The organism is Pseudomonas triticifolii (genome assembly GCF_014358015.1).
Lineage (GTDB): Bacteria > Pseudomonadota > Gammaproteobacteria > Pseudomonadales > Pseudomonadaceae > Aquipseudomonas > Aquipseudomonas triticifolii.
In genome coordinates this window covers 1-115,343 of the sequence record NZ_JACONV010000004.1, presented here as the reverse complement: position 1 = coordinate 115,343, position 115,343 = coordinate 1, and the positions used below count along the sequence as shown (strand labels likewise).

Genomic DNA, 115,343 nt, shown 5'->3' with positions numbered 1-115,343 from the left:
CCTTGTCCCTAGGTTGCTGATTAACGGGTGGTGGCACGTCTTCCTGCAAACAGGCTGAATGGCCGGACTAGCGAGTGATCGACAATGTCCAGCGAGACCCTAGCGTCTATCTGACGGTCGCCGGTCTTTCGAAGCATGGTCTGTTTCGGGGAGTACGCAGCTGTCGCGCTGACAGCGAGCGCTGCCATCAGGATGAGGCAACCATGCCAGGTGCGGACGCCAGCGACAGAAGAGGCGATAGCCGATGTTGAGAAGCGGCCTTGTCAATCGCCATGACAAGGGTGCAGCCCAGGCACCGAGACCCGCTGCTCGCCAGCTCCAGAGCGTTGCGTCCAGGCCTGTGACCCAGGTTCCATCGTCAAACCGGGCGTGGAGTGCTGATTCCATTTGTGCGAGCGTGAATCCAACGGACTTGGCATCAAAGGCCTCATCGCTGATATCAACGAAGTGCAGGCGGCTGGGCTCAGCACGTGCACGCAGGATTTTGATTTCTCGAGCGCAGAGCGGGCAGTTACCATCGAAGTAGAGCGTTAGAGGCCACTTTATTGTCTCGTGCATCAGTCATTGTCCCATATTGGTTTTCAACAGATATTCTCAAGAAACCAGGTCAACGCTGGCAGTGCGGCTCGGTGCGCCTTTATCTTGTGAACCAGGACGGCCTGGATGTTTACCAGACTATTCTGGCTTATATAGCCTGGCTGGAGGTAATAAATACGACGTCCGCCAACAGCCTCGATTTCAGAGCAACTCTGAGCCATCCGGCTCCGCTGATGAGCGTGCGCTTCAGCCAACGATTTAGACACGTCAAGGAGGTAGTCCGGCTTGCGCACACGAGCACCGAGCATTTTTGCGTAATTACCGCCTATGCCGTGGTAGCCGTCTGGACAAAAAGAAATCAGCCCTGCACGCCAGACGTGTACAGGGCTTTTTTGTTTTACGTGATTGAGCGCCGGCGTACGCCGAATCGCTCACGTTGCCTCAAGCACCATGGCTGGCTTGAGCGGCGTCGCTTGATAGACCAGCAGTTGCCATTGCTCATCAGTTTTTCTCCACGCCGTGAGCGTTCGGTTGTGCAGATGTTTTCGCACGCCTGCGGAGGTGACGGTGGTGGACATCTCGCCAAACGCGATCGCCAGTTCACCCACACGAGTCACTTTGTCAATTTGATGCTTGAGGGTGTGATAAATGAACTCCCGAGAGCGGCATTTTTCAAGATAGCTCTTGAGATCGTCCACCACACCGCTGGCGTGGATGTAGGTCAGGTCCGGGTGGAACAGGTAGCTGAAGATATCCAGATGACCGCCGAGCATGGCCGCAGTGCGTTGTGCCTCGCAGGTCCGAATGACCAGGTCGATCTGATCGTTATGCGTCATTAGCCGTTCCTCGCGCCGCAGTGACGATGATTTCAATCAGAAGTTTGCCGCCCAGATCGACGCCGTAGCAGGCGCGTTGGGGCCAGTGCTGGGGATTGTCGCCGATCCATCGGGCCCAGATTTCATCGACTGTGGATTTGCTGCCCATGTCTGCCAGTAGCACCTGAGCCGACAGCATGCGCGAAGCGTGGGAGCCAAGGCCTTCAAGGCTGGTGCTCAACGCGGCGAGTGCCTGGTGAGTCTGGCCGACGATGTCCAGTGAGGTGTCCGCGGACGTTGCCACGGTGTAAACGATATCGGCGTAGGCGCAGGAACGGCTACGTCCTGCGTGGCCGCTTGGGACGCGTTCAATTGTCTGCATAGGGAGCTTCATCCCGGTTGAAGTAACGCAGAAGCCAGCATCGACCAGCTTCTGTCATCCATGATTAAACCGGCTGCGTCGCCTCTTCTGCAGCGATGGCGGCCTGCACGCTTGGACGTGCTTCCATACGCCCCATGAACGACGCCAGTTCCGGCCAGTTCTTGACGTCGATATTGAAGAACGGCAGCCACTTGAGCACGGTGAACAGGTAGGCATCGGCCAGGCCGAAGACGCCCAGCAGGTAATCTTTGTTCACCAGGCCTGTGTTCAGGTAGTCCAGGCGCTTGAACAGCTTCTGCCGGAAGATTTCCTTGGTGGGCTCAGGGATCTCGGCATTGAACAGCGGTGCGCTGCCGCCATGAATTTCCGAGGTGATGAAGTTCAGCAGTTCCTGCAGACGAGTGCGTTCCCAGGTGCCGTTGGCCGGCGCCAGCGAATTGCCCGGAACCCGATCGGCCAGGTACTGGACGATGGCTGGTCCTTCAGTCAGCACTTGGCCGTTATCCAGCACTAGCGCGGCGACGTAACCCTTTGGGTTGATGTCGCGGAAGTCACGACTGTCGGCCGTGGCTTTGGTCTTGTTGTTGACTCGGATCAGTTCGAAAGGCAGGCCCAGTTCACGCAGCACGATGTGTGGCGACAGGGAGCAGGTCATTGGGGCAAAGTACAATTTCATGGTATCTCCTATAAGCGGGTAACGCGTACCCGAACGTATTGCCGTTCCAAGCCTGAAACGGCTGTGAACCTCGTTCCAGACATAGTGGTGTCATGTCATCGATGGGTAAAATTACGATCTTATGCATGCATCATTAGGTTCTCTTATGTTCATTCAGGCGACTTTCGCTTCAGTACTGAGAACTGTCACCGGGATATCGCTGCCGAGGGTCGACTTGCGAATTTCATTGTTGGTGAACAGGCCAGCAGCGGCAGGGCGCCCATGTTGGCGGCGGCCACGGTCGGGAACACCACCACGCCGTTTACATCGAATAGCTTGGCGAGGGTGTGTTCCAGGCGTACCAGTGGCTCGGCGGAAAGGCGTGTGCGGGCTACCGAAAAGTGCGCCGACGGGATTTCATCCATTGAGGCCTTGGCGGCGGCGAGCACTTTTGGGTGGGCGTCCAGGTTGAGGTAACCGCAGCGGGTGTAGTCGATCACTTCCTTGCCGCTGGTAGCAATTTCTATGCGGCGGTTGTCGAGCACTCGGCAGGAAACCCCCATCAGACCTTTTTCATACGCGGCGTCGAAATGCGGACGACTGATTTCATCCATTCTCGATGCATTGCGGGCTTTCAGTTGTGGCGCTTTATTGTCCAGGCCGTTATTGATTTCTGCTGCGTCGTTCATTGCAATCTCATCCTATGAGGGGCGTTTCAAGCCGTTGCAGCTTGAGAACGACGCTAGGATCCAAGATCGCTGAAACATTTTGCAAAGGACTAATTGACTGCTACCTTATGACAAAATCTCATGAGCATTACGAAACCTTATGGTTGCCAGAATTCCCTCTCTCAATGGATTGAAAGCGTTTGAATCTGCTGCTCGCCATATGAGTTTTACTAAGGCCGCCGAGGAGCTTAATGTCACGCAGACGGCCATCAGCCATCAGATCCGCCGACTTGAAGATGAACTGGGCGTTCGCCTGTTTCTGCGGCTCAAGGATGGTCTGGCGCTGACTACTGAAGGTCACGCGTATTTGCCCGGTATTCGCTCGGCGTTTCACGAGTTGCGCTATTCCACGGAAATGCTGCTCGAATCGACCAACAACAGCGTATTGACCATCAGCACCCTGGTCTCCCTGGCCTCCAAATGGCTGCTACCGCGCCTGGCCTCGTTTCAGAATGCGTTTCCCAATATCGATGTGCGAGTCACCGCATCAACCGAACTCGTCGACTTCCGCAAGGGCGGGATTGACGCCGCGATCCGCTACGGTTTCGGCGACTGGAAAGGCTTGCGTGTGGATTGGCTCATGTCCGACGAGATCTTTCCTGTGTGCAACCCTAAGCTGCTGACGGGTCCCAACGCCTTGAAAAGCCCGGTCGATCTGGCCAATCAAACGCTGTTGCAGGTCAGCGGCATGACCAGCAATGACTGGAACATGTGGTTGAGCGCGGCAGGGCAACCGAAGAAACTCGCCGAAGGCACGCGGCTGACCTTCGATCTGGCAATGATGGCGGTGCAGGCTGCCATCGACGGATTGGGGGTGTGCATCGGTCGCTCGACCTACGTCGATGACGATTTGAGGGCTGGGAGACTGGTGGCGCCGTTTAACCTCAAGTTGAAGTCCGATCTAGGTTTCTACCTTGTGACGCCGTTGGAAATTGCCAACTCGAATAAAGTTGTGGCATTTCGGACCTGGCTGATCGATCTGGTGCAAAGCGCTGAATCTGCGCCGGTTTCCGAACGCCTTGACTAAGCTTTGCGTTTTGCATGGGCATCTATCCATCACGTTCTTGTTTCTCGATAACAACCTTACGCCCAAGCCCTTCATGACGAAGGGAGATGTGTGGTATCCATTCAGTTTGCGTCTGGACTGGAAGGGAAGTGTAGAGGATGGGAAACGGTCAGGGCTTTAAGGTGGGACTTGTCAGCCAACTGCTTGAAGACACGCAGTTGGAGCAAATTATCAGCCTGGGTGTGGCCCATTTCGTTGATGCCTATCGGATTGACGAAGATGAGCCTGCGCAACGATTGGCCGGGGCGAGGGAGCGCTGGGAGTTGAGGCTTAGCCAGCTGCTGCAAAGAACCCAGTGCCAAATCAAGACCCCCATGAACTTCCCTCCCACCTCACTGATTCTTTCTCAGGACCTGCAGACGGGGCGAGTGGCCGGTTTTTTATACGCCGACCGACTGATTGAACCGCCTGATAGCTGTGACGTTCGTTTTGTTGTCGTCCACCAGGCGTTTCGCCGTCAAGGTCTTCTCGTCAGGATGTTGGACGAACTTGCACGTCATTACTCCACGATCAAGCTTGACTGCAAGGATGAGCGTTTCTTCACGGGTGCCGGTTTCGTTGTCACAGGGCAGTCGGGCACCCATAAGATGATGGAGCGTTCAGGGTGTCGAGGTAAGACTGCTTATGCCGAGCAGCTTCAAGACAATGCGACTTAATGCCGCTGGCGTGTCGCCAGACGGCAGGTCGCCTTTGAAGCGCTCGGCTCGCCTCACGCCTAGTCCATCACCTCTGCCACACCCTGATCTTCTCCCAGAAAACCACCACTCTGGTGCTGCCACAGCCGCGCATAGGTTCCGTTCTTCTGAAGCAATTCGCTGTGAGTGCCTTGCTCGATGATGCGCCCGTCATCCATGACGATGAGCCGGTCCATGGCCGCGATGGTGGACAGCCGGTGGGCGATGGCGATCACTGTCTTGCCTTGCATCATGTCGTCGAGGCTTTCCTGGATGGCGACTTCGACTTCCGAATCCAGCGCGCTGGTGGCTTCGTCCAGCAGAAGGATGGGCGCGTTCTTGAGCATCACCCGGGCAATCGCGATACGTTGGCGCTGGCCGCCCGACAGCTTGATGCCTCGCTCGCCCACCAGCGTGTTGTAACCAGAGTGACCCTGCTTGTCGCTTAGTTGGCTGATAAAACCGTCTGCCTGAGCGTTGGCCGCTGCGCTGCGGATCTGCTCATCTGTCGCATCGGGCCGGCCGTAGGCGATATTTTCGCGAATTGAGCGGTGCAGCAGGGACGTATCCTGAGTCACCATGCCGATAGCGCTGCGCAGACTGTCCTGGGTGACGTGCGCGATGTTCTGCCCATCAACGCGAATCTGGCCGCTGTCCACGTCATAGAAGCGCAGCAGCAGGTTGATGAGCGTGGACTTGCCTGCACCGGAACGGCCCACCAGGCCAATTTTCTCGCCGGCACGAATATGCAAATCAAGACCGTCGAGCACCTGACGCTCGCCGTTGTAGTTGAAGCTCACGTTGTCGAAGGTCACCGCGCCGCCGGAAGTGGCCAGCACACCCGCGTCCGGCGCATCTTGCACCTTGGGGCCTTGCGTCAGGGTTTCCATGCCGTCCTGTACGGTGCCGATGTTCTCGAACAGTGAGGTCATCTGCCACATTATCCAGTGCGACATGCCATTGACCCGCAGTGCCATCGCGGTAATCGCCGCCACCGCACCAGTACCGACTTCGCCCTGGTGCCAGAGGTGCAGGGCATAGCCGCCAGCGCCCATGATCAGTGCGACCACCAGGGCCTGATTGACGATCTCGAACTGGCTGACCAGACGCATCTGGCGAAAGCCGGTTTGCTTGAAGTCTTCCATGGCTGCGCGTGCGAAGTGCGCTTCACGTTTGGAGTGGGAGAACAGTTTTACCGTGGTGATGTTGGTGTAGGCGTCCGAAACACGTCCGGTCATCGATGACCGCGCGTTGGCCTGTTCCTGGCCGACTTTCCCCAGACGGGGCACGAAATACAGCATGGCCAGCCCGAACAGTACGATCCACGCAATGAAAGGCAGCATCAGTTTCAGGTCGAAGCCGCCCGCCAGCGCGATGATTGCAATGAAATACACGCCAATTCCGGGGGCTATCTCGATCAGCGTGAACAGCACCTCACGCACGGACAGCGCCGTCTGCATCACTTTGGTCGTGACCCGGCCGGAGAACTCGTCGGAAAAGAACGAGAGGCTTTGGCGCAGCATCAATCGATGGAAATCCCAGCGCAGCCGCAGCGGCAGGTTGATCGCCAGGACCTGATGCTGAACCATGGTCCTTAACGCTACCAGCCCGATGCTGGTCAGCAGAATCAGACCGATGCCCCACAGCACTCGACTTTCCTGCTCGCCTGCCTCACCACCTGCCTGCCAGGTCGAGAGCAGGTCCACGACCTGCCCGAGGAACGAAAACAGCCAGGCTTCGTAAATCGAGACGCTGGCACTCAGTACCGCCAACGCGAGGACGTAACCACGAGCACCCCGTGTGCAGGCCCAGAGGAATTTCACCAGACCTTCAGGCGGCGGCGGTGCCTCGTCCGGTGGAAAAGGGTCAAGTCGTTTTTCAAATGCCTGAAGCATCAGCAGTCTCCATCGGAATCAGTTAAGGCGATCCTTCCATGACTCACACGGCCATCCGCCCGCTCATGCAGCGGGCAAATAAGCGTTGCAACCGTGTTAGCGACGCAGCGGTGGCGTGCGACGCGGGATCACCCGCTTGCCACCCGTTGCTTCGAACGCCGACGCAAAACGCAGCAGGTTTGTGTCGTCATACGCACGCCCGGCGAAGGTCAGACCGACCGGCATGCCGATATCGGCCATCAGCCCCATCGGCACGGTGACGGTCGGTACGCCCAGGTGACGGATGGCGAGGTTGCCGTTGGCGACCCATACGCCATTGCTCCAGGCGATATCGGCAGACTCAATGTTGATGTCCGCATCGGCCGGCCCGACGTCGGCGACTGTCGGAAACAGCACCGCATCCAGCCCGAGTTTTTCCATCCAGTCTTCCAGATCGATGCGACGCATCTGTTCCAGACCGCGAAGGCCGTCGGGAAGAGTGGGTATTTCGTTCCAGGGTGTGATGCCGCGTTCGGCCATGCGCACGTATTCATCCATGCCAGCGGCCAGGTCGTCTTCACGGTTGGGCAGGGTGCCGGGTTCGTGGGGGAATATTTTGGGTCCGTCGACGTCCACGAGACGACTCAGCTTCGGGTCGCCGTTGGCCTGCAAAAACTCGTCGAACGCCCATGCGGACAGGTCCCACAACTCGTGGTGCAGGAATTCTTTGGACACCAGCCCGCGCGTGAATACGGTTGGTGCGCCAGGGCGGTCGCCCTCGCAGTTGGACACCAGCGGGAAATCGACATCGATCACCTCGGCACCCGCCGCGACGAGCGCCTTGCGGGCCTGTTCCCACAGGTCGATCACGGATGCGCGGGTGATGATGCGCTGTCCTGTCGGGCCGCCGATGCCGGGTTTCTCGGCCGTGCCTGCGTCGGGGTCGGCATTGATGTACATGCGTGGCACACCAAAGCGCTTACCCGCGAGGCTGTCGGCAGGTACGGCCAGTTCGGTATAGGACGCAGGGCGTATCGACTCGACGCTCGGGATTTTCACCCATGGCTGCAGACGCCAGAGGTCGCCGCGTGTGTCAGGGTCTTCGGCGACGATCACATCAAGCACTTCCAGCAGGTCGGCCATGGTTCTGGCGTAGGGCACGACCACGTCCATGGTCGGTGTCAGCGGCCAGTTGCCGCGTACCGAGATCACGCCGCGAGAAGGGGTGTAGGCGCACAAACCATTGTTCGACGCCGGGCCGCGTCCGCTTGACCAGGTTTCCTCGGCCATGCCGAACGCGGCGAAGCTTGCGGCGGTGGCGGTGCCTGCGCCATTGGAGGAGCCGGAGGCGAACGGCGCGGTCAGGTAGTCGGCGTTATAGGGACTTTCGGCACGGCCATACACGCCGCGCTGCATGCCGCCATTGGCCATCGGCGGCATGTTGGTCTTGCCCAGGCAGATGGCCCCGGCGGCGCGAAGGCGGCCGATGGTGAAGGCGTCTTTCTGTGCGACCAGATCGACGAATGCCGGGCTGCCCGATGCGGCGGTGAGGCCCTTGACCAGATAGCTGTCCTTGGCGGTGTAGGGAATACCGTCGAGTGGCCCCAGGGTTTCGCCTTTGGCGCGCCGGGCGTCAGAGGCGCGTGCTTCTGCAAGGGCCTCAGGGTTCGGGATGACCAGGGCGTTCAGTGCGGTGGCAGTGTGCGGTCCGTCGTAGGCGTCGATGCGTGCAAGGTACGCCTGAACCAGTTCGACGGCGGTGGTCCTGCCGGATTCAAGCGCCGCGCGTAGCTCGGCAATGGAGACTTCTGTGACTTCGATCATGTGGTTATCACCGACTGCTGATAAGGGGCGACCTCAGCGCTCGCGCTGCGTCGGGCCTTGCGTGCGAACTCAGGTGCAGTTGCCCGCCTTCCGGTAGCCCGCCGCCCTGGCTTTGGATTCCGACTCGAAGGATATCCGATTTTTCGCCGAGACTTTATCGTAGCTCGGGCAGCCTTGAGGCAAGTGGTAGATGTGACTGCTGAGGTTGCCGATGATCACGCCCGCCGAGGATGCGCGGGTCGCAGGCTTTTGCGTGTCAGGCTGCGTCTTGGTCTGCGCGGTTTTCTGCGTAATGGCGCTGACCACGCCGTCGCCGACCGGCTTGTAGCCTTGGGTCCAGGTACGGGCACGGCTGACGAACGGGTTGGCGTGCCCCATGACGGTTGCGATGCGACGATCACGTTCCTTTTCCCAGGCCGTGACCGGGTACTGCTTGTCCCAGGCCATCAACAGCTGTTGCTGCTGGCGCGACATGTTCAGGTTGTACCGATCAAACATATAGAAGGTGGTGCGGGCAACCATGCCTTTTACTTCGTCACGCGGTTCGGCAACGTTCTGCTGGAAATCGACCTTGGTCTTGCACTGTCCATACTGCGGCGCTACGCCTGAGGCCATGCCGTAGTTGTAATTGTTGCGGTCGCCATTCACTTCGCCCACGGCCGGATAGAGGTTGAACAGGTCGGCTTCCATGGCCTTGAACACCGGGTCATCGCTTTCGCAATGTTCACGCCCGCCGTTCTGCCAGCATTGGCGCTGATGGCCGAAGGTCCAGGCCGGGACGATGTGTTCCCATTCGGTCCGCGCTGCGCGGTTTTCCTGTTTCCGGGCTTGCAGGCCACAGGAACCGGCATCGATCCGGCCACCCGATTTCCCGACCCAGGTCCATTTGCAGCCGCAATACAGATCGCCCTGAGCACTGCTGGCCTGATCGAGATAGATCTTTTGTTTGGCAACCACCTTGGCTTCGGAAAAAGTTGAAGGCGGCTCTGCGAAAGCGGGGTTGATAGCGAGGAACGACAGCGTCAAGACGTAAAGCAGAAATTTCATGAGTCAGCATATTTCAGGTTCAGGGGCGCGCATTGTACTCATGACAACCTGGGGGTAAATGAGCAATTCAGGTCGACTGGAGCGGTGACCTGAAACGCGCGCGGTGTTCCTTGGGCGTGATACCGAAGGTCTTGATGAAACGACGAATAAGCGTCGACTCACTGCCCATGCCGCAACGCTGTGCAATGTCCTTGAGCGGGCTGTCCGACGTGTCGAGCAAATGACGCGCCGCTTCCAGGCGTATCGACTCGACCATCTTGCTCGGGGTACGGCCCGTGCTTTCCCTGTATTTGCGTACGAAGGTGCGCTCACTCATGTTCATGAAGTTAGCGAGCGCGGCAACCGATAAATCATCACGCAAATGCACATTGATCCACGCGTGAAGGTCGGAAAACTGACTGCTTCTGGATTGCAGCGCCAAAGAGGAACTGAATTGGTCCTGATCGCCGGGACGTTTGAGGAACATGACCAGGTGCCTGGCCACTTCAAGCGCAGCGCAGTGCCCGAGATCTTGCTCGACGATGGCAAGTGCTAGATCAATTCCAGACGTCACGCCTGCCGATGTCCATGTATCTGCGTCATTGATGAAGATGGGGCCCCGCCTGACCTTGATGGCAGGGAAGCGATGTTCCAGCTCGTCGTAGGCAGACCAGTGAGTAGTGGCTTCCCGGCCGTTCAGTTTTCCTGCACACGCCAGGGCAAATACACCCGTACAGACGGAAACCAGCCGTTGGGCTTTATCGGCATGTTTGACGAAATGGCTGAAGAATCGGGAGTCTTCGCAGAACGCATGGACGCCAGGCCCTCCGGGCACGATCAGCGTGTGCGCCGGTGTTGTATCGGTGCTGAGGAGTTCGGCATTCAGCGAGAAGCTGGAGAAGATTTGGGCCGGAGAGTTCAGTACGAGGATGGACAGTGTGTAAGGCAGATCACTGCTTTTGGCGAGGTGATTGGCTGCGATGAACACATCCAGAGGTCCTGCCAGGTCCAGAAGACTGACGCGGGGATAGGCAACAAACTGTATCGACCTGACAAGCATTTACACGTGCTCCATTGCCAGCGAAGGCGGGTGAATGATCAGTTTGGCGGGAATGGTCAACGCTTTGTCATTTGTTGAATTCGGCACTGATTTATCCTGATTGTGCTTCGCTCGGCAGCCTCGAGCACCGCTCCGTACGCATTGATCTCTATTTAAGGCTTTGAGGGCTGACGCCATGTCACGTCTGGTCAGTAGCACCATGGAATTTGACGCAAGAATGGACGCTGAGCTTAACCGCGAGATATCGGCCATGTTGTCGGCTATCGCGCAACAATCGAAACAGTGCGCAGGTTGCGACCTGAGAAAACACCGAGGTCCGCAGAGATGGATCGTTGAGTGCAGCTGGCGCGATTCGGGTTCTATGTACGAACACTTTAAATCACCACAATTGCAGGCATTGATCACGCTGCTGGTGTCCAGATCAAGCAGGATCGTGTTCGACATTCCTTGCTGAACAGGTTGCAGAGCATCGGTCATTGTCAGCCTCCCGATAGAACAGTCCTTTCAAATAAGCGCTCGCTGCATACCCATGCAACGAGCGCTGTTCACTGTGGCGTCTGTTTCGCCCGTCAGAAGTCCAGCGTCAGGCCCGCATAAACCGCGCGACCATCACCTGGGGCATGCAGCGACTGCTCCACGCCACTGCTGGCGTCGTACCACACGTATTCGAAATACTTGTTCGCGATGTTCTTCGCCTGAAGATCGAGGCTCAGTTCTGGTGACAGTTGGTATGTCACCCCGAGATTGATCAACACGTAACTCCCGAACGTGCCGGTGCTGTTGGTGCGTTCCAGATAGTAGTCACTTTGCCCGTTGATCCAGGTCGAGAGCTCAAGTTTGGGTGTCAGTTGATAGGTTGAGCCTGCGGAATAAAGGTGGTGGGGAACGTGGTCCATTTCCTTGCCTTCGCTGGCCGGAAGATTGGGGTTGGGTTTGAGAATTTCGGAGAATTGCCTGGAGTAGGACAGCCACAGGCTGCTGGCATCCGTCGGGTAGACATTGAGTTGCACGTCCCAACCTTTGCGCAGCGTCTGCCCGACGTTTTCGGCATCGCCGACGGCGTCGTTTAGCTTGCGTTGCACCTCATCCGAGGCCTTCTGCTCCCAATAGGCGATGCGTCCGTTGATCCAGTCGACCGGCTGGAATTTGATCCCGGTTTCCCAGCCATCATTGATCGAAGGCTTCAAGTCATCGGCTTGCGTTGCCAGGCGATAGGCCGCAGAGCCGACGCCGATCTGATAGCTGCGACCCCAGTTGGCATACACGCTTGCCTGCTCCCATGGCGAATAGACCACGCTGAGTTTGGGCTGACGAATCTGGCCGTAATCGTTGACGTCTGCACGTTCGCCCGTCAGCTCGTTGGTGTAGTCGCCGTAGACCTTGTCGACGCGGTACGCCGGAGTAATCTTCAGTGACTGGAACGGCTCGATCACCGCCTGCACGTAAGCACCGTATACATTCAGGTCGAACTGCTGATCGCGGGTCTGCGTCACCCGTGAGCGTTGCAGGGTTCGATACCGCAGGCTCTGGTTTTCCTGACGCTGCACTTCAGCGCCACCTTCCAGCGCGAAGGCATACAGATGCTCGACCTCGGGACGCCAGGTCAGATTGCTCAGCGCGCCGTATTGCGTTTCGTCGCTGTAGCGCTCCTGTTGCGACGAGGTGCGCCAATACTGCGTCCAGCGGCGGTCCTCGAAGGTGTTCACATAGGCTTTGCTGGCCCAGCTCAAGGTGTCTGAAAGCGTGGTATCCAGGTGCAGGCTGAGCTGATTCATCTCACGCTCGCCGGTATCGGTCGCGTTGTTGGCATAAGACTGGCGAGCGCGGTCGTGTGCGTCATACCGGCTCAAATAGCCAGCCTCGTCAGCATCGGCGGTGTAATGGCGCGCAATAAGGCCTGCTCGCCAGCGCTCATCGTCTGGGGTGTAGAACCATTTGCCGGAAAAGCTCATGCGCTCGGCTTCAGCGTGATTGCGGTAACCCTCGCTGCCCTGATAGCTGAACGAATAATTCTGACTCCAGTTGCCTTGCTCGACGCCTTTGACCAGTTGCAGTTCGCGCGTATCGAAACTGCCATAGCGCAGCCGCAGTTTCCCGTCATTACCGCCCTGGCGCGTGTTGATGCTCGCGTTGCCGGCAATGTTGTGCAAGCCATATCGCGGGTCATTGGTGCCACGGACCACTTCGATGTTGTCGATTTCCAGCGGGAAGATCATGTCAATGAACGGCATGTTGCCGTCATTGGTGTTACTGGGAATGCCATCGATCAACAACTTGACCGCGTTGACTTCCCCTTCGCCGTTAAACCCGCGAAATGAGAGCTTGCCTGAGGTGGTGCCTTGGTTGAACTGCGTCAGCATGACGCCGGGGACGCGGCCGAACAGCTCCCAGCTGTATTGCACGGGCTGTTTTTCCAGGATATCAGCGCCCAGTACATCGACTGAGCTCAGGATATTGCGACTGGCCAGCGGGCCGTTTTGCCCTGCTGAAACCGCTACGGCACCGAGCGTAACGACCGAGTCTGCGCTGTCACGCGTCTCGGCGATTGCTTCACCAAGCGGCGTGAGTGCAAACAGACAGGACAGCATGATGGGCGATGCGGAGTGAGAGGTACGGGTTGTTTTCATGAACCAGGTGTTCCACGCAAAAAAGTGACGCTGTTCCAACGCGCGCGCAGGAGCGTGCCCGTGGGTTCAGGTTGATTGAGTCACACAGCGAGGACGTGCAGAGGCGGTGAGCGAGGGCTGACGGAGGGCCACAGGTAGCGCGGAGGCGGCTGCGCCCAGGAGCGAACGGTGATGGGTGAAACGCTTGTGGCGGGAGCCAGATTCAGCATCCAGTCAGCGGTTTGGCTGGCCGTCAGCACCGTGACGGATGAACAGACAGGGCAGGAGAGCTGGGGGAGGGCGTTTTGCTTTTGATCTGACTCGCTTGAATCCAGGCCCAGGCTGCCGGAACTGTCCATGGCGCAATAGCCGCCATTGAGGCCGCTCAACGCCAGACCGCCCATTTGCCCGTGATGAAGACCGCAGAAAAACAGGCTGAGCAGGACACTGGCGTACAGCGTCCATGCAATCAGCGATTTGTCATCACGGGTCATTTTCATGGGGCGGAACTTTATCACCGCCGTATTTTTTCATCCGCTGACCTGATGTGGCGAATTGTCGCAGTGGGCACGGCAGGTCAGGTGTTCGCGTCAAGGGCTGACGGATGTCTGTAAGAAACCCGATGCGGATGCATAAGGCGATGCAAGTTGCCGCGCATCGTTTTGCGTCATGAAGGACGTTGCCAGAAACAGCAGACCCAGCGCCGCCGCAATTGCGCCTTTGGGTTTGCGCACGTTGAGGTGAGCCATGCCGGACAGGATCAGGTGATAGAAGATGCCCGCGTAGGCCAGATCGCTGAGCGCCACATTGAAGCGCGACAGAATCAGCACAGGCCCGAGCACCTTGACCACGATCATGAACGGTACCAGACAGGACGCGGAATAACCCAGTTCGGCCTGCGCCTGACGCACATAATCCTGTTGGGTGATGTACAGATAAGCCGATGCGAAATACAGCAACGACAACAGTGCGGTGCTGACCCAATAAAGATAAACGGCCATGACAAGCCCCCGATAAGTGAGTGGTGGTCCAACGGCGGTGAGCATGTCGGCCTGGATGAAAAGTAACAAGTAGGATGAATTAAAAGCCCTTAGTATGGAAAATATGACTCACCGTATTATCAAACACTTATACGGAAAAAGAGAGGCGGGTATTACTGCATGATCGGTGAATTAACGCCCGATGAAAGTGCGTTTTTCCTGGGCGATGCACCGGTCTGAAGCGTCATGAAAAACTAATTAAAGCGCATTGAAAAAAGCGGTATACCGTCACGAAATGTCTATGTTATGTTGATAACAGAGTTGCACGAACTGATCGATGAGTAACATTTCCGTGTTTCGCCCGCCGGGCCTATTGATGGATGACCTGATGGAAAAGCCCAGCTTTCTTGAGGCGCTTGAGCAGCAGTTCGCGGACCTGACACCGACCGGAAAACGGATCGCGGGTTACCTGCTGGCCAATCCGCAGAAGTTGCCGTTCGAGACCGCTGACAGCATCGCGTTGCAGGCAGGCACGACCGGAATATCAGTAGGCCGCTTCTTGCGTTCACTGGGTTATCGCAACATCGACGATGTGAAACGCAGCCTGAGAGGGGATGAGGGCGGCCTTTGGGTGCTGACTGACCGGCTGGGAGCCTTTCGGGAAGAGGCCAGCCATGGGGACACGCTCGAAAGGTCGATGAAACGCGAAGTCGAAGCCATTCAGCGGGTGTATGCGCTGGCCAGGGGTGAGGTCTTTGCCAACATTGTCGAGCGATTGTCGAGCGCGGATGCGGTGTTCATCGTGGGCATTCAAACCACGCGCGGCATCCTCAATGCGTTCTTCAGTCACCTGGAATACATCAGGCCCAAAGTGTATTACGTGGATGGGTTGTCGGGCACGTATGCAGAGTCGCTCAATTCCGGATTCGATAATCCGTATGCCGTGATTGCCGACTTTCGTATGTATTCCGCGGTGGCGCGTACGTTTTGCGAAGTGGCCGCCCAGCGCAACTTGCCACTGGCGTTCATTACCGACTTTCAATGTCCCTGGGCGCGGGATTACCCCGCGGACCTGTTGCAACTGGACACGGATGTCGGGCAGTTCTGGGATTCGCTGGCACCCTTGACCTGCCTGCTTAATTTGATGGTGTCAGCCGTGGCAGAAAGTTACGGCAATCGCCTGGATGAGCGACTGGCTAAAAACCGTGAGTTGCAAACACTGTTTGGTCAGTTTGATTAAGTTCTTTTTCATTGTTACTGCACGCTGCTATCGCACGCTTCGGAGTTCGTGAGTGAATACTAATCCTTTGGTTGAGGTCGACGCCCGGGCGCTTCAGATCGAGATCGATCTTATCTACGCCAGTGCCCACAACCTGGCCGGCAAACGCATCTATCAGGATTCGCGCTGCCTGTTGCACCACGATGCGGAAGTCTGTTTGCGCAAGGCGAGCGACCTGGCCCGAAACGCCGGGCTGACGTTACGTGTGTTCGATGCCTATCGTCCGCCGTATGCCCAATACCTTCTGTGGGATGCACTGCCCAATTCCGAGTATGTCCGCGACCCTGAACTGGGTTCGCACCACACGCGTGGTGTTGCAGTTGACCTGACACTGGTCGACGCCTCGGGCGAGGCGCTGGACATGGGAACCGGCTTCGATGACATGCGTGAGAAGTCCCACCAGTTTCATCCAGACCTCCCGGCTCAGGTGCAACGCAATCGCCTGATGCTGCTGGGCATCATGCTAGCGGCAGGGTTCACCTACATCGACAGCGAATGGTGGCATTACGAATTGCCCGGTGCGGATGACTACCCGCTCATCGATGACGCGTCCATCGCGCCTGCACATTGAATCAAAGACCGTGAAACCTGACCGGGACACCCAAGAATCCCGGCGATCAACATCAGCGTCATGAGCGAGCACAGAGGCCATCAGGCGTCTTTTTTACTGCCCGGTATAGCTTCAATAAAAAACCGACGAACTTCCCTATCGAATGATCAAGGAACCGGCATGAACTCCATCGTTAAACCCAAGAATCTGGCGATTGCGCTGTTTGTCACGGCCATGGGCCTGGGCGTCTGGCAGTCGGCCAGTGCCGCCGTTGCCCAGGACACGCTGATGATCGGCAAACCGTCCGATCCGCAGACCCTCGACCCTGCCGTGACCATCGACAACAATGACTGGACCGTCACCTACCCGGCGTATCAGCGGCTGGTGACCTACAAGGTTGAAAACGGCAAGGGCAGCACCGAGGTGCAGGGCGAACTGGCCAGCAACTGGACGACGTCGCCAGACGGCCTGACCTGGGAATTCAAACTCAAGCCGGGCAACAAATTCGACGACGGTTCAGAGGTGAATGCCGAAGCGGTCAAATTCTCGTTTGACCGGGTGATGAAGCTCAAACAGGGTCCGTCCGGTGCCTTTCCCGAGGACATGACGGTCTCGGTGGTTGACCCCATGACGGTGCGGTTTGTCCTGACCGCTCCCTACGCGCCGTTCCTGTCCACCCTGGCCCACAACGGCGCGGCCATCGTCAACCCGGCTGCCGCCAGACAGGTTGAAGGCGCCGAGGCCTATCTCTCGACTCACACCGCGGGGTCGGGTGCGTTCAAGCTGACCAATTGGCAAAAAGGCCAGACGCTCACGATGGAGCAGAACGGCTACTACGCAGGCCCCAAACCAACTCTGCAGAAAGTGGTGATCAAGATCATCGGTGAGGCGTCGGTGCGCAGGCTGCAACTGGAGCATGGGGACCTCGACATCGTTGAAGACATGCCCGAAGACCAATTGGCTGCGCTGAGCAAGAAGTCGGGCGTGGTGGTCGGCGATTACCCTTCGCTGCGGGTCACGCTGTTGTACTTCAATACTCAGAAAGGCCCGATGAGCAACCCTGACGCTCGCCGGGCAGTCATCGAGTCGCTGGACTACAACGGTATTATCACCGGTATTCTGGGCGGTAAGGCCAAACCGTTGAACGGCCCTATTCCGCAGGGCATGTGGGCCTATGATGAAAAGCTTGTGCCCATGAAGCAGGACCTTGCCAAAGCGAAAGCCGACCTTACCAAGGTCTCGCCCAAGCTGAGCAAACTGACGTTCATGTATTCCGACAAGGACCCTAACTGGGAACCTATCGGCCTGACCTTGCAGGCCGGGCTTCAGTCGCTGGGCGTTAATCTGAAGATGGAAAAACTGGCGAACGCCAGCATGCGTGAGCGGCTGGGCAAAGGTGATTTCGATGTTGCCATCGGCTCGTGGAGTCCTGACTTCGCCGACCCCTACATGTTCATGAACTTCTTTTTCGACTCCAGGCTCAAGGGGCTGGCGGGTAATCGCTCGATGTACGAAAACCCTGCCGTCGATAAGTTGATTCGTGAGTCTGCGACCACGCTGGACATGGCCAAACGTGTCGAACTTTATCAGCAGGCGCAGAAGATCGTGTTGACCGACAGTGTCTATGCCTACCTCTATCAGAAGTCTTACACGGTGCCGATGAGCGATAAGGTCAAAGGCTATGTGTTCAACCCGATGCTGGAACAGGTGTTCAACGTCGGGACCCTGACCAAGTAAGTCAGCGTCCATGACCGCCGCGCTCAATTGACCTCGCCATCAAGGCGAGGTCACGGCAGCGGCGTGCTCGCGAAACGTTTCGCTCTGCCCACTGTACGTGTTACCGAGGTGCCTGATGGCCTTCCTGAATATCTTGCGCAAACGCCTGGGCGGTCTTCTGCTCGTCGTGTTTGGCGTGTCGTTGATCACGTTTTCGATATCACACTTGATCCCTGGCGATCCCGCGCGATTGATTGCCGGTGACCGGGCGACAGACGCGATCGTGGAAAACATTCGTCACCAGTTGGGTCTCGATCTGCCGCTTTATCAACAGTACGGCCGTTACATGCTGGATTTGCTGCAGGGCGACCTCGGCACATCGATTCGCACCAATCGTCCCGTTCTCGAAGACCTTCAAACGTTCTTCCCGGCCACCCTTGAACTGGCATTGGTGGCCCTGACCCTGTCGATTATCGTCGGCGTGCCGCTGGGGGTGTTGTCAGCGGTGTACCACAACCGGTTTATCGATCAGGTGGCGCGTACCCTGGCGGTCACCGGAATTTCAACCCCGGCGTTCTGGCTGGGGCTGGGGCTGATCGTGCTGTTTTATGGCCATCTGAACTGGCTGCCGGGCAGCGGGCGTATCGACGAAGGGCTGCAGCCACCGCCAACGGTCACCGGTTTCTATCTCATCGATACGCTGCTGGTCGGCGATACCGCGTTGTTCTTCAATGCGCTGAAACACCTGATCCTCCCGGCGATCACACTGGGCTTCGTCAATCTCGGCATCGTGGCGCGTCAGATCCGTTCGGCGATGCTCGATCAACTGGGCGAAGACTACATCCGCACCGCCCGGGCCTACGGGCTTTCGAAGTGGTCAGTGATCCTGAAACACGCCTTGCCGAACGCGCTGATTCCATCGATCACGGTACTGGGTCTTACCCTCGGCGATCTGTTGTACGGGGCCGTGCTCACCGAAACGGTTTTTGCCTGGCCAGGCATGGGTGCCTATGTGGTGAAGTCGATCCAGTCGCTGGATTTTCCTGCAGTCATGGGCTTCGCCATTCTGGTGTCGTTTATCTACGTAATGCTCAATATGGTGATTGATCTGTTGTATCGCTTGGTCGATCCACGTATTGGCGAGGTCAACTGAAATGTCCAGTCCTGTTGCTGCTCCTGTGGTCGCGCCGTTGCTCAAGTCCGAGGGCTGGCGAGAGAAGTTCGCCTGGCTGGCCCATCAGATCGGGCGCAGTCCGCTGACCATGGCCGGGCTTTTGATTACGTTCATCGTGCTGATGGTGATGCTGTTTGCGCCATGGCTGGCACCGCATGATCCCAATGCACTGAACCTCACCCAACGGCTGGCCGCGCCCTCGGCTGCGCACTGGTTCGGCACCGACGAAGTGGGTCGGGACCTGTTCAGCCGCGTGCTGTACGGCAGTCAGCAATCGGTGGGTGTGGGCTTGTTCGTGGCCTTCGCGTCGTGCCTGGCCGGCGGGCTGCTGGGTTGCCTCTCGGGGATCATCGGCGGGCGTTTCGACAGCCTGATCATGCGCCTGATGGACATCATGCTGTCGGTGCCTTCGCTGGTATTGATCATGGCGTTGGCGGCTGCGCTTGGCCCGAGCCTGTTCAATGCAATGCTGGCGATCACGCTGGTGCGAATCCCGTTCTATGTACGTCTGGCGCGAGGGCAGGCGTTGAGTATTCGTCAGATGGGCTACGTCAAGGCCGCCGAGACCTTCGGTGCCGGACGCTGGCACATGGTGAGCTGGCACGTGGCGCGTAACGCCATGCCGCCGTTGCTGGTGCAGCTCAGTCTCGATATCGGCGGCGCTATTCTGATGGCCTCGGCGCTGGGTTTCATCGGCCTTGGTGCGCAGCAACCCACTGCCGAGTGGGGCGCGATGGTCGCCACCGGCCGCAACTACATCCTCGACCAATGGTGGTATTCGACGTTTCCCGGCCTCGCGATTCTGGTCACGGCCACGGGATTCAATCTACTGGGCGACGGCATCCGGGATCTTCTGGATCCACGGCAGCAGGGGAAATGACCATGCAGACTCACACCGGCACCCCAGCGGGTGCGACCAGGCCTGTCCTGAGCATTGATAATCTGGGCATTGAATTTCCGGCCTACAAGGGGACCGTCAAGGCGTTGAACGGCGTGTCGCTGCACGTCAACCCGGGGGAGATTGTGGGCGTTATCGGCGAGTCGGGCTCCGGCAAGTCAGTGACCGCGATGCTCAGCCTGCGACTGTTGCCCGAGCGCTCCTATCAGGTCAAAAGCGGATCCCTGACGATCTTGGGTCGCGACATGCTGACGGCCGCCGAGCGTGATCTCCTGAGCGTGCGTGGCCGAGATGCCGCGATGATCTTTCAGGAGCCCATGACCGCCTTGAACCCGACCCGGCGGATCGGCCGTCAGATGCTCGATGTGATCATCCATCATCAGCACCTGAGCAAGGCTCAGGCGCACGGGAAAGCCGTGAGCCTGCTGCGCGACATGCACATCGCCGATCCCGAGCAGGTCATGAACAGTTACCCGTTCGAGCTGTCCGGCGGCATGCGCCAGCGGGTGATGATTGCCCTGGCATTCTCCTGTGATCCGCAGCTGTTGATCGCCGATGAGCCCACCACGGCGCTGGATGTCACGGTGCAGCGACAGGTGCTATTGCTGCTGCGCGAAAAGGCGCGTCAACGCGGCACCGCCATTCTGTTGATCACCCATGACATGGCGCTGGTCTCGCAGTTCTGTGACCGCGTCTACGTGATGTATACCGGCGCGGTGGTGGAGCAGGGCGTGACCCGAGAGGTCATGGCCGATCCTCGCCACCCCTACACCCAAGGGCTGTTGAGCGGTCTGCCGGAACAAGTCAGTCCGGGTCAGGACCTGATGACCATCCCGGGCCAGGTGCCCAATCTGTCGGCATTGCCACAGGGCTGTACGTTTCGGGAGCGCTGCAGTTTTGCCATGGACCAATGCGCTCGGCGACCACCCATGCAAATCATTGATGAGGCGGCTGATCGCAAGAGCGCCTGTTGGCTGAGCGCGCCATCCCATTCCCCGATTCAGGAGTCGCTGTCATGACTGCACCTGCACTCAGATCTCCCGAGCTTTCAGGCTCTGCCATTCTGGGGCTGAACGACGTACGCGTTCATTACCCGATGGGCACCGATTGGCTGGGCAGACCCAAAGCCGTCGCGCACGCCTTGAATGGCATCGATATCGACGTTCGGGCAGGTGAAACCCTGGGCGTGGTGGGCGAATCCGGCTGCGGCAAAAGCACCCTCGCGCAGTTGCTCATGGGGCTGATCAAGCCTACGTCGGGAACATTGAACTGGGCGTACAACAATTCGCATGAGCGCAACAGCAACGTACAGATTGTGTTTCAGGACCCCCAGTCTTCACTCGATCCCCGGTTGCCTGTCTGGAAGATCATCACCGAGCCGCTGTTCGTGCAACGTGCTGCCCCGCGCCGTGACATGCGCGAGATAGCCGCCAGAGTCGCCGGGCAGGTCGGGATTCGTCCTGAGTACATGGACCGCTTTGCCCACCAGTTTTCAGGCGGGCAGCGACAGCGCATCGCCATTGCCCGAGCGCTGTCGTCCAACCCGGATATCATCGTGCTCGATGAGCCGACGTCTGCGCTGGATATCTCCGTTCAGGCACAGATACTCAATCTGTTGAGCGAACTGCAGCGCACTCGCGAGCTGACCTACATCCTGATTTCCCACAACGTGTCTGTCGTTCGCCATATGGCCGACCGCGTGGCGGTGATGTACCTGGGGCAGATCGTCGAGCTGGGCAGCGCGTCGCAGGTGCTGGAACGGCCTCGGCATCCTTACACCCAATTGCTGCTGGACGCAGTGCCTCGACTGGGCGTATCGATAGACGACGCGCAGGCCTCGGCGCCGACCGAGTTGCCGGGTAATCGAAACCTGCCAACCGGCTGCTACTTTCGTGATCGCTGCCCGAAGGCGACCTTGGGGTGTGAACGTGCGCAATCACTCTTGCCCGTGAGTCATCCGGCCGCTGACCCGTGGCAGGTTCGCTGTCATCTGGAGTCAGTGGCGTGAGCGCAATGAACTGAAAGGTACTCAGCATGGAAAACCAGACGGACAAACCTGTCGAACTCAATATGCATGAAGAAATGCGCCGTGCATTTTCATTGCTGTCAGGCAAATGGAAGCTGGAGATCATGTGGCTGGTCAATCAGCGCATCTACCGCTTTGGTGAGCTGCGCAAGGCCATTCCCGGAATCACCCAGCACATGCTCACGGCACAGCTTCGCGAGCTGGAGGCTGACGGTCTGGTGACGCGCACCGTGTTCGCCGAAGTGCCTCCCCGTGTCGAATACGAAATGACCGAAAAGGCCCGAGGTCTTGCGCCGACCATGGAGGCGCTGATGCTCTGGTGGCAGGAATACGGTGCCAGCGTACCGGTCAGGTCCGCCGGGCGCGGTCGTGCAGCTAGGGCAGTGGAGGAGAAAGGCCAGTGAAGAGGGGCACTGACACGATGAGCGTGCCGATGCCCGCCGCGTCCAGGATGCGGCGGGAACGCCTGTACGAAGAGTTTCTTTTCAGCCTGTAGCGAGAGGTTCGTCGAGGCGCGGCGCTTAGCTTTTCATCGCCAGCGCAGCGGCTTGTTTTGCCTGCTCGCTGGACAGTGTGCCGTTTCGGGAAAGCTTGGCCAGGTTGTTGTTGGCGGTCATCAGGCTGTTGGTCAGTGCCCCCAGTTCGGATTGCACGCCCGCGACACGAGCCCGTCTCACGTCAGGGCTCAGGCTGGTATCCGCCATGAGGGCCTGAAGTTCCTCAAGCTTTTCCCGGATCTTTTGCTGCAGCTCGCGAATCATCTTCAGGATACTTTGCGCCTGTTCTGGCAATCCGCTCTCTTCAATGTCCTTGTTCGAATGGGCGCTATTGTCCTCGGCGGTTTTTTGCAGGCTAACGCTGGACAGCGACACTTTAACGCCTTCGGCGGGACTTTGTGCCGTGCTGTCGGACGCTACGTCCAGAGCATCATCGGCTGCGCTCTTTACGCCGGTGTTCAGCGTCGATGTCGGCGTAGCGCTGGCAAACTGCAAGTTAAGGGTGATCATGGTCTTCGCCTGAATGGATTCGCTTCATAAAGCTGTATCGACATTTATCTCGTTTTCTTCATTGCAGGTATTCAGGGACTTCAGACAATTGTGATCGCAACCTCATAATCCTGAGTGGACGCCGGAATTCGATGATGTGCCGCTTGAACAACAGGCGCACGCCCCGTTGCATGAACGCCCGGTAGGGTGTTTGTCGGCAAGAGCGGCTTGCCTGGATATCGTTGCTTCTGGAAAGCGCTCGGTGCTTCAGTTTGGAGGGGGTGTGCCGTGGGTCGCCTGGGCGTCTACCCGCGGCAGAAAGATCACGAATCGGGCACCGCCCAGCGGCGATGAGTCAACCGTCAGCCTGCCGCCCTGGCATTCAATCGCACGCCGACTGATCGCCAGCCCGAGCCCAAATCCTCCCGTTTCCCGATCACGGCTTCGGTCCATTCGGTAAAAAGGCTCGAAGATCAGTGCTCTTTCGCTGTCGGGTATGCCGATGCCGTCGTCTTCGACCGCGAGGTACAAGCCGTCTTTCGAGCAGGTCCAGATGCTGACCCGCACCTGGCTGGAACAATAGCGAATGGCGTTGCCAATCAGGTTGTGCAGGGCTCTTGCAGTCAGGCGCGGATCGAGTACGAAATGCTCGGGTGCTTTCTCGACCTGCAGGCTCAGCGTAAAGGGCCTAGGGTCGTCAAAAAAACCGCCCAGCACGCTGTCCAGATACGTCGACACAGGCACGCTTTGCCGGTCCGCTTGCTGATACGGCGATTGCAGGCGCGTGTAGGACAGCAGCTCGTCGATCAGGGTGTCCAGCTCCCGGATGTGCCCGACCATTTGCTCCAGCCTCAGCCGGGTAGGTGCTTCAAGCGGGTCTGCCAGCACCAGCGCCATACCGAACTCAAGCCTGGACAACGGCGTGCGCAGTTCATGGGACACGGCGCTCAACAATGCCTGCTGCTGATTGAGTAACTGTTCGATGTCCTGCGCCATCTTGTCGAACACCTGGGCCAGCTCGCCGATATTGGAGCGTGGCGAAATCCGGGTTCGTTGCGCCAGATTGCCGTTGCCCAGCATCATGGCGGTGTGTTTGAGCCGTTGCAGATCGCGCCAGTGCGGCCAGAACCAGATCGACAGGCAGCCCAGCATGGCGACGCCGACCAGCACGTTCATCAGCCAGTACATGATGTTGATATCGACCGGCGGTTCCGGGAACACCAGCGCTATTACCCGATCAGCCGAGAGTGGCGTCATCACGGTACTTGCCATGCCGTAATCACCGGTGCGCAGCGCGTTCCTTTCTTGTTCAAGCTCGGTTCGTTCGCTGGCAGAGAGGCTCGGGTCGGTGACCGACAGCACCCTCAACTCCAATGGCGCAAAATCGTTTTGCAGCTCGCGCTCGATGTCCGGCCAGGTCGCCGGAGAAGCCTGGGTGAAGCGGGTCTTGATCAGCTTCAGCGTGCCCCTCACCTGTTCCTGGTTGTAAGTCAGGTTGCGCTCTTCGAATACCTTGAGCACCAGTTCGGGCACCGCATACAACGCGATGGTGTAGGCCACCAGCAGAATCAGATAAAGCCGTGCGAGCATCTTGAGCATGGTGATCAGTCGACTAGTCAAAGGTGGAAAAAGGTAAACAGATCGAGCAGTTCGGGCTATGTGCGGTTTTTCTACCCGCCATCTCAGCGATTGGGCCGACGCCATCGCTGGCAAGCCGCCTCCCACCCTCCCGTGTCAGAGCTATAGAGGTGTCTCTCACAGGAAACTGCCTGTATTCGGGCAGGCCACGGGGTGTTTGACACGTGACTTACTCATCCCATTCAGCGCGGCTGAGCAAGTAGCCTTTGCCCCACACGGTCTTTATCTTTCGTGGGTCGCCGGGATCGTCTTCGAACTTGCGACGCAGCTTGGAAATGGCTACATCCACCGAACGGTCCACGCCATTGAACTCGATACCACGCAGTTGCTGGATCAACTGATCGCGGCTCAACACTTCGCCTACATGACGGGCCAGCACCAGCAACAGGTTGTATTCCCCTGACGACAGCTCGACGTCTTTTCCGCGCCACTGCACCTGACGCTCGGTGAGGTCGATCACTAACTGGCCGAGCACGATCTGCCGCGCATCATGGCGCGGCGCGGCAGGCGCGCTGCGGCGCAGCAGGGTACGAATGCGTGCCAGCAGGACCCGCGGCTCGCACGGCTTGGCGACGTAGTCATCGGCACCGGTTTCCAGGCCGAGAATCTGGTCGTCGTTCTGCCCACGCGCGGTGAGCATGATGATCGGCAGGGTGGGCTGTTCATCGCGCAACTGTCTGCAGACGTGCAGGCCGTCCAGCCCCGGCAGCATCAGGTCAAGGATGACCAGATCCGGCCGCAGTCGATGCATGCTTTCGAGTGCTCGGTCGCCACGGTTGACCACGCTCACCTGATAGTCAAACCGCTGCAGATAGCTGGCAATCAGCTCTGCCAGTGCGGTGTCATCCTCGACAAGCATGATCGTGGTCATTGTTCGGGCCGTTTCACAAAGAGGTTCAGCATAACCAAGGCATGACGCGTTAGCGCGAACCCTTAACACTTCTTCACATCTTCCCAACACTTGTTTACATGCGTTGGCGCGGGTGTCTCTAGCATGGCGTAACGTCCAGGGGAACGCCAATCATGCTGCCAGTCTTGCGTATTCATCCAAACCGTCTGCTCCTGTGCGCAGGCCTTGTCCTGCTCACCGCCTGCAGCGAGCCGCCTGCGCCGCAGGACGCGCCGCCTGTGCAGGTGAGCGTCGAAACCGTCACCACACAACCACTGACCCTCACCACCGAACTCAACGGCCGTCTGGTCTCGCCCCGTACCGCTGAGGTGCGCGCGCGCGTGGCCGGGATCGTGTTGCAGCGGGTCTATCGCGAAGGCACCGATGTCAAACAGGGTGATGTCCTGTTTCGTATCGACCCGGCGCCGTTTCAGGCCGATCTTGAAAGCGCCGAAGCGGCGTTGCGCAAGGCTGAAGCCAACCTCTATCAGACGCGCTTGCAATCGGAACGCTACGCCGAGCTGGTGAACATCAATGCCGTCAGCCGTCAGGACGCTGAAAACGCCAAGGCCGGTTTTCTGCAAGCCCAGGCAGACGTTGCGTCTGCCCGCGCGGCACTCAAACGCAGCCGCTTGAACCTGGACTATGCGACGGTCACGGCGCCGATTTCCGGGCGCATCGGCAAGGCGCTGGTCACCGAAGGCGCGCTGGTCGGGCAGGGCGATGCCACGGCGCTGGCGGTCATTCAGCAACTGCAACCCATCTACGCCGACATCAATCAGTCCACCCGACAGATCAGCGAACTGCGGCGTGCGTTGCAGCAAGGTCAGTTGCAGGCGCTTGAGCAGGGCTCAATCCGCGCCACGCTGCTTCAGGAAGACGGCAGCCCGTACCCGGAAAAAGGGCGGTTGCTGTTTTCCGACCTGACGGTGGATCAGAGCACCGGTCAGGTCACCCTGCGCAGCGAGTTTCCCAACCCTCGCAACGAGCTGTTGCCGGGAAGCTTCATTCGTGTGCAGCTGGATCAGGCGCGCACAGCGCAGGGGATTACCGTCGCCCAGCGTGCGGTGCAACGTGACGCGGCAGGCAAGGCGCTAGTGATGATCGTGGACGGCGATGGCAAGGTTCAGGAGCGTGCCGTGGAATTGGGCGCGGTGCAGCGTAATCGCTGGATTGTGCAGTCAGGCCTTGAGGCAGGTGATCGCGTGGTGGTCGCAGGCGTGCAGCATGTACAGCCCGGTGCGAAGGTCAATGCTGTAGAGCAGACTGCGCACGCTGCTGACCCGGAGCGTAAGTAATGGCCCTGTTCTTTATCAGCCGGCCGGTCTTCGCCTGGGTCATTGCGCTGTTCATCGTGCTGGCTGGCCTGTTGGCCATACCGAATTTGCCTGTCGCCCAATACCCCAGCGTCGCGCCCCCACAGATCGAGCTGACCGCCACCTATCCGGGTGCCTCGGCCCAGACCATCGATGAGAGTGTGGTGAGCCTGATCGAGCAGGAACTCAACGGCGTCAATCACCTGCTGTATTTCAGCTCCAGCAGCAGCCAGGGCACGGCGACCATGACCATCACCTTCCAGAACGGCACCGATCCGGAGCTGGCCAAGGTCGATGTGCAGAACCGCCTGAAAGTGATCGAGCCACGCCTGCCTCGGGCAGTGAGTCAGCAGGGGTTGCAGATAGAAGAAACCTCGGCAGGTTTCCTGATGATCGGCACGCTGACCTCCACCGACGGCCGTCTGGATGAAATCGCCCTGAGCGATTACATGGCGCGCAACGTGGTCAACGAACTCAAGCGTCTTGAGGGTGTGGGCAAGGCCCAGCTGTTCGGCTCCGAGCGCGCCATGCGAATCTGGATAGCCCCGCAGAAGCTGGTTGCCTATAACCTGACCCCCGCTGACGTGAGCCAGGCCATCGCCGAGCAGAACGTGCAGGTTTCGGCGGGCAGCATTGGCGATCTGCCTTCTGCGACCGATCAGGAGCTGACCGCGACCGTCATGGTCAAAGGGCAGCTCAGTACGCCGCAGGAATTCGCTGCCATTGTGCTTAAGGCCAATCCCAACGGCTCCACCGTGACCGTGGGCGACGTCGCGCGAGTCGAGGTGGGCGGTCAGAGCTACAACTTCGCGACGCGTCTGGACGGAAAGGCGTCCGTGGCTGTCGGCGTGCAACTGGCACCTGCAGGCAACGCCATGAGCACCGCGACGCGGGTGCGGGAAAAACTCGACGAGTTGTCGCGCTACTTCCCGGCCGGTGTGAAATATGACATTCCTTATGACACCTCGCCCTTCGTCAAAGTCTCGATCACAAAAGTGATCTACACCTTGATGGAAGCCATGGTGCTCGTGTTCATCGTGATGTTCGTCTTTCTGCAGAACATTCGTTACACGCTGATTCCGGCACTGGTGGTGCCGGTCGCCCTGATGGGCACATGTGCGGTGATGTACCTGTTGGGATTCTCGATCAACGTGCTGACGCTGTTCGGCATGGTGCTGGCCATCGGCATTCTGGTGGACGACGCCATTGTGGTGGTTGAGAACGTCGAGCGACTGATGGCGCAGGAAGGTCTGTCGCCCAAGGAGGCGACACGCAAGGCCATGGGTGAAATCAGCAGTGCGATCATCGGGATCACGCTGGTGCTCACCGCGGTGTTCATTCCGATGGCGTTCATGTCAGGCTCGGTCGGCGTGATCTATCAGCAGTTCTCGATTTCCATGGCCGTTGCCATCGTGTTCTCGGCGTTTCTGGCCTTGAGCCTGACGCCTGCGCTGTGCGCGACACTGCTCAAGCCGATCCCGGCGGGCTCGCATCATGAGAAGCGTGGCTTTTTCGGTGGGTTCAACCGCACGTTCGAGCGCTTCAGTGCCCGGTATGAAAGCTGGGTCCACAAAGCGGTGCACCGGATGGGTCGGTACATGTTTGTATTCCTGCTGCTGGTGGGCGTGATGGGGCTGCTGTTCAGCCGCTTGCCGTCCTCGTTTCTGCCGGTCGAGGATCAGGGCTACACCATCACCGATATCCAGTTGCCGCCCGGTGCGAGCCAGAGCCGCACCATTGAAATCGCCAAACAGATCGAAGCGCACAATGCGCAGGAGCCCGGTATCGCCAACACCGTGATGATTCTGGGCTTCAGCTTCTCCGGCAGTGGTCAGAATGCGGCGCTGGCCTTCACGACGCTGAAGGACTGGTCGCAGCGATCCGCAGAAGATTCTGCGCAGAGCATCGCAGACCGTGCCAGTGCAGTGTTCATGGGCTTCAAGGACGCCATGGTGTTCAGTCTGCTGCCGCCTCCGGTCGAAGGGCTGGGCACCTCGGGCGGTTTTGAGGTGCGGCTCCAGGATCGTGGCGCTCAGGGCTACAACGCGTTGACCCAGGCGCGGGACGAGCTATTGAGCAAGGCGGGCGCGAGTCCAGTCCTGCAGAACGTGCGCGAAGCCTCTCTGGCCGAAGCGCCGCAGGTCAATATCGAAGTGGACCGCCAGCAAGCCAATGCCATGGGCGTGTCGTTCTCGGACATCGCCAGTGTGCTCTCGACCTCGCTGGGCTCCGCGTACGTGAACGACTTTCCAAACAAAGGTCGCATGCAGCAGGTGATCGTGCAGAGCGAGGGGGATCGTCGCCAGCAGGTTGATGATCTGCTGCGTCTGGAAGTCAAAAACCGTGAGGGTCGCATGGTGCCGGTGTCTGCCTTCGCCAAGGCGACCTGGTCACGAGGGCCGGCCCAGCTCAACCGCTACAACGGCTATCCCGCCGTAAGCCTGTCTGGCGAACCTTCTCCGGGACACAGCACGGGTGAGGCGATGGATGAGCTGGAACGTCTGGCTTCGGCGTTGCCCAAGGGCTTCGCGCTGGAGTGGACAGGCCTGTCCTTGCAGGAGCGCGTGTCGGGCGGACAGGCGCCGCTGTTGATGGCGCTGTCCATGCTGGTGGTGTTCCTGTGTCTGGCGGCGCTCTATGAGAGCTGGGCGATACCGCTGGCCGTGCTGATGGTGGTGCCGTTGGGCATTCTGGGGGCAGTGCTGGCCGTCACGTTGCGTGGCATGCCCAACGATGTGTTTTTCAAGGTCGGTCTGATCACTATCATGGGGCTGTCGGCGAAGAACGCGATCCTGATTATCGAGTTTGCCAAGACGTTGAACGACCAAGGCATGGGTCGGGTCGAGGCAAGCATCCAGGCAGCGCGCCTGCGCCTGCGGCCGATTGTGATGACGTCGCTGGCGTTCATGCTCGGTGTGGTGCCGCTGGTGTTCGCCAGCGGCGCAAGCTCGGCCAGTCAGCAGGCGATTGGCACGGGCGTGATCGGCGGGATGCTCACTGCGACCCTGGCGGTGATCTTCGTGCCGGTGTTTTTCGTGCTGGTCATGGGGCTGGTAGAGCGGTTGAAGCGCTCCGGGCGGACGCAGTAAGCAGGCGAGCGCTGCGCTCAATACGGTGAAAAAAGGTTATCTGTCGTGCCTGGAAAAGCTGTAAATCGTTGGTGGATGTTGTTGTCGGTGATGATGGCGTCTCTGCCGATCGTACTGGACATGACTATTCTGCACGTCGCTGTGCCGTCGCTCGCCCTGGCCCTGCAAGCCAGCGGCACGCAGGTGGTGTGGATCATCGACATCTATCCGTCGCTGATGGCCAGCCTGTTGATCCCTATGGGCACGCTTGCCGCTGCACGCTCCATCGGCGAGACCATGATCGCCGCCAATGCCCTCGGCGGTGACAAGGCCCAGCCGCTGATGACGGCCGGACAGGCAGCGTTCAGTGCCTCGCACAGTCTGGTGCTGCTGGCGGCTGCGGGGTTGATCGGGGTGATGAGTGGTGTGGTGTGGCACGTGTTGCGCAGAACAGAGGCTCGCTAATCTGGCGTCTGACTGGCGCTGGCAACGTCATGGGCGATCAGAGTAGCGAGGGTGCCTCGAGATGAGTTCTCAAGACCCCATCGTCAGGCAAGGGGAGGGGCGTTACGAACACCACCCCATGCTTCATCTGAAAGCGCGCGTCGGATCCTGATCCTGGCCGCGTTCACTGATCAGCTCCTTGATCCTTGACGCCAACACCTCCAGCCCGAACGGCTTGGTCAGTATCTGCGTCTTGGGTTGCAGGTGGCAGCCGTCCAGCGCCGAGGTTTCGGCGTAGCCGGTGATGAACAGCGTGGGCAGGGCGGGACGATGCTTGCGCGCGACGTCGGCCATTTCCCGGCCGTTCATGCCGCCTGGCAGGCCGACATCGCTGATGAGCAGATCGATGTGCGTGTCCGACTGCAAAATTTCCAGGCCCGCCTGCGCGTCGGCGGCTTCGAGGGCGTGGTAGCCATGGTTTGACAGGACCTCGACGACCAGCATTCGCACGGACGGCTCGTCATCGACCACCAGCACGGTTTCGCCATGAGGGATTCGGGACGCGTCGTCTTTGCCCTTGCCAGCAGGATGCTGGCCGGCTTCAGCAATGTGTCGCGGCAGATGCATCACGATGGTGGTGCCTTGACCTTCCACCGACTCGACCTTGATCTGACCACCCGATTGCCTCACGAAGCCGTACACCATCGACAGGCCGAGGCCGGTGCCCGCGCCAATCGGTTTGGTGGTGAAAAACGGCTCGAATGCTTTGGCCACAGTGTCCGGGTTCATGCCGGTGCCGTTATCCGTCACGCGGATGCTCAGGTGTTCGCCAGCGGCAACACCGTGATCCGGGTCGATGCATTCGTCGAGCGATGCGTTGGCGGTTTCGATGACGATGCGGCCGCCGTTGGGCATGGCATCGCGGGCGTTCAGGCACAGATTCAGTAACGAGTTTTCCAGCTGTGCAGGGTCGATCAGTGCAGGCCACACGTTTTTATCGGCAACGACTTGCAGCTCTATGGACGGGCCAACCGTGCGACCGATCAATTCTTCCATGCCGTGAATCAAGGTATTCACGTTGGTCACTTCAGGCGACAACGTCTGACGCCTGGAAAAAGCCAGCAGACGATGGGTCAAGGACGCGGCTCTTCGGACGGCACCCTGAGCCACGCTGACGTATTTATCCACATCGGCCAGACGCCCCTGAGCCATGCGGGTCTGAATCATTTCCAGGCTGCCGGAAATACCGGCCAGCAGGTTATTGAAGTCGTGGGCAATGCCGCCGGTCAGTTGACCGACAGCGTCCATTTTCTGCGCGTGTCGCAGCGCATCTTCGACCTGTTCACGTTCGTGAATGGCCTGCCCTATACGTTGCTCCAGCGTCTGGTTGAGTTCCTGGACGGCCACCTCGGCCTGCTTTCTGGCCGTCACGTCGATTGATGAGCCGATCAGGCCGATGACTTCACCGTCGTCATTGAGCAGCGGGGCTTTGGTGGACAGGAACGTGGCGGCCGAGCCATCGGGCAGATTTACCTGTTCTTCGATCTGCTCGCTGGTGTTGGTGTCCATGATCCGGCGGTCGGTTTCCATGATGATCCGCGCCTGATCCTTGTCATCAAGGAAGTCCATGTCGGTCTTGCCGATGAAGAACTCCGGGGGTTTGCCGACCAAGGCGGCCGTGCCACGGTTGGCCACGAGCATTTTGCCCTCAAGATCCTTGGCGTAGACCACGCCTGGAACCGCCGCCGTGAAAATACGCAGCAACGAAGTGAGGCGATCGCGCTCCTGTTCGGCAGCGCGGCGGGCCTCGATATCCAGCAACACGCCAGGGCAACGCACGGCCTTGCCCTGAGCATCACGTTCTATACGGCTGGTGGCTTCTACCCAGCGATAAACGCCATCTTTTTGTCTGACCCGGTATTCACACCTGAAAACATCGCCGCTTTCGAGGATGTGGCTGATCGCATCTTTGACCCGCTGCACATCGTCCGGGTGGATGGACGCCATTACGCACTCAAGCGGTAAACCCTCGCGGCACTTTTGCTTCAGCAATCCGAAGCTGCGAGCAAAGCGTTCGTCGGCCACGAGCAGGTCGGCGGTGACGTCCCATACCCACGTGCCCACGACGGCGCCCGAGTCCAGCGCCAGCTGCATCTGCTCGAAGGTTTCCTCTGCAGGAGAACCCGATTGTTCTGAATGTATTGGCCCCATGTCAGGCGCATCATTATTCATACGGTCGACTCATTTACGCGCTTGGTTCGCAAGGCCTCAGTCATGAGGCAGTTTTACTGGGCAGAAGTTGTGCAAATCGAAAATTTTTGCGGTCGCTTGGTGCAACATAGACGTCACTGACACGTGATCATTCCATAAACCACGGACTTAGGTGATGTTAAAAGCACATCATGGTGCCCAGGCTGCCGTTAAAGGTTTACCGATGCCGGGTTTTTCAGCCGTATTTGATGACAGGAATGAAGCAATGCCAGGGCAATGCGTCGTGGATCCAGCGGATAACCCGGAACGCCTCGCTGCGTCTTGAGACGAGCCCCGCAGTCGTTGTTCGCTACGGGACAGCGTCATGCCAGGTCCCGGCACTACTGTGGCCATTGCTCCAGCAGCATCGCGACGAATTTCTCGGCAGCGGGTGACAGCGATGCGCCGCGCCTTGATACCAGCCCCAGCGTTCTGATCACCACCGGGTCAACCAGCGGAACGCTGACCAGGGTCGGGTGATCATCGGCGGGCATCGCCAGGCTGGGCATGGCCGAGATGCCCAGACCTGCTTCGACCATCCCCAATGACGTCGACAAATGCTGCACTTCGTAGAACCATTTCGGACGCCAGCCGAGCCCGGCCAGAGCGTGATCGAGGATCATCCGGTTACCGCTCAGGCGTCCGACACCGATTAACCGGTAATCGCTCAGCTCGATCCAGGCCACCGATTCACGCTTTGCCAGCTCATGATCGCGTCGGCATGCCAGCACGAAGGGTTCTTTAACCAGCGGCACGAATTCAATGTCCGGGTGCTGCCCGCTCATCATGTTGATGCCGAAGTCCGCCTCACCCCGCAGCACCGCTTCCAGACCTTCGTTGGCGCTCAGGTCGAGCAGGCGGATGCGGATCTGGGGATAACGCTCGTTGTACAGCCGGATCACGCTGGGCAGGAAATAGAACGCGGCGGTCGGGATGCAGGCGAGGGTGACCTGACCAATCTGACGCTCGGCCAGTTCACGGATGTTGAGAATCGAATCCTCGAAGTCATCGAGCAACCGGCGAGCCTTGGGGAAAAAATCCCGACCCACGCTGGTCAGGCTGACCCGTCGCGTCGTGCGATCAAGCAGCGACGTCCCCAGGCCCTGTTCGAGCTTCTTGATGCGCCGCGTGAGTGCAGGCTGCGAGATGTGCAGCACTTCGGCGGCCTCATGAAAGCTGCCAAGTTCGGCGATCTTCACGAAAGATCGGATATCTTGCAGTTCATATTCCAAGTTTTATTCCCCGCTGCCGAACATGGAAAGGCGATTCGATTGCATTACATTATTTCGTTAAGTGGAATAATGGCTACGATCTTTGCATTGGATAAGCAAAATAATCCATGTGACTCTTGCTTCCAACACATCAATGCCACCAATTGATCACCAAGAGTCAGACATTATGCAACCGATTCCCTGCGTTCTCATGCGCGGCGGCACCTCCAAGGGGCCGGTATTCCTCGCCAGTGATCTACCTTCTTCGACCGCTGAGCGTGACGAACTATTGCTGGCAGTCATGGGCTCGGGGCATGAGCTGGAGATCGACGGTATTGGTGGTGGCAGCCCGCAGACCAGCAAGGTTGCCATCGTCAGTCCTTCCGAGCACCCCGATGCCGATGTCGATTATCTGTTCGTACAGGTGATGGTGTCCCAGCGCCGTGTCGATACTGCGCCCAATTGCGGCAATATGCTCTGCGCCGTCGGGCCTTTCGCCGTCGAGCACGGGCTGGTGGCGGCGACCGGTGATGTGACCCAGGTACGGATTCGCAACCTCAACACCGGCACCTTTGTCTGCGCCGACGTCAGCACGCCAGCCGGTCAGGTCAGTTACGACGGCGATACGCAGATTGACGGCGTACCCGGCTCGGCAGCACCTGTGCAACTGACCTTTCTCGACGCGGCGGGCAGCAAGACCGGCAAGCTGTTCCCGACCGGCCGACAGACCGATGTCTTCGACGGCGTACCTGTGACCTGCATCGACATGGCCATGCCGATGGTGATCATTGAGGCGTCATTGCTGGGCAAGCGTGGAGACGAGAGCCCGGCCGAACTGGATGCCGACACTGACTTCCTGCGCAGGCTCGAAGCGCTGCGGCTCAAGGCCGGTGTCGCGATGGGGCTGGGCGATGTCAGCGACAAGGTGATTCCCAAGCCGGTACTGGTGTCTCTGCCCAGTGCAGGTGGCACGCTCAAGGTTCGTTACTTCATGCCACATAACTGTCATAAGGCGTTGGCCATCACCGGCTCGATTGGCCTGGCGACGGCCTGTGTCAGCGACGCCACGGTGGTCGCGAAGCTGCTGGGGATCAGTGGTCACGAGCGCTTGCAGAAGGTACGACTCGAACACCCGAGCGGGGCCATCGACGTTGCCATGAGCTACGTAGGACCTGATCAGCAGACCATTCGGGCTTCAGTGGTGCGCACGGCGCGCCGACTGTTTTCCGGCGAAGTGTACGCGCCACTCGCTCAGCGACTGGCGGGTTAGGTCTTAACCGCCTGGCCTGTTTGTTCAAACCCGCATCAGAACAACTCCAATAATGGGTGATGCCTCATGAAAATCGCAAAATCGCTGTATTTCCAGATCATCTGCGCCGTGATCCTCGGGGTTCTGGTCGGTCATCTCTGGGGTCAGCAGGCCGTTGCCCTCAAGCCATTGGGCGACGCGTTCATCAAGCTGATCAAGATGATGATCGCCCCGGTGGTGTTCTGCACCATCGTCACCGGCATTGCCGGCATGAGCGACAAACAGTCGCTCGGGCGTCTGATGAGCAAGACATTGCTGTTGTTTCTGGGGTTGACGGTGATCAGCCTGATCATCGGTCTGGTTGCGGTCTATGTGTTCCAGCCAGGCACCGGCATGAACATCGATCCGGCAAAACTCAGCACGGCAGGTCTTTCCCAGTACACCGAGTCTGCGGCCAAGCTGGGCGTCGTGGATTTCTTCATGCACATCATCCCGGACACCTTCATCGGCGCGTTTAACAAGGGCGAAGTGTTACCGGTATTGTTCATCGCCGTGCTGTCCGGCTTTGCCCTGTCGTCGCTGGGCGAGCGCGGCAAGCCAGTGCTGAATGTGCTGGAATCGGCATCGCACATGGTCTTCAAGATCTTCTCCTACCTGATGCGCTTTGCCCCGATTGGCGCGTTCGGTGCGCTGGCGTTCACGGTAGGTCAGTACGGCATCACCTCGCTGGGCTCGCTCGCCAAGCTGATCATGACCCTGTACATCGCCTGCGGTTTCTTCGTGTTCGTGGTGCTGGGCAGCATCTGCCGCGCCAATGGTTTCAGTCTGTGGAAGCTGCTGCGCTACTTGCGCGAAGAGTTTCTGGTGGTGCTGGGTACGTCTTCCACCGAGCCCGTGATGCCGCGCATGCTGGAAAAACTTCAGGCGCTGGGCTGCAAGAAGGGTGTCGTGGGGCTGGTGTTGCCGACGGGGTATTCCTTCAACCTGGACGGCACGGCGATCTACCTGTCGCTGGCGGCGGTCTTTATTGCTCAGGCCTGCAACATCGAACTGAGCATGACCCAGACCCTGACCATGCTGGCGATCATGCTGCTGTCCTCCAAAGGCGCAGCAGGGGTAACCGGTAGCGGTTTCGTGGCACTGGCCTCGACCCTGACGGTGATCCATGACATTCCGCTGGCAGGCCTGGCCTTGTTGATCGGCATCGATCGGTTCATGTCTGAAGCCCGCGCGCTGACCAGCCTGGCCAGCAATGCGGTGGCCACGGTCGTGATCTCGCTGTCGGAAAACGCCTGTGATCGTCAGGTATTGATGCAGCAACTCGACAACCGCTCGACTGCCATTGGGCCTGCTCCCGAATGGGAAAAACCGCAGGTCGCCAAACGCAGTTGATCCAGTCGTAAAAAACCTTCGGCCGACACGTATTATTCGCCTTCGGGCCTCGCCATCGCGAGACCCGGCAGGCCTTGCCGTGCGCGTCGTTCATCCATAACAAGAAGAGAATGTCCCGATGCTTGCCTTCCTCGGCTTAGCCATGGTGGTGGTTTTCACCTACCTGATCATGTCCAAACGCTTGTCACCCATCGTCGCGCTGACCCTGGTGCCGGTGCTCTTCGCGCTCATTGGCGGCTTTGGCGGCACCACCGGCAAGATGATGCTCGACGGCCTGAAAATGGTCGCACCGTCCGCCGCGCTGCTGCTGTTCGCGATTCTGTTTTTCGGATTGATGATCGATGCCGGTCTGTTCGACCCGTTGATTCGTAAAATCCTCAAGCGCGTCAACGGCGATCCGATGAAAATCGCCGTCGGGACTGCGCTGCTGTCACTGACCGTGGCGCTGGACGGGGATGGTACGACCACCTACATGATCACCTGCGCGGCCATGCTGCCGCTGTACAAGCGCATCGGCATGAACCCGATGATCCTGGGCATCATTTCGATGCTGTCGTTGAGCATCATGAGTGGCATGACGCCTTGGGGCGGACCGGCCACGCGGGCCATCGCCGCGCTGGGGCTGGATGCCGGCGAGTATTTCGTGCCGCTGCTACCCACCATGATCGGCGGTGCGGCCTGGGTGGTGTTCACGGCGTTTCTGCTGGGGCGCAGCGAGCGCAAGCGTATTGGTAATGTGCAACTGCAAAGCGGCGGTGGCGGCTGTTACATCGATGCCATTCTGGGCGATACACCCCACAAACGCCCCAGGCTGGCATACGTCAACCTGGCGCTGGTCATCGTGGTTATGATCGCGCTGGTCATGGGCCTGATGCACTCGGCGATCCTGTTTCTGCTCGGTTTCGTGATCGCGCTGATGATCAACTACCCGCAACTGGACATCCAGAAAGAGCGGATTCTGGCCCACTCCGGCAACGCCATGACCGTGGTGCTGCTGGTCTTTGCCGCCGGTATCTTCGCCGGTATCTTTTCCGGCACCAAGATGGTCGATGCCTTGGCGCAAACCCTGGTGAGCTGGATTCCGCCTGAGTGGGGCCATCTGTTCCCGCTGGTAGTCGCCATCACCAGCATGCCACTGACGTTCGTACTGTCCAACGATGCGTATTACTTCGGGGTTGTGCCGATCCTGGCCAACGCGGCCGCTGCCTATGGAATCAGCCCGCTGGAAATCGCCCGGGCCTCGATTCTCGGCCAGCCGGTGCATCTGATGAGCCCGCTGGTGGCCTCGACCCTGCTGCTGGTGGGCATGATCGACCGTGACATCGGCGACTTCCAGAAAGCCACCCTCAAATGGGCCGTGCTCACGTCACTGGTGGTGACCGCGCTGGCACTGTTGACGGGCGCGATCACCCTGTTCGTCTGACGTAAAACCCTTCGCATGCCTTCACCTGCCCGTTATCGGGCGGGTGGATCGCTGCGCCTCCAATAACAAGAACGAGCCATGAGCATGAACACATTTTTCCAACGCGCAGCCTTGCCCTCACTGCTGTTGAGTGTTGCCCCCTGGGTCAGCGCAGACGGCTTCATCGAAGACAGCAAATTGAAACTGCAACTGCGCAATGTGTACTTCAACGAAAACTTTCGTGACGAACACGGCCTGAGTGCCCGCGCGGCAGCGACGGCCAAGAGCGAGCGCACCGAGTGGGCGCAAGGGCTGCTGCTGGATTATCAATCCGGGTTTACCCAAGGCATGCTGGGTTTTGGCTTCGATGCTTCGGGTTTGTTGGGGATCAAGCTGGATTCCGGTAAGGGGCGCAGCGGCACGGGCTTGTTGCCGGTCCACAGCGATGGGCGGGCGGCCGACGAATTTTCGAGTCTGGGGGCCGCTGCCAAGGTGCGTCTGGCCAAAACCACGGTGAAGTATGGTTCGTTGCTGCCCAAGACACCGGTGCTGGTCTACAACGATGCCCGGCTGTTGCCGCAGGTCTATCAGGGAGCACAGTTCACCAGCACGGACATCGAAAATCTGACGCTGACAGGCGGGCGGCTCGATCAATTCAAGTTGCGCGACTCCTCGGACAGCCGCTCGATTATCCCGGATGGCTTCAGCGGCAAGGGCTCTGACTTTTCTTATGTCGGGGGCGATTACCGGCTCGGCAAGACGATTCGTCTGAGCTATTTCTACGGTGAGCTGGAGGAGTTCTATCGTCAGCAGTTTGCGTCCATTCAGCATGATCTGAAGCTGGGTTCAGGCGTGCTCACCAGTGATCTGCGCTATTTTCACAGCGTCGATGCGGGCGCTGCGCGCGGCGGCAAGATCGACAATGACATGCTCAGCGGTCAGTTGACCTACGCGTTCTCGGGGCACAGCGTCGGGGCGGGTTATCAGGTGCTGAGCGGCGATGCAGGCCTTCCTTATATAAGCGGTGCGACGGTGTATTCGTTCAGTAACGTCGGCATCGGCAAGTTCATTGAGGAAGACGAGAAAACCTGGATGGTCAGCTATGGCTACGATTTCGCCCGTCTCGGTGCGCCGGGGCTGACGTTTTCCACCCGCTACCTGCGGGGCGACAACGAGAAGTCAGGCCCGGCACAGTTGCGTGAGTGGGAGCGTGATGCCGAGATTGCCTACGTCTTGCAAGGCGGTGCCTTCAAGGGGCTGGGTATCAAACTGCGTAACTACGTGTATCGATCCGATTTCGCCCGAGGGCGCGACAGCAATCGGCTTTACCTGACTTACGACATCGCACTCTGGTAAGAAGAAAACCTGTCCAGAAAAGCACAATGCCTGGGCAAGCCAGGCATTGTCAGTGATGGGCGAAACCTTGATCAGCCGTGGCTGGCCGTCGGTGCCATGTTGGCGGCCTGGACTGGCGAGCCTTTGGTCAGCCCGTAATACAGTACGCCGCCCAGAATACAGCCGGTGAACCAGGCGAAATTGGCGATGGGCTTGAACCACGGAATGAAGGTGAAGCACAGCCCGACCAGCGCGGTCAGCAGCAGCGCTTTTACGGCGACCCAGTTAACGCCGTTGGTGTACCAGTAGCGACCGCTCGGGGTGTCGTTGAACAGGGCGTCGACGTCGATCTGCTGTTTCTTGATCACGTAGTAGTCCACCAACAGAATGCCGAACAGCGGGCCGATGCAGGCGGCAAGTACGTCCAGGGTGTAGTGGATCACCTCGGGGTTGTTGAACAGGTTCCAGGGCGTGATGAAGATGGATGCTACGGCGGCGATCATGCCGCCTGCGCGCCAGCTGATGCGGCTCGGTGCCACGTTGGCGAAATCGAAGGCCGGGGACACGAAGTTGGCGACGATGTTGATGCCAATGGTTGCAGTGACGAAGGTGAACGCGCCCAGCAGTACGGCCGTCGTGTTGTCGATGCGGGCTACGGTGGCAATCGGGTCGTGAATCATTTCACCGAAGATGGGCAGCGTGCCTGACACGATCACCACGGTCACCAGCGAGAACGCCAGAAAATTCACCGGCAGGCCCCAGAAGTTGCCACGGCGCACGTCCGCCATGCTGCGGCAGTAGCGGCTGAAATCACCGAAATTCAGCGTCGGTCCTGAAAAGTACGAGACCACCAGCGCAATGGCCATGACCACCTGACCAAACGCCGCCCAACCCGACAGTTCTTTCTCGGCCAGCGTGAAGCTGATGTTATCCCACCCCGCGCGCCAGACGATCCAGCCTGCCAGGGTGAACATCACGGCGTACACGGCGGGGCCGGCCCAGTCGATGAAGCGTCTGATCGACTCCATGCCGGTCCAGAACACTGCGGCCTGAACCACCCAGAGCGCGAGAAAGCCGAACCAGCCCAGCCAGGACAGACCGAGAAAGGTCACGCTTTGATAGGTCGCCAGTTCCGGGAAGAACCGCAGCACCACGATTACCAGTGCACTGGACGCCAGGTAGGTTTGAATGCCGTACCACGCCACGGCAATAAGCCCGCGAATGATGGCCGGAATGTTGGCCCCGAACACGCCGAACGCCAGGCGGCAGATGACCGGGTAGGGCACCGCCGCTTGCTGACTGGGTTTGGCGACCAGGTTGGCGATGACCTGAATGATGCAGATGCCGACCAGCAGCGCGATCAGCACTTGCCAGCTGGCCAGACCAAGGGCGAACAGGCTGGCCGCGAAGACGTAACCGCCGACGCTGTGCACGTCGCTCATCCAGAACGCCAGAATGTTGTACCAGGTCCACTTTTGCGGGACCGGTCCCAAATCATGGTTGTGCAGGCGCGGACTGTATCCGGCCGGGCGTTGGTCTGTCATGTGCGTTACTCCCTCGCTGATTCGTGACGGGATCGGGGTACGATCGTTGATTTTTTTGTATACGATCGTGTACGCAAGACGTGTGCCATGCCTGATTGGGTTGCCCTTGATCAGCTTGAAAGTCTTGTCATGGTGAGGTTTTTAACGGAAAAGCTGACGTGTTGGTCAGTGCTGTCATGGCGAATGGTATGCACGTAAACAGGGCGCTTTCGCGCGTTTAAGGTGCAAAACTCGCTGAAAATCGTAGCGTTTGATGAATGATGTCTTTTAGATAGCGCTGTTCAGCGTGAACATCATCGGGCACTATTCTTGTATACGATCTGTACGCCGCGAGCGATGTGATGCCATGACCCAACCTTCCAGCGCACCTCTGTTTATTGCACCCGCCGCCGATGAAAAAGGCCGCGATGAGCAGATCTATCAGCATGTTCTGGAAGCCATCGTCGAGCATCGACTCGCGCCCGGTACGCGTTTGCCGGAGGACGCGCTGGCCGAAGTCTTCGAAATCAGCCGCACGGGCATTCGCAAAGTGCTGCAACGTCTGGCGCTGGAACGTCTGGTGACCTTACGGCCAAAGCGCGGTGCGGAAGTCGCGCAGCCCTCGGCTCAGGAAGCGCAGGATGTGCTCGGTGCCCGGCAACTGATCGAACCTGCATTGATGGACACCATCGCCTTGCGTGTCAGCGGCCAGCGTCTTGATGCGTTGCGCGCGCTCTGTGATCAGGAACACCAGGCCCAGCACTCCGGGCGTCACAGTGAGGCCATTCAACTGTCCGCACGTTTTCATGTGCAGTTATGCGCGCTGGCAGGCAATCAGGTGCTGACCGAGCAGGTTGCTCATTTGACCACCCGTTCGTCATTGATCGTCGCGGTGTATGGCTCGCGGCGCAGTGTCGGCTGCGACTGCGGCGAGCACGCCGACCTGCTGACGTTGCTGGAAGCCGGGCAGGGCGAAGAGGCGCGGACGTGGATGGCCGAGCACCTGCGACGCATCCGTGCCAGCCTGAACGTGGATGAGCCGGTCAACGAGACCGTTGATTTCCACAGTATTTTCAAACGGCGCTGAAGGAGGCCCGGTGCGTATCCAACTGATCAATCCCAACACCAGCGAAGCGATGACCCGCAAGATGGGCTTTGCAGCCGAAGCCGTTGCGCGGCCCGGCACGCACATCCTTGCCTGCACGCCGGCCGATGGTCCGGTGTCCATCGAAGGGCATTTCGATGAAGCGATTGCGACCCTGGGCGTGCTGGAAGAAGTGCGTAAAGGCCGTGAGCAGCAGGTCGATGCGCACATCATTGCCTGTTTTGGCGATCCTGGTTTGCTGGCCGCGCGTGAGGCGGCGAGCGCACCGGTGATCGGTATCGCCGAGGCCGCCTTTCACATGGCAAGCCTGATCTCCACACGCTTTGCCGTGGTCACGACCCTGACCCGCACCCGGATCATCGCCGAGCATCTGCTGCAGCGTTATGGGTTCAGCGGGTTGTGCACGTCGGTGCGTTGTATCGATTTGCCGGTATTGGCGCTGGAAGAAAGCGGCCCGGAACTGGTCGAACGCATGGCCGAGCAGGCGCGCCAGGCACGCGATGAAGAAGGCGCGGGCGCTATCGTGCTGGGCTGTGGTGGTATGGCTGACCTGGGCAGGCAACTGAGCGAAGCGGTGGGTCTGCCGGTCATCGATGGGGTGAGTGCCGCGGTGAAACTGGCCGAATCGCTGGTGGATCTGGGGCTGACCACCAGTAAATATGGCGACCTGGCCGACCCGATCAGCAAGCCGTTCAAGGGGCGCTTCGAGTATTTGAGCCGGTAATCAGGCGCTGTGTGGCAGGTGCCTGGTCTTTCCTGATCTTTGTAAGGGAGGCGCTTGCTCACCACGCCGCCGGTGCTGTCCTGCAGAGGTCGGGCGTCTGCAAACCCGCTTTCGCGAGCAAGCTCGCTCCCACGACGCCCGGTGTTTGCAGCGCACATTCCTGCTCAGTTCCTGAACGCCGCCATGTCCTGCAGCAACATGCCCATCAGCCGATTGGCCCCCACGCTGAGCTGTCGGCCCAGTCGGCTGATCAGGTGCGTTTGCGGACTGCTGAACACCTCGTTCTGCAACGGCAGGGCGCGCAATTTCCCGCTCTTGATTTCCTCTTCCACGACAAAGGTTGGCAGCAGCGTGACACCGCCCTGCATGGCGAAATGCTTGAGCATGGCGAAGGTGTTGCAGGTCAGGGTGGGTTCCAGCGTGACGCCCAATTGGTGTTCGGCTTCCAGAAGAATCTGCCGGATGCCATACGAAACAGCCGGCAGTGCCAGGCGATAGGCATCCAGTGTCTTGAGTTCGATGGGGCCTGCTTGTTGCGTCAGCGGATGATCCGGTGCCGTGACCACGCAAACCGGCTGGCGCTGATGGGCATGAGAGCGGATTTTCGGATCAGCGGCCGGGTTGAACACCAGACCGATATGCGCTTCGTCCTCCACCACCTGGCGAATCACCTCGTTGCTGCCGCAGACGTTCACGATCAACTCGATTCGCGGGTACAGCGCCGAAAACTTCGCCAGCGGCTGCGCCAGGCTTTCCAGAAAACCTTCCCCGGACACCAGCGTCACCGAGCCGCTGTGCAGGCCGCGCAGTGCCTGGATCGAGTCCAGCAAGACTTCCTGCTGAGTCAGCCGCTGTCGGTAGTAGGCCAGCACCTTGTCACCCGCTTCGGTGGGCTTGACCCCACGCCGATGCCTCTCCAGTAACGGCGACCCCAGCTCGTGTTCCAGTTGCGCAATCTGGCGGCTGACCGCTGACGGTGCGACGTTCAAGAAGTCCGCCGCGGCCCGCACGCTGCCCAGCCGCACCGCTTCGAAGAAATAAAGGATCCGACGATCCTGCACCAGACTCATGGCTGTCCTGTGTTGCGCTGAAGGCAACATAAATTCAATTTCTGGATTATTGCTGAGAGGGTAGAGCGCTGTCCATACTCGATCATCAGCACAAGGGAGGGCGTATGAAGGCTCTTTGGCAGCGTCTGCGGGACCAGGCAAAACAGCTGGGCGAACGCAACCCGGTACTCGGTCGTTACGGTCATGATCGACTGTTGACGCATGCGTCGTTCGAATCCGCCCTCGCCGCCAATCTGGCCAACCCGTTGCAGGTCCACGTGGCAGCGACAGACTTGGTCAGCTGGTTCAGCGCCATTTTTCAAACGCATCCCGAGATTGCCGAGTCGGCAGCGGCGGACATCGACCATCTGGTGATCGTCAATCCAGCCTGTCCCGATCATCTCACGGCTTTTCTGACCTTTCGCGGCATTCAGGCGGTGCAGGCGTATCGCATCGCCCATGCCCTGTGGAACGACGGCGATGTTCAAAGTGCCGTCCTGCTGCAGAACTGGGCGGCCAACACCTGGGCCATCGACATTCACCCCGCCGCACGGCTGGGCAAACGGCTGTTCGTTGACCATGGCGTCGGCCTGGTGATCGGCGAAACCGCTGTCGTCGAGGACGAAGTCAGCCTCTGGCACGGCGTCACCCTGGGCAGCACGCTCAGCGAGGCGGGGGACCGTCACCCGAAGATCCGCCGTGGCGCACTGATCTGCGCGGGCGCCACAGTGCTCGGCAACATCGAGGTGGGTGAGCGCGCCATCGTCGCCGCAGGTGCTGTGGTGCTCAAACCGGTTGAAGCCGGGGTCGTGGTGGCGGGTACGCCGGCCAGAGTCATCGGCCGCGCACCGGATTCGCTGGCGACCTTCACCAGCAAGTCTCAAGACTGATTCAGGGAGAAACCGCACATGGCAGCCGTCGCTCAGTTTCCACAAGGCATTGATCATCCACTGGTCACCGTACGTGACCATGCCGCCACGCTTGAACTGTATCGACGCATGGGCTTCGCGCCGTCGCCGGTCAGCTACCACCCTTGGGGCAGCGTGACCTCACTGATGATGTTCAAAAGCAATTTCATCGAGTTGATCGGCATTCACGACGCCTCGCTCTTCGGCACCGGCTCGGTCAACGGCTTCTGCTTCGGGCGTCAGCTGGGCGAGTTTCTGGAGCGCGGCGAAGAGGGTGTCTCGCTGGTTGCGCTGCACAGCAAGGACGCCGATGCCGACCACGCACGGCTGGTGCAGGCCGGTTTGCCCAGTCAGGGACGAATCGACTTCCGTCGCGCCATGACCCTGCCGGACGGACGTCCCGACGAGGCGGTGGTTTCGCTGGGCCTGTTCATCGACCCGGAACTGCCTGACGCCTCGAATTTCATCTGCCATCAGCACCGTCCCGAACTGATCTGGGTGCCGGGGTGGCAGCAACATCCCAACGCGGTGGACGGCATTGTCAGCGTCACTTATCTGGCCGACCCCGCACAGCTTGAATCCCGCTGGCGAGCGCTGTACGGCGATGCTGCGCTGCGTTGGCAGGACGGTGTGCTGCTCGTTGACACCCGGTGTGGCGTATTGCGTGCGATGGACGCGGCGACGGCTGCGCTTCACTACCCCGACATGCCACTGCCAAGCGCCCGGCGCGAACGGCCACACGCCATCGCCATCGGCCTGCACACCACCAGCCTCGACACGCTGCGCAGCATTCTTGCCGAGAACCAGGTGCCGCACGTGCAGGTGCCCGGACGCGTCATGGTCGCGCCGCAGGCGGCGGGCAACGTCATTCTTGAATTCGTACAAAACCTCTAATCGAGATGCAGAACATGACTTTGAAAACAGGTGTGATCGGACTGGGCAATATGGGCGGCGGCATGGCCGCGACGCTGGCGGGCAAAGGCTTTGATGTCAGTGGTTTTGACCTGTCGCACGCCGCCTTGGCCGCGGCCGAAAGCAAAGGCGTCAAGCCGGTCGCTGACCGTAAACAACTGATCCAGAGCGTGGACATCCTGATCCTGTCGTTGCCCAAGGCCGAGCATGTCGAGTCGGTCTGCCTCGGCGAAGGTGGCATTCTCGACGTGGGCCACAAAGGGTTGATTGTCGTCGATACCACCACCTCGACGCCGGAAATGAGCCGCAAGGTCGCTGCGGAACTGGCCAAGGCCGGGATTGCCTTCATCGACGCGCCGGTGTCCGGCGGCCCCAAAGGCGCGGCCACCGGCACCATGTCGATGGTGATCGGTGCCGAAGACGCCGATCTGGCGCGGGCCATGCCAGTGCTTGAGGGCATGAGCGGCCCCCGTGTTCACGTCGGTCAGTGTGGCGCGGGCAACGTGGCCAAGATCGCCAACAACATGCTTGCCGCCTGCCATTTGATCAGCACCGCCGAAGCGGTCGCGATGGCTGCCAAAGCGGGCGTCGACCCGGAGAAGCTGCTGCAAGGTCTGAACGCCGGTTCCGGCCGTAGCGGCGCGACGCAGGTCATGTTTCCCACGTGGGTGCTGAACAAGGCTTACGACTCGGGCTTCACCATGGGCCTGATGCGCAAGGACGTCGGCCTTGCCAGTGCTCTGGCGGATAGCTTGGACATGGACTTGCCGTTGTCGCGTGTGGTTGCGCAATTGTGGCAAGCCAGCAGCGAAACCCTGGCAGACAACGAAGACTTCTGCGCCATCGTGCAACGCACTGATGCCAAACTTTACGGTCACGGAGAATAAGTGATGAGCACTGCAAAAATCCTCGAACTGATGCGTCCTTACTGGGGCGATCGCAGTGTCATCGCCAGCTACGTGGGCGGTGAGTTCATCGAAGGCCATGGCGCGCCGGTTGAAGTGCGCAATGCCCACGACGACAGCCTGTTGCTGAGCTTTCCCGATGCCGACGAGTCGCTGGTGGAAAAGGCCGACAGCGCTGCGAAGGCCGCGCAGGTTCAATGGTGGGCGTTGACGGCACAGGCGCGTGGCCGTGCGATGTACCAGGTCGGCAACCTGATCCGTGAAGCGCAGGAAAACCTCGCCCAGATCGAATCCCTGACCGCCAACAAGCCGATCCGCGATGCGCGCGTTGAAGTGCTCAAGGTCGCCGAGATGTTCGAGTATTACGCCGGTTGGGCCGACAAGCTGCACGGCGAGATTATTCCGGTGCCGACTACGCACCTGAACTACGTGACCTACGAGCCGCTGGGCACCGTGCTGCAGATTACCCCGTGGAACGCGCCGATCTTCACCTGCGGCTGGCAGATCGCTCCGGCGATTGCGGCGGGTAACGCGGTCATCCTCAAGCCTTCTGAGCTGACGCCGTTAAGCTCGCTGGTGGTCGGCGTGCTGATCGAGCGCGCAGGTGTGCCCAAAGGGCTGGTCAACGTGATCGCCGGTTTCGGTCATTCGATAGGTCAGGCATTCATTGCCAAGGCCGACATTCGCAAAGTCGTGTTCGTCGGCTCGCCCGCTACCGGTCGTCACATTGCCGTCGCGGCCGCGCAGCGCTGTATTCCGGCGGTGCTGGAGCTGGGTGGCAAGTCGGCCAACATCGTCTTCGACGACGCCGATCTGGACGTCGCCTTGCGTGGCGCTCAGGCTGCGATTTTCTCCGGGGCAGGGCAGAGTTGCGTGTCCGGTTCGCGCCTGTTGGTGCAGGAATCGATTTTCGAAAAATTCACCCACGCATTGGCCACCGCTGCGACTCAATTCAAGGTCGGCGACCCAAGCGATCCTGAAACCCAGATCGGCCCGATCAACAACGCCAAGCAGTACAGCCATGTGAAAACCATGGTCGAGCGCGCCTTGAAAGACGGCGCCAGGCTGGTGGGTGAACATGCCGATCCGATCCCGGACAAACCGGGCTACTACATCAACCCGACCGTGCTGGCGGGTACCAACGACCTGTACTGCGCGCAGGAAGAAATCTTCGGCCCGGTGGTCGTGGCCATTCCATTCAAGGACGAAGAAGACGCTATCCGCATTGCCAACGACAGCCGCTTCGGCCTGGCCGGTGGCGTCTGGACGCGTGACGTGGGGCGTGCTCACCGCGTGGCCAAACAGGTGCGTGCCGGTACGTTTTGGGTCAACGGTTACAAGACCATTCACGTCAGCTCGCCATTTGGCGGCTACGGTGAAAGCGGCTATGGTCGTTCTTCGGGTCTTGATGCGCTGCGCGAATACAGCGAAGTGAAAAGCGTCTGGGTCGAGACCGCCGCCAAACCCGCCGCCAGCTTTGGTTACGGCGCGAGCCTGGAGTGATCGACATGACTATTGCCAAGACATTGATCGAAGAAGCCACCGTCTGGCGCCGCATGATTCATGCGGCCCCGGAGCTGGGGTTTCAGGAACTGAAAACCTCCGACAAGGTGGCTGAACTGCTGACCGGCTTTGGCCTTGAGGTGCATCGTGGCCTGGGCGGAACCGGCGTGGTCGGTACCTTGCGTACCGGCGATGGCCCGACCATCGGCATCCGTGCCGACATGGACGCCTTGCCGATTCAGGAGCTGGGCGACAGCGTGCACAAGTCCGCGCACAAGGGCTGCATGCACGCCTGCGGGCATGACGGTCACACTGCGATACTGCTCGCCACCGCCCGGCATCTGGCCGAGACACGGCGCTTTCGCGGGACCGTGCATTTCGTCTTCCAGCCTGCCGAAGAAAACCTCGGCGGCGCACAACGCATGATCGAGGACGGGTTGTTCGAGCGCTTCCCGATGGATGCTATTTACGGTCTGCACAACTGGCCGGGCGTGCCTGCCGGAAAAGTGGTGGTCAATCCGGGGCCGATGATGGCGTCGCTGGACACCTTCGAAATCACCCTGACCGGCAAGGGCAGCCACGCCGCAATGCCCGACAAGGGCAACGATCCGATCGTGGCCGCCGCCGAACTGGTGTTGGGTCTGCAGACCATCGTCTCCCGACGCCTTTCGCCGCTGGATTCCGCGGTGGTCAGCATCACCCAGTTCAACGCAGGCGAGGCCATCAACGTGCTGCCGGAAACGGCCGTGTTGCGAGGCACCGTTCGTTGTCTGCAAACCCCGGTGCGGGAAAAGGTCCAGCAATGGATCGGCGAGTTCGTCGAGCGCCTGCCGATGGCGTTCGGCGTGCGTGGGGAGCTGGTCTACAACGTTGGCTATCCTGTCACCGAAAACCACGTCGAAGCCGCTGCAACGATTCGTCGTGCCGCTGTCGCGGCGGTCGGTGAAGCCAACGTGCAATGGGGCTGCAACCCGTCCATGGCCTCCGAGGACTTCGCCTTCATGCTGCACGCTTGCCCGGGTGCCTATATCTGGATGGGCGTTGACGGAGAGAAGCCATCAGCCGCGCTGCACAACCCGTATTATGACTTCAACGATCAGGTGATCGAGCCGGGTGTGAAGGTCTGGACGTCGTTGGTGGAGCAGTGTTTGCCGGTGGCGTGATTGAGGCGCACCGCTGGAGACTGCGCCTGTCGATGACAAGGCGCTGTCTCTCGGCAAACCCTCAGCAAAACCGGACAGTGGGAGGCGGCTTGCCGGCGATCTGCCGGGCACCGGCAGCAAGGCCTGCGCATACGGTGTATCAGGTGTAATCAAGGGCCGCTGCGCGGCCCATCGCTGCCGTCGTAACCTCCGAAAGCTCCCACGCCCTGCGGGCAGAAGCAGAGTTGAGCGCTTTCTCGGCCGTCGGGTTTTGGATAAGAGGCAGCAGGTGCTAAGGAAGCCCTGTCAAACCCCGTGATACCCGTCGAATGCGCAGATCAACACTCAATCAAATTGACTGCCAGGCCGCCGCGTGAGGTTTCCTTGTACTTGTCGTGCATGTCCGCGCCCGTGTCACGCATGGTACGGATGGCGTGGTCCAGCGAGATAAAGTGCTCGCCGTCGCCACGCAATGCCATTTGTGCGGCATTGATCGCTTTCACGGCGGCAATGGCGTTGCGCTCGATGCAGGGCACCTGAACCAGTCCGCCGACCGGGTCGCAGGTTAGGCCCAGGTTGTGCTCCAGGCCAATTTCGGCAGCGTTTTCCACCTGCTCGGGCGTCGCACCGAGAATTTCCGCCAGACCCGCAGCCGCCATCGCGCAGGCTGAACCCACTTCACCCTGGCAACCCACTTCAGCGCCCGAGATCGAGGCGTTTTTCTTGCACAGAATGCCTACCGCAGCAGCGCTCAGGAAGAAACGCACCACGTCGTCATCGTTGGCCGTGGGTTTGAATTTCATGAAATAGTGCAGCACGGCGGGCACGATGCCAGCCGCGCCATTGGTCGGCGCTGTCACCATGCGGCCGCCTGCGGCGTTCTCTTCGTTGACGGCCAGCGCAAACAGGTTGACCCACTCCATGGCGCTGAGGGTCGAGCCAATCACGTTGGGGTTGTCGAGGTTCTGCAGGCTCTGATGCAAGCGATAGGCACGACGCCGCACGTTCAGACCGCCGGGCAGAATGCCGGTCTCAAGCAGACCTTTGTTGACGCAGGCCTGCATCGCGGCCCAGATGACCATGATGCGCGAGCGGATTTCCTCCTCACTGCGCCAGACCTTCTCGTTGGCCATCATCAGTTCGGAAATGCTCAGGCCGTGGGTCTTGCACAGTTTCAGCAACTGCGCACCGCTGGAGAAGTCGTAAGGCAGGACAGTATCATCCGCATCCAGTACGCCACTGGCCGCCTGTGCGGCATCGATCACGAAGCCGCCACCCACCGAGTAGTACGTTTGCTCATACAACTCGCCCGACTTGCCATAGGCGCACAATGTCATGCCGTTAGGGTGATACGGCAGGCTTTCCTCCAGCAGGCACATGTCGCGTTCCCAGACGAAGGTGATGGTCTGTTCGCCCGCCAGCAGTAATCTGCCGTCGGCACGCAACGCGTCGATGCGCTGGTTGACCTGGCTGGGATCGATCTGGTCTGGCCATTCGCCCATCAAGCCCATGACCGTCGCACGATCACTGCCATGACCGATGCCGGTGGCGGACAGAGAGCCGTACAATCGCACTTCGACACGCTCCACGCTGCTCAGGCGATCCTGATTACGCAGGTCGGTGACGAACAACGCGCCGGCCCGCATTGGCCCGACGGTATGGGAGCTGGACGGCCCGATGCCGATTTTGAACATGTCGAAGACGCTGATAGCCATCACGGAGGTCCTTCAAATGAGATGATGCAGAGGAGTTGAAACTCCTTCTTTCTGGCTTTCATCTTTGGCTTCAGCTGTCAAAACGACAAACGATTGTTCCTATGCAACGCTTTAGCGGAACTCTTCAATGAGCAGAATTTTCAATGCACAGATGCACGCCTGGTTACAGGTCTTTGCCTGCGCAGCCCGACATCTTTCCTTTACGCGCTGCGCCGAGGAGCTGCACGTCACGCCAGGCGCAATCAGCCAGCAGATGCGCCAGCTCGAAGAACGGCTGGGGTTTGCGCTGTTTCATCGGGTCGGCCGTGGCCTTGAGCTGACCGCTGAAGGGCAGCGTCTGGCGGTGGTGGCCAACGAGGTGCAGAGCCGTATCAGCGAAGAGTTACGCCTGCTGTATTCCGGACGCATCGGCGGGGTGTTCAAGCTGCGCTGCATTCCGTCGTTTCTCAGCAAATGGTTGATGCCGCGCCTGCCACGCTTGCAGGAGGCGTTTCCCGACATTCAGTTTCGAATCATTGCCGAAGACAGCAGCGGCTCGTTGCGCGATGACGACTTCGACCTGGCCATCGACCTGAACGACGGCAGCTATCCGGGCCTGTCGACTACGCCTTTGCTGGAGGAAGAACTGTTCCCGGTCTGCTCGCCCAAACTGCTGGAAGGCAAGCCGCCGCTGGATACGCCCAGCCAGTTGGTGCACTTTCCATTGCTGCACGACATCACCGCCTGGCGCGGCAGCTATGAATACGCAGAGTGGGAGTTTTACCTGACGGCGATTGGTGCCGATGGCATCGACGTGCGCCGTGGCCACACCTTCAACCGCAACCACCTGACCATCGACGCCGCCCGGATGGGCATGGGCGTGGCCATCGCCCGCAAGGCGCTGATCACCGATGAGCTGGAGCAGGGCTTGCTGATCGTGCCGTTCGGCCACCCGATCAAGGCCCGCAAGAAGTACGTTCTGGCTTACCGCGAAGGTGCCCTGACAACCCCGGCTCGCCGGGCAGTGCATGACTGGCTGGTAGACGAGGCGTGAAACGGGTCGTGCTGTGGGAGCGGACTGGTCCGAGAAGGTTGTATATCCGCTAAAGCGTTAGCGGTTCAAATACAGCTTTCGCGGACCAGTCCGCTCCCACTTTCAGGCTCCGGTAGGGCGATCAAATCAATGGAACATCTCGGCAATCAACACCGCACCGATGAAGGTGCCGAAGTTGGCCAGGAACGACACCAGCACGATGCGCCAGCCCAGGCGACGGAATGCCGGCAGGTCCTTGGCAATCGACAGGCCCGCAAAGGTCAGCATTGGAGTGATCACGGCCAGCATGTTGATCGAGCTGGTCAGGCGAGCGATTTCCGCCGCCCACGGGCAGGCCGGAGAGGTCAGGAACATTGCCACCAGCGACACCATGCAGACCGCCGGAATCTTGCGGCGAATCAGGCTGCACAGCGCTTCACCGACGAAGGCGCAGAAGATCATGATGCCGATACCGGTGAACGCATCCGCAGACAGCGTTTTGTAGCCGACGTAGTTGGCGATCAATGCCAGTGCACCTGCAGCCAGCCACGCGCTGACTTTGCCCGACCAGCCCAGTTCCGGCACATCGAGCGATACGTCACTGTGACGCAGACCTTCCTCACTCATCGACGCCTTGGTGGTGCGACCGATCAGCGGCTCAAGTACCCGATAGCCCCAGACCGCCAGCGGTAACGAAATGAACAGCGTGAAGTAGGTGCCGATGGTGGTGGTGATCAGGTTTGATGCCGCCGCCAGGGTCATGACTTCCTTGGCCACTTCCGGTGTCTGTTGAGCCGCAATCGCGCCCGCAGCGGCAGCCATCATGCTCCCTGAACCGATGCCGGAACCCATCGCCAGTGAGTTGGGATGGAAGATGTTGAGGCTGGCAATGAAGCCGGCCACGATGGCGATGAACAGCGCCCCGAACAGCGTACCGGTGAGGTATTCGGCGAGTACGCCGCGTCCTTCCGGGGAATCCATGCCGTAGCGCTCACCGATGATCGCCAGGCTGGGTTCGCGCCCGACCGAGAAGGTCGCGCCAATCGCTTCACGCTTGATACCCAACATCAGCGCGACCGGCAGACCTAGAATCACCGTGCCGACGAAGTGGCCGAATTCCTGGAACACCAGCGCCCAACCTGAGGCGAAGACCACCGGCAGCGAGCCGCCGACCACCAGCCCCAGCTTGGCGATAAAGATCAGCAGAGCAGGTTGCAGAATCGAAGCAGAGCGCAGTTGCGTGCGGTGATCGATACCGATGGTGCCCGGCAGGCGGCGACTGGCGATACCAATCATCGCGCCCAGCAGTAATGCCCAGACCATCGGCAGCAGGACCACCTTGCCAGGGCCCAGCGGAATACTGAAGGCACCAATGGCTTCGGCAATAACGAGGATGATGGCGGCCCAGACATACAGTTTCACCGTGGAAGAAACGGCCTGTTTGTCGCCCACCACGGCGGTGTGTGCGTTTTGCATGATGATCCCCTTGCCTGCTGAATGACCTTTTCAGGCCTTATCAATCTTTATTCTGTTTTTTTCAGGTAGGCGCAGTGACGCGCCAGGGCAGCGTTTGAAGTCCATGGAGTCATGGAGGCCGTTGTCGGGCCGAGTATTTTTATGAGGCCCGAATGACCGGACCCAGGCTGCTTCGAGCCTTGCTGGAGAAATCCTGCAAGCGATGTTGAACTTTTCGAACAACCGCGTTCAGGGCACTCGTGCCATCGCAGTATGCATAGCGTGAGGTTGCACACCAATATTGCGAATTTTATTTATCGTTGCTTTAAAGAGAACACTGAAAGGGGAGGTTCAGGGCGTTTTTTGCAGGCTCAAAACGGCAGGGGCTGACTGAACGCGTAACCTGTTGGGAGATACTGCCGGTCCACGACACCACGCTGGCTCGCAGCAAACACAAGGTCGTGGGAGGCCTCACTGCATCTTCGACGTAGCGCTGTAGAGCAGCAAGCACCGGACATTGTGGGAGCGAGCTTGCTCGCGAAGGCTATTGTTCAAGCACAACCTCTCGATTGGATGGAATGGCCCTTTCGCGAGCAAGCTCGCTCCCACTGGGTTTCATCGTGATCCAGTCAGACGTTCTAAAGTGAGTCTTCTGAGTTTCCAAAAAACGCAGCAGCATTGGCACGCTTTTTTTACGCGGCAGTGGGAACACCGCCGATCGCGACGCGGGTGAAGGCTGAGTCCTGGCGCTGATTCGGGGGGCAATCGGCAGGGATGCCGATTGAGCCGCACTGGGCCATGGATGGCCCATTTGCGGCGACCCCCGAATCAGTGACAGGACGAAGGAACCCCGGCGAAGCCGGGGCCGGAACCGGAGCTTGGGACTTTGCCTACTTTGGTCCCTCAAAGTAGGGCGCCGTAAGGGCGCAAAGGTGACCTGAGCCAGGCACTCGGTTCACTGAATCCGCACTCCATAACCCCTGTGACGCGCAACGCCATGGTCAGCATGCCCGCTAGGAGGCCGGTACATCCAGTCGAGATGTTGCGTGTGAAACACGGCTTTCGCGAGCAAGCTCGCTCCCACGAGGTCCGGTGTTGGCCGCGAGACAGCTCAGCCCCGAAAAGGCGGCCGTATCTCCCACACTTATGTATTTGCTGTTTCCCGCATCTATAAGGTCACAGCCCCAGCGCTTTCATGCACGCCTCCAATGACCTGCGTTCGGTCTCGGCATACAGCGTCAACTCATCAAGCGTCTCGCGACCCAGCGCCTGCTGGAAATCTTCCTGGTTCGAGCTGATCGCATAATGCGTCTGTGCGTTGTCGCCCAGGTTGGACTGGAAGATGCCTGCCGCGCTCACCGGCAGGAAATCCTCGTACACCAGCGGCTCGAAACGCACGTGACCTGCCTGGATCAGTTGCTCAAGGTCAGCACCTGCGTCTGCGCGCGCTGCAAGCCCTTGCTCGGTCGGGAAGTAACGGAAGTACGCGAGGCCTTCAGCGCGCATCTCGTTATAGCTGTCGGGGAATGCCTGAAAGTTTTTCTCCATCAACGCCGCGTAGCGCAACGCGTTGGCTTCATTGGGAAACGCGCCCAGCTCATCGCGGGTTGTGTTCAGCAACTGGTCGTACAGCGTTCGGCCCTTGGGCGTCAGTGCTGCGCCGCGTTGTTCGATTTCGCCAAAGCGTGCCGAGTGGCTGCCTGACTCGTTGACGCCCTGGCCGACGAAGGTGATCGGCTCATCCAGCGCCTTGAAGCTGGTCTGGCGCAGCAGGATCGGACAGCGGCGGCGCGGCGGGCCTTCGACCACCGCCTTGGGCGTGATGCCTTTGCCGGGCATGCCCGACTGCACAGCGTCGATATCCAGTGTGCGTGGGGTCAGGTGATTGATGTGCGGCCCCCGAAACGCCACCACATCAGCGATCAAACGATGTTGGGCATTGAGCTGTGTGTAGTCTTCCAGCGAGACCGTGGCCGTGCTGTGCCAGCGGAAGGTTTCCAGCGCCTGCTGAATGAACTCGGCTGCATCGGTATCGTTCAGGCCGCCGTCCTGCTCGTGCCTGTCGATCAGCTCAAGCGCCTTCGCGGTGAAGATCTGACGCTTGGCGAGCACCTGACGGGCAAACTCACGCAGGCTGTCACTTTCGATCAATTCCAGACGCAGCAATGAGGTGAACACGCGAAACGGGCTGACTTGCAATGCGTGTTCATGCACGGCGCGAAAGGCCGTCGAATGCACCGGCACGCCTGCAGGCGTGAGGTCGTAATAACCCACAGGTTGCATGCCCATGACCGCAAACAGGCGGGCGAGGGTGGCCAGCTCCTGAGCAGTACCGACCCGTATTGCGCCGTGACGCTCCATGTCCAGTCGCTGGATTTCGCCGGTCTGCGTGAGGCTGTCCAGCACGCTTCGGTCACGGCTCATGACCCGGTCGTTGACCTCGCTCACCAGCTCCATCAGCGTGCCATACAGCGGGACTTCTTCCTTGTACATCTGCGACATGGCGCGGGAGAAGCCCGCGCGAATGTCGTCAGGATTGGCAAAGCGTGCAGTGCTCATCAGGGTTGTCTCTCCGTACTCTTCCCGGTCTTGATCGGTCATTAATTCAGGCCAGCGCCGCCAGGCAACGCTCGAAAATATCCAGCCCTTCGTTCAGCACGTCGGGCTCGATGGTCAGGGGAATCAGCAGCCGAATGATATGCCGCGATTTGCCGCTGGGCATCAAGAGTAGTCCGGCTTCTCTGGCCGAGGTCAGCAGTTCGGCGAGTTGTTTTGTCGCCGGAGCGCCATCGGGTGTCGCCAGTTCAATCCCGCGCATGCAGCCGACACCGGTCAACCTGCCCAGGTACGGCGAGAGCTTGCTCGCCTGCCAGGCGGTGTAGCGCGACACGATGGCGCTTTCCTGTTGCTCGCCCCAGCTCGACAGATGCTCGTCGGTCATCTGCGCCAGCGACGCCAGGCCTGCCGCGCAGGCAATCGGGTTGCCGGAATAGGTGCCGCCCAGTCCTCCTTTGGGCAGGTTATCGAGCAACGCCTTGCGCCCGACCACCGCGCCCAGCGGAATACCCCCGGCGATGCTTTTGCCCAGCAGGATCAGGTCCGGTTCAATGCCCAGACGACTGAACGCAAAACGCTGCCCGGTACGACCAAAGCCCGACTGGATTTCATCGGCAATCAGCACGATGCCTTTTTCGGTGCAAAACGCGCGCAGCGCCTGAGCGAAGTCCGGCTCCATGGCCAGAAAACCGCCTTCGCCCTGGACGGGTTCGAACATGAAGCACGCCACGTCGTTGACGTCGATCTCGACACTGAACAGACGATCCATGGCCTTGAGCGCTTGCTCGGTGGTCACGCCGTTGTCCTTGCTCGGATACGGGATATGAAACACCGGCCCCGGCAACACGCCGACTTTTTGTTTGTAAGGCGCGACCTTGCCATTGAGGTTCAGGGTGGCAAGCGTGCGGCCATGAAAGCCGCCGTCGAAGGCGATGACGGCGGTGCGCCCCGTCGCGCCACGGACGATTTTCAAAGCATTTTCCGCGGCTTCAGCGCCGCTGTTGGTGAGCATGCCGCTCAACGGATAACTCACGGGTATGAACTGCGTCAGTCTTTCCATGAACTGCAGATAAGGCTGGTGCGGCGTAGCGTTGAAGCAGTAGTGGGTCAGCCGGGTTGCCTGTTCCTGAATCGCCTGGACCACCTGCGGGTTGCAATGCCCCAGGTTAAGCACGCCGATGCCGCCTACAAAGTCGATGTAGCGCTTGCCGTTAATGTCCCAGACTTCCGCGTTGCGGCCGTGGGACAGCGTCATGCTGTGGACAAAGGAAATGGACTCGCTGATGTGTTCGCTCATGGACAGGCTCTGCGACGGTTGCGTGATGGCCTATCCAAACGCACAAGTCAGGTCGCTCGCAAACGAAATAAAATCACTGGGTCATTCCAATAATTCAGGAAGTTAAGGCTTTTAATGCCCTGAGGTAGGCAAAGTTCATTCCTAAAAGGAATCATGTTTTTCGAAAACGTCGTTTGTGAGCAGTCCTTGAACGGGTCGATACTGGGTCATCAATGATTTCAACCCTTGTCATGACAGGAGAATCAGCATGGTTGCCGAATTGTTAGCAAATCTGGGCGTGGCGAAAAGCGCCTACACGGATGGAACTTACCCCGTCCACACCCCTATCGATGGCAGCCAGATCGCTTCGGTCACGCTGGAAAGCAGCGCTCAGGTGCAGGCGCGTATCGGCACGGCCCATGAAGCGTTTCTGAAATGGCGTACCGTACCGGCCCCACGCCGTGGCGAGCTGGTACGCATCTTTGGTGAAGTGCTGCGTGAACACAAAGCTCAACTGGGCGAACTGGTGTCGGTTGAAGCCGGCAAGATCACTCAGGAAGGTCTGGGTGAAGTGCAGGAAATGATCGACATCTGCGACTTCGCTGTCGGCCTGTCGCGCCAGTTGTACGGTCTGACCATCGCTTCCGAGCGTCCCGGTCACCATATGCGTGAAACCTGGCACCCGCTGGGCGTGGTCGGTGTGATCAGCGCGTTCAACTTTCCGGTCGCCGTCTGGGCGTGGAACACCACGCTGGCGCTGGTTTGTGGCAACCCGGTGATCTGGAAACCGTCGGAGAAGACGCCGCTGACCGCGCTGGCGTGTCAGGCGCTGTTCGACAAGGCACTGAAGATTTTTGGTGATGCACCGCAAGGCCTTGCGCAACTGGTGATCGGTGATCGTGATGCAGGCCAGGCCTTGGTCGATGACCCGCGCGTGCCGCTGATCAGCGCAACCGGCAGCACCCGCATGGGCCGTGAAGTCGGTCCTCGCGTGGCAGCGCGTTTCGGTCGCAGCATTCTGGAACTGGGCGGCAACAACGCGATGATCCTTGCCCCGAGCGCCGACCTGGACCTGGCCGTGCGCGGCATTCTGTTCAGTGCGGTGGGCACGGCAGGGCAGCGCTGCACGACCCTGCGCCGTCTGATCGTGCATCGCTCGATCAAGGACGAAGTGGTTGCGCGGGTGAAGGCCGCCTACGCCAAGGTGCGCGTCGGCGATCCACGTGAAGGCAATCTGATCGGTCCGCTGATCGACCAGCAGGCGTTCTCGGCCATGCAGGATGCGCTGACCAAGGCCCGTGACGAGGGTGGCCAGGTATTCGGCGGCGAGCGTCAATTGCAGGATAAATACCCGAACGGCTATTACGTTACCCCGGCCATCGCAGAAATGCCGGGTCAGAGCGACGTGGTGCGTCACGAGACCTTCGCGCCGATTCTGTACGTGCTGGCCTATGATGACTTCGAGCAAGCGCTGCGCCTGAACAATGAAGTGCCACAAGGCCTGTCGTCGTGCATTTTTACCACCGACCTGCGTGAAGCCGAGGCGTTCCAGAGTGCCGCAGGCAGTGACTGCGGCATCGCCAACGTCAATATCGGCACCAGCGGTGCGGAAATTGGTGGCGCATTCGGTGGCGAGAAGGAAACCGGCGGCGGTCGTGAGTCGGGTTCCGATTCATGGCGCGCTTACATGCGTCGGCAGACCAACACCGTTAACTACTCCCGCGAGCTGCCGTTGGCTCAGGGCATCGTCTTTGATTGATTCGGGCATGGCTGGAGTTTTTCGATGGCGCACTTGCGAGAAGGGTGTCTTTGGGAGCAGTTAACGCCGCAACGTCCGGTCAGCCCTGCGCTGACCGGCGAGCGCAGCGCTGATGTCTGCATCATCGGCGCAGGTTTCACGGGGCTGTCGGCCGCCCTGCAGTTGCTTGAGGGCGGCAAGTCGGTGTGTGTGGTCGAAGCGCATCAGGTCGGCCACGGCGGATCCGGGCGTAATGTCGGTCTGGTGAACGCCGGCACCTGGGTTGCGCCCGATGAGCTGGAAAAGGTCTTGGGTGCTGTCGAGGCCACGCGGCTCAATACCGCGTTGGGTGCGGCACCTGCGCTGGTGTTTTCGACCATTGATCGATACAGCATCGACTGTCAGGAAACCCGCACCGGCAACCTGCACATGGCGCACAACGCCAAAGGCCTGGCTGACTTGCGCAGCCGCGTCGAGCAGTGGCAACGGCGCGGCGCCAACGTCGAATTGCTGACCGGCAACGCCTGTGAAGACGCGTGCGGCACCGACAAGGTCGCCGGGGCTTTGCTGGATCATCGTGCTGGCACCGTCAACCCGATGGCTTATGTGTCGGGCATGGCGCTGAACGTGGTGGCGCGGGGTGGGCAATTGTTCGGCGAGTCGCCGGTCACGGGCCTGCAACGTACGGGCGATGGCTGGAAGGTCTCGACCGCGGCGGGCAGCGTGCGCGCGGAAAAAGTGATCATTGCGTCTAACGCCTACACCGAAGGCGAGTGGACTGACGTCAAGGATCACATCTTTGCCGGTTACTACTATCAGGTCGCTTCGCAGCCGCTTTCAGGCGCGGAGCAGGCCGATATTCTGCGCGGCGGACAAGGATCGTGGGACACGCGCACGGTGCTCAGCAGCATCCGTCGCGACGCACAGGGGCGTCTGGTGCTTGGCAGTCTGGGCAATGCGGGTAACTACCCGCTGTGGTTCATTCGCCGTTGGGCCGATCGTATCCAGCAGCATTACTTTCCGCAGTTGGGCAAGGTCGAGTGGGAAAGCACCTGGACGGGCCGTATCGGGTTTACGCCGGATCACCTGTTACGCCTGTTCGAGCCCGCGCCGGGGCTGTTGGCCGCGACGGGCTTCAACGGCCGTGGCGTGACCACCGGCACGCTGGTGGGCAAGTGTTTTGCCGACTACCTGCTGACCAACGATGCTCAGGCGCTGCCCGTGAGTTTTTCCAGCAGCCAGAAAGTGTCCGGCAGCTCGATACGTACGGTGGCTTACGACGCCGGATTCACGCTGTATCACGCAGGCCAGTGCCTGCGTGTGGTGCTGTGAAGCGTCGTTTCAAACGGTTCTGCTCCTGAGCCGCAATTCCGCACACAGCCCGCCTTGTGCCGAGTTGCGCAAGTGCAGGCTGCTTTCCAGCTTGCGCACGATCATGTCGACGATTGCCAGGCCCAGGCCCGCGCCATTGCTGTTGCCTTGACTGTAGAAGCGCTCGAACAGACGGGCCTTCTGCTGCTCATCGATACCGGGCCCTGCGTCCTCGACCGAAAGGTGTGCGCTGCCGTCTTGCTGAGGGTGCAGCGCCACCCGGATTTCGCTGGCAGGCGGGGCGAAGTTCAGCGCGTTGGTCAGCAGGTTCTGCAGCGCGATGGTGATGGCCGCCGGGTCGCTGCGGATGACGCAGTCTTCTCCCGCTTCGAACACCAGATCGACACGTTTTTCCAGCGCCAGCGGTGTCAGCTCGGCCATTTCTTCGCGCACCAGCGTGTTCAGTTCAAAGCGGGTCAACTGGCTGTCGCTCAAGCGCGGTTCAAGGCGGGCCATGGTCAGCAACTGGCTCGCCAGACGCGCTGCGCGGTCGACGCCGTGGACCAGAAAATCCAGTGCTTCCAGACGTTGTTCCGGCGTCTCGGCCTGCCGGGCGTTTTGCGCATGAATGCGCAGGATGGTCAGCGGTGTGCGCAGTTCGTGAGCGGCGTCAGCGATAAAGCGGCGTTCACGATCCAGCACATTCTCGATCTGGGTCAGCAGGCTGTTGAGCGCGTGCTGCATGGGCTCCAGCTCCTTGGCCAGTGGCGAGACGTCGAGCGGCTCCAGGCTGTCGGCGTCCCGTCGGCTGATCAGCCGAGCCATCCGTTGCAGCGGGCGCAGGCCCCAGCCAATGGCCAGCCAGATGGCCACGATCAACAGTGGAACGCCGATCAGCGCAGGCCACAGGGTGTGGCTGACGATGCGCTGGATCAGGTCCTGCCGCACATCGTCACGCTCACCCACCCAGATCAGGAAACCCTGCTGCGGATCGGCCAGCAGAAAGCCGCACCACTCGTGGCCGTTTTCGATCAGGTCGTGGGAACCTTCCTCGCTGGGCGGCGCAGCCAGCAAGGGGGCTTCGGCCGAGCGCACCAGCAGCTCGCCCGAGGTGCGCCACACCTGAAAGGTCAGGCGGGTTTCATAGGGATGCGCCACGCCGCTGGTGCCGACCCGGCTCATGGCCTCATCGAAAGCCTGATAGAGCTTGTCCAGGTCCTGTTCGCCCGCCGCGCGTTGACGCAGCACGCCTTGCAGCAGGCGTGCGCTCTGGGCGAGCTGCGCGTCGTAGACTTCTTCGATTTCATGGTGGCTGTCGCGCAGGGCGAGCAGGCTGATGGTCAGGTCGCCGAGCAGCAACAGCAGCAGCACCGGGACCAGAATGCGTGCACGTACCGAGGTCATGCCTTGAGCTCCAGCAGGTAACCGACGCCGCGGACCGTGCGGATCAGTTCGGTGGACAGTTTCTTGCGCAGGTTATGGATCAGCACTTCCAGCGTGTTGCTTTCGACCTTGTCCTGCCAGCCATACAAGGTGTTTGACAAGCGCTCGCGAGTCACCACCTTGCCGGGGCGGATCATCAGTTGATGCAGCAACTGATACTCCATCGGCGTCATCAGCACCTCATCGCCTTGATAGCTGACCTGCTGCGAGGCAGGGTCGAGACTGATGCCGGCGTGCTCCAGCAGCGGCTGTGCGCGTCCCTGACTGCGGCGCAGCAACGCCCGGACGCGGGCTTTGAGCTCTTCGACATCAAAGGGCTTGATCAGGTAGTCATCGGCCCCGGCATCCAGACCTGCGATGCGGTCAGCGGTGCCGTCGCGGGCGGTCATGATCAGTACCGGCAAGGTGATGTCCTCGGCGCGCAACTGACGCAGCAGGTCGAAGCCGTCCATGCGCGGCAGGCCCAGGTCGAGCAGCAGCAGGTCGAACGGTTCGCTGCGCAGGGCGTGCAGCGCGCTCAGCCCGTCTTCGAGCCAGTCGAGCGTGTAACCCTCGGTGTTCAGAGCCACCCGGATACCCTGGCCGATGGCTCGATCATCCTCGACAAGAAGCAGGCGCATAGCGTTTGGACCAATGATTGTGGGGGAGAAGGGCGCCATGATGCAGTTTCGCGAAGTGCCCGGCGTTCGGGAAGATGTTACCAGCTGTTGCGCGTTAAGCTTTTCCTAAGATTCGTTTCGCACAGTGAGCACTCATTAACTGCCTGCGAGTATTTCCCATGCGTAAAGTCCTGCTGATTTCCCTGTTGTTGGCCAGTCCGTTGGCGCTGGCCGGCCCGCAATGCACCACCGCTGAAAAATCCCAGTGGCAGGACCAGACCAAGTTCCAGGAGCAGCTCAAGGCTCAGGGTTACGAGATCACCAAGTTCAAGGTCACTGACGGCAACTGCTACGAGATCTACGGTTTCGATAAAGACAAGCGCAAGGTCGAGATCTATCACGATCCGGTCACCGGCAAAGCGGTCAAGAGCGAGATCAAGGGCTGATGAGCCAGTCTTCCCTGCGCCTCTGGGACCCTCTGATCAGACTGTTTCACGTCTCGATTGCGGGTGTCTTCATCGCCAACTACTTCTTCAACGAAGCGGGTGATGACTGGCACGTCTGGCTGGGCTACTACGCAGTGGCCTGGCTGGCGGTGCGGGTTGTGTGGGGATTTGTCGGGCCGACCAGTGCGCGCTGGAGCGACTTCTGGCCGACCCCGACAAGGCTGCGGGCGCATGTGCGCTCGCTGATCAAGCGCCAGCCTGCGCACCGCCTCGGCCATTCGCCGCTCGGTGCGCTGGTCATGATTCTGATGATGCTGATGATTTTCGGCATGGGCCTGACCGGTTTCCTGATGGAAGAAGTCGATGCGCTCTGGGGCGCCGACTGGCCGCTGCAGATTCACGAAACCTTGGCCAACACGCTATGCGCGTTGGTGGTGCTGCACATGGCAGCGGCGGTTTTCGAGAGCGTTCAGGTGCGTGACAACCTGCCGCTGTCGATGCTGACAGGGAAGCGACGTCCGTTGCCTGATGATAAGCGGCCATGACCGCCATGCAACGCTAGCGCCATACCCAATATCCAAACGGCTGCTCCCTTACCTTTCACCACAGTGATGTCCCTTCATGCGTGTAATTTCCCGAAACCTGGTCGCATGGAGCGCAGGCCTGATCGTTGTGTCGATCTTTATCAGCGCATGGCTCAGCCATCCGCTGCACCGGATTTCCGGCTTTGCAGTCAGCACTCCGACCGCCAATACGCAAAGCGTCGCGCCCAAGGCGTCCTTCAGTTCGCGCTTTGCCTCCTCCGATCTGGATGACTTTGTGCATTCCTCGGCGGTCACGGCATTGCACGGTGGCGACCTGATGTCGGTGTGGTTCGCAGGCTCGCGTGAAGGCGCGGGTGATGTCGAGATACGCACCTCGCGATTTGACGCCGCGACCGGCGAGTGGGGCGGCGAGCAGGTGCTCGCGACTCGCGAATCGACTCAGTCCGGCACCGGCAAGTACATCCGCAAGCTGGGCAATCCGGTGATCGCACTGGCACCCGACAATCGCCTCTGGCTGTTCTACGTATCGGTCTCGGTGGGCGGCTGGGCAGGCAGTACCGTCAATGCGATGGTGTCCAGCGACATGGGCGCCAGTTGGTCGCCACCGCGCCAGTTGGTGACCTCACCGTTTCTCAATATCAGCACGCTGGTACGGGCCGCGCCCGTGTTCCATGCCGATGGCTCGATCGGCCTGCCGGTGTACCACGAGTTTCTCGGCAAGTTTGCCGAATACCTGTACCTGAGCCCGGATGGCGACGTCATCGATAAGTTTCGTATCAGCCGCGGCAAGAATTCGTTGCAGCCGACCGTGGTGCCGCTGGACGGGCAGCGCGCCGTGGCACTGCTGCGTTACGCCGGTGAAACCCATCACCGTGTACTGGCCAGCCGCACAGAAGATGGCGGGCAGACCTGGAGCGAGCCGCACCCGTTGTCGCCCAGCAACCCCAATTCGTCGCTGGCCGCCGTGGGCGTGCCGGGCAAGGGGTTGCTGGTGGCCTTGAATGACCTGCGCGAAGGGCGCTTCAAACTCAGCCTGTACGGCACCGACGAGCAGATGGACATCTGGCGGCCGGTGATCGATCTGGATAAATCCCCCGATCCGCTGGGTACGCCGTTCTCGCTGGAGGCCTACAAAGAGGTGATCGGAGAAGGCTTCAGAAGCTCCAGCGGCGCACGTCGCCAGCCGATGGAAGCGGAGTTTTTGAGCAACCTCGATCAGCGTGTCTGTTCGCCGCAAGGCTGTGATTTCGAGTACGAGTACCCGTATTTCATCCGCAGCCCCGAGGGGCTTTATCACCTGGTCTATTCGTGGAACAACACCTTTATCAAACATGTCAGCTTCAATGAGGCCTGGCTGGCGGAGCACCTTTTATGATTGCGCTTGGACTGGCCCATCTGGCGTTTGCGTGGACGCTGTTCATTCTGCTGGCACCGTTGATGTCTTCGCTGTGGTGGCGATGCGGTCTGCTGGCAGCGACTTCGCTACTCAGCGTGGTGTCGATAAACGATCTGACCCTGGCGGCCTACGCCCGCAGCCTGACTGATGATCTGGCGATCAGCAGTCTGGTGGTGCTGGGCTGGCTCACGCTGCGACAACTGGGTGTGATCAAGCCGATGGCCGCTGCGCATCGTCTGGTGGTGCTGTCGGTGTTCGCCGTCATGGCACTCACGCTGTATCCGGCCACGCTGGGGCTGACCTATTTCGACCCGTACCGCTGGGGCTACAACCCCAGGACGATGATCATTATTGTCGCTGTCATCACGTTGGGGCTGGTCTGCCTGCGTAGCGTACTGGGCGTGGTGATGCTCAGTGCCGCCACATTGGCCTTCACGTTCCGGATCAAGCCTTCGGAAAACTATTGGGACTACCTGATCGACCCGCTGCTGGCACTGTATTGCTGCGCAGCGCTGGTGTGTCTGGGTGTTCGTTATCTGTATCGCAGGACCGTCGGGCGCAACCGTCCGCCAGTCCTGCCTGCCAGTGCTGTCTAGAGGGATAAGAATGAGTGGGTTGCAATCACGACGCCTGAGCTACTGGTTGGGCGCGATCGTGCTGGTTTTTCTGTTGCTGGCCGTGCTGCGCATGGTGTTCTTTTACGGTTTTTCGGGCGTGGAGCCCGGCACGCTGTTCACCCGCGGCGACGTGCTGCAAACCCTGGGCATCGGTTTTCGCTTCGACCTGCGTCTGGCGTTGCTGATGCTGCTGCCGGTGGCCGTGCTGCTCTGGCTGCCGCGTGTCAACCTGATCCGCATGCCCTCGTTGCGCTGGGTGGTGAGGATTTACCTGGTGCTGGCGCTGGCCATTCTGACGATGGTCTACATCGTTGACTTCGGCCACTACGCGTACCTCGGCGTAAGGCTCAATGCCAGTGTGCTGCGCTATCTGGAAGACGCACAGATCTCCCGCGACATGCTCTGGCAGACCTACCCGGTGCTGTGGATCACCTTCGGCTGGTTGCTGACGGTTGCGCTGATGGGGTGGGCGCTCATCAAACTTGAGCGTGTGACGCTGCAACGAGCGCCGAAGCCGATGACGCGTGGGTCGATTGCGGCGGTTTCAGCCGTAATGGTGTGTGCGACGTTCCTCGGTCTGCTGGGACGGGTCGAGAATCTCAACCTGGAAAACCCGGTGCCACTGCGCTGGAGCGATGCGTTTTTCTCCGGCAACAGTCAGGTGGCGGCGCTCGGGCTCAACCCGGCGTTGTTCCTCTATGACACGTTGAAAGTCGCCCAGTCGCGCTACGACGAAAAACAGGTGCGCGAGCATTACGACGTTGTGGCCCGCTATCTGGGCGTCGAAAAGCCTGATGTGAGCGTTCCGAACTTCACTCGCCAGCAGCCGGTGCAGCCGTATCGGCTACCGGGTGATCGTCCGCCGAACGTGATGTTCGTGATGCTGGAATCGCTGGGCACCAGTGCGGTCGGCGCGTATGGCAATCCGCTCAACCCGACACCGAATCTGGATCATCTGGCGACCCAGAGCTGGTTCTTCAAGCACTTTTACGTCCCCGTCACGGGCACGGCAAAAACAGTGTGGGCGAGTATCACCGGCGTTCCCGATGTGACGCGTCAAGAGACCGCCACACGTCATCCATTGCTCACGCGTCAGCGCACGATCATCAATGACTTTAAGGGTTACGAGAAGCTGTACATGATTGGCGGCAACTCTGGCTGGGCCAACATGAACGCGCTGATCCGGCGCAGCATCGACGATGTGCGCCTGTACGACGAGCGCGACTGGAAATCGCCGCAAGTGGACGTCTGGGGTATTTCCGATCTGGATCTGTTCAAGGAAAGCGACCGCATCCTGCGCGCCTTGCCCGCCGACAAACCGTTCTTCGCGTACGTGCAGACGGCAGGCAATCACAGGCCGTTCACCATCCCGAAAGACAACGACGGCTTCAAGGTCAGCGACAAGACGCTTGAGCAGGTTCAGGCCGCCGGTTCGCGCAGCGTCGAGCAGTACAACGCGGTGCGCTTGCTGGACTTCAACATCGGTCGTCTGATGGAGCTGGCAAAGGCGGGCGGCTATTACGAGAACACCATTTTCGTGCTGTTCGGTGATCACAACACACGCATCAGCCAGATTCCGCACATGGCACCTGCTTTCGAGCAACTGGGGCTGGAGAGCAATAACGTGCCCATGCTGATTCACGCGCCGGGGCTTCTGGGCACGCGGGTAATCGACGAAGCGGTGGGGCTTGCCGATCTGCTGCCGACCCTGGCGGGCATGGCCGGCATGCCGTTCAGCAACGGCGCGATGGGGCGCGATATTCAGCAGCCCGCCCCGGAAGGCGAGCGGGTGGTGCCACTGGTGCTGCGTGAGGGGACGTTCCCGCTGATCGGCGGTGTCACGCAGCATTACTTGCTGCAAATGGAGCATGACGGCAGCTCTCCCACGCTGCACGATCTGGCCTCGCCCACGCCGCTGGACAACGTCGCCGAGCGGAACCCTGAAGAGTTCGAGCGCCTGCGCGACCTGACTCGCGGGCTGCACGAGACCTCGCGCATGATGCTGTATCAGAACGTGCGCTGATCCCTGCGTTTGCTTCGCGCACCGGATGCGCCTACCATCGCTCTTATATAGGTAAGGGGGGTATGGTATGGCGCACATGATCAACGACAAGGTCGATTTACTCAAACGTGTCCGGCGCATTACCGGGCAGGTCCAGGCGATCGAACGCAATCTGGAGGACGATGCCGATTGTGCGAAGACGCTGCACCTGGTTGCCGCCACTCGGGGCGCCATTAACGGCCTGCTGGACCAGATCATCGAAGCCCATGCTCGCGAGCATGTGGCACATCCTGACTTGAGCGATGAAGACCGGGCGCAAGGCCTGGACGAGTTGCTCGAAGCCATCCGCCGTTATTCCAAATGACGCTGGTCGTCCAGGGAGCTTCACGATGATCCACGCACCCCACGGCCACGCTTCCGCTGAGCCTCATCACCACGTATTTCTCGGTGCTGCCCATGATCGCAATGCCCGGCGCACGCTGTGGGTCGTGGCCCTGACATTCGTCATGATGGTGATCGAGATCGTGGCGGGCTATATCACCGGATCCATGGCGCTGCTTGCCGATGGTCTGCACATGGCCACCCATGCTGGAGCGCTGGGCATTGCTGCCGGGGCGTACGCGTTCGCGCGGCGCAATGCCCATAACAGCCGGTTCAGTTTCGGTACCGGCAAGGTCGGCGACCTTGCCGGGTTTGCGTCGGCGCTGATTCTGGCCATGGTGTCACTGGGTATCGGGATCGAATCGCTGGTCCGCCTGTTTCAGCCCACCGCCGTCGCGTTTGGCGAAGCCACCGTGATCGCCGTCATCGGTCTGGCGGTCAATGTATTGAGTGCGGTTTTGCTGTCGGGCGGGCACGGGCATGCCCACGGCCACCACGATCACGGGCATTCCCACGATCATGGCGACAACAATTTTCGCTCCGCCTATCTGCATGTCATGGCCGATGCGCTGACGTCGGTGCTTGCCATTGCTGCCCTGTTGGCGGGGCGCTATCTGGGCTGGGTCTGGCTGGATCCGTTGATGGGCATTGTCGGTGCGTGTGTCATCGCGAAGTGGGCCTATGGCCTGATCAAGGACAGTTCTCGCGTTCTACTGGACGTGACCGACGAGCACGTGGCGGCTGAAATCCGAGAGGTTGTGCAGGCCATCGGCAACGTGACCATCATTGATCTGCACGTCTGGCGTGTCGGGCCGCAGGCCCATGCAGCCATCGTCAGTGTCCTGGCTGATATTGAAGTGCCAGTAGGCGTGATCCGTGACAGGCTCGGTCACGTACATGAGGTCTCCCATTTGACCATCGAGTATCAGGCTGCACATGCCTGAGTCTCTGGAGAGCATTGCGTACGCCTGTTTTTGAGCTGTTCGTGCGCATTACCTGTTGAGTGTCATTTAAAGCTTATGTATTTCATCGCCTATTCGGAAAAAAACTGTCGGGTTTTGCATTCAGTCTGTATTTTGTCCGTCAATTTTCGCTCGGACGCGTTTTCTCTGCCTTATCGAATCTTCGAGAGCCTTACTGGATGCCGGCAACGTTTTCTTGTTCCAACCCCCTGAAGTTGCTTGATGTACTTCGCGCTGAAACCCATCAGCTCCATGGTCAACTCGAAAAACGCATGCCGTTCTTCTCTTCAAGCCTGGATGCCGCTCTTTACCTTCGTTTGCTGCAAGCCTATTACGGGTTTTATCTGCCTTTGGAGTCGGCTTTACGAAGCAGTGCACTGGTTCCGTCAGAACTCGTCCCACACGAGCGGGTCAAAATCCCCGTGCTGGTTGATGACCTGCGGACGTTGGGCATGACTGAGCAGGACATTGAGCGTCTTGAGCTCTGCTCACAGCTACCCGTGATTGACTCTCCAGGTGCCTGTCTGGGTGTGTTGTATGTACTCGAAGGGGCCACACTCGGCGGACAGGTTCTGCGGCGTGAGGTGAGTAAACGGCTCGGGCTTGATGAGCAGAGCGGCACTGCGTTTCTGAATGTTTATGGTGCCGACACCGGACTGCGCTGGAAGGCATTTCTGAGTTATCTGGACACTCTCCCCAGTGAGCGTGTTTTTACTGATGCTGCGGCAAAGGCGGCGCATTCCACATTTGCATGTTTCGAGCACTGGCTCGACGGTCAAGAGGTACTGCTATGAGCCAACTCGACAAGGACTCTTTTGACGCTCTCCTGGCCAATTGCGCTGACGAAGCCATCCAGTTTCCAGGGGCCATTCAGCCCCATGGTCTGCTGTTCACGTTGACCGAGCCTGAGCTGACCGTGCTTCAGGTCAGCGGCAACGTTCATACCGTACTCGGCATTGAGCCCCAGCAGGTGATCGGTCAGCCGCTGCAGCGCGCGCTGGGTGCCGGCTGGACCGATGTGATCAGAAGTGCCAGTGTTCACGAATCCTTCGTCGATGCGCCACACCTGCTCATCAACGTCAATGGCATCGAATTCGAAGCCATGATGCACCGCAGCCAAGGCGCATTGATTCTGGAACTCGAAATCCAGGACAAGGACGCCCAGGCCGTCAGCTACCTTGAGCGCACCGGCAATCTGGGGCGCATGCTGCGCCAGTTGCACGCGGCCAAGGACCTGGAAACGCTCTACGAAATCAGTGTGCGCGAAGTCCAGAAAATGACCGGCTACGACCGCGTGCTGATCTACCGTTTCGAAGAAGAGGGCCATGGTCAGGTGATCGGCGAAGCCTCTTCGCCGTCCATGGAGCTGTTCAACGGTCTGTTCTTCCCGGCTTCGGACATTCCCGAGCAGGCGCGCGAGCTGTACCGCCGCAACTGGCTGCGCATCATCCCCGATGCCGACTACACGCCTGTGCCGCTGGTGCCGCAGCTGCGCCCGGACACCTATCAGCAGCTCGACCTGAGCTTCTCGACCCTGCGCAGCGTCTCGCCGATTCACTGCCAGTACATGAAAAACATGGGCGTGCTGTCCTCGATGAGCGTTTCGCTGATTCAGGGCGACAAGCTGTGGGGCCTGATCAGTTGCGGCCATCGCACACCGTTGTACGTTTCCCACGAACTGCGCAGTGCCTGCCAGGCGCTCGGTCAGGTGTTGTCGCTGCAAATCAGTGCAATGGAAGCGCTTGAAGTCAGCCGTCAACGCGAGGCCAAGCTGCTGACACTCGGCCGTCTGCATCAATCGATGATCACTTCCGAAGAAAATGTGTTCGACGGCCTGTCCCATCAGCCGCAACTGCTGATGGATCTGGTCGGTGCGACCGGCGTGGCTATTATTGAAGACCGGCAAATGCACTGCTACGGCACCTGTCCCGAGCCTGCACAGATAAGCGCGTTGCACACATGGATAATGGCCAGTGGCGAGCCAGTGTTCTCCACTCATCAGCTGTCCAGCGTGTATCCACCCGCCGAGGCCTATCAGGCTATCGCCAGCGGCGTTCTGGCCATGAGCCTGCCCAAGCCGGTGGATAACGGTGTGATCTGGTTTCGTCCCGAGGTCAAGGAAAGCATCCAGTGGAGCGGCGACCCGACCAAGCCGTTGAACCTGGAAAGCTCTGACGTCGGCATGCACCTCAGGCCTCGCACGTCGTTCGAGATCTGGAAAGTCGAAATGACCGGCATCGCGACTAAATGGAGTCACGGCGACCGGTTCGCGGCCAACGACCTGCGTCGCTCGGCACTTGAAGACGACCTTGCCCGTCAGGTCAACCGTGAGCAACAGGCCGTGCGCGCCCGCGACGAACTGGTGGCCGTCGTATCCCACGACTTGCGCAATCCCATGACCGTCATCTCGATGCTGTGCGGCATGATGCAGAAGTCCTTCAGCTCCGACGGCCCGCATACGTCGCGCCGCATCTCCTCGGCCATCGATACCATGCAACAGGCCGCCAGCCGTATGAACGTGCTGCTCGAAGACCTGCTCGATACCTCGAAAATCGAGGCCGGCCGCTACACCATCACGCCTCAGCCTCTTGAGGTGAGCCAGATATTCGAAGAAGCCTACTCACTGCTCGCCCCGCTGGCGATGGACAAGTCCATCGAGATCTCCTTCGACGCCGAGCCCGATCTCAAGGTTAAGGCCGACCCCGAGCGCCTGTTCCAGGTGCTCTCGAACCTGATCGGCAACGCCATCAAATTCACCCCCAAGCTGGGCAAGATCGGCGTGGCAGCCATGTCCAGTGGCGAAGAAATCGTCTTCACCGTTCGCGACTCCGGCGAAGGCATCCCGCCCGAACAGTTGCCGCACATCTTCGAACGCTACTGGACCGTCAAGGAAGGCAACCCGAGCGGCACCGGGTTGGGCCTTTACATTTCCCAGGGCATCATCAAGGCCCACGGCGGCGTGCTGGCGGCGGAGAGCGAAGTCGGGCACGGCAGTGAATTCCGGTTCACGGTGCCTCGAGCGGAGTGAGTGTGTCGGGAGTGAGGAACACTCGCTCCCGACCGCTGTTTTGCTGACTTCTTTCAGTCGTTGTAACTGACATAGCGTTCCATCAGATTTGGCCGTGTAAACGTGTCGATGGCGTACGCGCGCTGCCACATTGCATCCACTCGCTGTTTAAATATGTCCTCGTCCATGTCGATCCAGTAACGTGGGTTGCGGCCGTTTTCCTTGTCATATTTTGCTGTTACAGGGTCCAGAGCCCGGTAGGCTTCGAACAGCGGGATATCCGGGATCGGTCTGCTGACGTCCATGTAATTCTGCAGAAAATCCCAGAGCGCGTAAGGTCGATGTTTCAAATCGTCGGGGCCGAGCAATGAATGAAAGTTGATCTGCTGGTCTTCATAACGATGCCGCATCAGCAAGCCGTAATTGGAGCCGTAACGATCCCGAGTCGTGATCATGTAGGCATCGAACTCATAGAACGGCGCAATGAATTCGTCTATTACGCCTTCTTTTCGATGGCGTTTGTAATCGAATATTGTGACCAGTCCGGTTCGGCGGTTCAGTTCCCAGAGTGGGCCTTTGGGGGGGCGGAACCAGATTTTTGGGAAATGGTTTACGACGATGTGACCTAGCCCCCAGCAGAACATGGGTATTCCAAGAAAAATGGGGTAGACCTCTTGGAGTAGCTCAAGGGTAACAGCCTGCCAAGATTCTCTAGATTGATATATAGAAAGAAAATGTATATAGATCAGTATGGGTAGAAATAGTATGCATCCAATTTTTCCCAGTTGCAGTAAATAAAGCCATAGTTGAGATGTGAAGGGTAGTTGTGCGAATCTAAAATGCTCTTGGTCATATTTTTGATGAAGTTCTACGTCCTCGAAGAGTTTGCGGATATAGGTTCCTTCTTTTTTCTGTTTTTCGTTTTCTTTTGCTATATTTTCCCAAAATCTCATGCTCATAGGGGTTGACTGCTCCATGACTCCGTTCGATGCCACTTGTTGGGTTGAGCCCCAAGGCAGACGAACTGAGGTAGAACCGAATGACTTACGCCTCGGGCAGGGTTTTTGTTCAGGAATACTGCCAGGCCTGTAGGCCTGTGAGCCGTAATAGTGCGGAGTGCTTTTTGTCGTACTCATAAATGCTCAATCGTTATAGCTGACATTGTTTTCCATCAGGTTCGGCCGTGTAAACGTGTCGATGGAATAGATACGCTGCCACATGGCATTCACCCGCTCTTTGAACGTGTCGTCGTCCATGTCGATCCAATAGCGTGGATTGCGGCCGTTTTCCTTGTCGTATTTGGCTGTTACCGGATCCAGATGTCGATGGGCTTCAAAGTATGGAATGTCAGGTATGGGGCGACTGGTATCCATGTAGTTCTGAAAGAAGTCCCATAACGCACAGGGCCGTTGTTTAAAGTCGTCAGGGGCGAGCAGTGAGTGAAAGTTGATCTGCTGTTTCTGATAGCGGTGACGTAGCAGCAGACCGTAGTAAGAACCATGGCGATCCCGTGTGGTGGTCATGTAGGCGTCGAACTCATAAAAAGGTGCAACGAACTCGTCGATCACACGGTCTTTTCGGTGACGTTTGTAGTCAAAGATAGTCACCAGACCCGTGCGTCGGTTCAATTCCCAGAGTGGGCCTTTGGGAGCACGGAGCCAGATGCTGGGGAAATAGTTCACAACGATGTGGCCTAGTCCCCAGCAGAATAGGGGTATCCCGAGAAATATCGGATAGACTTCCTGGAGTAACTCGATTGTAACTTCTTGCCATGAGTCGCGTGATTCCGATATGAAGGCGAAATGTGCGATCACGAGCATGGGTGAGAATAGAATGCATCCGATTTTTCCTAGCTGCAGCATATACACCCATAGTTGTGAGGTGAATGGCAAAAGTGCAAACCTGAAACGTTCATGATCATATTTTATATGGGATTCTATTTTTTCATAGTAAGGTGCAATGTAAGTACCTTCGGCCAGTTTCTCCTTTTTTTCTATCTCTAATTTTTCCCAGAATCTCATACGATGAGGAGTGAGCTCTTCCATAACGCTTGTGGGTGTTAGTTGATTAGTGGCACCCCAAGGCAGGCGCACCGAGGTGGATCCGAATGACTTGCGCCTCGAACAGGATTCCTGTCTAGGAATGTTGCCAGGCTTGTAGGCTTGTGATCCGTAATACGCTTGATCTATCTTTGCCATACTCATAAATTCTCAATCGTTATAGCTGACATACAGTTCCATCAGGTTCGGCCGTGTGAACGTATCAATGGTGCGGATACGCTGCCACATTACGTTCATCCGCTGTTTGAACGTATCATCGTCCATGTCGATCCAGTAGCGCGGGTTACGACCGTTTTCCCGGTCGTATTTGGCTGTTACAGGGTCTAGGTGCCTATGCTCTTCAAAGTAAGGAATGTCGGGTAAAGGGCGGCTGGTATCCATATAGTTCTGAAAGAAGTCCCATAGCGCACAGGGCTGTTGTTTGATATCGTCGGGGGCGAGCAGCGAATGGAAGTTGATCTGCTGTTTCTGATAACGGTGGCGTAGCAGCAGACCGTAGTAAGAACCATGGCGATCTCGTGTGGTGATCATGTAGGCGTCGAACTCATAAAAAGGCGCAACGAATTGGTCGATCACACCTTCCTTGCGGTGGCGTTTGTAGTCGAAGATTGTCACCAGTCCGGTTCTACGGTTTAGCTCCCAGAGTGGGCCTTTGGGAGGGCGAAACCATATCTTCGGGAAATGGTTGACCACAATGTGGCCTAACGACCAGCACAGTAAAGGTATGCCAATAAAAATAGGATAAACCTCCAAGAGTGCCTCGATGGTCACATCCTGCCAAGAGTCCCGTGATGTAGATATGTCAAGAATGTGAGTGCCTATGATTATAGGTGTGAACAAAATACATCCGGCTTTCCCCAGTTGTAAAATGTAAAGCCATAATTGAGAGGTGAATGGTAGTTGTGAAAATTTAAATCGTTCATGATCATATCTGGAGTGAAGTTCTACATCTTCGAATAATTCAGCGGTATAGGCTCCTTCTACTTTCTGTTTTTCTTTTTCTTTAGCTATCTCTTCCTGGGATCTCATGTTTTTAGGGGTTAATTGCTCCATAACTCCAATCGATGCCACTTGTTGGGTTGCGCCCCAAGGCAGGCGCACCGAGTTGGAGCCGAATGGCTTGCGCCTCAAACAGGATTTCTGTTCAGGAATATTGCTAGGTCTGTAGGCTTGTGATCCGTAATACGATTGGTCGCTCTTTGTCGTACTCATAAAATCTCAATCGTTATAGCTGACATACAAATCCATCAGATTGGGTCGTGTAAACGTATCAATGGCATACGCACGCTGCCACATCTCATCGACTCGCTGCTTGAATGTGTCGTCGTCCATGTCAATCCAGTAGCGCGGGTCGCGGGAGTTTTCCTTGTCGTATCTCGCAGTGACCGGATCCAGGTGCCTATAGGGCTCGAAAAGCGGGATATCCGGGATCGGTCGACTGACATCCATGTAATTCTGCAGGAAATCCCACAGCGCGCAGGGGCGATGTTTGAAATCGTCGGGGCCGAGCAGTGAATGAAAATTGATCTGCCGGTCTTCATAACGATGACGGAGCAGCAATCCATAGTTGGAGCCGTAACGATCCCGAGTGGTGAGCATGTAGGCATCGAACTCGTAGAACGGCGCGATGAACTCGTCGATTACGCCTTCCTTTCGGTGACGTTTGTAGTCGAAGATTGTTACCAGTCCTGTTCGGCGGTTCAGTTCCCAAAGCGGGCCTTTGGGAGGGCGGAACCAGATGCGGGGGCAGTGGTTGATGACGATGTGGCCGATGAGCCATAAGATTAGAGGGATGCCAGCCAGTACAGGATATAAACCTTGAAGTGCCTCGATGGTAACCACTTGCCACGAGTCATATGAGACTGATATCAGTTTTGCATGTGCGAACGCTGTGAGAGGAAACAGTATTAAAAAGCCCCATTTCCCAGCAAAAAGCAAAAATATCCAAAATTGTGATTTGAGTGGAAGTTGTGCAAACCTGAAGCTCTCTTGATCATATTTTTGATGAAGCTCTATACCCTCGAATAGTTTAGGTATATACGTCCCTTCTGATTTCTTTTTTTCTTTTTCTTTCGCTATATCTTCCCAGAATTTCATGCTTTTAGGGGGCGACTGCCGCATGATTCCATCGCATACTACTTGCTGGGTCGAGCCCCAAGGCAGGCGTTCTGAGGTGGCGCCGAATGACTTTTGCCTTAAACAGGGTTTCTGCTCAGGTATGGTTTCGGGAAGATATGACTGATTGCCGTAGTATTTTTGGGTGTTAAAATCACTCATTGGATGAGTCTCCATAAGTGATTTCATCTGCCCAAAAACTTTGATTGATTTTGCTAAAATCAGGTTTTGCTCGTTCAGGATTATATTGTGTTGAATCTTTGATCGATGGTGCAGGAAAATACAGTAGTTCTTTTCCGCGTGTCAGGATGATTTGAGCTCTGATCACCCATTTAAGATTATAAGTTTTCCTTGGCCAATTGGTTGTATTTGTTTTTTCTGGAGTGGAGAAGAATAGCTCCAGAGAGTTGCTCGTAATTCGTTGGCCCTTTGGTATCTGAGCATAGTCATCCACTTCAGTTGAAGTTTGGTAATACATTCCTTGCTTGTCTATGTTTCCGTAGATTCGAGCTAGTCTGCATTCGGCTTTTATATTTGTACTGCTAAGTCCGCCAATTAGTCCGGGCAAACGGCTTTCAATACGAATGATTTTGTCAGCGCTTCTTATTGGTTGAGGTGTGTTGGCTCGAAAGTTGAATTTAGCTTGAGGCTCGTAAGCGGGGTTTTTATTTACGCTAATGCGGATGCCTGCCAATAGGCTGATCAAGTGGTAAAGGGCTTCAGTTGGATCTTTTAGATGTTGATCTTTATCATCGCTTTCGCCAAACGGGCCGTTTGCCATCCACGTTTTCAATGGTGTTGCGCTTAACAGTAAAACAAGTCCTATGCCAGCCACTAGCAGTAATAAGGCGGCCCAGCCATACAGGTTTAATCCAAAAAAAGGAATTGCTCTGCCAAGTATGGAACTCATTATGGATGATATTCCTCCTGCGGCAATAATTAAATGGCCGTACATGGCTGGATCATTCCATTGCCACGCATACCAGGCGTCGTAGAAATTAATACCTGCCAACAAGGCCCCAGAGGCCACTTGTGCAAAAAAACGAACTGATATCTGCTTGGTTATTGATTCACCAAGTTTTGCCCCAAGCAACCTACTTGCGGACGCTTCAGAGATTTCGTAAAAGATTTTTCGACTCATAAGCTGTGTTGATTGAGTACTTGATAGTTTTGCCGTTAATGCTTCGGCTGCAATAGCTAGGTCCAAAACTGCCGCGGTCCACCCTGCACCTGCTCTGAGCATGCCTTTTTCACGAATAGCCTGCTCAAACCCATCTTCCTCCGAACTCACATTCCAAACCTCCAACATCAACACCGCCGCACAAAAACGTGTCGATCTCAAAAACTTGTAAACAGGCCCGCTTTTCGTCGCATCCAGGTTTTCAATGGCCTGACTCAGCCCGCTTCTCGCCCGAACAAAAGCCTGCTCGGTCTCTCGAACCGCATGGCCTGCTTCCTGGGCGGCTTTCAGTTTGCGGTTGATGTCGCCGACCAGTTGGGCGGTTTTGTGGCCGCGTGGGATCACCAGCACGTGGTGTTCGCCGGAGGTCAGAGGGCCGCGTGGGGTGACAGGGGGATCAATGTCCCGGAATGGGTTGCCATCCGGGTCAAGGTACTCACCGTAGCGTGCGTTGGGCATGGCGCTTCGGGTTGGCAGGTCTTCCAGGCCGAACACGTAATGCTGTGATGTGACCCGATTGCGTTTCAGCAGGAACGCGGGGCCAAAACGCTTGGGCATCATGCTGCGCAGTTGCTGGACGCCACGACCCTGGCGGTTGATGTTGATTCGGCGCGCATTGGAGAGAGGCTGGTCGCGGGCTTCCGCCAGTTGATTGATGGCCGACTGGCTTTGGATGTCAGCGCTGGCGACCTTGGCTTTGCTCGACGCAAGTGTCTGTTCCGCTTTGCCGAGGGCATTCTCGGCGGCGTCGACTGCGCCTTGCAGGTTTTCGAAGATCCCCACCAGCGCAGCGGTGGTGGCCTTGCCGCTGTTGATGAGAAAGAAGTTTTGCAGGCTGTCGCCGGCCAACAGGTTGGCCAACAGTGCCGCGTCCAGTGTGACTTGAGTGTCGGGGACCGGTACTGGAAAGTCTTCGAAACGCGCAAGCTCGGTTGCGCGAAAGCGACCGTCGCCCAGGTTCTTGTCTTCGTTGATGGGGGCTTCGTAGGGCTTGCAGACGGTTTCCAGATCGCTTTCGGGCCATAGCATGACATGCAGCGGGTGTTTGCGGTCGTTGGTGATCTGCGACAGCAGTGTCTGGCCCTCACTGACCTGAGGTTCCCAGAAACCGACTTCTGTGACCGCATCCACGATAGTGCCGCCGGGTGCCAGCGGATCCACGCTTGAGGGGGAGAGTGCGAGGGTCGTCAGTGTCCTGCTCAGGTCATACAGTGCGGCGACGTATTCGAAGCCATCCAGGCTCAAGTGGTCGGCCAGGGTCTGGAGCGTAGTGACGCGTTTGAGGCTTTCGACCAGTGCGCTCTGAACGCTGATCATGTCGCGCCACACACGCATACGCTGGACAGCGGCTGTGCATTGATTGATCGCCTGTCGGCCGGTATCGGAAAGCGAGGTGATCACTTCATTGAGCGGATTCTTCAAGCCTCCTATTGTTGGAGGGATGATCAACTGGTGCACCAGCAGCGCGCTGGCGTGGTGGGGATGCTGGATGGCGTATCGGGCACAGGTGCCAAACAGTTGTTGATGACTGTCTATACGCTGGCGCAGGTGGCGTATGCGATGGTTCGAATCATCCAGCAACACGCCGCAGACTTGACGCTGGCGGGCCTTGCTCAATACGTCGGTAGCATTTGGCTGCGCTTGCCAGAGCGCCAGGCTGTCGGTGGCATCCTCGTCATCAGCGGGCAGTCTGGCCTGCATGGCGTCGGCAAGTGCAGACAACTCCAGAGACAGTGTGTCGTTGAGCGTTCTGCCGTTGTCGGCCTCGTCGAGAAAGGCGTTTGCCTGTTCGCGAGCCTTGGCTGGAAACTGACCCAGCAGATCACACAGGTACAAGGCGGGGTGATCCAGCAGGCGTTCGTAACCAGGCTGTCGCGCGCGCTGGGGCGCTACGAGGCTGACAGGGAATACCGACTGATCCAGGTTCAGGCGTGCTGCCGTGATCGGAGCCATCAAGCTCTGAGTGATCTGGTGCTGAGCATTGAAGCCGGAAAAGGCCTTGAGCATGGCCTCGCCGTCGGGCTTGCCCTTGTACAGTCTTTTGAAGCGCTCTTTTGAACACGTGAGATCAGGGCTGGTGCAGCGCTGGGTCCTCGCTGCGGCATCACGCTCCAGACGTTCCAGTCGGGGAGCGCTGAGCTGTATCTCCGAAAAGCACAGCTGGACGTCCAGTACGCGTTGATTGTTCCAGACGGCTGGCAGCCAGATGTCGTCGAGCGCCACGCCGATCGCGTTACGTTCTCCGGGGTTAAAGCCACCTTCGTGACGATAACGAGCGACATCAATGTCATGGTAGGTCGTAACGGTATCGCTAATCCGTACTTCCACTTCTCGCCAGAGCTTTTGCCGATAGAACACGTACACATAACCGGCACGGGCCAGCATGGGTGTGCCCAGATCGTACGGCAGGTTCGAACCGGGCAGCGCCACGAACGGCAGCACCGGTACGACCTGATTGAATTGCGCGTCGGCCTGTCGTGGCGTGATCCGTGTTTCATCAAGCAATGGCAAACGAATCGGTTCGCCCTCTGTGCTGATGATTTCGAGTTCAAGTTGCGCACCGGAGACGTGATCCCATACTTGCAGAACACAACTGCACTGCTCGTCTTCCAGGGCCTCCGGTCGAGACGGGTAGGTGCGTGAGCCATCCGCACTGCTCAGTAACAGTTTCTGGCCGGCCTCATGATCCTTGCCGATAATCTGAACGATGAATTTGCCGGTTTCGCAGGAGGGTCCGGCACTCATGTTGCCAATGGTCATTGAATGAACTCCTTGTTCGGGTGAGGCTGTTGCAGCAGGCGTTGCAAGGCATTCAGGCGTTCTTCTCCTGTGCTGCCGTACTGGCGCGGTGGCGTTTCAAGGTCCGGGTGTTGTGCGCGCAACGAGAGGTAGCGATTCATGAGCACCGGGTCTGTTGCGAAGCCGTGCGCCATGCCCTCGTCCAGATAAGCGAGTGCGTCTGGAAACGTTGTGCCGGTCTGCTTTTTCCACCAGCCGTAGGCAAAGCGTTCTCGCTCCTGGCGGCGAAAGGCGCTCTCATGGGTGTCGCTCAGTCGTGGCGTGGTCGGCCGGGCCGCAGGTGTCCAGCGGGAGACGTGAGGGTTGTCGAGGCTTATCCAGCGCTGAGTACCCTGTGCAAGGTCTGCCCAGGTTCCGCCGTACCACGACACTCGGAAAATGGGTCCCAGCCACGGCGCGTTCTCTTCGCTCGCACCGGCTGTAAAGAAGTAGCTCGCTGTTACAGGATTCGAATAACGCAGAACGCCCTTGCGTATTCCGTCAAAGTGGATGATCAGCAGGTGCCTGAGATGTGCGAGCAGGATGTCGTTCGAAAACGGGCTTTCGATGATCAGCCCGGGCCAGTCTTCCGGGGCGCTGTGCACGGCCTGCACTAAGCTATCGTCGGCAGATGCTACCAGCCACAACGGGCTTTTCTCCCGATGAGGCGCCAGTTCGGTCTTGTCGAACAGCACCTGAGGCCTGGGATCAGGCAGTAGCTGGTACAGCTTTTCCAGCAGGTGATCGGTGCGTTCTAGCAGCAAGGAAGTGGTCATTTTCTGTCTCCTTCCTGCAAGGCCTTGCGACAGCCGCAGTCGGGCAACGGACAGTCCATGGGTGTGCCGCCTTCAGGCTTCTGGCAGAGTTCGACGACTGGAGCCGTTTCCGTCAGACGCTGCTTCAACAACTCACCTGCTGTTTCTGTCAGGACTTCCTTGACCAGCCCTGGCAGGCTCGGCAGTGCGCCACTGCCGGTGGCCGGTTGGCCTCCCGAGTTCAGCTTCACCAACGGCCCACTGACCGTCACCCCACCCGAATCGATCTTGACGAAACTGCCGCCCACCTTGAGGGTTATTTCCATCCCGGCCTCGATCACCACTTTGTCGCCTGCCTTGAAATGAATCTCCTGGCCTGCGTCTGTCAGCAAGGCTTCCCCGACCTTGATGTGCCGCGTTCCGCTGACGGTCAGGTGATCGTCGGTACGGATTTCGGTCAGCCGGTTGCCGTCGACCGCGCGGTGTTCCTCGGCCTTGAATTCGCTGTAGCTGTTGGCTTCGATCCGGTCGTGGCGTTCGTGGCCGACGCGGATTTTCTGGTCGTGCTGGATGTTCTGGTCCCAGTCGCGCTGGGCGTGAATGTAGATCTGCTCCTGCCCGGCGCGGTCCTCGATGCGCAGTTCGTTGCTGCCTTTACCGCCGGGGCTGCTCAGGGTCTTGAACACGCTGCGGGTCTGATGGGCTGGCAGCGGGTAGGGCGGGGTGTGTTCGGCGTGGTACAGGCAGCCGCTGATCAAGGGGCGGTCGGGATCGCCTTCCAGAAACGTCACCAGGACTTCCATGCCGACCCTGGGAATCACCATGCCGCCGTAACGATCACCCGCCCAGCTCGACGATACGCGCAGCCAGCAACTGCTCTGGTCATTGGCCTGGCCTTCGCGGTCCCAGTGGAATTGCACCTTGACCCGACCATGCCGGTCGCAGTGAATTTCCTCGCCCGCAGGCCCGGTGACGACGGCGGTCTGGCTGCCAGCGATACGCGGCTTGGGATGGTGGATCGGCGGGCGGTATGTAGCGGTTTTGGGTGTGGCCCCGAAGGTGTTGCGATAGCCCTGACGCAATCCGCCTGCGCTGGAGGCATCAGCTGGCGCGGCTTCTTCGAGTACCTGCGGTTGCCTGCCTTCGTGGCGCACGTCGGTCAGCAGCCAGAGCACATTCCAGGCACCGTTCGGGTGCTCGCTCAGCGGCAGGAAATGGCCGCTGACCAGCCGAGGCTGGTCGCTCTGACCTTCGGCCAGCCGATAGTCATGCCGGTGGCGTTCCAGCGCGCGACTGGCCAGGTGAGCACCGCGGTCGCGATGGGTAAACAGGCCGGGGTAATCGTAATCTTCAAGGTCGGGCCGGGCGTCGCCCGGCGCTGCACCCTGCATGGTCAGACGCGGCTTTTCGAAGTGGTAGTCGCGGCGGGTGGTGCGGCTGGGTCGGGTTTCCAGACGCAGATTGAAGCGTTTGATGACTGGCGTGTCGGCGACCATGTCGCTGTCCTGCCGATAGCCCACAGGCACCAGTGTCGGGAACACCGCCTGATCTTCGCCAAACACCAACTGGTGCGCGTTCGGGTTGTGTTCGAAGTGATAATGCAGGCCTTCTTCTTCGCACAGACGCTGGATGAAGTGCAGGTCCGACTCGTGATATTGCACGCAGTATTCGCGTTCGGCATAAACGCTGGCGAGCTGGAAACGGTAGGTGGTGGCCAGCAGGCCGTGTTCTTCCAGCACCTGAGCGATGATCTGCGGGACGCTGCGGCGCTGGAAGATACGTTGGTTGATCCGGTGGCCGAGGCGGGCCAGATGCGGGCGCAAGGTGATCGAATACTGTGTCAGACGATGGCCGGAATCGCCTTGGGCGATGCGGTCGATCAGCCCGTGAATGCCGCTGTTATCCGGCGCGAACTGCAGAAAGGCAGGGCGGTTGAGCAGGCTCTCGAGATCAAGATCGGAAGACTCACTGACCAGTTCCACCGTGAAAGCAAACGGCTGGCTGATCGCTTCATGGCCGCTGAAGGCGAGTACCTTGAAGTCATGATCGACGCCATCCAGGATGAGCGTGAAAACAGTCTGGTGGGCAGACATCTCGAATACCTCCTCAGGAACAGGCAACCGTGCCCATCGAATGGAAAGCGCTATTTCAAGATGCGTGCCTGATCTTTTTTATTGTTTTAAAACAATAGGTTATTGGTTTTTCAGGATGGTTTTGATCGTTTTTTGAGCAGGATGGTCGTCCTGACTGCGCAATACTCTGCGCACTTGCGCAAGTGTTTGCGAAACAAGTCATGCCACTGGCTGGCAAGGGTCATGTGCGTTTTCGACTGTCGTTCGTGTGCAGAAAATTGCGCACTGGCGTTGTCCAGGTGTACCGATGGATGGAAGTCAGTTGCATCGACTCACGAGAGCGTTTCCGGCAGGGCGATGTTCACCTGAATCGTCTTGTGCGTCTTAAACCGGCCTGAGCGTCAGCTCGCAAGCGTCGGCGACGGCGGCGCAGTGCCGGATGAGTTCGGATAGGCTGATGGCATGTTCCGCAGGCGAAAAAAAGCCAGACACAAGGTCTGGCTTTCAGGACAGGGCGGGGTGTCAGGCCGTTGCGCTGACCTTGACTGCCGACTGACGGCTGATGCGCAGGGCGACCAGGCTGCCGATGATGGTCAGTGCAGCCAGGGAATACAGCGCCATAGTGGTCGAGCCGGTCTGGTCCTTGATCCAGCCCACCAGATAAGGGCTTAGGAAGCCTGCCATCTGGCCGATCGAGTTGATCAGGGCCAGTCCGCCCGCTGCAACACTGGCGCTGAGCAGGGCGGTCGGCAGCGGCCAGAACATGGGCAGGCTGGTCAGTGCGCCCATGGTGGCAATGGTCAGGCCGAGGATGGCGATGAGCGGCACGGTGGCGAAGTTGGCGGCGATGATCAGGCCCGTTGCGCCCATCAGCATGGGCACCACCAGATGCCAGCGGCGCTCATTGCGCAGATCGGCAGAGCGGCCCACCAGCAGCATGAACACGCCCGCCATCAGGTACGGCACGGCGCTGATCCAGCCGATCACCAGTGCGTCGCTGAAGCCCAGGTTTTTGATGATCGAGGGCAGCCAGAAGTTGATCGCGTACACGCCGCTCTGAATGCAGAAGTAAATGAAACCCAGAATCCAGATGAAGGGCATGGTCAGCACCGAGGCCACCGAGCTTTTGCCGTGCACGGGACGGTTGAGTTCGTCCTGGGTGATGTCGGTCTTGACCCGTTGACGTTGCTCGGGCGTGAGCCAGCGAGCGTCTTCGACCTTGTCGCAGAGCAGGAAAAACGCCAGCACGCCCAGCACGACGGTCGGCAGGCCCTGGATCAGGAACATCCATTGCCAGCCTGCCATGCCGCCCTGGCCTGCGGCAAAGTGGTTGAGGATCCAGCCTGAGAAGGGGCCGCCCAGTAGCCCGGACACCGGAATCGCCGACATGAACAGCGCCATGATCCGACCGCGCCGCTGGTTCGGGTACCAGCGCGAGAGATAAAGGACGATACCGGGAAAGAACCCTGCTTCGGCCATACCGGTCAGAAAGCGCAGCACATAGAACTCGACCGGCGTGGTGACGAACAACAGGCAGGTGGAGAAAGTGCCCCAGGTGATCATCATCAGCCCGATCCAGCGCCGTGGGCCGAAGCGGTTCAGCGCCAGATTGCTGGGCAGGCCGCACAACACGTACCCAATGAAGAAGATACCTGCACCCAGACCGTAGACCGTTTCGCTGAAACTCAGGGCGTCGAGCATCTGCAGCTTGGCGAAACCGACGTTCACGCGGTCCAGGTAGTTGAACAGGTAGCAGATAAAGATGAACGGGATAAGGCGCAGGGTGATGCGACGATAGACATGATTGCCGTCAGCGTCGCCAACCTCGCGAACCGGAGAGTTGGACATGGCGTCAGTTCCTCAGAGCTTGTTATTTTTATGCAGCTTGCCGGGGGCCTCCCGATCATAGGGAGCCTGCAGATAAAACGCTTTGGGGTTTTGCACGGCTGACGTGGGCGAGTGTTGTGTCATTGCACAAAGGACGGGCCGGTATCTGGCTTTTCTACCGCGCCAGTCCGGGGCATTTGTGACGCGCAGCGTCACTGGCGTTATACATAGGTCTTGCTGCAACCAACGTGAGTGTGGGAGGCGGCTTGCCGGCGATACTTTTTCTGAAGCGACCTGTCATTGACTGAGTTGACGCCATCGCCGGCAAGCCGCCTCCCACGGGGTACGCATTCAGTCAGACACTTTGATGATTTCCCACGCCCCCGCGTGGTGACGCCGCTCAGGACGCTCTGCGTCCGGGATGCCCGTTCATGCGCAGAGCGGGCAGGTCATCAATTCGAAGTGCCTTTACTCGATGGCCTCGTAAGGCAACCCCACGTAGTTCTCGGCAATGGTCCTGCGTCCGGCTTCTGAGCCGACGTAATAGTCCAGTTCGGTCTGCTGGATGCGCTGGCTGAAGGCGTCGGTGTCAGGGAAGTTGTGCAGGACCGAGGTCATCCACCAGGAAAAGCGCTCTGCTTTCCAGACCCGGCGCAGGCAGATCTGCGAATACTTTTCCACCAGGTCGGTGCGGCCTTCCTGATAGACCTTGAGCAGGATGCGGTACAGCGTGCTCACGTCGCTGGCGGCCAGGTTCAGGCCCTTGGCGCCGGTCGGCGGGACGATGTGGGCGGCGTCGCCGAGCAGGAACAGGCGGCCGTACTGCATGGGTTCGACCACAAAGCTGCGCAGCGGGGCGATGCTTTTCTCGATGGACGGGCCAGTCACCAGACGCTCGGCCAGATGGGCAGGCAGACGCGATTTGAGTTCATCCCAGAAACGCTCGTCCGACCAGTCCTCGACGCGTTCATCTGCACTGACCTGCACGTAGTAACGCGTGCGAATGGCCGAACGCATGCTGCACAGGGCAAAGCCGCGCGGGTGATTGGCGTAGACCAGTTCCTCGTTGACCGGCGGCGTATCCGCCAGCACGCCGAGCCAGCCAAACGGATAGACACGTTCGAAGACGTTCAGCGCCTCGGCCGGGATCGCCTGGCGCGACACACCATGAAAGCCGTCACACCCGGCCACGTAATCACAATCCAGTCGCACGGTTTCGCCGTTCTTGACGAATGTCAGGTATGGGCGGTCAGTCTTGAGGTCATGGGGCTGGACGTCTTCAGCATCGTAAACAGTCATCGCGCCACTGGCCGCGCGGGCCTGCATCAGGTCGCGGGTCACTTCAGTCTGGCCGTAGACCATCACGGTTCGACCGTTGGCCAGGCGCTTCAGGTCGATGCGCTCGCAGCGCCCGTCGAAAGCCAGTTCGAAACCATCATGAATCATGCCTTCGGCGTCCATGCGCTCGCTGACACCGGCCTCGCGCAGCAGATCGACCATGCCTTGCTCAAGCACGCCGGCGCGGATGCGGGAAAGGATGTAATCGGGGTCCTTGCGCTCAACGATGACGTTGTCGATACCGGCGCGTTGGAGTAACTGGCCCAGCAACAGCCCGGACGGGCCTGAGCCGATGATGGCGACTTGGGTTTTCATTGGGGTCGTCCTGTTTTGTAATCCCTGCGAGCCGAGGCGTGCGGGATGTGTTTGTTTTTGTCTCCTGCATTTTTAATGGATGCCATCGAGATAAGAAGGCAATATCCAGCGCATTACCTGGACTTTTCGAGGGTCTGGCGAGGATTGATCAATGCCCAGAGCAGCGCCTGCTTCCATTCCTGTCTTCAAACTTTATGGCGAGACCACGGCCTGGCCGACGCCTGATCTCATTCACTGCGAGTCAATTCCTGAGCGCAGCAAGATGCATGAATGGGAGATCAAGCCCCATCGCCATGGCGATCTGGTTCAGTTGCTGTACGTGCAGTCAGGCCGGGCAGTGCTCAAGGTCGAAGACGTGGTGCATCAGGTCGATACGCCCTCGCTGCAAGTGGTTCCGGCGCTGAGCGTGCACACCTTCAAATTTGCTGAAGACATTCAAGGGCACATCCTCAGCCTGGCTCGGCCGTTGGTGGAACAGTTAGAAGCTGCACTGGACATCTCGGCCATCGGCACGGCGCGTTGTCACGCACTGGGTGAGGACAGCTTTTATGTGGATACGCTGTTCAGCGCGATTGCCCGCGAGTACCGTCAGCGCCAACCGGGCCGCGACTTGATGTTGCAGTCGTTGATCAACGTGTTGATGGTCTGGCTCAGCCGACGTGGCAGCGAGCAGCACGGTGATGATGCGCAGGTACAGGATCGCGGACGCGAGCATTTGCAGGTGTTCATGCATCAACTGGAAGCCAGCTTTCGCGAACACTGGTCCATCGAGCAGCACGCGCAACAGATGGGGCTCAGCGCAGCGCACCTCAATGCCCTGTGCCGTCGGCTGTGCAATCAGTCGGCGTTGCAGATCATCAGTCAGCGGTTGCTGCTGGAGGCCAAGCGCAATCTGGTCTACACGACCATGACGGTGAATCAGGTGTCCGACAGCCTCGGGTTTTCCGAGCCGGCGTATTTTTCGCGTTTCTTCAAGCGCGCCACCGGGCAGTCACCCCGTCAGTTTCGTCAGCAGAAATAAAAACGGGGCGCTGTTCAGCGCCCCGTTTGCGTACAGCCGGTTTATCAGGTGACGACCTGATAGCACGGCACATAGGCCGCGCCGCCTGGCAGTTTCATGCGGTGTTGATCGACGAAGGCCTGCAGCAGCTTGTCCAGCGGCTGCATGATCGATGGATCACCATGGATCTGGTACGGGCCATGTTCTTCGATCAGGCGGATGCCCTTGTCCTTCACGTTACCTGCAACGATGCCGGAGAAGGCCCGACGCAGGTTGGCCGCAAGCTCGTGAGGCGGTATGTCGTGGTTGAGCTGCAGCCTGGCCATGTTTTCGTGAGTCGGATCGAACGGATGCTGAAAGCTTTCTTCGATCTTCAACAGCCAGTTGAAGTGGAACGCGTCGTTGCGTTCACGGCGGAACTGACGCACCTCCTTCAGACCCTTGGCCATGTGGCGGGCCACTTCTGCCGGGTTGTCGATGATGATCTCGTAATGACGCTGTGCTTCTTCGCCCAGCGTGGCACCGACGAACGCGTGCAGTTGTTGCAGGTAGGGTTCGGTGTTTTTCGGACCGGTCAGGACCACCGGGAACGGCACGTCCTTGTTGTCCGGGTGCATCAGGATGCCCAGCAGGTACAGGAACTCCTCGGCCGTGCCTGCGCCGCCCGGGAAGATGATGATGCCGTGGCCGACGCGCACGAAGGCTTCCAGACGCTTTTCGATGTCCGGCAGGATCACCAGTTCGTTGACGATCGGGTTCGGCGCTTCCGCTGCAATGATGCCCGGCTCGGTCAGGCCCAGGTAGCGGCCGCCGACGATGCGTTGCTTGGCATGGGCGATGGTCGCGCCTTTCATCGGGCCTTTCATGACGCCCGGGCCGCAACCGGTGCAGATGTCCAGGCTGCGAAGGCCCAGCTCGTGGCCGACCTTCTTGGTGTATTTGTATTCTTCGGTGTTGATGGAGTGACCGCCCCAGCACACCACCATCTTCGGTTCGACACCGGCGCGCAGGGTGCGGGCGTTGCGCAGCAGGTGAAACACGTAATCGGTGATGCCTTGCGAATTGCTCAGATCAATGCGCTGGCTGTCCAGCTCGCTTTCGGTGTAGACAATATCGCGCAGGGCGCTGAACAGCATTTCGCGGGTACTGGCGATCATCTCGCCGTCGACGAAGGCATCGGCCGGAGCGTTGAGCAGCTCCAGGCGTACGCCACGGTCCTGCTGATGAATGCGCACCTCGAAGTTCTCGTAGGCCTCAAGGATGGTCTTGGCGTTATCGACGTGGGCGCCAGTGTTGAGAATGGCCAGGGCGCACTGGCGGAATAGGGTGTAGGTGCTGCCAGAACCGGCAGCGCTGAGCTGCTGGACTTCACGCTGGGACAGGGTTTCAAGGCTGCCTTTTGGGCTTACCGTGGCGTTAATCACTTGTCTTGGGATCATTCTATTTTCCATTAGAGCGATGCACTCGAGCCGGCAGGGCCTGCGCATCAGGATGGTGAGCATCGAAGACGTTCACGCCTGACGGCTATTTTCTACAGCACTTGAGCGCGAATGCAAACGTCGAGCCTCACCTGATCCAGGTTCAGGGGCATGGGCCTCGTTTTGCGGGCTGAATGTCATGTAAAGCAGGGACTTGATGGAAGGCACCCTGTGGCTGAATTTTGACGCTTGTGCAGGCCAATAGTGAACCTGACCCATTTCACAGGGTCTGTTAGCTGATGGACTCTCTGGACAGCCTTCGCAAGTGTCTGCCGATCATTGAAGTGTCAGGCGTTTTTTCAACTCGCCTGTTAGGCAGACAGCCTGTCCGCGCAGGAGTTGCAATGCATTTGCCGCCTGCCATTGCCATCGTTAGCCGGCCCGTACACCGGGGCTTTATTTTCATTCCAGACAAAGATAACCATTGCCATGTCTCGTCATCTTTCCGCACTGCTTTCTCGTGCCCCTGGCCTGTTCTATGTTTCGCGTCGTCTCATCGGTACCGGTCTGCTGGGCGCCGTTCTGTCGGTCATCATCCCTGTCAGTGCTCAAGCGGCGGAGAGCGACCGCTGGGTGAGTGACAGCCTGACCACCTATGTACGCAGTGGCCCGACTGATGGCCACCGCATCGTGGGCACGCTCAAGTCCGGGCAGAAAGTCGAATTGCTCAGCACCTCGGGCAATTTCAGCCAGGTACGCGGCGAGGGCGGCAGTACCGTATGGATTCCCTCCAGTGACCTGCAGGAAGTCCCCGGCCAGGCCGAGCGTGTTCCGCAGTTGACCCAACAGGTTGCAGAACTGACCGAACAGTTGAACGGCATCGACAACACCTGGAAAACCCGCGTGCAAGGCATGCAGGAAACCCTGGATGCGCGCAAGAAGCTGGTCGATGAGCTGGAAGCGCGCACCAAGACGCTCAATGACCAACTGGCCGACTCCCAGGCCGAACTGCGCTCCACCCAGGCGCGACTGGGTGACGAGAACAAACAGGTGATGATGCGCTATATGGTTTACGGCGGCAGCATCGCCGGTGCCGGGCTGCTGGTCGGTCTGATCCTCCCGGCCCTGACCCGCGGCCGTAAAAAGAACGACGGCTGGGTGTAACCCTTACCGCCCGCCTCAGCGCCGCCCCAGACGCGGCGCTTTGGCGCGGGCCTGCTCTTTGATATGACTTGCCTGCGCTTGCCTTCCTCCACCCCCACATTTTCGATCTGGTTCTCAATCTGCGCGCTGATTCGGCGTGTAATCCCCGCGAAATTGATGTTCGCTCTATAGTTTCTGTATGAATGGTCGAAAAACTGGCGTGTGCTGTCCGTTGAGCTGACGCCTTGGCGCGGTCGGCGCGCGCAAAGCTGTGTTATGGCACGTTGCCATTAGTTACCATGCGCGTCCCGTAAAGCGGCTGCAACTCCGAGTCTGAACACGGTTCAAGCTCTGGGTCTCATATTTTCACCCTCTCCTGTGTAGGAATCCGATGCTGGCGTACAACCAAAAAAGCTTTCTGATCGTCGACGACTTCTCCGACTTCCGCAGTTCGGTGCGTTCGATGCTGCGTGAGCTGGGCGTCAAGGAAGTGGATACTGCCGACAACGGTGAGCAAGCCCTGCGCATGTGCTCGCAAAAGCGTTACGACTTCGTGCTGCACGATTTCAACCTGGGTGACGGCCGCAAGAACGGCCAGCAAGTGTTGGAAGACCTGATGGTCGAGCGGCTGCTGAGTTATGAAAGCGTGTTCATCATGGTGACCGCCGAGAACAGTCAGGCGATGGTCATGAGCGCCCTTGAGTGGGAGCCCGATGGCTATCTGACCAAACCCTTCAACCGCGCAGGCCTGGCCCAGCGTCTGGAAAAGCTGGTTCAGCGCAAGACATTGCTCAAGCCGATCCTGCAGGCGCTGGACCGTAGCAAGCCCGCCGAAGTGCTGGCCGCCTGCAACAAACTGATTGAACAGGACCCGCGTTTTGCGCCGCTGTGCCTGCGTTACAAAGCCGATGCGCTGCGTGACCTGAAGCAGAACGAGCCGCTGGAGGCCTTCCTCAGGACCATCCTGGCCGACCGTGCCACACCCTGGGCCTATGGCGCTTTGGGCAACCTGCTGCTCAAGCGCGGCAAGGTCACGGAGGCAGAGGCAGTGTTCGAGCAGGCGATCAAGGCCTTCCCGACCATGCCCGCGCTGTTCGATGGTCTGGCCGAGGTGCTGGTGGCGCGTGGCGATGCCAAGCGTGCGCAGAGTGTGCTGGAGAGTGCCGTGCGCCTCTCGCCACTGGCCGTGCGTCGTCAGAAACTGCTGGGCAAGCTGGCGCTGGGTAACGAAGATTTCGAAAGTGCGTCCAAGGCCTATCGTCAGGCGGTGTCCCAGGGCGCGCATTCGCGTTTTAAAGACCCTGAAACCAACCTCGGTCTGGCCCATGCCCTCATCAGCAAGGGCGGCGATCAGGGACTGGATGCGCGCACCCGTGTCGAGATCAACAATGCCTTGGTCGATGTGGCCAAGGAACACACCAACGACGAAGGCCTGCAGGTGCGCACGCGCCTGATGAAGGCCGCAAGTCTGCAGCACTCCGACCCTGAAACCGCGGCCAAACTGACTGAACAGGCCATGGCCCGTCTTGAAGGCATGGAGCAGTTCCTGAGTGCCGACGCTGCGCTGATGGTGGCCTCGCAGCTCAAGCAATTGGGCCAGGAAGAGGCGGGGGCGGGCGTGCTGAAGAACTGTGCCGAAGTCTACGGCGATGACCCGGCCGTGATGAAAAGCGTGGCCAGCATGACCGATGATCCGGCGATTCTGGGAGCCAACAAAGCGGCCATCGACTTCAACCTGCAAGGCGTGCGCAGCTACAAGGCTGGCAATCTGCCTGAAGCGCAGGAGCATTTCCGTCGCGCGCTGGCCTTGCAACCCAAGAACATCAGTATCGCGCTGAACATGGCGCAGTCGTTGCTACATCCGGGGCAGAACCTGGGGCAGGCCGGGCTCGACGAGTGCCGCGCCAGCCTGAAGATGGTCGGCATGATCCCGGACAGCGATCCGCGTTACGAGCGTTATCAGAAACTCAGGGAAAGGGCGTTTGGCGCATGAGTGAAGAGCTGCAGCAGGGACTCGATTTTTCCATGGTGATTGCTTCCACCGTGCACGACATGAAGAACTCGCTGGCCAAGCTGACCCAGGCCCATAGCGAGTGGCAAAGCCGGCTTTGCGCCGAACAGCGTGATACGCCGGAGCATGGCGTGATCGATTATGAGTTCGCCAGCCTCAACGGCATGCTGGTGCAGTTGCTCGGCCTCTACAAACTGGGCGTCAACCAGTTGCCGCTGCGTCCGGATTACCACGAGCTGGATGACTTCATCGAGGCACAGTTGGCGCATCAGGAGGAAGTGCTGACCAGCCGCGGCATCGTCGCACGCTACGAAATCGACGATTTGAACCCGCTGGGTTTCTTTGACCGCGAACTGGTCGGTTCGGTGGTCGCCAATATCATCATCAATGCCATCCGGTTCGCACGCGAGAGTATTTTCATCAGCGTGGGCGACGACGACGGCCAGTTGAAAATCTCGATCAACGACGATGGTCCGGGCTACCCGGCGCACCTGATCGAGCACCAGACCGACTATGTTCTGGGTATCCATCAGGGCAGCGGCAGTACCGGGCTGGGGCTTTACTTCGCCTCGCACATTGCACGGCTGCATGTGCGTAATGGCAAGCAGGGCCACATCGAGATCGCCAATGGCGGTGCGCTTGGGGGTGGGTTGTTCAGTATTTATTTGCCGTGAGCGGAGGCTGCAGAGCCTGAGCGGTATTATTGACGCCGCATCCCACTGCGGCGTCAATCAACGTCGAGAGTCGCGTCCTCTTTTTGTCTTTGATTTGCGTAATTCATGTTCTTCCTCCCCTCCGGGCCCGCTATACGAACGTCTTCACTAACTTGGCTGCTTGGTTCGACTATTGCTACATCGCTATCAGGCGCTGACTATCGTCTGCGCAGAATCAATCCAATAGCAGGCTGTCCGGGAGCGAAGAGATGGAAGACAAAGTACTCAGGCTGATCGAAGAAGCGATGGAAGCAGACGAAGGCAGTCTCAGCAGAGGTCAGAACCTTGACTGGGATTCTATTGAAGTCCTGACATTCATGTCGCTGGCCGACGAACATCTTGGCAAGACCCTGGCAGCCAATCGCCTTAAGGAAACTCTGAAGTACGCATCGATTTTTGATGCCCTCGTGGCCTGAGGTGCAAAAAGCTCGCTCGATCAGATAATCAGACTTTTCCCGCTTTTAACTCATCGATTCCCTTTCGAGCAGTACCTTTCCAAAGTGTTTTTCCGCATTACAGGGGCACCTCTCCTGTAGTCAGCAGCCGTTTTCGCACCATCCAGAGGTTCGACAGGGCAAATAGAGTGGTCTGTTGCGCGATGTTTTTAGCCAGCCTGCGAAACCGGACTTTCGTATAACCAAACTGGCGCTTGATCACGCGAAATGGATGTTCAACCTTCGCTCGTACCTGGGCTTTCGCGAACTCGATCTTGCGGTATACCCGTGTGATCAAACTGGTCTTGCCATGTTTTTTGTAACGGCTTGGGCGTGCCGCGATCGACCAGATCATCTGACGATCCTGATGTTCCGCACGCTTGTCCACGCCGGTGTAGCCCGCATCACCGATGACATAGGTTTCCTCGCCGTGTAGCAACTGGTCGACTTGGGTCACATCCGCTACATTCGCCGCAGTGCCCACCAGGCTATGGACTAAACCCGACTCGGCATCGACGCCGATATGCGCTTTCATGCCGAAGAAGTATTGATTTCCTTTCTTCGTCTGATGCATCTCAGGATCGCGTTTGCCGCCCTTGTTCTTGGTCGAACTCGGCGCGTGAATGATCGTCGCATCGACCACGGTGCCTTGGCGCAGCATCAAACCACGATCACCCAAATAGCCGTTGATGACCTGCAAAATCCCGTCTGCCAACTCATGTTTTTCCAACAAGCGCCGGAAGTTGAGAATGGTGGTTTCATCAGGAATCCGATCGAGACTCAATCCCGCGAACTGGCGCAGGATTGTTGTTTCGTACAACGCTTCCTCCATCGCAGGATCGCTGTAGCCGAACCAGTTTTGCATCAGATGTATGCGCAGCACCGCCATTAACGGACAGGCGGGACGGCCACCTTCGCCCTTGGGATAATGAGGCTCGATCAGATTGATCAATCCCTTTCAGGGCACGACCTGATCCATCTCGATCAAGAAACGCTCTTTACGGGTTTGCTTGCGTTTGCCAGCGTACTCGGCGTCGGCGTCGGCGTCGGCGTCGGCGTCGGCGAAGGTCATCTGCTTCATCAGGCGTCTCGGCGGTTGAGATCAGGCATTCTGCCAAATTTAGAAGTCTTCTTCAGAGTCTCCCTAAGCACCCTCGATACCATGTCGGGATCACCCAACCGGACATGGTATCGATATAGCTGGCTGAGGATGCCTGCGCTGCGGACCACGGCCAACGCCATTAATGACGTAGAAATACTCGTAACTATTGAAAATAGTTTCATAAAAATCAAATAGTTACGAATCAGGCTACTCCCACTCAATAACAACATGAGCTGCTTTTTCGCTTCCCACACACGCTTGCTACACGTAAAGTCAACTGCTAAGCAGTAGCACAAAAGAGAACAGCAATGGAAAAAGACACACAGCAAGATTTACACCAAAACACACCTCAAAATCCTTTTGATCAAGGTTATTTTGAATCTGAAGAGCTTCGTAAGTTTGGATTTAAGAGTGTTGGCGAAAATGTAAAAGTAGCAAAAAATACGACGATTATTGGACTGAATAACATATCGCTTGGCAATAACATACGTATCGATGGAAATGTTGTCATTGCTGCTTGCTCAGGCTCACTTACGCTTGGAAACTATATACATATTGGCGGGAGTTGTCATTTAAGCTGTGCTGGCGGCATTACGTTGAAAGATTTTTCTGGTTTATCGCAAGGCGTAAGGATTTATTCTGGGACAGATGATTACACGGGTAAAGCTCTTACAAACCCAACCGTGCCACACAAATATCTAAAAGTAAAAATAGCGCCAGTATTATTGGGGAAGCACGTAATAATTGGCTCTGGCAGCGTTATATTGCCAGGCGTAACTATTGGAGATGGCTCATCTGTTGGCGCATTATCTTTAGTTGCCAAGTCGCTGGATGAATGGGGCGTTTATTTTGGAGCGCCAGCAAAAAAACTTAAAGCCAGAAGCAAAGATATGCTGAAGCTTGAGGACGAGCTTATGTTGGAGATAGCCTCTAAACTAACTCAACTGCCGCTTTAAGCATAGCAGGACGCAATTCAATATAGCGTTGTGTAATCGCCATGTTACTGTGTCCTGCCAATGCCATGTATCTCGTGCAATAAAATCAAGCTAATGCTCCAAGTGCGTTTTAATGGTTCCATAACGCCCTTTAACTATTAGCTCAGCCTCTACGTCAAGCGCACGTTGCTTCAAATATTCTTCAACGCCTTGCTTTGTTGTTTTGGAAAAATAAGGTTTACCTGCCAACTGCTGTGCCATTAGTTCGTGATAGTATTTTTTGCTTTGTCTATTGCCGTATCTCTGTTGCGTGTGCGCAAGCTAAAACGTGCGTATTTCTTTTCCTTACCCAACCACATACGCATTTACCAATACTCGCCGCGCTTATACACAACAGCTTCGTCGTATATTTCTATTTCGTCAGCATTAAACGTTTGTTTTTTTAGCGGCATATTTGCTTTGGGTGACTACGTTTTTGAACGGCTACAGCGTTGTGTAGCTTTATGTGTAACTTTAATGCCGGCGCCCAACTAAATAAAAAACTTAGTTGGGCGCGTGTCTGTTTTTTGTAACTATAAACCTATATAAGCCCATATAAATCAACAGCTTGAATGGTTTTTTCTACGCCCGCTCTATTATAAAAAAAATAAATAACCTTATAAATCAATTTCTTATAAAAACAATCAGCTTAGATGCCATGAAGTATGCCATTCCAATCATGACCGATGCTTGCATGTCTCCCGATCAGACGCCTGTCGATGAACAAGCCATTCCAAGGCACGGTCTGATCCATCTCAATCAGGAAGCGTTCACGCCGGTCTGTTTGCGTTTACCAGCGTATTCGGCATCAGCGAAGGACACCTGATTCATCGGGGCTTAACCGTTCAGTGCTTGGGACTGGCGTATTTCACCTGATTTGGAAGTCTTTTTCAGAGTTTCCTTAACGGCTGCAAAACAGTTGACGACGTTATCGATCTTGTCACTGAGAACTAAAGCATCAGCGTCTTTCTGAATCGTATGGGTCGGCTCTCAAGGGGAGCGTTGGTTGGTGAGTAGTCCTTTTTCGCTGAGTGGCAAAGTGGTAATGGTGACCGGTGCTTCTTCCGGTATTGGCAGTCAGGTTGCGATCTGGTTGAGCCAGCAAGGCGCACGTGTAGTGCTGGTTGGCAGGAATATCGAGCGCCTTGAGGCAACAAGGCTCCAGTTACACGGCGAAGGTCATGGGGTTGAGCCTTTCGATTTGCTCGATAGCACCGCCGTTTCAGGCTGGATGCGCAACCTGGTCAAGATTTATGCGCCGTTTGACGGGCTGGTGCATGCAGTTGGCGTACAGATGCCGATGCCGATTCGAGCGCTGGGACTCGAGCAGTGGGAAACGGTATTTGCCACTAACGTCACCTCCGGCTTCTCGCTGGTCAAAGTCTTCAGGCAGAAAGGCGTATTCGTTCAGGGTGCCAGCATTGTTCTACTTTCGTCGGTGATGGCTCAGGCTGCCCAGCCATCCCTCATGGCATATTGCGCCAGTAAAGGTGCGGTGGAATCAATGGTTCGCGCCGCGGCTCTGGAGCTGGCCCGGGACGGCATCAGGGTCAATGCAATTGCGCCGGGTGTGGTGAGAACCGCAATGACCCGCACGCTGGAAGATCTGGTCGGGACCGATTCCATGAAGGCCGTCGAGCAGAAGCATCCGCTTGGGTTTGGCGAGCCGCTGGATATCGCCTACGCAGTCAATTACCTGCTGTCTCCGGCGGCGCGCTGGGTGACCGGGACGTCGATGGTCGTGGATGGGGGGTATCTTGCGCAATGAATGCGAAGAGACTGCTTATTATCGGTGCTGGTGCTTTCGGTCGCGAAGTGCATGCATGGCTAAAGGACTGGGTGGCGCAGAATCCGGGTTGGTTCATTGCCGGATTTATTAACGATGGCCCTGGCTCCACCGAGCGTTTCGAGCATTATCCACCTGTCGTTTCAACTGTGGACGATTACGAGCCCGGGCCCGATGAGTATCTGGTTTGCGCGATTGGCGCGCCGTTGGGTAAACGCGTTGTTGTGGAAAAGCTGCTTGCCAAGGGAAGCCGTTTTTTTACGCTGATCCATCCCTCGGTCATCATCGGTGAGAATGTCGTGATTGGTCAGGGCGCAGTTATCTGCCCTTCAACCGTGCTAACAGTAGATCTTCGGATTGGCGCGTTCGTGACACTCAATATTGGCTGCCTGATAGGTCATGACGCAGACATTGGGGATTTTTCAACCTTGAGTGGACATTGCGACATCACCGGCGGTGTCGTGTTGGAAGAGGGCGTTTTCATGGGCACGCATGCCAGCGTGTTGCCCAAGGTCAGAGTCGGCAAGCAGGCTGTAGTCGGAGCGGGTAGCGTTGCGATACGCAATGTGGCCGCAGGCACTACAGTATTCGGTGTACCCGCCAAACGTATATCGGGGTAATGCTCATGAAGTCCCATGCCAGAATCGTCGACATAGAATATGAACTGCCAGCTGATTCGCTGGACAACGAGACGCTGGCTCGGGAATTTCCTGAGTGGGACGTCGAGAAAATTTTCGTAAAGACCGGTATCGGCGAACGGCATATCATCGACAAGGATGAAACCGCTTCCGACCTGGCCTTCCGCGCTTGTGAGAAGTTGTTTCTCAAAGGGGAGGTTCAGCGTAGCCAGATAGACGCGTTGATCTACTGTACCCAAAGCCCGGATTACCTGTTGCCCGCCACTGCCTGCATTCTGCAACATCGTCTCCAACTGCCGACTCACTGCGCCGCCTTCGACTTCAATCAGGGTTGCTCAGGGTTCATCTATGGGCTTGGCATCGCCAAGGGGTTGATTGAGTCAGGGCAATGCCTAAATGTGTTGCTGGTGACGGCGGAAACCTACAGTCGTTACATTCACCCACAGGATAAAAGTGTTCGCACCCTGTTCGGCGATGCAGCGGCCGTGACCCTGATCAGCGCTACCGAGGGTGGGCCTTTTCTGGAGCGTTTTCGTTATGGCAGTGATGGCTCGGGGGCTGAAAACCTGATTGTGCCGATCGGCGGAGCGCGCAGGCCTACGGTGCAGAATCCACACCCTGAAACCTATGAGGACGACAACGGAAACGTTCGTACAGACGCCAACCTGTACATGAACGGGCCGGCTATTTTCGAGTTTTCCATGACACGCGTTCCGCAGTTGTTCGCCTCACTGTTTGACGACGAACTGGCGGTGGCGGACGTTGATCTATTCGTGTTTCACCAAGCCAACCACTTCATGCTGGATGCCCTGCGCCGGCGTCTGAAGTTGCCCGCCGACAAGTTTGTCTCGGCTTTCCAGCACTGTGGTAATACGGTGTCCTGCACCATTCCCATTGCCATGAAAGAGTCCATGGACAAAGGTGTGCTGAAACCTGGTGATCGGGTCGCTGCGGTCGGGTTCGGGATGGGCTATTCGTGGGGGGGCGTGCGTCATTCGTTGGTAAGCAGTGACAGATTGTTCACTGCGCCTGAGCTGCATCAAGGCTCTGCGTCACAGCAATGACGTAGAGCCTTTTTTATTGAGCTCTTTGCTGATCAGCTTTCAAGCCAGGCATTGCGCCAGGTTTGCAGGTGATCAGTGTCCAGCATCCAGCGCTCGATGACTGCTTGCTTCAAAGCGTCGCCTCTGCTTGCGCAAGTCTGCGCCTGCTCGAGGTGTTCTTCGATGGCAGTGATCCAGGCGCTGTCTTTATTTTCAACGCGCGTGACCGTCAGGCCCTCAGGAACACTTAGCACATCACTGCAAATGACCGGGAAGCCACAGGCGCCGAACTGCAGCAACCTTGACGGGCTTTTACTGCGGTTGAGCAGGTTCGACTCCGCGGGTGCCAGTACCAGGTCCAGATTCAGACTGGCCAGGAGCTCAGGGAACAATGGCCCTTCCACTGGTGAGCGCAGCTCGTGAATATAAGGCCGCAGCCAGCGGGTGCACGGTCCCATGACGACCCATTCCACACGGTCCGCCAGCGCTTTAATAACCTGCGACAGCATTAAGAGGTCGCCCAGTTCGGCCGTCATGCCGACCCAACCGACGCGAGGTTTCGGACGCGTCTGACGCTGGCTTTGCAGGCTCAGCCAAGGGGCGGATGCCAGGCGGGTCTCAATAACGCGAACGTTTGGATGTGAATCTCCCAGCAGGTCCGCCAGGGCCCTTGTGGGAACAGTGACCATGTCTGCACGGGCCAGTCCGTGGTACAGAGAGGCTTGTATCACGGCGAGCGGCGGGGCACTTTTGTCGATTTCTGCGTACGACGGGTATTCCGGCAGATCGAAAATCACTCTGGCGTGGGTGTGATCCTTGATCGCATTGATGCTGGCGATCAGGCTATCGTTCATCGGGCCTTGAAGGACGACGACGTCGGGGTTCAGTCTGGCGATTTCGACCAGGTGCAGTGGCGTGTGGCTTAGGATGCCGTCCACTTCCCGCTCTTTGCGCAGGCTCTGCAGAACGGTAGAGATACGATCACCAGCAGCTGCGTGATCACGGGGTTGAGCAAGCACCACAGGCAGCGGGCGATGTGTCAACGGTCGCCAGCTTAATTCCTGGTTGCTCTGGATGACGAAAGGTTCTGTCAGAGCCAGGTTAGTGTTGTAGGCAGGGTCCCATGCCATGTAATGCAACCAGCGGTGGTAGAGGGCACGTGTTGCAAAATCCATGGCTTGTGCATCCGCCCTTGATTCCTCAGGACGCAAGGCCACGATGGCATGCGGTGTCCAGACGGTCAGGTACCCGGCACTACGTGCCCTCAGGCAAAGGTCTACATCATAGAAATGGAGGGGAAACAGGTGTTCGTCCAGACCTTCGATCTCATCATGCACCGACTTGCGAATCATCAGGCAAGAACCACTCACGGCGCTGTAGTTCTGATCAGTTTCCAAACGCAGCGCGAAGCTTGTGCAGGCAGCGGCGTCACTCGCACTGATCGCTCCAGCGGTGCCATTGAGGCCCACGATGATGCCCGCTTCCACAACTTTGCTATCAGGAGAAATGACATTGGCGCCGACAACGCCTACTTCAGGTCGTAGTGCGTGGTTTAGAAGCTGTTCAAGCCAGTCTTGCTGAACGATCAATACGTTGCTGTCGAGCATCAGCAGATAATCGCCTCTCGCATGGCCTGCTGCGGCGTTGAACAGGGCCGACGGGCTTAGCGTCTGCTCGTGGCGAAGAACACGAATGCGCTCCGATTGCATTGAGTCCAGGGCCGTTAGCCATTCAATGGTCTGCGCAGACTGGCTATTGTTATCGCAGATCAGAAGTTCGTAGAACGGATACGTCGTGTGCTCCAGAATGCTTTCGACGCAGGGCAGCAGCGTCGGCAGTTGATCCTCAGAGGTGACGAGGATGGAGATCAGGGGCTGATCGGGATGGCCATATTCGATCCGGTAGCATCCCGATTCCAGGGTGTGCACTTGACTGTCAGCATAGCCCCGCGCGTACAAGTGACGTTGCAGGGTGTGCGCCTCATCGTGATTGTTGTGCGCCTGCCCGCGTGGCGAGATCACCAAGGGCTCGGATACATGCACGAATTCGGTAAAGCCTGAGTCTTCGATCAGGCGCAGTATCAGATCAAGCTCGATGGCCTGCGCATGGCCCGGATCGAAGCCGCCTACTGCCAGAGCTTTTTCGCGGTTGAACAGCCAGTTTCGGCTGGTGGCTGACGGGCAGGCCAACAGGAAATCCAGACTGAAACCCGGGTGAAAGACCAGATGAGCGCCTTGTTGAGCATGCAGGGTCACCTCGTCACCGAAGACTGCGCAAGCGTTTGGTGCTTCTATCATCTTCATGACAGCGCACAGCAGGCCACTCGGGGTGAAAGTAGTGCCTGCCTCGACCAGTATCCACCAGTCTTGATGGTTTTCCTGCATCAGCTCGTTGATGACTGTGGCACGGTTTTCCAGGCTGGCGTCCCGCCAAGGGAGTTGTGCTTGAAGGGCGGTCTGATTCTGCCTGTCATAGTCGGCCAGGACGAAAACCTTGAGATTGTCGAGTAGGGGCGCATCGGCCGCCATGCTCTGCAGTGTGCTCAGTACTCGTTCTGCCTGCTGATCGAAATCGCAGATGACAATCGCAATCGAGGGGCCCCCGTTATGCTGCTGTAAGTGCTCCTGCAATAGGCTGTGCTGAGCGGTTGTGGGCCTGCGCTGACCAAGCCAATTGGCCACGCGGGTATTGCGGACGGTGGCCTCGGACCTTCTATCGAAGTAGCCGAGTAGATCCAGTTCCTGGACATTGTCGCGTTGTGCCAGTGGCGCAATGCTGACCTTGCCGTTGAACTCGTCAGGACGAACCCAGCCCAGTTCGCTGGGAATACGGTAGAAGTTGGCGTGACCTTCGCGGGGTAGGGTTTGATCCTTTCTAAACACCTCACTGCTCTGCTGATCAGACACGCGGAAATAGGACAGCGGGCGTGCAAGCATTGCCAGGTTTCCCTGACGAAGCAGCTTGGCATAGATAGCCAGATCACCCAGCCCCCAGATCAGCACCTTATTCAAGCACATGACGTCCTGCCCGAAGGCTAGTAGATCATCTCGACGACACATGACCGCACAGGGTTCGCCAACGAAGTTGGAAGGGTGCTGGGCCAGAAATGAGACCAGTTCCGGGCCGTTCAACACCACATTCTTGCCGAATGGGTAAGCCGTATAGATATTGTCGGCCAGCAGCGTACCGTTAGCGTCAATTCGCTTTCGGGTCGCGGCTACGATCTTGATATCCGGGCTGTCATGCATCACGTCAAACATCAGCCGCACACAGTCCGTGAGCAGAATGTCATCGTCATAGAGAAACTTGATGTAATCGCCGCGGGCCAGAGAGATGCCAAGCGCTAGGTTGTGAGGTTCGCCCAGCGATGTGGGATTTTTGCTGTAGTGAATAGGCCAGCGACTCTCCGGCCTGAGCTTTTCGACAATGTCCCTGATGCCATCGTCACGGCAGTCGTCGGTGACAATAATCTCAATGTCGTCGTGGTTCTGGCGCAGCGCACTGGCCAGCGCGGCTTCGAAAAAAGCCGGTTTGTAAGCAGGGATGACAATACTGACCAGGCGTGAAGAACTCATCGCAATACCACATGTGAAAAAGTGTTGTGAGCCGACCGGGCAACTCGGTCGGCATTCGTGATCGGCAGCGGTCGTCAGGCCTTGCGGCCTACATACAGAACCGACTGATCAGTAATCCCGTGCTGGTGGAAGACGCCTTCGCCGAAGGAGCCTGAATCCAGAGCGTCGACCTTGAAACCGGACGCTTCCAGACGTGATACGAAATCATGTCTGGCGTACATCCGCACATGGTCGTCCTGCCCGAAGCGCGCCCAGCGTTCATCGACGTTTTTCTCGTCGGGGTCTTCGTCTGTTTCGGTGGCGGTCAGCAGAATCGGCACCATCAGGATCGCAGAGCCGCCCTTGGCCAGAACCCGATGCAGTTCGGACATGGCCTTGCGGTCGTCGGGTACATGTTCCAGCACATGCGAGCAGACGATGAAATCAAAGGACTCGTCGGCGTACAGGTGCATGTCCATGATGTCCACCACATCATCAGCCAGCGGCGAGAACAGGTCGGCTGAGCGATAGCGGGCGTTGGGCAGGCTACGCAGAAACTTCGAAAGCACGACGGCTGGCGCAATGTCGAGGATGCGCAAAACCTGACCCGGCGGGTGGTTCAGCAGGTGCATCGCGAACAGCGCGTAGAGACGGTCGCGGTCCGAGGCCTGGCATTCAGGGCACCTGTATTGGCCAACGTTCAGAGTCTCGAAATCGTCCACGCTGTAAAACACGTTCAAGCGGTGAAAAATTTGCAGATGACCTTTTTCCATCGGATAGAAATTCGGAAATCGGCAGGCGCATACCGGGCATGTTCGCATTAGCAGTTCTCGTTACTGGCAGTGGCGATGACCTTGATGATGCTGTCGAAGGCTTCATCGGTCAGGCTGTCGTAAATGGGCAGGCACAGAATCTGATTCGACAGGCCGGTGGCGATGGGCAAGCGTTCCGGCTTGGCTGAGTCCAGGCCCCGGTACATCGGGAAGGTCGAAATCAGTGGGTAGAAATAGCGGCGGGCCAGGATGTTGTGGTCACGCATGCGCTGGTACAACGCATCGCGGGACAGGGCGAAGCCTTCCCTGATCAGTACCGGAAAATAGGAATAATTGTGCTTTTCTCGGGTCTGCCAGACGATCTCGATACCCGGAATTGACGCCAGCGCATCGCGGTAGCGCTCGTCGATACGCTGACGCTTGAGCAGCGCCTGATCGATATGTTTGAGCTGAAGCAGGCCGAACGCGGCGTTGATCTCGCTCATCTTGCCGTTGATGCCGGGGGCCACGACCGTCACTTCATCCGCGAAGCCGAAGTTTTTCAGGTAATCGATTCGCTGCTTGGTCTTAAGGTCGGGGCTGATGATCGCGCCGCCCTCGAAGGTATTGAACACCTTGGTGGCGTGAAAACTCAGAATCGACAGGTCGCCGTGCTTGAGCAGGCTTTCACCGCGATGCTGAACGCCGAACGCATGGGCGGCGTCGTAGATGACCTTCAGGCCGTAACGATCGGCAATCTGCTGGATACGATCCACGTCGCAAGGAATGCCATAGCAATGCACCGGCATAATGGCTGTGGTCGCAGGCGTGATGGCTTCCTCGATGCGGTCCGGGTCCAGGTTGTAGGTGCCAGGATCAATGTCGACGAATACCGGGGTCAGGCCGTTCCAGAGCAATGAGTGAGCGGTGGCCACGAACGAGTAGGGCGTGGTGATGACTTCGCCTTTGATGCGCAGTGCCTGAATCGCGGTCATGAGCGCCAGGGTGCCGTTGGAGAACAGCGACAGGTGCTCCACGCCCAGATAGTCAGCCAGTTCCAATTCCAGCTGTTGGTGAAACGGTCCGCCGTTGGTCAACTGACGGCTCTCCCAGATCTGCTCCAGATAGGGAATGAATTCCTCCAGGGGCGGCAGCAGAGGACGAGTGACAGGAATGGGTGCGCTCATGAAGAATTCTCGACTCGTGTCGCAAGAGAGAGTGCGGTTCGTCAGGTCACTTTTAAGACGCTTAAGCGTTTATTCGCAGCGCTTGACGTAAAAATGGCAGCCGAACTGTTTTGTCATGACTAAAAGCAAGAAACCCGCCAAAAGCCTTGCGGTGAGCAATTCCCCGGCTGAGGTCGGGGATGCGGTGGCGCGAACTCGTTTCAGTGCTTGAAATTCCGAACGCCCGGTGCGTATTTTGTACGCACTGCCGCTCGGCGGCCCGGACCCATAACAAGGACAGAAAGATGACCCGCCATGAACCCCGCCAGTTGGCCCAGCTGTTGACGGGCATTGATGAAGTGGAGTGTGTGACACCGGACCTGAACGGTGTGCCGCGCGGCAAGGTAATGAGCGGTGAAGGCTTTCTGGAAGGACGACGTCTGCAACTGGCGCGTGGTGTTCTGCTGCAATGCATCATGGGCGGATATCCTCCCGCGCGTTTTTACGGCGCTGACGACGGCGATGTTGCACTGGTTGCCGACCCTGCGGATGTTCACCGTCTGCCCTGGAGCGAGCAGCCGCGAGCGCTGGCCATTTGCGACGCGGAGGAGTTATCCGGTGCCCGTTGTCCGTTGTCCACCCGTGGGCAGCTCAAGGCGGTCATTGCCCGTTATGCGGAGTACGGATTGGCGCCGGTCGTGGCGACCGAACTGGAGTTCTTCGTGTTCGCGCCCAACCCGGACCCTTTGCAGGCATTTGTTCCGCCGGTGGGGCTCGACGGTCGACGCGAGTGGGGTCACTCGGCGTTCAGCATCGGCTCCAACAACGGACTGCGGCCATTTTTCCAAGAGGTGTACGCCTGCATGGCGGCGCTAGGGCTGCCACGTGACACCGTGATGCACGAGATGGGTGTCAGTCAGTTCGAGATCAACCTGTTGCACGGCGATCCTCTGCAGGTGGCCGATCAGACGTTTCTGTTCAAGCACCTGCTCAAGGAAGTGGCGCTCAAGCACGGTGTAATTGTGGTCTGCATGGCCAAACCTCTGGCCCATACGCCGGGCAGTTCGATGCACCTGCATCAGAGCGTGGTGGACGCTGTCTCAGGGCGCAATGTGTTCAGCGACGAAGAGGGCCAGTCAACGGCAACTTTCCGTCACTTCATTGGCGGTATGCAGGCGTGCATGGCCGACTTCACGGCGTTGTTCGCACCGAATGTGAATTCCTATCAACGTCTGTTCCACCCGTTCGCGTCTCCCAACAACGCTTGCTGGTCCTACGACAACCGCGCGGCCGGTTTGCGCATTCCGGCCAGTGCATCGTCCGCTCGCCGCGTGGAGAATCGTTTGCCGGGAGCCGATGCCAATCCGTATCTGGTCATCGCTGCCAGCCTGGCTGCTGGCCTGTATGGTATTGAAAAGGGGATCGAGCCTACGGCTGCAATGCAGGGCGAGATCGAGGTGCCCGAAGAATTATCCCTGCCGTGTACCTTGCAGTCAGCTCTGGAGCGTCTGAACTGCAGTCAGTTGGCCAAGGAACTGTTTGGTCATGAGTTCATCGAAGGCTACATCGCATCGAAGACGCTGGAACTGACCAGTTTTCTCGATGAGATCACCCCCTGGGAGCGGCGCGTTCTGGCTGCCCAGATTTAAAGAACGTTGTTTGGGGCTCGCCCGTTCAGGCGACTCCCTATTTTTGGAAAGTCGATGCGCCAAATCTGGAAGTCCTTTCGAGCGCTGTATTTTGCCTCGTTGATGATGCTGATCGGCTCCGGTCTGCTGAGTACATATCTGGCCCTGCGCCTGGCCGCCGATCAGGTGGACAGTCTGTGGGTGGGTGCCTTGATGGCTGCCAACTATTTTGGCCTGGTGCTGGGCGGCAAGATCGGTCACCGGCTGATTGGTCGGGTAGGGCATATCCGTGCCTACGCCACTTGTGCGGGGATCGTCGGCGCGGCGGTGTTGGGCCACGGCCTGATCAGTTGGTTGCCGGCCTGGCTTATTCTGCGGGTTATTGTCGGTCTGGGCATGATGTGTCAGTACATGGTCATTGAAAGCTGGCTGAACGAGCAGGCCGCCGCCAAGCAGCGGGGCATGGTGTTCAGCGGCTACATGATCGCGTCGTACCTGGGGTTGGTGTTGGGGCAACTGGTGCTGGTGGTGCATCCGCAGCTCGGCCCTGAGTTGCTGATGCTGGTCGCGCTGTGTTTTGCGCTGTGTCTGGTGCCGGTCGCCATGACCCGTGCGATTCACCCCGCGCCGCTGCATCCCGCGCCACTGGAGCCGCGCTTCTTCATGAAGCGTGTCCCGCAATCGCTGACGGCGGTGCTGGGTGCAGGTCTGATCATCGGTTCGTTTTACGGCCTGGCACCGGTCTACGCGGCCGAGCAGGGGCTGACCACCGAACAGGTCGGTCTGTTCATGGGCTGCTGCATTCTGGCGGGGTTTCTGGTGCAGTGGCCGCTGGGGCTGCTGTCTGATCGCTACGACCGTTCGGTGCTGATGCGCGTGTTCGCCGCCGCACTGGTGATTGCTTCATTGCCTCTGGCGATTTTCCCCAGCGTGCCGGTCGAGGTGCTGTTCGGGATCGGGTTTCTGGCGTCTTTGATGCAGTTCTGCCTGTATCCACTGGCAGTCGCATTCGCCAACGACCACGTGGAAGCCGAGCGCCGAGTGTCGCTGACGGCCATGCTGTTGATGACCTATGGCATTGGCGCAAGCATCGGCCCGTTGGCAGCGGGGGTGGTCATGAAGATGTTTGGCGGGCATATGTTGTACGTGTTCGTTTGTGGGGCTGCAGCCATTCTGGTCTTGCTGATTCGTCCGAAGGCCGTCACGCACTTGCACCAGGTCGAAAACGCACCGCTGCATCACGTGGCCATGCCGGACAGCATGTCCAGTTCGCCGCTGGTGGTGGCACTCGATCCGCGTGTGGATGAGCAGGTGGTTCAGGAACAAATGCAGGCCACAGCCGACCCAGAGATGGAGCCTGATGTCGAAACGGCGGTCGTGGAGCCTGAGCGCGAGCCCGAGTCTGTTGTCGAGACCGAGTCTGTCGCGGGTGAGCGTGAGCGCGAGGATGAGACCTGGAAGGCGTGATAACACCGATGAGTACGGTGCCTGGGTAAAACCGGATAGGGTACGAAGGGTTATGGCGGGATAGGCCCATGATCGCGGCAGGCGTGCCGCGATCATCGGTAAACAAGCGTGGTATCAGAAATCGTCGTCTTTATCGAAGCGTCGTGCTTCTCGCTGCAATTGATACACAAAACGCTCGACCTGCCGCTGTACCAGTCCACTCATGTTGTGGAAGCGTACACCGGCAAAGGTGGTGTGAAATCTTTCTTCGAAGTGCAGATACCTCAACTCCACGGGTGCGGTCATCGCACCGAACGGCAGCCTGGCGATAAACCGCTCATACACCTGTCCCAGTTGCATGCGCTCCGACACGTCGCCTTCAAAGCGCAGTTTGCACCCGGTCGCCGAGATATCCAGCAGCTTGCCGGTGAGCGGGGATTTGAGCTTGTCGCCGCCGATTTCGACATCGACCAGTTGCGCCAGCTTGAGGGCGGCGCGGAAGGCATTGCGACGCTGGTGGTAAATGACTTCTTCGGGCAAAGACCCGCGATACAGACGCTGACCGTCGTTATCGACGATGCTCATTTGCTCCGAGCTGTCCCAGGCAATACGCACGCCATCGTGAAAACCTTCCACACGGAAGGACTCGCCGTTGCTCAGGAATCGTTCGCCATCGCGGGGGATCATTTCGTCGAGCGCCAGGACATTGTTGTCACGGTCGACTTCGATAACGTAGCTCTGAAAGCGCTGGGCGCGCTCGTGAAAGGTAATGATCAAAGGATCATGACTTTCGAGGAGTAACCGCAGGTTAGCGGCGATTTCCAAAGATGTATTCAGGACCTTTGGGGGCTGCGGAGCATCATCCGCACTTGAGCCATTCACGTTCTTACATCTCCAGGCAAAATACTACGGCAACGCAACAGCGGGCATTCTGCCACTACGCACGAAACCTTTATACAGGAAGTTACGCCTGACTTAGGGGGCGTGGTTTTGCTCTTCCAGCAGTGGATCCGCGATTATCGTACAAGGTCGGCGTATCGCCGCCGTTCAGAATGCGAAGCTGATGGGCGGTACTCACCTGTTGCAACTGGATCAGACTGCCGTTGCGCTCGTTGAGTGTCTGGCATTCGGCAATCAGCGCGTTCAGCTCATCGCCCGCTGCCAGCAACTGCTCGCCAGCTTCCGACTGGCTGGCCAGTTGTTCAAGTCCAGCCCTGTTCGCTGGCAGCCCAAGGCCTGTCAACACCTGACTGCGCCTGCGACCGTGCTGTTCGAGCAGGATCACCAGCGCCTGTTTCTGCGCCAGCACATGTTCCATATCGGCCATGTTGCGGCCTTGCAGGATCAATGATTCAGCCAGCAATAGCTCATGCAGCTGTCGGGCAGGAATCATGTCGTCGGTGATCATCTGAAGCAAAATAGTGTCTTGCATCGCATGCTCTGGTTTTTAAGCGTCCAGAATATCCAGCGCGAGCCGAGGGCTAGCGTTGGGTTTCGAAATTCAGCAACTTGCTGGCTACACGGTTGCTGTCTACTGTGTAAGTACCGTCTGCAATGGCTTGCTTGAGTTCTGCAACACGAGCGCTGTTAACGGTCGGCAGATCGGCAAGCTTGTCAGTGATTTTCTGCAACTGTTGAGCCTCACTGCTCAATGAAACGGTTTCCCCGGTGCTTTTCACACCTGCGGTGCTGCCAGCAGGGATCGCTGCATCGGTCTTGCTGGATTCTTTTGGAGCGCCGGTACGCGATGCGCCACCGACGGGCTGGGAGCTGTTAAGGCGATTAAAATCTATGACCATGACTGAAAAACCTCTGGGTGTTTGGACGCTTGCCTTGTTTTCGGCCATCCCCGATAAAACTTTAGGCTCGTCGTGATAAAGCTTCTCAATAGAGGCTTTCACCGTCGGATAGTTGCCGCAGTCTAGAAAAAACGCCCGTTCTACGCCAGCATCAATATGCTCACATGGCGACTTCCACCTGTCCGGGGCCAGTCACGTTGGCCTTGATGACACGATTCGAGTTCAGGTTCTTCACTCGTATCTGCTCGTTGAAGCTGCCGTCCGACAGCGCCTCGCCCGGCATGCGCACGGCCAGCGAGCCGCTCCGTGCAATGATGATCACCTGATCACCTTTGTGAATCATTTGTGGCTGCTCCAGCGCCACCGGGGTCACGACCTGATCAATGACCATTGGTCGTAGGACTTTCTGTCCCACGGCCTGATCCAGTGAAGCGAGAAACCCGAGCCCCAGGCTGCTGACATCCCGCTCGCGCAGGGCGACATCGTCTTCGCTGACAATCGCATCGCGTTTCATGGGCCGCACAACGGTCACCACGTTGCGAAACAGCTGCACTTGCGCAGGGACGAACACCGTCCATGGCGACGACCCTTCGCAGCGCACCTTCACTGTCACCCTGCCGACCGGGCGCGGGCTTTCCAGTGTTGCTGTCAAATCCTTGTCGCACGAAGCCATGCGCAACCGCGGGTCCAGTTGCTTGACCTGAATGTCGTGACGCCCGTCAATCTGGTTGGTTGCCAAATAGTCTTCTACTGTGAACTCAAGAAACCCTTGGGTGACGCCGATAAGCTGTTCAGGCAGTGTGAAATTCTCAGCGCGGCTGACATTTGCGGCGCTGAAAAGGCACAGCAAGCCGATTGCGCACAGGAGCCTGCGGGTTTCTAATGCGATGTGTCGAGAAATTGTCGTCTGTGCGTTCATAACGTATAAAAAGCAAAGCCCGTGCCGCTTACCAGTCTGGTGTGTGGAGAACGGTCACTTTGGCAAGGGGGGTCGGCATGGCAGGTGTAATGGATTCGGTAAACCAGCGAACTCAGCTGGTGGGTCAGAATCGCCTGGAGTTGCTCTTGTTCCGTCTCGACGGCAAGCAGCTCTATGGGATTAACGTGTTCAAGGTCAAAGAAGTACTGCAATGCCCGAAACTTACCATCATGCCCAAGTCGAGCCCGATCGTGCGGGGCGTGGCGAGCATTCGCGGCGGCACGATTCCGATCATGGATCTGGCGATGGCGACTGGCGGCAAGGGTATGATTTCGCTGCCCAACTCCTTTGTAATCATCACTGAATACAACACCAAGGTTCAGGGTTTTCTGGTGCACTCGGTCGAGCGCATCGTCAACATGAACTGGGAAGAGATTCATCCGCCACCCAAGGGTACAGGGCGCGACCATTATCTGACCGCGGTCACGCGGGTGGATAATCAGTTGGTGGAAATCATCGACGTCGAGAAAATTCTCGCCGAGGTCGCACCTATTTCCGAAGAGGTGTCGGTGGGCGTCATTGATGAAGAGGTTCATCACAAAGCCGTCTCGATGCGGGTGCTGACCGTCGACGATTCTTCGGTGGCGCGCAAGCAGGTCAGTCGCTGTCTTGAAACCGTCGGCGTGGAAGTGGTCGCGTTGAATGATGGTCGACAGGCACTCGATTACTTGCGCAAGATGGTCGAAGAGGGCAAAAAACCTCACGAAGAATTTCTGATGATGATCTCCGACATTGAAATGCCGGAGATGGATGGCTATACCCTAACCGCTGCGATTCGTAGCGATCCGCGCATGCAGCAAATGCACATCACCCTGCATACCTCGCTTTCCGGTGTTTTCAACCAGGCGATGGTCAAGAAAGTCGGTGCTGACGATTTCCTTGCGAAATTCCGGCCTGATGATCTGGCAGCCAGGGTTGTGGCACGGATCAAGGCAGCAGAATAATAAGTTGTGGGCGTCGCCCACGGTGATTCACCTGATTTTGAGAGGCTGCACCTTGTCTACGGGTAATTTGGATTTTGATCAGTTCCGGGTATTTCTGGAAAAAGCCTGTGGCATTCTGCTTGGGGAGAACAAGCAGTACCTGGTGTCCAGTCGTCTCAACAAACTGATGGAGCAGCAAAGCATCAAGTCGCTTGGCGAGTTGGTTCAACGCATCCAGACGCAGCCGCGCAGTGGTTTGCGTGAGCAAGTGGTCGATGCGATGACGACCAACGAAACCCTGTGGTTTCGCGACACCTATCCCTTTGAAGTGCTGAAGAACAAGGTGTTGCCCGAGCAGATCAAGGCCAGTCCTGGTCAGCGCCTGCGCATTTGGTCCGCTGCCTGCTCGTCGGGTCAGGAGCCGTATTCGCTGTCGATGTCCATCGATGAATTCGAGCGCGCCAACCCTGGCCAGCTCAAGTCCGGCGCACAGATCGTTGCCACCGACCTGTCGGGTGCGATGCTCAACAACTGCAAGACCGGTGAATACGACAGTCTTGCCATCGGCCGTGGCTTGTCGCCGGATCGCCTGCAGCGCTTCTTCGACGTCAAGAGCCCGGGCCGCTGGGTCGTCAAGGCACCGATCAAGAGTCGCGTGGAGTTTCGTTCCTTCAACCTGCTCGACAGCTACGCTGCGCTGGGCAAGTTCGACATCGTGTTCTGCCGCAACGTGCTGATCTATTTCTCGGCAGAAGTGAAGAAAGACATCCTGCTGCGCATCCATGGCACGCTCAAGCCGGGCGGCTATCTGTTCCTGGGAGCCTCCGAAGCGCTCAATGGTTTGCCGGATCATTATCAGATGGTTCAGTGCAGTCCGGGGATCATCTACAAGGCCAAGTGATGACGGGCTGGATATCAACCAAAAAAAGAGACTTTCGAGTCTCTTTTTTTGTGGGTGTGTTTTTTGTCGACGTGACATGACAGTGCATCGGCAACCAAACCCCTGTCTGGCGTTTTTGGCGACTGAATGGATAAGGCCGCGCAGCGTCGGGTTGCCATCCAATACTGGCAAAAAAACGGCACCTGTCTTGCCGCTTTACCTCGCCACAGCGGAAATGCCTTGCCGCTTTTCTGGCATTGCCGCTTTGCCGCTGGCCGAGAGCCCCGTAATCATTGGCTTTTGAGAAGTGGCACGCCGATTGCTTTGTCAGTAACAACAGAATCAGGTCAACCGGCAAAGGTTTCCCGACATGAGCATCAGCTTCGACAAAGCATTAGGCATCCACGAAAAGGCTCTGAACTTCCGGGCTCAGCGTGCAGAAGTGTTGGCCAATAACATTTCCAACGCCGATACCCCGAACTTCAAGGCTCGCGACCTGGACTTTTCCTCGGTGCTGGCTGCCGAGAACGACAAGGTTCAGAACGGTCGCGTCTCGTTGAGCATGACCAACGGCCGTCACATCGAAGCCGAGGGCATGAGCAATCAGGACGGTACGCTGATGTACCGCACGCCGTCGCAGCCGTCGCTGGACCAGAACACGGTTGATTCCCAGGTCGAGCAGGCCAGCTACACCGAGAACGCCATGGGCTTCCAGGCCAGTTTCACACTGCTCAACAGCAAGTTCAAAGGGCTGGTTGCAGCCCTTCGCGGAGAGTAATTCATGTCCCTAGCCAATGTGTTCAACATTGCCGGCAGCGCCATGAGTGCCCAGACCACACGTCTGAACACCACGGCCAGTAACATCGCCAACGCCGAGACCGTTTCCTCGAGCATGGACCAGACCTATCGCGCCCGTCACCCAGTGTTTGCCACGGTGATGCAGAACCAGCAATCCACAGGCGGCTCGCTGTTTCAGGATCAAGGCGAAGCCGGGCAGGGCGTTCAGGTCAACGGCATCATCGAAGACAGTTCCAACCTTGAAGCGCGCTACGAGCCTAATCATCCTTCGGCTGACAAGAACGGGTATGTCTACTACCCCAACGTCAACGTTGTGGAAGAAATGGCCGACATGATTTCTGCGAGTCGTTCGTTCCAGACCAACGCCGAAATCATGAACACCGCAAAATCCATGATGCAGAAGGTTCTGACCCTCGGTCAGTGATAGAAGGCGAACGACATGGCCGTTGAAAACGATATCTCGACGAGTTTTCTGAATACGCTGCAAAACCCGACGCCGACGAAGACTGATTCGACCGGCACGCTGGGCAAAGATGCGTTTCTGCAACTGCTCGTCACGCAGATGAAGAACCAGAACCCGCTGGACCCTCAAGACAACACGCAGTTCGTGGCGCAGCTGGCTCAGTTCAGCAGCCTCGAAAGCATGCAGAACCTGACGTCGACGGTTGATTCCATCGCCACCAGCTACAAGTCCTCGCAGGCCCTGCAGGCTTCTTCGCTGGTGGGGCGCTCGGTGATCATCGAGTCGGGCTCCACCACGGTGGATACCGCCAAGGGCATGACCGGCTCGATCGTGGTACCGGGCGCCAGCTCGGTGACATCGGTCAAGATCTACGACTCGCAGTCCAACCTGGTCGACACCGTCGATCTGGGTGCTCAGAAAGCCGGCACCGCCAGCTTTGCCTGGGACGGTATGGCCAGCGATGGAACCGTTGCACCGGCCGGCAATTACACCTTCAAGGCTGAAGGCTCGATTGACGGCAAGAACACCCAGTTGTCGACGTACCTGCCAGCGACGGTCAACAGCGTCACGCTGGGCGTCAATGGTGCAGAAACAATGCTCAACCTGGGTAGCGGCAGTATTGCCCTGTCCAAAGTTCAAACGATCGGAATATAGAGCCGACCAGACGGCGCAGGAGTGAAATATGTCTTTCAATATCGGTCTTAGTGGGCTCTATGCTGCGAACAAGAGTCTTGACGTTACCGGCAACAACATTGCCAACGTAGCGACCACTGGTTTCAAGTCTTCCCGTGCGGAATTCGCGGACCAGTACGCGCAGTCGATTCGCGGTACTTCCGGCCAGACCAACGTGGGCAGCGGTGTGAGTACCGCGGCGGTCTCCCAGCAGTTTTCCCAGGGCAACCTGACCACCGGCACCGCCAACAGCCTGGACCTTGCCATCAACGGCAACGGGTTCTTCCAGCTCAGCAACAACGGCGAGAAGCTGTATACCCGTGCCGGTGCATTTCACACCGACAAGGAAGGTTTCGTCGTCAACAGCGGCGGCATGAAACTGCAGGGCTATAACGTTGATGCCAATGGCAACGTCGTGACCGGAGCGTTGAGTGATCTGCGCGTGGACTCGTCCAACCTTGATCCCAAAGCGACCAGTGCGATTACCAACGTCGCCAACCTGAACTCGACGACAGCACTGCCGAGCCTCACAACGTTCGATGCGACCGACACCAAAACCTACAATATGAAGTACAGCACCCCGACTTACGACTCTCAGGGCAATGCGCACACCCTGGATCAGTATTTCGTGAAGACCGGCACCAACTCCTGGTCCATGTACTCGCTGATGGACGGACGCAGCATTTCCGATCCAACGTCGACCGTGCCCGACAAGAACGACCTGAGCTTCGACTCCGGCGGCAAATTGGTGATCGCTACGCCTGGTACGCCGTCGACGTCTACGCCGCCTATCGATAAGCCAACCGATAGCGCCAACATCACGTTCAATACCGATGGCACGTTCACCATTGCCAACTGGGTACCGGGCGTGCAGACCGGTTCGGGCGCGACCGCGACCTGGGTGGCAAACGGTGCCACGGGTGCTGCTGATATCAAGCTCAACATGTCTGGCATCACCCAGACCGCTTCGGTATCCGGCCTGAACACTCAGGACCAGGATGGCTACGCCACTGGCCAGCTCAGCGCGATGAGCGTGGATGCGACCGGTAACCTGTTCGCCACCTACACCAACGGCAAGTCGCAGGTGATCGGTCAGGTGTCGCTGACCAACTTCGCCAACGTGCAGGGTCTGGCACAGGCTGGCGGTACCAACTGGCGTGAAACCTTCGCGTCCGGCGTACCGGTCAGCGGCACGCCGGAGTCCGGTACCCTGGGTTACATCACCGGCCAGGCGCTGGAAGAGTCCAACGTTGACCTGACCATGGAACTCGTCAACCTGATCAAGGCACAGAGCAACTATCAGGCGAACGCGAAGACCATCTCGACGCAGAGCACTATCATGCAGACCACTATTCAGATGACGTGATAACGTCGGTTTTGCAACTAAAAAATAAGCCCCTCTAAACAGGGGCTTTTTTGTTTTTGGTGATTGACTTTTTCAAGTGTTTTCGATAGGTGTCGCAGGGGTGTTGGCAGTAGTGTAGGAAGCGACTGATGTTTGTGTTGATATTTCTGAAAGGCCCCTAAGTTACATTTCATAACGTAACTTTTTAATGAAATCAATCGTTACAACGTCAGTGTTTGCTTAAAGTTTACTTACATATAGACGAGATTTCTGCTTAAGCTTTGCTCGAGGCAGCCGAAAAACTCTGTAGAGCTTCTTGCTTGAATGTTGTAAGCAGCTAATGATTTTTTGAGACTCCGTCCAACATCCTTAAAGCAAAAAACAGGGAAGAAGCAAATGGCAGTAATTAATGGAACAGCTGGCGCAGATGTACTAATTGGTACCGCAGAGGATGATGAGATCAACGCTCTGGGCGGCAACGACCTGATCAAGGGTACTGCTGGCGCGGACAAAATCGATGGCGGTGCTGGTTCAGATACTGTTGACTATTCGGCATCTACAGAAGGTATCAGTATAAATATTCGCTTGGGAGTTGGAGTTGTTGGACAGGGTGGCGACGCGGAGGGGGATACTCTGAATGGTATAGAAACCGTCATCGGCTCTGCTTTCAACGACGTCATCACCGCCGGCCCGTACAACGGGATCGTAGGGTTACGACTGGAAGGAGGAACTGGCGACGATGTCTACAACGTCAACATGGGGTTCACCCCTGCCATCATCGAGCAGGCCGGCGGCGGTGATGATGAGGTTCGCGTGTCGGTGATCAGTCCCAACAACACCGTCCTGGCTGCTAACGTCGAACGCCTGACCTATGTCGGTGCTGGTGCCTTTACCGGTTATGGCAACGACATCGACAACGTCATCACCGGCGGTTCGGGTAATGACACGTTGTAC

General features: G+C 58.3%; 96 protein-coding genes and 4 pseudogenes (1 of these 100 running past the window's edge). 55 read left to right on the top strand and 45 right to left on the bottom strand.

The genetic code is table 11. The features are described from left to right. Positions 1-12 carry the 3' end of a hypothetical protein gene (locus H8S56_RS09385; protein WP_187518487.1) on the top strand. 516 nt of this gene lie to the left of the window's left edge, so 12 of the gene's 528 nt are visible here — the last part of the coding sequence; the start codon falls outside the window, past its left edge; the stop codon is at positions 10-12. Between the two features lie 87 nt (positions 13-99). On the opposite strand, the gene H8S56_RS09380 is transcribed toward H8S56_RS09385, so the two are convergent. The 5 genes from H8S56_RS09380 to H8S56_RS09360 form a co-directional block, all read right to left on the bottom strand. Next, entirely contained in the window at positions 100-558 is a 459-nt protein-coding gene (locus H8S56_RS09380; protein WP_187518486.1) for a thiol-disulfide oxidoreductase DCC family protein, read from the bottom strand. A 410-nt stretch (positions 559-968) separates the two neighbouring features. Then, the gene (locus H8S56_RS09375; RefSeq protein ID WP_187518485.1) at positions 969-1,373 is read right to left on the bottom strand and encodes a nuclear transport factor 2 family protein; all 405 of its coding nucleotides are present in this window, start codon (positions 1,371-1,373) and stop codon (positions 969-971) included. Next, the gene (locus H8S56_RS09370; protein WP_187518484.1) at positions 1,363-1,734 is read right to left on the bottom strand and encodes a Rid family hydrolase; all 372 of its coding nucleotides are present in this window, start codon (positions 1,732-1,734) and stop codon (positions 1,363-1,365) included. The genes H8S56_RS09375 and H8S56_RS09370 overlap by 11 nt, the downstream gene beginning before the upstream one ends. A 64-nt stretch (positions 1,735-1,798) precedes the next feature. Beyond that, complete coding sequence (gene gstA / locus H8S56_RS09365) at positions 1,799-2,410, bottom strand: glutathione transferase GstA (protein ID WP_187518483.1); 612 nt, start codon at positions 2,408-2,410, stop codon at positions 1,799-1,801. A 185-nt stretch (positions 2,411-2,595) separates the two neighbouring features. Next, complete coding sequence (locus H8S56_RS09360) at positions 2,596-3,078, bottom strand: PLP-dependent aminotransferase family protein (RefSeq protein ID WP_187518482.1); 483 nt, start codon at positions 3,076-3,078, stop codon at positions 2,596-2,598. A gap of 139 nt (positions 3,079-3,217) precedes the next feature. Here H8S56_RS09360 and H8S56_RS09355 point away from each other — a divergent pair, with 139 nt between their 5' ends. Together H8S56_RS09355 and H8S56_RS09350 are read left to right on the top strand one after the other, a co-directional pair. After that, the gene (locus H8S56_RS09355; RefSeq protein ID WP_187518481.1) at positions 3,218-4,144 is read left to right on the top strand and encodes a transcriptional regulator GcvA; all 927 of its coding nucleotides are present in this window, start codon (positions 3,218-3,220) and stop codon (positions 4,142-4,144) included. 137 nt (positions 4,145-4,281) lie between these two features. Continuing rightward, positions 4,282-4,839 carry a GNAT family N-acetyltransferase gene (locus tag H8S56_RS09350; RefSeq protein ID WP_187518480.1) on the top strand — a complete coding sequence of 186 codons (558 nt, stop codon included), beginning with the start codon at positions 4,282-4,284 and terminating at the stop codon, positions 4,837-4,839. Between the two features lie 59 nt (positions 4,840-4,898). Here the strand turns inward: H8S56_RS09350 and H8S56_RS09345 are convergent, their stop codons facing one another. The 8 genes from H8S56_RS09345 to H8S56_RS09310 all read right to left on the bottom strand — a co-directional run bounded on the left by H8S56_RS09345 (position 4,899) and on the right by H8S56_RS09310 (position 14,248). Further along, on the bottom strand, positions 4,899-6,752 hold the full coding sequence (locus tag H8S56_RS09345; protein ID WP_187518479.1) for an ABC transporter ATP-binding protein: 1,854 nt from the start codon (positions 6,750-6,752) through the stop codon (positions 4,899-4,901). Positions 6,753-6,848: 96 nt separating this feature from the next. Beyond that, positions 6,849-8,555 (bottom strand): amidase, encoded by a 1,707-nt coding sequence (locus tag H8S56_RS09340; RefSeq protein WP_187518478.1) that lies wholly within the window; start codon positions 8,553-8,555, stop codon positions 6,849-6,851. Between the two features lie 69 nt (positions 8,556-8,624). Then, positions 8,625-9,602, bottom strand: a complete 978-nt coding sequence (locus tag H8S56_RS09335) for an endonuclease (RefSeq protein ID WP_187518477.1) — start codon at positions 9,600-9,602, stop codon at positions 8,625-8,627. Positions 9,603-9,669: 67 nt separating this feature from the next. Then, positions 9,670-10,641 (bottom strand): GlxA family transcriptional regulator, encoded by a 972-nt coding sequence (locus tag H8S56_RS09330; RefSeq protein ID WP_187518476.1) that lies wholly within the window; start codon positions 10,639-10,641, stop codon positions 9,670-9,672. Continuing rightward, positions 10,642-11,118, bottom strand: a complete 477-nt coding sequence (locus H8S56_RS09325) for a hypothetical protein (protein ID WP_152535019.1) — start codon at positions 11,116-11,118, stop codon at positions 10,642-10,644. Positions 11,119-11,210: 92 nt separating this feature from the next. Continuing rightward, on the bottom strand, positions 11,211-13,268 hold the full coding sequence (locus H8S56_RS09320; RefSeq protein WP_187518475.1) for a TonB-dependent receptor: 2,058 nt from the start codon (positions 13,266-13,268) through the stop codon (positions 11,211-11,213). A gap of 80 nt (positions 13,269-13,348) precedes the next feature. Beyond that, positions 13,349-13,747, bottom strand: a complete 399-nt coding sequence (locus H8S56_RS09315; protein ID WP_024694215.1) for a DUF2946 family protein — start codon at positions 13,745-13,747, stop codon at positions 13,349-13,351. Positions 13,748-13,837: 90 nt separating this feature from the next. Further along, positions 13,838-14,248, bottom strand: a complete 411-nt coding sequence (locus H8S56_RS09310) for a DoxX family protein (RefSeq protein ID WP_024686607.1) — start codon at positions 14,246-14,248, stop codon at positions 13,838-13,840. A gap of 367 nt (positions 14,249-14,615) precedes the next feature. On the opposite strand from H8S56_RS09310, the gene H8S56_RS09305 reads away from it, so the two are divergent. From H8S56_RS09305 to H8S56_RS09270, 8 genes are all read left to right on the top strand, one after another. After that, the gene (locus H8S56_RS09305) at positions 14,616-15,467 is read left to right on the top strand and encodes a MurR/RpiR family transcriptional regulator (RefSeq protein ID WP_187518557.1); all 852 of its coding nucleotides are present in this window, start codon (positions 14,616-14,618) and stop codon (positions 15,465-15,467) included. A 52-nt stretch (positions 15,468-15,519) separates the two neighbouring features. Beyond that, entirely contained in the window at positions 15,520-16,077 is a 558-nt protein-coding gene (ddpX, locus tag H8S56_RS09300) for a D-alanyl-D-alanine dipeptidase (protein ID WP_024694217.1), read from the top strand. Positions 16,078-16,236: 159 nt separating this feature from the next. Then, positions 16,237-17,793 carry an ABC transporter substrate-binding protein gene (locus tag H8S56_RS09295; protein ID WP_187518474.1) on the top strand — a complete coding sequence of 519 codons (1,557 nt, stop codon included), beginning with the start codon at positions 16,237-16,239 and terminating at the stop codon, positions 17,791-17,793. Between the two features lie 115 nt (positions 17,794-17,908). Further along, a complete protein-coding gene (locus tag H8S56_RS09290) occupies positions 17,909-18,925 on the top strand; it encodes an ABC transporter permease (protein WP_024694219.1) in 1,017 nt (338 codons plus the stop codon). 1 nt (position 18,926) lies between these two features. Continuing rightward, positions 18,927-19,826, top strand: coding sequence for a D,D-dipeptide ABC transporter permease (gene ddpC / locus H8S56_RS09285; RefSeq protein ID WP_024686612.1), 900 nt, complete (start codon positions 18,927-18,929; stop codon positions 19,824-19,826). Then, on the top strand, positions 19,823-20,863 hold the full coding sequence (locus H8S56_RS09280) for an ABC transporter ATP-binding protein (protein ID WP_187518473.1): 1,041 nt from the start codon (positions 19,823-19,825) through the stop codon (positions 20,861-20,863). Before ddpC ends, H8S56_RS09280 begins: the two co-directional genes overlap by 4 nt. Then, a complete protein-coding gene (locus tag H8S56_RS09275; RefSeq protein WP_187518472.1) occupies positions 20,860-21,852 on the top strand; it encodes an oligopeptide/dipeptide ABC transporter ATP-binding protein in 993 nt (330 codons plus the stop codon). The genes H8S56_RS09280 and H8S56_RS09275 overlap by 4 nt, the downstream gene beginning before the upstream one ends. Before the next feature lie 26 nt (positions 21,853-21,878). Then, positions 21,879-22,274: a winged helix-turn-helix transcriptional regulator gene (locus H8S56_RS09270; protein WP_024686615.1), complete on the top strand. Its 396-nt coding sequence runs from the start codon at positions 21,879-21,881 to the stop codon at positions 22,272-22,274. Between the two features lie 117 nt (positions 22,275-22,391). Here the strand turns inward: H8S56_RS09270 and H8S56_RS09265 are convergent, their stop codons facing one another. The 3 genes from H8S56_RS09265 to H8S56_RS09255 form a co-directional block, all read right to left on the bottom strand. Next, positions 22,392-22,877, bottom strand: a complete 486-nt coding sequence (locus tag H8S56_RS09265; RefSeq protein ID WP_187518471.1) for a hypothetical protein — start codon at positions 22,875-22,877, stop codon at positions 22,392-22,394. A 246-nt stretch (positions 22,878-23,123) separates the two neighbouring features. Next, the gene (locus tag H8S56_RS09260) at positions 23,124-24,455 is read right to left on the bottom strand and encodes an ATP-binding protein (protein ID WP_187518470.1); all 1,332 of its coding nucleotides are present in this window, start codon (positions 24,453-24,455) and stop codon (positions 23,124-23,126) included. Between the two features lie 208 nt (positions 24,456-24,663). After that, entirely contained in the window at positions 24,664-25,365 is a 702-nt protein-coding gene (locus H8S56_RS09255) for a response regulator transcription factor (protein ID WP_024686618.1), read from the bottom strand. Positions 25,366-25,517: 152 nt separating this feature from the next. On the opposite strand from H8S56_RS09255, the gene H8S56_RS09250 reads away from it, so the two are divergent. From H8S56_RS09250 to H8S56_RS24845, 3 genes are read left to right on the top strand one after another with little or no spacing between them, the layout of a single operon-like run. Then, entirely contained in the window at positions 25,518-26,681 is a 1,164-nt protein-coding gene (locus tag H8S56_RS09250) for an efflux RND transporter periplasmic adaptor subunit (protein ID WP_187518469.1), read from the top strand. Further along, entirely contained in the window at positions 26,681-29,788 is a 3,108-nt protein-coding gene (locus tag H8S56_RS09245; protein ID WP_187518468.1) for an efflux RND transporter permease subunit, read from the top strand. The genes H8S56_RS09250 and H8S56_RS09245 overlap by 1 nt, the downstream gene beginning before the upstream one ends. 45 nt (positions 29,789-29,833) lie before the next feature. Further along, positions 29,834-30,232, top strand: coding sequence for a hypothetical protein (locus tag H8S56_RS24845; protein WP_408003789.1), 399 nt, complete (start codon positions 29,834-29,836; stop codon positions 30,230-30,232). A 123-nt stretch (positions 30,233-30,355) separates the two neighbouring features. Here the strand turns inward: H8S56_RS24845 and H8S56_RS09235 are convergent, their stop codons facing one another. Further along, a complete protein-coding gene (locus H8S56_RS09235; protein ID WP_235986765.1) occupies positions 30,356-32,422 on the bottom strand; it encodes a hybrid sensor histidine kinase/response regulator in 2,067 nt (688 codons plus the stop codon). Positions 32,423-32,802: 380 nt separating this feature from the next. Next, the gene (locus H8S56_RS09230; RefSeq protein WP_024688392.1) at positions 32,803-33,693 is read right to left on the bottom strand and encodes a LysR family transcriptional regulator; all 891 of its coding nucleotides are present in this window, start codon (positions 33,691-33,693) and stop codon (positions 32,803-32,805) included. A 166-nt stretch (positions 33,694-33,859) separates the two neighbouring features. On the opposite strand from H8S56_RS09230, the gene H8S56_RS09225 reads away from it, so the two are divergent. From H8S56_RS09225 to H8S56_RS09210, 4 genes are all read left to right on the top strand, one after another. Further along, on the top strand, positions 33,860-34,942 hold the full coding sequence (locus H8S56_RS09225; protein WP_187518466.1) for a 4-oxalomesaconate tautomerase: 1,083 nt from the start codon (positions 33,860-33,862) through the stop codon (positions 34,940-34,942). Positions 34,943-35,008: 66 nt separating this feature from the next. Next, a complete protein-coding gene (locus H8S56_RS09220; protein ID WP_187518465.1) occupies positions 35,009-36,313 on the top strand; it encodes a dicarboxylate/amino acid:cation symporter in 1,305 nt (434 codons plus the stop codon). A gap of 118 nt (positions 36,314-36,431) precedes the next feature. Next, positions 36,432-37,736 (top strand): CitMHS family transporter, encoded by a 1,305-nt coding sequence (locus tag H8S56_RS09215; RefSeq protein ID WP_024688390.1) that lies wholly within the window; start codon positions 36,432-36,434, stop codon positions 37,734-37,736. 84 nt (positions 37,737-37,820) lie between these two features. Beyond that, positions 37,821-39,071, top strand: coding sequence for an OprD family porin (locus H8S56_RS09210; protein WP_024688389.1), 1,251 nt, complete (start codon positions 37,821-37,823; stop codon positions 39,069-39,071). Between the two features lie 71 nt (positions 39,072-39,142). On the opposite strand, the gene H8S56_RS09205 is transcribed toward H8S56_RS09210, so the two are convergent. Further along, on the bottom strand, positions 39,143-40,594 hold the full coding sequence (locus H8S56_RS09205; RefSeq protein WP_187518464.1) for an NCS1 family nucleobase:cation symporter-1: 1,452 nt from the start codon (positions 40,592-40,594) through the stop codon (positions 39,143-39,145). A gap of 346 nt (positions 40,595-40,940) precedes the next feature. Here H8S56_RS09205 and H8S56_RS09200 point away from each other — a divergent pair, with 346 nt between their 5' ends. After that, positions 40,941-41,660, top strand: coding sequence for a GntR family transcriptional regulator (locus tag H8S56_RS09200; RefSeq protein WP_187518463.1), 720 nt, complete (start codon positions 40,941-40,943; stop codon positions 41,658-41,660). 10 nt (positions 41,661-41,670) lie between these two features. Beyond that, positions 41,671-42,402, top strand: coding sequence for an aspartate/glutamate racemase family protein (locus H8S56_RS09195; protein WP_187518462.1), 732 nt, complete (start codon positions 41,671-41,673; stop codon positions 42,400-42,402). A gap of 164 nt (positions 42,403-42,566) precedes the next feature. Here the strand turns inward: H8S56_RS09195 and H8S56_RS09190 are convergent, their stop codons facing one another. Continuing rightward, positions 42,567-43,472, bottom strand: coding sequence for a LysR family transcriptional regulator (locus H8S56_RS09190; RefSeq protein WP_024688385.1), 906 nt, complete (start codon positions 43,470-43,472; stop codon positions 42,567-42,569). A 104-nt stretch (positions 43,473-43,576) separates the two neighbouring features. Between H8S56_RS09190 and epsC the strand changes: the two genes are divergently transcribed. The 5 genes from epsC to H8S56_RS09165 are packed head-to-tail and all read left to right on the top strand — an operon-like array spanning position 43,577 to position 48,842. After that, positions 43,577-44,341 carry a serine O-acetyltransferase EpsC gene (gene epsC / locus H8S56_RS09185; RefSeq protein WP_187518461.1) on the top strand — a complete coding sequence of 255 codons (765 nt, stop codon included), beginning with the start codon at positions 43,577-43,579 and terminating at the stop codon, positions 44,339-44,341. An 18-nt stretch (positions 44,342-44,359) separates the two neighbouring features. Further along, complete coding sequence (locus H8S56_RS09180; protein WP_187518460.1) at positions 44,360-45,253, top strand: VOC family protein; 894 nt, start codon at positions 44,360-44,362, stop codon at positions 45,251-45,253. Between the two features lie 14 nt (positions 45,254-45,267). Beyond that, positions 45,268-46,158: an NAD(P)-dependent oxidoreductase gene (locus H8S56_RS09175; RefSeq protein WP_187518459.1), complete on the top strand. Its 891-nt coding sequence runs from the start codon at positions 45,268-45,270 to the stop codon at positions 46,156-46,158. A 3-nt stretch (positions 46,159-46,161) separates the two neighbouring features. After that, positions 46,162-47,679 (top strand): aldehyde dehydrogenase family protein, encoded by a 1,518-nt coding sequence (locus H8S56_RS09170; protein WP_187518458.1) that lies wholly within the window; start codon positions 46,162-46,164, stop codon positions 47,677-47,679. A 5-nt stretch (positions 47,680-47,684) separates the two neighbouring features. Further along, entirely contained in the window at positions 47,685-48,842 is a 1,158-nt protein-coding gene (locus H8S56_RS09165; protein ID WP_024688380.1) for a M20 aminoacylase family protein, read from the top strand. A gap of 317 nt (positions 48,843-49,159) precedes the next feature. Here the strand turns inward: H8S56_RS09165 and H8S56_RS09160 are convergent, their stop codons facing one another. Then, a complete protein-coding gene (locus H8S56_RS09160) occupies positions 49,160-50,536 on the bottom strand; it encodes an L-serine ammonia-lyase (protein WP_187518457.1) in 1,377 nt (458 codons plus the stop codon). Positions 50,537-50,663: 127 nt separating this feature from the next. On the opposite strand from H8S56_RS09160, the gene H8S56_RS09155 reads away from it, so the two are divergent. Continuing rightward, on the top strand, positions 50,664-51,569 hold the full coding sequence (locus tag H8S56_RS09155; RefSeq protein WP_024688378.1) for a LysR substrate-binding domain-containing protein: 906 nt from the start codon (positions 50,664-50,666) through the stop codon (positions 51,567-51,569). Positions 51,570-51,695: 126 nt separating this feature from the next. Here the strand turns inward: H8S56_RS09155 and H8S56_RS09150 are convergent, their stop codons facing one another. The 3 genes from H8S56_RS09150 to H8S56_RS09140 form a co-directional block, all read right to left on the bottom strand. Beyond that, the gene (locus H8S56_RS09150; protein WP_024688377.1) at positions 51,696-53,024 is read right to left on the bottom strand and encodes a DUF3100 domain-containing protein; all 1,329 of its coding nucleotides are present in this window, start codon (positions 53,022-53,024) and stop codon (positions 51,696-51,698) included. Between the two features lie 1,155 nt (positions 53,025-54,179). Next, complete coding sequence (gene hglS / locus H8S56_RS09145; RefSeq protein ID WP_187518456.1) at positions 54,180-55,562, bottom strand: 2-oxoadipate dioxygenase/decarboxylase HglS; 1,383 nt, start codon at positions 55,560-55,562, stop codon at positions 54,180-54,182. A 46-nt stretch (positions 55,563-55,608) separates the two neighbouring features. Next, positions 55,609-56,856: a 2-aminoadipate transaminase gene (locus tag H8S56_RS09140; protein WP_024695437.1), complete on the bottom strand. Its 1,248-nt coding sequence runs from the start codon at positions 56,854-56,856 to the stop codon at positions 55,609-55,611. 247 nt (positions 56,857-57,103) lie between these two features. Between H8S56_RS09140 and amaB the strand changes: the two genes are divergently transcribed. Beyond that, positions 57,104-58,594, top strand: coding sequence for an L-piperidine-6-carboxylate dehydrogenase (gene amaB, locus H8S56_RS09135; RefSeq protein ID WP_187518455.1), 1,491 nt, complete (start codon positions 57,104-57,106; stop codon positions 58,592-58,594). Between the two features lie 24 nt (positions 58,595-58,618). Further along, complete coding sequence (amaA, locus tag H8S56_RS09130) at positions 58,619-59,905, top strand: L-pipecolate oxidase (protein WP_024695439.1); 1,287 nt, start codon at positions 58,619-58,621, stop codon at positions 59,903-59,905. A gap of 9 nt (positions 59,906-59,914) precedes the next feature. Here the strand turns inward: amaA and H8S56_RS09125 are convergent, their stop codons facing one another. Then, a complete protein-coding gene (locus H8S56_RS09125; RefSeq protein ID WP_024695440.1) occupies positions 59,915-61,288 on the bottom strand; it encodes an ATP-binding protein in 1,374 nt (457 codons plus the stop codon). Further along, positions 61,285-61,947, bottom strand: a complete 663-nt coding sequence (locus tag H8S56_RS09120; RefSeq protein WP_024688577.1) for a response regulator — start codon at positions 61,945-61,947, stop codon at positions 61,285-61,287. The genes H8S56_RS09125 and H8S56_RS09120 overlap by 4 nt, the downstream gene beginning before the upstream one ends. A 158-nt stretch (positions 61,948-62,105) precedes the next feature. Here H8S56_RS09120 and H8S56_RS09115 point away from each other — a divergent pair, with 158 nt between their 5' ends. The 9 genes from H8S56_RS09115 (at position 62,106) to H8S56_RS09075 (ending at position 71,303) form a co-directional block, all read left to right on the top strand. Then, the gene (locus H8S56_RS09115) at positions 62,106-62,372 is read left to right on the top strand and encodes a PepSY domain-containing protein (protein WP_024688578.1); all 267 of its coding nucleotides are present in this window, start codon (positions 62,106-62,108) and stop codon (positions 62,370-62,372) included. After that, entirely contained in the window at positions 62,372-62,917 is a 546-nt protein-coding gene (locus H8S56_RS09110) for a cytochrome b/b6 domain-containing protein (RefSeq protein ID WP_187518454.1), read from the top strand. Before H8S56_RS09115 ends, H8S56_RS09110 begins: the two co-directional genes overlap by 1 nt. Before the next feature lie 76 nt (positions 62,918-62,993). Then, positions 62,994-64,292: a sialidase family protein gene (locus H8S56_RS09105; protein WP_024688580.1), complete on the top strand. Its 1,299-nt coding sequence runs from the start codon at positions 62,994-62,996 to the stop codon at positions 64,290-64,292. Further along, positions 64,289-64,909, top strand: coding sequence for a hypothetical protein (locus tag H8S56_RS09100; RefSeq protein WP_024695442.1), 621 nt, complete (start codon positions 64,289-64,291; stop codon positions 64,907-64,909). Before H8S56_RS09105 ends, H8S56_RS09100 begins: the two co-directional genes overlap by 4 nt. Before the next feature lie 10 nt (positions 64,910-64,919). Continuing rightward, complete coding sequence (locus tag H8S56_RS09095; protein WP_187518453.1) at positions 64,920-66,953, top strand: LTA synthase family protein; 2,034 nt, start codon at positions 64,920-64,922, stop codon at positions 66,951-66,953. A gap of 76 nt (positions 66,954-67,029) precedes the next feature. Further along, positions 67,030-67,296: a metal/formaldehyde-sensitive transcriptional repressor gene (locus tag H8S56_RS09090; RefSeq protein ID WP_408003791.1), complete on the top strand. Its 267-nt coding sequence runs from the start codon at positions 67,030-67,032 to the stop codon at positions 67,294-67,296. Positions 67,297-67,321: 25 nt separating this feature from the next. Beyond that, positions 67,322-68,257, top strand: a complete 936-nt coding sequence (dmeF, locus tag H8S56_RS09085; protein WP_187518451.1) for a CDF family Co(II)/Ni(II) efflux transporter DmeF — start codon at positions 67,322-67,324, stop codon at positions 68,255-68,257. A gap of 197 nt (positions 68,258-68,454) precedes the next feature. Continuing rightward, positions 68,455-69,069, top strand: a complete 615-nt coding sequence (locus H8S56_RS09080; protein ID WP_187518556.1) for a biliverdin-producing heme oxygenase — start codon at positions 68,455-68,457, stop codon at positions 69,067-69,069. Further along, a complete protein-coding gene (locus H8S56_RS09075; RefSeq protein WP_187518450.1) occupies positions 69,066-71,303 on the top strand; it encodes an ATP-binding protein in 2,238 nt (745 codons plus the stop codon). Before H8S56_RS09080 ends, H8S56_RS09075 begins: the two co-directional genes overlap by 4 nt. 53 nt (positions 71,304-71,356) lie before the next feature. On the opposite strand, the gene H8S56_RS09070 is transcribed toward H8S56_RS09075, so the two are convergent. The 9 genes and pseudogenes from H8S56_RS09070 to pobA form a co-directional block, all read right to left on the bottom strand. Then, positions 71,357-72,259, bottom strand: coding sequence for a hypothetical protein (locus tag H8S56_RS09070; RefSeq protein WP_187518555.1), 903 nt, complete (start codon positions 72,257-72,259; stop codon positions 71,357-71,359). 165 nt (positions 72,260-72,424) lie between these two features. Continuing rightward, positions 72,425-73,327: a hypothetical protein gene (locus tag H8S56_RS09065; RefSeq protein WP_187518554.1), complete on the bottom strand. Its 903-nt coding sequence runs from the start codon at positions 73,325-73,327 to the stop codon at positions 72,425-72,427. 165 nt (positions 73,328-73,492) lie between these two features. Then, positions 73,493-74,371: a hypothetical protein gene (locus tag H8S56_RS09060; RefSeq protein WP_408003790.1), complete on the bottom strand. Its 879-nt coding sequence runs from the start codon at positions 74,369-74,371 to the stop codon at positions 73,493-73,495. 189 nt (positions 74,372-74,560) lie between these two features. After that, a complete protein-coding gene (locus H8S56_RS09055; RefSeq protein ID WP_187518552.1) occupies positions 74,561-75,463 on the bottom strand; it encodes a hypothetical protein in 903 nt (300 codons plus the stop codon). Between the two features lie 148 nt (positions 75,464-75,611). Further along, entirely contained in the window at positions 75,612-79,397 is a 3,786-nt protein-coding gene (locus tag H8S56_RS09050; RefSeq protein WP_187518449.1) for a hypothetical protein, read from the bottom strand. Between the two features lie 248 nt (positions 79,398-79,645). Further along, positions 79,646-80,191: pseudogene (locus tag H8S56_RS24690) on the bottom strand (DUF4123 domain-containing protein); the annotation flags it as partial. Then, the gene (gene tssI, locus H8S56_RS09040; RefSeq protein ID WP_187518447.1) at positions 80,188-82,263 is read right to left on the bottom strand and encodes a type VI secretion system tip protein TssI/VgrG; all 2,076 of its coding nucleotides are present in this window, start codon (positions 82,261-82,263) and stop codon (positions 80,188-80,190) included. The pseudogene H8S56_RS24690 and the gene tssI, both read right to left, overlap by 4 nt. A gap of 501 nt (positions 82,264-82,764) precedes the next feature. After that, positions 82,765-84,090: an MFS transporter gene (locus H8S56_RS09035; protein WP_187518446.1), complete on the bottom strand. Its 1,326-nt coding sequence runs from the start codon at positions 84,088-84,090 to the stop codon at positions 82,765-82,767. 447 nt (positions 84,091-84,537) lie between these two features. Beyond that, positions 84,538-85,722: a 4-hydroxybenzoate 3-monooxygenase gene (gene pobA / locus H8S56_RS09030; RefSeq protein WP_024695973.1), complete on the bottom strand. Its 1,185-nt coding sequence runs from the start codon at positions 85,720-85,722 to the stop codon at positions 84,538-84,540. A gap of 151 nt (positions 85,723-85,873) precedes the next feature. On the opposite strand from pobA, the gene H8S56_RS09025 reads away from it, so the two are divergent. Further along, a complete protein-coding gene (locus H8S56_RS09025) occupies positions 85,874-86,743 on the top strand; it encodes a helix-turn-helix domain-containing protein (protein WP_187518445.1) in 870 nt (289 codons plus the stop codon). Positions 86,744-86,787: 44 nt separating this feature from the next. Here the strand turns inward: H8S56_RS09025 and ppnN are convergent, their stop codons facing one another. Continuing rightward, positions 86,788-88,161 (bottom strand): nucleotide 5'-monophosphate nucleosidase PpnN, encoded by a 1,374-nt coding sequence (ppnN, locus tag H8S56_RS09020; RefSeq protein ID WP_024685866.1) that lies wholly within the window; start codon positions 88,159-88,161, stop codon positions 86,788-86,790. Between the two features lie 468 nt (positions 88,162-88,629). Between ppnN and H8S56_RS09015 the strand changes: the two genes are divergently transcribed. The 4 genes from H8S56_RS09015 (at position 88,630) to H8S56_RS09000 (ending at position 92,423) form a co-directional block, all read left to right on the top strand. Further along, positions 88,630-89,304, top strand: a complete 675-nt coding sequence (locus H8S56_RS09015; RefSeq protein WP_187518444.1) for a TIGR04211 family SH3 domain-containing protein — start codon at positions 88,630-88,632, stop codon at positions 89,302-89,304. 370 nt (positions 89,305-89,674) lie between these two features. After that, positions 89,675-91,276, top strand: a complete 1,602-nt coding sequence (locus H8S56_RS09010) for a tetratricopeptide repeat-containing response regulator (RefSeq protein WP_024685864.1) — start codon at positions 89,675-89,677, stop codon at positions 91,274-91,276. Continuing rightward, positions 91,273-91,968 carry a sensor histidine kinase gene (locus H8S56_RS09005; RefSeq protein WP_024695969.1) on the top strand — a complete coding sequence of 232 codons (696 nt, stop codon included), beginning with the start codon at positions 91,273-91,275 and terminating at the stop codon, positions 91,966-91,968. Before H8S56_RS09010 ends, H8S56_RS09005 begins: the two co-directional genes overlap by 4 nt. Before the next feature lie 248 nt (positions 91,969-92,216). After that, complete coding sequence (locus tag H8S56_RS09000) at positions 92,217-92,423, top strand: acyl carrier protein (protein ID WP_187518443.1); 207 nt, start codon at positions 92,217-92,219, stop codon at positions 92,421-92,423. A gap of 97 nt (positions 92,424-92,520) precedes the next feature. Here H8S56_RS09000 and H8S56_RS08995 read toward each other — a convergent pair. Further along, positions 92,521-93,522 (bottom strand): annotated as a pseudogene (locus H8S56_RS08995) (IS5 family transposase). A gap of 329 nt (positions 93,523-93,851) precedes the next feature. On the opposite strand from H8S56_RS08995, the gene H8S56_RS08990 reads away from it, so the two are divergent. Next, positions 93,852-94,499: an acyltransferase gene (locus tag H8S56_RS08990; RefSeq protein WP_187518442.1), complete on the top strand. Its 648-nt coding sequence runs from the start codon at positions 93,852-93,854 to the stop codon at positions 94,497-94,499. Between the two features lie 742 nt (positions 94,500-95,241). Here H8S56_RS08990 and H8S56_RS08985 read toward each other — a convergent pair. Then, positions 95,242-95,348, bottom strand: a pseudogene (locus H8S56_RS08985) (IS5/IS1182 family transposase); the annotation flags it as partial. A 175-nt stretch (positions 95,349-95,523) separates the two neighbouring features. Between H8S56_RS08985 and H8S56_RS08980 the strand changes: the two are divergent. The 3 genes and pseudogenes from H8S56_RS08980 to H8S56_RS08970 all read left to right on the top strand — a co-directional run bounded on the left by H8S56_RS08980 (position 95,524) and on the right by H8S56_RS08970 (position 97,946). Then, positions 95,524-96,285 carry an SDR family NAD(P)-dependent oxidoreductase gene (locus H8S56_RS08980; protein ID WP_187518441.1) on the top strand — a complete coding sequence of 254 codons (762 nt, stop codon included), beginning with the start codon at positions 95,524-95,526 and terminating at the stop codon, positions 96,283-96,285. Next, the gene (gene vioB / locus H8S56_RS08975; RefSeq protein ID WP_024695966.1) at positions 96,282-96,923 is read left to right on the top strand and encodes a dTDP-4-amino-4,6-dideoxy-D-glucose acetyltransferase VioB; all 642 of its coding nucleotides are present in this window, start codon (positions 96,282-96,284) and stop codon (positions 96,921-96,923) included. Before H8S56_RS08980 ends, vioB begins: the two co-directional genes overlap by 4 nt. Further along, positions 96,923-97,946: pseudogene (locus H8S56_RS08970) on the top strand (ketoacyl-ACP synthase III). The gene vioB and the pseudogene H8S56_RS08970 overlap by 1 nt, the downstream one beginning before the upstream one ends. Before the next feature lie 91 nt (positions 97,947-98,037). Here H8S56_RS08970 and H8S56_RS08965 read toward each other — a convergent pair. The 3 genes from H8S56_RS08965 to vioA all read right to left on the bottom strand — a co-directional run bounded on the left by H8S56_RS08965 (position 98,038) and on the right by vioA (position 103,477). Next, positions 98,038-101,559 (bottom strand): glycosyltransferase, encoded by a 3,522-nt coding sequence (locus tag H8S56_RS08965; RefSeq protein ID WP_187518439.1) that lies wholly within the window; start codon positions 101,557-101,559, stop codon positions 98,038-98,040. 74 nt (positions 101,560-101,633) lie between these two features. Beyond that, positions 101,634-102,359 (bottom strand): methyltransferase domain-containing protein, encoded by a 726-nt coding sequence (locus H8S56_RS08960; protein ID WP_187518438.1) that lies wholly within the window; start codon positions 102,357-102,359, stop codon positions 101,634-101,636. After that, a complete protein-coding gene (vioA, locus tag H8S56_RS08955; protein ID WP_024689550.1) occupies positions 102,359-103,477 on the bottom strand; it encodes a dTDP-4-amino-4,6-dideoxy-D-glucose aminotransferase VioA in 1,119 nt (372 codons plus the stop codon). Before vioA ends, H8S56_RS08960 begins: the two co-directional genes overlap by 1 nt. 386 nt (positions 103,478-103,863) lie before the next feature. Here vioA and H8S56_RS08950 point away from each other — a divergent pair, with 386 nt between their 5' ends. Together H8S56_RS08950 and H8S56_RS08945 are read left to right on the top strand one after the other, a co-directional pair. Further along, entirely contained in the window at positions 103,864-105,105 is a 1,242-nt protein-coding gene (locus tag H8S56_RS08950) for a glutamine synthetase family protein (protein ID WP_187518551.1), read from the top strand. Positions 105,106-105,159: 54 nt separating this feature from the next. Continuing rightward, positions 105,160-106,551, top strand: coding sequence for an MFS transporter (locus H8S56_RS08945; protein ID WP_024695960.1), 1,392 nt, complete (start codon positions 105,160-105,162; stop codon positions 106,549-106,551). A 114-nt stretch (positions 106,552-106,665) separates the two neighbouring features. Here the strand turns inward: H8S56_RS08945 and H8S56_RS08940 are convergent, their stop codons facing one another. From H8S56_RS08940 to flgA, 4 genes are all read right to left on the bottom strand, one after another. Beyond that, on the bottom strand, positions 106,666-107,412 hold the full coding sequence (locus H8S56_RS08940) for a flagellar brake protein (RefSeq protein WP_187518437.1): 747 nt from the start codon (positions 107,410-107,412) through the stop codon (positions 106,666-106,668). An 82-nt stretch (positions 107,413-107,494) separates the two neighbouring features. Beyond that, positions 107,495-107,962: a flagella synthesis protein FlgN gene (locus H8S56_RS08935; protein ID WP_024689546.1), complete on the bottom strand. Its 468-nt coding sequence runs from the start codon at positions 107,960-107,962 to the stop codon at positions 107,495-107,497. Positions 107,963-108,011: 49 nt separating this feature from the next. Further along, on the bottom strand, positions 108,012-108,329 hold the full coding sequence (flgM, locus tag H8S56_RS08930) for a flagellar biosynthesis anti-sigma factor FlgM (RefSeq protein WP_024689545.1): 318 nt from the start codon (positions 108,327-108,329) through the stop codon (positions 108,012-108,014). Positions 108,330-108,489: 160 nt separating this feature from the next. Then, positions 108,490-109,248: a flagellar basal body P-ring formation chaperone FlgA gene (gene flgA, locus H8S56_RS08925; protein ID WP_024689544.1), complete on the bottom strand. Its 759-nt coding sequence runs from the start codon at positions 109,246-109,248 to the stop codon at positions 108,490-108,492. A 77-nt stretch (positions 109,249-109,325) separates the two neighbouring features. On the opposite strand from flgA, the gene H8S56_RS08920 reads away from it, so the two are divergent. From H8S56_RS08920 to H8S56_RS08890, 7 genes are all read left to right on the top strand, one after another. Beyond that, positions 109,326-110,252, top strand: coding sequence for a chemotaxis protein CheV (locus H8S56_RS08920; RefSeq protein ID WP_187518436.1), 927 nt, complete (start codon positions 109,326-109,328; stop codon positions 110,250-110,252). A 52-nt stretch (positions 110,253-110,304) separates the two neighbouring features. Next, positions 110,305-111,132, top strand: a complete 828-nt coding sequence (cheR, locus tag H8S56_RS08915) for a protein-glutamate O-methyltransferase CheR (protein WP_163032083.1) — start codon at positions 110,305-110,307, stop codon at positions 111,130-111,132. Between the two features lie 349 nt (positions 111,133-111,481). Next, on the top strand, positions 111,482-111,889 hold the full coding sequence (gene flgB / locus H8S56_RS08910; protein ID WP_024689541.1) for a flagellar basal body rod protein FlgB: 408 nt from the start codon (positions 111,482-111,484) through the stop codon (positions 111,887-111,889). A 3-nt stretch (positions 111,890-111,892) separates the two neighbouring features. Further along, on the top strand, positions 111,893-112,333 hold the full coding sequence (gene flgC, locus H8S56_RS08905; protein WP_024689540.1) for a flagellar basal body rod protein FlgC: 441 nt from the start codon (positions 111,893-111,895) through the stop codon (positions 112,331-112,333). A gap of 15 nt (positions 112,334-112,348) precedes the next feature. Further along, on the top strand, positions 112,349-113,026 hold the full coding sequence (gene flgD / locus H8S56_RS08900) for a flagellar hook assembly protein FlgD (RefSeq protein ID WP_187518435.1): 678 nt from the start codon (positions 112,349-112,351) through the stop codon (positions 113,024-113,026). Between the two features lie 28 nt (positions 113,027-113,054). Next, positions 113,055-114,410 carry a flagellar hook protein FlgE gene (gene flgE / locus H8S56_RS08895; protein WP_187518434.1) on the top strand — a complete coding sequence of 452 codons (1,356 nt, stop codon included), beginning with the start codon at positions 113,055-113,057 and terminating at the stop codon, positions 114,408-114,410. Positions 114,411-114,785: 375 nt separating this feature from the next. Further along, on the top strand, positions 114,786-115,343 hold a 558-nt coding region (locus tag H8S56_RS08890; protein WP_408003788.1), incomplete at its 3' end, for a calcium-binding protein.

What these genes read in the sequence shown, in the direction of transcription:
- H8S56_RS09380 (WP_187518486.1), bottom strand. Translation starts at nt 558, where the DNA reads ATGCACGAGACAATAAAGTGGCCTCTAACGCTCTACTTCGATGGTAAC.
- H8S56_RS09375 (WP_187518485.1), bottom strand. Translation starts at nt 1,373, where the DNA reads ATGACGCATAACGATCAGATCGACCTGGTCATTCGGACCTGCGAGGCA.
- H8S56_RS09370 (WP_187518484.1), bottom strand. Translation starts at nt 1,734, where the DNA reads ATGCAGACAATTGAACGCGTCCCAAGCGGCCACGCAGGACGTAGCCGT.
- gstA (WP_187518483.1), bottom strand. Translation starts at nt 2,410, where the DNA reads ATGAAATTGTACTTTGCCCCAATGACCTGCTCCCTGTCGCCACACATC.
- H8S56_RS09360 (WP_187518482.1), bottom strand. Translation starts at nt 3,078, where the DNA reads ATGAACGACGCAGCAGAAATCAATAACGGCCTGGACAATAAAGCGCCA.
- H8S56_RS09355 (WP_187518481.1), top strand. Translation starts at nt 3,218, where the DNA reads ATGGTTGCCAGAATTCCCTCTCTCAATGGATTGAAAGCGTTTGAATCT.
- H8S56_RS09350 (WP_187518480.1), top strand. Translation starts at nt 4,282, where the DNA reads ATGGGAAACGGTCAGGGCTTTAAGGTGGGACTTGTCAGCCAACTGCTT.
- H8S56_RS09345 (WP_187518479.1), bottom strand. Translation starts at nt 6,752, where the DNA reads ATGCTTCAGGCATTTGAAAAACGACTTGACCCTTTTCCACCGGACGAG.
- H8S56_RS09340 (WP_187518478.1), bottom strand. Translation starts at nt 8,555, where the DNA reads ATGATCGAAGTCACAGAAGTCTCCATTGCCGAGCTACGCGCGGCGCTT.
- H8S56_RS09335 (WP_187518477.1), bottom strand. Translation starts at nt 9,602, where the DNA reads ATGAAATTTCTGCTTTACGTCTTGACGCTGTCGTTCCTCGCTATCAAC.
- H8S56_RS09330 (WP_187518476.1), bottom strand. Translation starts at nt 10,641, where the DNA reads ATGCTTGTCAGGTCGATACAGTTTGTTGCCTATCCCCGCGTCAGTCTT.
- H8S56_RS09325 (WP_152535019.1), bottom strand. Translation starts at nt 11,118, where the DNA reads ATGACCGATGCTCTGCAACCTGTTCAGCAAGGAATGTCGAACACGATC.
- H8S56_RS09320 (WP_187518475.1), bottom strand. Translation starts at nt 13,268, where the DNA reads ATGAAAACAACCCGTACCTCTCACTCCGCATCGCCCATCATGCTGTCC.
- H8S56_RS09315 (WP_024694215.1), bottom strand. Translation starts at nt 13,747, where the DNA reads ATGAAAATGACCCGTGATGACAAATCGCTGATTGCATGGACGCTGTAC.
- H8S56_RS09310 (WP_024686607.1), bottom strand. Translation starts at nt 14,248, where the DNA reads ATGGCCGTTTATCTTTATTGGGTCAGCACCGCACTGTTGTCGTTGCTG.
- H8S56_RS09305 (WP_187518557.1), top strand. Translation starts at nt 14,616, where the DNA reads ATGGAAAAGCCCAGCTTTCTTGAGGCGCTTGAGCAGCAGTTCGCGGAC.
- H8S56_RS09295 (WP_187518474.1), top strand. Translation starts at nt 16,237, where the DNA reads ATGAACTCCATCGTTAAACCCAAGAATCTGGCGATTGCGCTGTTTGTC.
- H8S56_RS09290 (WP_024694219.1), top strand. Translation starts at nt 17,909, where the DNA reads ATGGCCTTCCTGAATATCTTGCGCAAACGCCTGGGCGGTCTTCTGCTC.
- ddpC (WP_024686612.1), top strand. Translation starts at nt 18,927, where the DNA reads ATGTCCAGTCCTGTTGCTGCTCCTGTGGTCGCGCCGTTGCTCAAGTCC.
- H8S56_RS09280 (WP_187518473.1), top strand. Translation starts at nt 19,823, where the DNA reads ATGACCATGCAGACTCACACCGGCACCCCAGCGGGTGCGACCAGGCCT.
- H8S56_RS09275 (WP_187518472.1), top strand. Translation starts at nt 20,860, where the DNA reads ATGACTGCACCTGCACTCAGATCTCCCGAGCTTTCAGGCTCTGCCATT.
- H8S56_RS09270 (WP_024686615.1), top strand. Translation starts at nt 21,879, where the DNA reads ATGGAAAACCAGACGGACAAACCTGTCGAACTCAATATGCATGAAGAA.
- H8S56_RS09265 (WP_187518471.1), bottom strand. Translation starts at nt 22,877, where the DNA reads ATGATCACCCTTAACTTGCAGTTTGCCAGCGCTACGCCGACATCGACG.
- H8S56_RS09260 (WP_187518470.1), bottom strand. Translation starts at nt 24,455, where the DNA reads ATGCTCAAGATGCTCGCACGGCTTTATCTGATTCTGCTGGTGGCCTAC.
- H8S56_RS09255 (WP_024686618.1), bottom strand. Translation starts at nt 25,365, where the DNA reads ATGACCACGATCATGCTTGTCGAGGATGACACCGCACTGGCAGAGCTG.
- H8S56_RS09250 (WP_187518469.1), top strand. Translation starts at nt 25,518, where the DNA reads ATGCTGCCAGTCTTGCGTATTCATCCAAACCGTCTGCTCCTGTGCGCA.
- H8S56_RS09245 (WP_187518468.1), top strand. Translation starts at nt 26,681, where the DNA reads ATGGCCCTGTTCTTTATCAGCCGGCCGGTCTTCGCCTGGGTCATTGCG.
- H8S56_RS09235 (WP_235986765.1), bottom strand. Translation starts at nt 32,422, where the DNA reads ATGGGGCCAATACATTCAGAACAATCGGGTTCTCCTGCAGAGGAAACC.
- H8S56_RS09225 (WP_187518466.1), top strand. Translation starts at nt 33,860, where the DNA reads ATGCAACCGATTCCCTGCGTTCTCATGCGCGGCGGCACCTCCAAGGGG.
- H8S56_RS09220 (WP_187518465.1), top strand. Translation starts at nt 35,009, where the DNA reads ATGAAAATCGCAAAATCGCTGTATTTCCAGATCATCTGCGCCGTGATC.
- H8S56_RS09215 (WP_024688390.1), top strand. Translation starts at nt 36,432, where the DNA reads ATGCTTGCCTTCCTCGGCTTAGCCATGGTGGTGGTTTTCACCTACCTG.
- H8S56_RS09210 (WP_024688389.1), top strand. Translation starts at nt 37,821, where the DNA reads ATGAACACATTTTTCCAACGCGCAGCCTTGCCCTCACTGCTGTTGAGT.
- H8S56_RS09205 (WP_187518464.1), bottom strand. Translation starts at nt 40,594, where the DNA reads ATGACAGACCAACGCCCGGCCGGATACAGTCCGCGCCTGCACAACCAT.
- H8S56_RS09200 (WP_187518463.1), top strand. Translation starts at nt 40,941, where the DNA reads ATGACCCAACCTTCCAGCGCACCTCTGTTTATTGCACCCGCCGCCGAT.
- H8S56_RS09190 (WP_024688385.1), bottom strand. Translation starts at nt 43,472, where the DNA reads ATGAGTCTGGTGCAGGATCGTCGGATCCTTTATTTCTTCGAAGCGGTG.
- epsC (WP_187518461.1), top strand. Translation starts at nt 43,577, where the DNA reads ATGAAGGCTCTTTGGCAGCGTCTGCGGGACCAGGCAAAACAGCTGGGC.
- H8S56_RS09180 (WP_187518460.1), top strand. Translation starts at nt 44,360, where the DNA reads ATGGCAGCCGTCGCTCAGTTTCCACAAGGCATTGATCATCCACTGGTC.
- H8S56_RS09175 (WP_187518459.1), top strand. Translation starts at nt 45,268, where the DNA reads ATGACTTTGAAAACAGGTGTGATCGGACTGGGCAATATGGGCGGCGGC.
- H8S56_RS09170 (WP_187518458.1), top strand. Translation starts at nt 46,162, where the DNA reads ATGAGCACTGCAAAAATCCTCGAACTGATGCGTCCTTACTGGGGCGAT.
- H8S56_RS09165 (WP_024688380.1), top strand. Translation starts at nt 47,685, where the DNA reads ATGACTATTGCCAAGACATTGATCGAAGAAGCCACCGTCTGGCGCCGC.
- H8S56_RS09160 (WP_187518457.1), bottom strand. Translation starts at nt 50,536, where the DNA reads ATGGCTATCAGCGTCTTCGACATGTTCAAAATCGGCATCGGGCCGTCC.
- H8S56_RS09155 (WP_024688378.1), top strand. Translation starts at nt 50,664, where the DNA reads ATGAGCAGAATTTTCAATGCACAGATGCACGCCTGGTTACAGGTCTTT.
- H8S56_RS09150 (WP_024688377.1), bottom strand. Translation starts at nt 53,024, where the DNA reads ATGCAAAACGCACACACCGCCGTGGTGGGCGACAAACAGGCCGTTTCT.
- hglS (WP_187518456.1), bottom strand. Translation starts at nt 55,562, where the DNA reads ATGAGCACTGCACGCTTTGCCAATCCTGACGACATTCGCGCGGGCTTC.
- H8S56_RS09140 (WP_024695437.1), bottom strand. Translation starts at nt 56,856, where the DNA reads ATGAGCGAACACATCAGCGAGTCCATTTCCTTTGTCCACAGCATGACG.
- amaB (WP_187518455.1), top strand. Translation starts at nt 57,104, where the DNA reads ATGGTTGCCGAATTGTTAGCAAATCTGGGCGTGGCGAAAAGCGCCTAC.
- amaA (WP_024695439.1), top strand. Translation starts at nt 58,619, where the DNA reads ATGGCGCACTTGCGAGAAGGGTGTCTTTGGGAGCAGTTAACGCCGCAA.
- H8S56_RS09125 (WP_024695440.1), bottom strand. Translation starts at nt 61,288, where the DNA reads ATGACCTCGGTACGTGCACGCATTCTGGTCCCGGTGCTGCTGCTGTTG.
- H8S56_RS09120 (WP_024688577.1), bottom strand. Translation starts at nt 61,947, where the DNA reads ATGCGCCTGCTTCTTGTCGAGGATGATCGAGCCATCGGCCAGGGTATC.
- H8S56_RS09115 (WP_024688578.1), top strand. Translation starts at nt 62,106, where the DNA reads ATGCGTAAAGTCCTGCTGATTTCCCTGTTGTTGGCCAGTCCGTTGGCG.
- H8S56_RS09110 (WP_187518454.1), top strand. Translation starts at nt 62,372, where the DNA reads ATGAGCCAGTCTTCCCTGCGCCTCTGGGACCCTCTGATCAGACTGTTT.
- H8S56_RS09105 (WP_024688580.1), top strand. Translation starts at nt 62,994, where the DNA reads ATGCGTGTAATTTCCCGAAACCTGGTCGCATGGAGCGCAGGCCTGATC.
- H8S56_RS09100 (WP_024695442.1), top strand. Translation starts at nt 64,289, where the DNA reads ATGATTGCGCTTGGACTGGCCCATCTGGCGTTTGCGTGGACGCTGTTC.
- H8S56_RS09095 (WP_187518453.1), top strand. Translation starts at nt 64,920, where the DNA reads ATGAGTGGGTTGCAATCACGACGCCTGAGCTACTGGTTGGGCGCGATC.
- H8S56_RS09090 (WP_408003791.1), top strand. Translation starts at nt 67,030, where the DNA reads ATGATCAACGACAAGGTCGATTTACTCAAACGTGTCCGGCGCATTACC.
- dmeF (WP_187518451.1), top strand. Translation starts at nt 67,322, where the DNA reads ATGATCCACGCACCCCACGGCCACGCTTCCGCTGAGCCTCATCACCAC.
- H8S56_RS09080 (WP_187518556.1), top strand. Translation starts at nt 68,455, where the DNA reads ATGCCGGCAACGTTTTCTTGTTCCAACCCCCTGAAGTTGCTTGATGTA.
- H8S56_RS09075 (WP_187518450.1), top strand. Translation starts at nt 69,066, where the DNA reads ATGAGCCAACTCGACAAGGACTCTTTTGACGCTCTCCTGGCCAATTGC.
- H8S56_RS09070 (WP_187518555.1), bottom strand. Translation starts at nt 72,259, where the DNA reads ATGGAGCAGTCAACCCCTATGAGCATGAGATTTTGGGAAAATATAGCA.
- H8S56_RS09065 (WP_187518554.1), bottom strand. Translation starts at nt 73,327, where the DNA reads ATGGAAGAGCTCACTCCTCATCGTATGAGATTCTGGGAAAAATTAGAG.
- H8S56_RS09060 (WP_408003790.1), bottom strand. Translation starts at nt 74,371, where the DNA reads ATGAGATCCCAGGAAGAGATAGCTAAAGAAAAAGAAAAACAGAAAGTA.
- H8S56_RS09055 (WP_187518552.1), bottom strand. Translation starts at nt 75,463, where the DNA reads ATGCGGCAGTCGCCCCCTAAAAGCATGAAATTCTGGGAAGATATAGCG.
- H8S56_RS09050 (WP_187518449.1), bottom strand. Translation starts at nt 79,397, where the DNA reads ATGACCATTGGCAACATGAGTGCCGGACCCTCCTGCGAAACCGGCAAA.
- tssI (WP_187518447.1), bottom strand. Translation starts at nt 82,263, where the DNA reads ATGTCTGCCCACCAGACTGTTTTCACGCTCATCCTGGATGGCGTCGAT.
- H8S56_RS09035 (WP_187518446.1), bottom strand. Translation starts at nt 84,090, where the DNA reads ATGTCCAACTCTCCGGTTCGCGAGGTTGGCGACGCTGACGGCAATCAT.
- pobA (WP_024695973.1), bottom strand. Translation starts at nt 85,722, where the DNA reads ATGAAAACCCAAGTCGCCATCATCGGCTCAGGCCCGTCCGGGCTGTTG.
- H8S56_RS09025 (WP_187518445.1), top strand. Translation starts at nt 85,874, where the DNA reads ATGCCCAGAGCAGCGCCTGCTTCCATTCCTGTCTTCAAACTTTATGGC.
- ppnN (WP_024685866.1), bottom strand. Translation starts at nt 88,161, where the DNA reads ATGATCCCAAGACAAGTGATTAACGCCACGGTAAGCCCAAAAGGCAGC.
- H8S56_RS09015 (WP_187518444.1), top strand. Translation starts at nt 88,630, where the DNA reads ATGTCTCGTCATCTTTCCGCACTGCTTTCTCGTGCCCCTGGCCTGTTC.
- H8S56_RS09010 (WP_024685864.1), top strand. Translation starts at nt 89,675, where the DNA reads ATGCTGGCGTACAACCAAAAAAGCTTTCTGATCGTCGACGACTTCTCC.
- H8S56_RS09005 (WP_024695969.1), top strand. Translation starts at nt 91,273, where the DNA reads ATGAGTGAAGAGCTGCAGCAGGGACTCGATTTTTCCATGGTGATTGCT.
- H8S56_RS09000 (WP_187518443.1), top strand. Translation starts at nt 92,217, where the DNA reads ATGGAAGACAAAGTACTCAGGCTGATCGAAGAAGCGATGGAAGCAGAC.
- H8S56_RS08990 (WP_187518442.1), top strand. Translation starts at nt 93,852, where the DNA reads ATGGAAAAAGACACACAGCAAGATTTACACCAAAACACACCTCAAAAT.
- vioB (WP_024695966.1), top strand. Translation starts at nt 96,282, where the DNA reads ATGAATGCGAAGAGACTGCTTATTATCGGTGCTGGTGCTTTCGGTCGC.
- H8S56_RS08965 (WP_187518439.1), bottom strand. Translation starts at nt 101,559, where the DNA reads ATGAGTTCTTCACGCCTGGTCAGTATTGTCATCCCTGCTTACAAACCG.
- H8S56_RS08960 (WP_187518438.1), bottom strand. Translation starts at nt 102,359, where the DNA reads ATGCGAACATGCCCGGTATGCGCCTGCCGATTTCCGAATTTCTATCCG.
- vioA (WP_024689550.1), bottom strand. Translation starts at nt 103,477, where the DNA reads ATGAGCGCACCCATTCCTGTCACTCGTCCTCTGCTGCCGCCCCTGGAG.
- H8S56_RS08950 (WP_187518551.1), top strand. Translation starts at nt 103,864, where the DNA reads ATGAGCGGTGAAGGCTTTCTGGAAGGACGACGTCTGCAACTGGCGCGT.
- H8S56_RS08945 (WP_024695960.1), top strand. Translation starts at nt 105,160, where the DNA reads ATGCGCCAAATCTGGAAGTCCTTTCGAGCGCTGTATTTTGCCTCGTTG.
- H8S56_RS08935 (WP_024689546.1), bottom strand. Translation starts at nt 107,962, where the DNA reads ATGCAAGACACTATTTTGCTTCAGATGATCACCGACGACATGATTCCT.
- flgM (WP_024689545.1), bottom strand. Translation starts at nt 108,329, where the DNA reads ATGGTCATAGATTTTAATCGCCTTAACAGCTCCCAGCCCGTCGGTGGC.
- flgA (WP_024689544.1), bottom strand. Translation starts at nt 109,248, where the DNA reads ATGAACGCACAGACGACAATTTCTCGACACATCGCATTAGAAACCCGC.
- H8S56_RS08920 (WP_187518436.1), top strand. Translation starts at nt 109,326, where the DNA reads ATGGCAGGTGTAATGGATTCGGTAAACCAGCGAACTCAGCTGGTGGGT.
- flgB (WP_024689541.1), top strand. Translation starts at nt 111,482, where the DNA reads ATGAGCATCAGCTTCGACAAAGCATTAGGCATCCACGAAAAGGCTCTG.
- flgC (WP_024689540.1), top strand. Translation starts at nt 111,893, where the DNA reads ATGTCCCTAGCCAATGTGTTCAACATTGCCGGCAGCGCCATGAGTGCC.
- flgD (WP_187518435.1), top strand. Translation starts at nt 112,349, where the DNA reads ATGGCCGTTGAAAACGATATCTCGACGAGTTTTCTGAATACGCTGCAA.
- flgE (WP_187518434.1), top strand. Translation starts at nt 113,055, where the DNA reads ATGTCTTTCAATATCGGTCTTAGTGGGCTCTATGCTGCGAACAAGAGT.